This window comes from Phyllobacterium endophyticum, assembly GCF_003010935.1.
In the GTDB taxonomy this organism is placed as follows: Bacteria; Pseudomonadota; Alphaproteobacteria; order Rhizobiales; family Rhizobiaceae; genus Phyllobacterium; species Phyllobacterium endophyticum.
This window is the reverse complement of record NZ_PGGN01000004.1, coordinates 57,672-173,014: the sequence shown is the minus strand read 5'-3', so window position 1 is coordinate 173,014 and position 115,343 is coordinate 57,672. Positions and strand designations below refer to the sequence as shown.

Below are 115,343 nucleotides of genomic sequence, written 5' to 3'. Positions count from 1 at the left end.
GCTGGCGATTTCCAGGTTGCCAACGGACTTGTTGCGGCGGGACTGGCGATCGCCACCGGTGTTCCCGCGGCAGCAGCCATGCGCGGCCTCGAGCGCCTTAAAGGTGCGCCGGGGCGGCTTGATCTTGTTGGCGCGACTGAAGATGGCGCGCCTGCGTATGTAGACTATGCCCACAAACCCGATGCGCTCGAAAACGTGCTGACGTCGGTTCGCCCGTTCACGACCGGCCGCGTTATCGTCGTTTTCGGTTGTGGAGGTGATCGTGACAAGGGCAAGCGCCCGATGATGGGCGAGATCGCAACGCGTCTGGCGGATGTGGTCATCGTGACCGATGACAATCCTCGTTCCGAAGTGCCCGCCACGATCAGAGCCGAGATTTTGGCCGCGGCCCCCAGTGCCCGGGAGATTGCCGATCGCCGCGAAGCAATCCATGAAGCCGTCGCCATGATGAAAACCGGCGACACGCTGATTGTTGCGGGAAAGGGGCACGAGGAGGGCCAAACCATCGGCGACATCGTACTCCCGTTCTCGGACCATGTTGAAGTTGCCGAGGCCCTGAAGGCGCGGCTGGCTCGGGAGAAGGGTGCATGAGCCTGCTCTGGACTTCCGATTCTATGGTCGAGGCCATGAATGGGCGGCCCGTCGGAAGATTGCCCGAGGGGATCACAGGGATATCCATCGATACGCGAACCCTGCAACCGGGCGAAGCGTTCTTTGCCATAAAAGGCGACGCACTGGACGGCCATGACTATGCGACCGCTGCCGTGGCCGCTGGCGCTGCGCTGCTCGTCGTCGCCGAAGCGAAGCTGCCTGCGCTCGGCAAATTGAAGGTGCCGATGATTGTCGTTGACGACGTATTGGCCGCCATGACCCGGTTGGGCATCGCCTCGCGGCAGCGTTCGCATGCGCAGATCATCGCCGTCACAGGATCGGTCGGCAAGACAACGACCAAGGAAGCGCTGCGTCACGTCCTTGCACAGGCCGGAAAAGTCCATGCCTCGGTTGCGTCCTTCAATAATCATTGGGGTGTGCCGCTGACGCTCGCGCGCATGCCGGCGGACACCGATTACGGTGTTTTTGAAATCGGCATGAACCATGCGGATGAAATCCGCCCGCTCGTCAAGATGGTTCGCCCGCACGTTTCCTTGATCACATTGATTGCGCCAGCGCATCTCGGACACTTCCGGAACCTGCAGGAAATCGCCGTCGCCAAGGCTGAAATATTCGAAGGACTTGTGCCAGGCGGCTATGCATTGCTCAACCGCGACGACAAGCACTTCAAACTTTTGGAGAAGCTGGCTGTCGACGCGGGTGTCGAGCACATCAAGACCTTCGGCGAGAACGCGCGTGCCGATTATCGCCTGATAAAGCTGAAGCTCCACGATGGATGCTCTTGCCTGACGGCCCGTCTCGCCGGCGAGGAGGCGGTCGTCAAGATCGGAGCGCCGGGCAGGCATATCGTGCAAAATGTTCTGGCCGTTCTGGGCGCCGCGCATCTGACCGGCGCAGACATGGCCAAAGTGACATTGGCGCTTGCGTCCCTGCGTCCGGAAAGCGGTCGCGGCGCACGCCACTCGCTTGAAGTTCCCGGTGGTACATTCACGCTAATCGACGAGAGCTACAATGCCAACCCAGCCTCTATGCGCGCTGCAATCGAGCTTCTGGCGGCTGCAACGCCCCAAGGCAAAGGGCGTCGCATAGCCGTGCTTGGCGATATGCTGGAACTTGGCAAGCAGGCCCCCAAGCTCCATGCGGATATTTCCTCGGTGATCCTTGCCAATCCTATCAACATGGTTTTTCTCGGCGGACCCGAAATGGCGGCTCTGAAGGCGGCCATGCCGGTTGAATTTCATGCCGAATACAGGCAGAGCGTAGACGAATTGCAACCGCAATTGCTGAACACGATCCGGGCGGGGGATGTGATCATGGTCAAGTCGTCCAAGGGGACCGGCTTCGCGCAGATCGTGAAAACGCTCTTGCAGAAATACAACACCGTAGAGCCTCTCGGTCCTGCCGAGTAGTTTGCGGTCATGGGGAATTAGCTAAATGCTCTACTATCTCGCCGGTCTGGCGGAACATATCCAGATTCTCAACGTGTTCCGCTACATCACGTTCAGGACCGGCGGCGCGCTGATCACATCTGCGCTGATTGTCTTCCTCTTCGGGCCACGCATCATCGACTCTTTGCGCATCCGACAGGGGCGTGGCCAGCCGATCCGTGCAGATGGCCCGCAGACACATTTCAAGAAGGCCGGCACCCCGACCATGGGCGGACTGATGATCATGACGGGTATCGTCCTGTCGTCCCTGCTTTGGGCAAACTGGTCGAACGTCTATGTGTGGATCGTTCTGCTGGTCGCGCTGTTCTTCGGGGCGATCGGTTTCTACGACGATTACCTCAAGGTCAGCAAACAGTCGTTCAAAGGCTTCTCCGCCCGCGCGCGCCTTGGCATCGAGTTCCTGGTCGCTGCCATTGCCGGGCTCGCGATCATGCGCGCGGGGCAGGAGCCGTTTTCGTCATCGCTGACCTTTCCGTTTGCCAAGGAATTCATCCTCAATCTCGGTATTTTCTTCATTCCTTTCGCCGCCTTCGTCATGGTCGGCGCAGGCAATGCCGTGAATTTCACCGATGGTCTGGACGGTCTGGCCACCGTACCGGTGATGATTGCCGCCGCCTCGTTCGGGGTGATCGCTTATCTCGCCGGTAACGCGATTTTTGCGGATTATTTGCAAATCCATTTCACACCTGGCACGGGCGAGCTCGCCGTGGTTCTCGGTTCCGTCATCGGCGCGGGTCTCGGCTTTCTCTGGTTCAACGCCCCCCCAGCGGCCATTTTCATGGGTGACACCGGGTCGCTGGCGCTTGGCGGGCTCATCGGTGCCGTTGCCGTCGCTACCAAGCACGAGATCGTCCTTGCAATCATCGGTGGCGTATTCGTCATGGAGGCGATGTCAGTGATCATTCAAGTGGCATCGTTCAAGATGACAGGCAAGCGCGTCTTCCTGATGGCGCCGATCCACCACCATTTCGAAAAGAAGGGCTGGACCGAGAGCCAGGTGGTGATCCGCTTCTGGATCATCGCCGTGATCCTGGCGCTCATCGGCCTTTCCACACTGAAACTCCGGTAGGCGTCCGCATGATCATCGCCCACTCCATGAAGGACAAGACCGTCGCGCTCTTCGGGCTCGGCGGTTCGGGCATTGCGACGGCACAGGCGATTGCCGCTGGCGGAGCGAGCGTGATCGCCTGGGATGACAATCCGGAGAGCGTGGCGCGCGCGAACAGTGCTGGTATCAAGACCGCTGACCTCAGGCAGGTTGACTGGAGGGCGTTTTCGTCCTTCGTCCTGTCGCCCGGCGTGCCTCTTACTCATCCTCGCCCGCATTGGACCGTCGATCTGGCACGGGCCGCCGGCGTCGAGATAATCGGAGATGTCGAGCTCTTTGTGCGCGAGCGCAATCTTGCGAACAAGAACAGCCCGTTCATTGCGATTACCGGCACCAACGGTAAGTCGACGACCACGGCGCTGATCGCTCATATCATCAAGTCCTCAGGACGCGATATGCAGCTTGGAGGCAATATAGGCACCGCGGTGATGACATTGCAGCCTCCTGCAGACGGTCGCGTCTATGTGGTTGAGTGTTCCTCGTACCAGATCGATCTAGCACCTTCGCTCAACCCCACGGCCGGTATCCTGCTAAACCTGACGCCGGATCACCTCGACCGCCATGGCACGATGCAGCATTACGCCGAGATCAAGGAACGTCTCGTTGCCGGAAGCGACACCGCCATCGTCGGTTGCGATGACAGTTTTTCGGCTGCAATCGGCGACCGCCTGGAGCGGACAGGTAAATCCGTCATCCGCATCTCAAAACGAATGCAGATAGCCAACGGATATTTCGCAGAAGGTACCGAGTTGCTATTTGCAAAGAACGGCGACAGAACGGTCGTCGGGTCGCTTGCGGGCATAGGGTCGCTACGCGGCGAACACAATGCGCAAAATGCATTGGCGGCCTTCGCCGCCTGCCGCGCGGTCGGCCTTTCAAGGGAAGAAATCAATTCCGGATTGAGAACGTTTCCGGGCCTTGCCCATCGCATGGAACAGGTGGCACGACTGGGCAATACCTTGTTCGTCAACGACTCCAAGGCGACGAATGCCGAAGCTGCGGCGCCGGCGCTTTCGTCTTTTCCGCGCATTTACTGGATTGCAGGGGGACTACCCAAAGAAGGCGGCATCGCTTCGCTATCCGGCTTCTTCCCGCGCATTGCCAAGGCCTATCTGATTGGTGAAGCAGCGCCGCAATTTGCGGCCACGCTCGGCGACGCCGCACCATTCGAGATATCCGGCACAATCGGCGCGGCGGTTGATCATGCCGCTCGCGACGCGGCCCGCGATGGCACGAGCGAGCCGGTGGTCCTGCTCTCGCCTGCCTGCGCCAGTTTCGATCAGTTCCAGAACTTTGAAAAACGCGGCGAAGCATTCCGCTCCGCCGTTCTCGCGCTTGAGGGCGTTGTACCAATCGGGGGTTCTCATAATGGTTAGTCGCGTTGACCGTGGTCCTGTCGCCGACTGGTGGTGGACAATCGATCGTTTTCTTCTTGCCGCCTGCCTCGCGCTCATGGGACTTGGCATTTTGCTGTCCTTTGCGGCAAGCCCCGCGGTAGCCGAGCGTATTGGCCTCGACAGTTTCCATTTCGTCAAGCGGCAGACACTGTTCATGGTACCGGCGGTGATGGTGATGTTTGCTGTTTCCTTCATGGCGCCGAAGACTATCCGCCGCTTTGCCATGATCATGCTGGGTATTTCGCTGGTGGCCATGGTCGGCGCTCTGTTTTTCGGTATTGAAGTCAAGGGCGCAAGGCGCTGGGTCTCTCTCGCTGGCATTTCAATCCAGCCGTCGGAGTTCATGAAACCCGCCTTCGTCATCATCTGCGCGTGGCTGTTTGCCGAAAACGAGCGCCGTAAGGATATACCGGGCAATTTCTTCGCCATGGTCCTGTTTGCCGTTGTCGCCGCATTGCTGGTTGCACAGCCGGATCTTGGACAAACGATCCTGACCGCCGTCACCTGGGGCGCGATGTTCTTCATGGCCGGCGTACCCTGGTTCTGGATCATCCTCCTTGGTGTGATGGCAGTTGGCGGTTTCTTCGGAGCCTACACGGTGTTCCCGCACGTGGCGGGCCGTATCGACCGCTTCATGACCGGCGAAGGTGATACATTCCAGGTAGATGCTGGACGTGAGGCGATTGTCCGGGGTGGCTGGTTCGGCCAGGGACCGGGCGAGGGAACGATCAAGCGCATTATTCCCGATAGCCACACCGACTTTATCTTTTCCGTGACGGCCGAAGAATACGGCATCGCCCTCTGTCTGCTCATCGTGCTGATCTTTGGCTTCATCGTCATCCGCGGCTTGTCGATTGCGCTAAAAGAGCGCGATGATTTCACCCGGCTTGCGGTTTCAGGCCTGGTCATTCTGTTCGGCTTCCAATCGATCATCAATATCTCCGTCAATCTGCACCTGATGCCGGCGAAAGGAATGACCTTGCCATTCATCTCCTACGGCGGTTCATCCTTGATCGCAGTGGCGATTTCGACAGGGCTTCTCCTTGCGCTCACGCGCCGCCGCCCCGAGGCCCGCCGCTCGGCAACGCTCGCCAATTCGAAAATGCACTCTATGGCCGGCGCGACCTGATCCATGCCGAAGGGGGTCATTTTTCTTGCCGCCGGGGGGACTGGCGGACACCTGTTTCCGGCCGAAGCGCTGGCGTATGAATTGATCGCGCGCGATTGGGAAATTCATCTGGTAACCGATGACCGCGCCCGGCGGTTCACCAGCTCTTTTCCCGCGGAGAAGATTCATGTCGTGAGGTCTGCGACGATAGCCGGGCGTAATCCGGTGGCGCTGGCGCGGACCTTCTGGACCCTGTGGCTGGGCAATCTCGATTCCCGTAAAATTTTCCGGGCGATGAAGCCGAAGCTGGTCGCCGGGTTTGGCGGCTACCCAACGTTGCCGCCGCTATATGCAGCGAGCGGCATGGGGATACCGACGCTCGTGCACGAGCAGAACGCTGTGATGGGCCGCGCCAACAAGGCCCTTGCACCTAGGGTCAATGCGATCGCAGGCGGTTTCCTGTCAGATACTGGCTCATTGTCGCAAAAGATAATCACCACCGGCAACCCGGTGCGGCCGGCCGTTCTGGCGGAGGTCGGCAAAGCCTACAAGGCTTCACAGGCACACCAGCCATTCCATTTTCTCGTTTTTGGAGGCAGCCAGGGCGCACAATACTTTTCCACCGCCGTTCCCGCGGCCATCGAACTGCTGGCGCCGGAACTTCGGGAACGTCTCTTCCTGACTCAGCAAGCCCGTGCCGAAGATGAGTCGCACGTTCGCTCCGCCTATCAATCACTAGGCATCAAGGCAGACGTCGCGCCGTTCTTCGTTGATATGCCACACCGCATTGCGGAATCACATTTCATCCTGTCCAGGTCCGGGGCGTCCACTGTTTCAGAAATAGCCGCAATAGGCCGGCCCGCTATTCTTGTGCCATTCCCGCATGCACTCGATCATGATCAGGCGGCGAATGCAGCGGCACTCCAGGCTGCCGGCGGAGCAGAGGTCGTCAAACAGTCCGACCTTTCGCCCGAGCGAATTGCGTCTATTCTGACGAGCGCGATGAGCGAACCCACAAGACTGGCGTTTGTTGCGGAAAAGGCGCGCGCCACGGGCAAACCTGAGGCCACGAGGTTGCTTGCCGACCTTGCAGAAGCTATTGCCTCCGGTCAACGGATTGAAGATTTCAAAAAAGGAGTGCGTCCATGAAGATGCCGCTCAACATCGGCCTTGTTCATTTTATCGGTATCGGCGGTATCGGCATGAGTGGAATCGCCGAAGTCCTGCATAATCTCGGCTACGACGTTCAGGGTTCGGACCAGGCCGATAGCGCCAATGTGCAACGTCTGCGCGAGAAAGGCATCGAGGTCTATGTGGGCCACAAGGCCGAGAACATTGGCGAAGCCGAGGTCGTTGTTGTCTCGACAGCTATCAAGAAGTCCAATCCTGAACTGATAGCGGCTCGCGAGAAGCTGCTCCCTGTCGTGCTCCGGGCGGAGATGCTGGCTGAACTGATGCGCTTTCGCAAGGCAGTTGCCATCGGAGGCACCCACGGCAAGACGACAACGACCTCGATGGTCGCAGCGCTCCTCGACGCCGGCAAGATCGATCCAACCGTGATCAATGGCGGCATTATCAACGCCTATGGCACGAACGCGCGCATGGGCGAGGGCGACTGGATGGTCGTCGAAGCGGACGAAAGCGACGGTACATTCTTGAAGCTTCCCGCCGATGTTGCAGTCGTCACCAACATCGATCCCGAGCATCTCGACCATTATGGTACCTTCGACAGGGTTCGTGAGGCGTTCCGGCAATTCGTGGAAAACGTGCCGTTCTACGGCTTCGGCGTCATGTGTCTCGATCATCCGGAAGTACAGTCGCTGGTGTCGCGTATCGAAGATCGCAGGGTCATCACATATGGCGAAAATCCGCAGGCCGATGTTCGTTTCGTCAATCTCGTCGTCGATGGAGCGGCCTCGCGTTTCGATGTTCACATTGCCAAGCGCAAGACGGGCGGGATCACCGAGATCACCGGCCTGCGTTTGCCGATGCCCGGGCGCCACAACGTTTCCAATGCGACGGCCGCGATTGCCGTAGCGCATGAGCTCGGCATATCGGCTGAGGATATCAAGAGCGGCCTTTCCTCGTTCGGCGGCGTCAAGCGTCGCTTCACCCACACCGGTTCGTGGAACGGTGTGGAGATATTCGATGACTATGGCCATCATCCCGTTGAAATAAAAGCCGTGCTGCGCGCGGCACGGGATTCCGCCAGGGGCCGCGTCATCGCCGTCGTGCAACCGCATCGTTACACACGCCTCGCGAGCCTGTTCGACGAGTTCGCTGCCTGTTTCAACGACGCCGACACGGTCATCCTGGCCCCGGTCTATGCAGCCGGGGAGGATCCGATCGAAGGGATCAGCTCGCAGGAACTGGTTGCACGCATCAAAACCGCCGCGCATCGCGACGCTCGTTATATCAGCGGGCCACAAGATGTTGCGCCTTTGATTGCCGAGATCGCCAAACCGGACGATTTCGTGATTTTTCTTGGTGCTGGCAATATCACGCAGTGGGCATATGCCTTGCCAAAGGAACTCGCAGCGCTCTAGATTTGGCGGTTGCCCACAGGGCCGGAGCGCCGGAAGGAAAACATGTCTTCACTCGTCGATGGCGAAGCCCTGCTGAAGAAGCTTGGAGATCGATTGTCCGGTCTCCGGGGCCGGCTGACGCCCAATATGAGCATGGAAAAAGTCACGTGGTTTCGTGCTGGCGGCCCGGCTGAAGTCATGTTCCAGCCGGCCGATGAAGAAGATTTGTCGGCCTTCCTCAAGGCCGTACCTGAGGAATATCCGATCCAGACCGTTGGAATTGGTTCAAATCTTCTGGTGCGCGATGGCGGCATTCAGGGTTTCGTGGTTCGCCTGTCGGCCAAGGGCTTCGGCGAAGTGGAGCGTGTTGGCGAAATGCAGTTGCGAGCGGGAAGCGCCACGCCGGATAAGCGCGTGGCGGCGGCAGCCCTCGATGCAGGCATCGCAGGTTTCCATTTCTATCATGGTATTCCCGGAGGCATCGGCGGCGCTCTTCGTATGAACGCAGGCGCCAATGGCGTCGAAACGCGCGAGCGGGTGGTGGAAGTGCGAGCGCTCGATCGGAGCGGCGAACTCCGCATTCTTTCCAATGCCGACATGGGCTATGCCTATCGCCATTCAGGAGCGGCCAGCGACCTGATCTTCACCTCGGCTCTTTTCGAGGGCGTGCCGGGCGACCGAGGGGAAATCCAGTCGGCGATGGATGCCGTGCAGCACCACCGCGAAACAGTGCAGCCCATCCGCGAAAAGACCGGCGGTTCGACGTTCAAGAATCCGGAGGGTTCGTCCGCGTGGAAAGAGATCGACAAGGCAGGCGGGCGCGGACTGATGATTGGCGGCGCGCAGATGTCTCCGATGCATTGCAATTTCATGATCAACACAGGTACTGCCTCAGGTCATGATCTGGAGACGCTCGGCGAAACCATCCGCTCACGGGTGGTGCAGAATTCCGGTATTCGCCTGCATTGGGAAATAAAGCGCCTCGGCGGTTTCCGCCCCGGTCAGGAAGTGCATGAGTTCATGGGGCAATTGCTGTAGCAGCCAGTTGTTAGATACCAGGAAAAGCCTGATGTCCAAAAACACTCCATTTCACCAGGCGACCACTTGAGTGAATTTATCGACGACGATGTATCGCGCGGCAGGTTCGCGCCTGCAAGCGAAGTCGTCAGGCCGGGCTCCGACTACTCGAAGAGCACGAATTGAAAATTCAGGCCCTGCGGTCTGCGCTGATCGAAGGAGAGGCGAGCGGGTCTTCCGGTGAAATCGACTTCGGCTCTTTTATCGAAGGCCAGCGCCTCCTCCTGACACAATTTTTTACCTGAAATTCCATTGTTGAATCATTGGGGACTTGTCAGCGAATCAACTCTCTGATTCTTTAGGGGCAAGCGTTAACTGATTTGAGTCGGCTGGTTTTACTAGTCTCGGGTATCTGCGGTCCCGGCCGCCGGATGTATCTCGCTCATCTCGTTTTCAGCTTCGATGGGGAAGCATACGAGGGGTTGCCTTGATGGCGAAAAAGCATGTTGCGGTGCTGATGGGTGGCTTTTCATCGGAGCGTCCGGTGTCGCTGTCCTCTGGCAATTCTTGCGCGGATGCTTTGGAGGCGGAGGGCTATACCGTAACGCGCGTCGACGTCACCCGCGATGTCGCCAGTACGCTCGTTCAAGTTAAGCCCGACGTAGTCTTCAATGCGCTGCATGGTCCCTTCGGTGAGGACGGAACCATCCAGGGCATCCTGGAATATCTTGAAATTCCTTACACGCATTCCGGTGTGCTTGCCTCCGCCCTGGCGATGAACAAGGAGCAGGCGAAGATCGTCGCCAAGGCGGCTGGCATTCCGGTTGCAGAAGCCAGGACGATGAGCCGTCTGGACTTTACCTCGAAGCACCCGATGAAGCCGCCTTACGTGGTCAAGCCCGTCAGCGAGGGCTCAAGCTTCGGTGTTGTCATCGTCAAGGAAGATCAGTCGCATCCACCGCAAATCATTACTTCCGATGAGTGGAAATTCGGAGGTACCGTCATGGTCGAGCGCTACATCCATGGCCGCGAGCTGACCTGCGCCGTGATGGGTGATGTGGCCATAGGCGTGTGCGAAATCATACCGGTTGGTCATCAGTTCTACGATTATGATTCAAAATACGTTGAAGGTGGATCAAATCATGTAACGCCGGCTAAAATTTCACTAAAAATTTACCAAAAAATACAAACACTGTCACTCAAGGCGCATCAGGCAATTGGATGTAAAGGGATTAGCCGGTCGGACTTCCGTTACGACGACCGTTTTTCCGAGGATGGCGAACTGATCTGGCTGGAAATCAATACCCAGCCAGGCATGACCCCCACCTCTCTCGTACCTGATATCGCCAAAGCCGCGGGGCATACCTTTGGTGAATTGTTGAGTTGGATGGTGGAGGACGCATCGTGTTTGCGTTGAAGGGCAAAAATGCGCACCCGCGTGGTGCAAAGCTGGTGTCTTCGGGCAGGCCGGCTGCTTTTGGCCGTTTCCCCATCGTGCTGCCGAAGTTTCTGCGCAAGCCCGTGCGCGTCGTCTCCCGCATGATCGAAGGCGAGGTCTCTATTCCCAATCATGTGGGAACGATCGGAGCCGTAGCTTTCCTCGCCCTTACCGGCGCCTACGGTGCGATCCTCGGCGGTCACGCGCCGGAAGTCGTCAAGGTCACGACTTCGACGTTTGGCTTCGCTATCGAAGATGTGAAGGTCGTTGGAAACAAGGAAACTTCGGAGATCGACGTTCTTGGTGCTCTTGGCCTGGACGGCGAGACATCGCTCGTCGGATTGAGCGCCGCCGACGCGCAGAAGGCGGTCGCAGGGCTGCCCTGGGTAGAATCGGTCGATGTGTTCAAAGTATATCCGAATACGATTCAGATATCGATCCATGAGCGCACGGCTCTCGCGGTCTGGCAAAATGGCGATCAGCTCTCGGTAATCGATGCCGACGGTCGCATGATCGTGCCATTTACCGGCGGTCGCAGTGCTTCCTTGCCCCTGGTCATCGGTGCGGGTGCCGACAAGCAGGCAAAGCTGCTGTTGACGCAAATGGCCGGCTTTCCGCAGATCGCCAGCGAGGTAAAGGCCTATCAGCGGGTCGGAGACCGCCGTTGGGATTTGCTGCTGAAAAACGGCGTAAGTCTGATGCTTCCGGAAACGCGGATCGATGAAGCGTTGACTGATATTGCCGGCATGGACAGCAAGGCCGGGCTCCTGTCCCGCGACATCGCGTCGGTCGATATGCGTCTGGCGGATCGCGTGGTGGTCCGGCTTACGCCGGAAGCGATGGTGCAACGCGTTGAGTATTTGAAGGCCCGAGACAAGGCGCCAAAGCGTTCGGAGAAGCGTGTATGAGTATTCTGAACGGAAAAGGCACATCGACTGGAGCGCCATCCGCCAAGCGGACGCGCTCGTTGACTGTTCTGGACATCGGGTCGAGCAAGGTTTGCTGCATCATTGCGCGGTTGCGTCCGCGTGAAGAAAGTGCGCACCTGCCAGGCCGTACGCACCGTATCGAGGTTCTGGGCATCGGCCATCAGAAGTCGCGCGGTATCAAGTCGGGCGTTATCGTCAATCTTGATGCTGCCGAGCAGGCAATCCGCCTTGCCGTCGACGCTGCCGAGCGCATGGCCGGTCTCACGGTCGATTCCATGATCGTCAATATCTCGTCGGGCCGTCTGAAGAGCGAGAGCTTTTCTGCCAGTATCAACCTTGGCGGCCATGAAGTGGATCAAGCGGACATCCGCCGCGTGCTTGCCGCAGGCGCCAAGCAGGCGCTGGCTGCTGAACGCCATCTCGTCCATTCGCTCCCGATCGCCTATGGCCTTGATGGTGAGCGCGGCATTCGCGATCCGCTCGGCATGATTGGCGATACACTCGGCGTTGAAATGCATGTCCTGACTGCCGATGCTGCGCCGCTGCGCAATCTCGAGCTGTGCGTCAATCGCTGCCATCTGTCCGTGGAAGCCATGATTGCGACGCCCTATGCCAGCGGCCTCTCGGCACTCGTCGACGATGAAGCGGAGATGGGAGCAGCCTGCATCGACATGGGTGGCGGCACGACGACGATCTCGGTCTTCTCCGAGGGCAAGTTCATCCACGCCGATGCAATCGCCATTGGCGGAAATCATGTGACCATGGATGTGGCCCGCGGTCTCTCCGCCCATATGGACGACGCCGAGCGGCTGAAGGTCATGCATGGTTCGGCGCTGCCAAGTGCAGCCGACGACCGGGACATGATCAGCGTCTCACCGCTCGGCAATGACGCCCGCGATGTTCCCAATCAATATCCGCGGGCCGTGCTCACCCGCATCATCCGTGCCCGCGTCGAGGAGACGCTGGAATTGGCGCGTGACCGGCTCAATCAGTCCGGCTATGGCCAGATCGTTGGCAAGCGCGTGGTGCTTACGGGTGGTGCCAGTCAGCTGGCGGGATTGCCGGAAGCGGCACGCCGCATCCTGGCGCGCAATGTGCGTATCGGCCGTCCCCTTGGGGTTACGGGGCTTCCCGAAGCGGCCAAGGGACCGGCCTTCTCCGCGGCGGTCGGACTTCTGATCTATCCGCAGGTGGCGGGAATTGAAGAGCGTTCTGTAAAAGCTGGTTCATCTTCATTGATGACAGGCACGGGTGGGCGTTTCCAGCGTATCGGCCAATGGCTGAAAGAGAGTTTCTAGAATACTGCGCCACGCGTCCTCAGGACGTACTGGACGCAGCAGCACTTAAATGGCGCATGAGCTTTTCCTGGAATCGGGAACGATTTTTGGGGTCACGCGCAAACGGGGAAACCCAAAAAAAACACCGCAGCGGCGAGGCGGTAGAGACGAAAAGGAACGGACCAAATGAGTATCAATCTGCAAAAGCCGGACATTACCGAGCTTAAGCCACGGATCACCGTTTTCGGTGTTGGCGGTGGTGGTGGCAACGCGGTCAATAACATGATCAATGCCGGCTTGCGCGGTGTTGAATTCGTGGTAGCCAATACTGATGCACAGGCGCTGTCGCAGTCGAAGGCCGAACGTCTTGTTCAGCTTGGTGCGGCTGTGACCGAAGGTCTTGGCGCGGGCTCGCAACCAGAAGTTGGCCGTGCAGCGGCCGAAGAATGCATCGACGAGATAAACGACCACCTGCAGGGCACGCACATGTGCTTCGTTACCGCAGGCATGGGCGGTGGCACCGGGACAGGCGCTGCCCCTGTCGTTGCCCGCGCAGCCCGCGAAAAGGGCATTCTGACTGTTGGTGTCGTCACCAAGCCTTTCCACTTCGAAGGTCAGCGCCGCATGCGCACCGCCGATATGGGGATCGAAGACCTGCAGAAGAATGTCGATACGCTCATCGTCATCCCGAACCAGAATCTCTTCCGCATCGCCAACGACAAGACAACCTTTGCCGATGCATTCGCGATGGCAGATCAGGTGCTCTACTCAGGCGTTGCCTGCATCACCGATCTGATGGTGAAGGAAGGTCTCATCAATCTCGACTTTGCCGACGTTCGCTCGGTCATGCGCGAGATGGGCAAGGCAATGATGGGCACTGGCGAGGCATCCGGTGATGGCCGTGCGATGGCTGCCGCCGAAGCTGCAATTGCCAACCCGCTGCTCGACGAAACGTCGATGCGCGGCGCCAAGGGTCTGCTGATTTCTATCACCGGCGGCCGCGACATGACGCTGTTCGAAGTCGACGAGGCTGCAACTCGTATCCGTGAAGAAGTCGACCAGGATGCCAATATCATCCTTGGTGCAACCTTCGACGAAAGCCTTGAAGGCATCATCCGCGTTTCTGTCGTGGCAACTGGCATCGATAAGCAGATTGGAGAGTCGGCGCCCGCGCCGATCGAATTTCGCCAGCCTTTGAAGCCCATTGCCAAGCCCGCGCAGCAGGCGGCCGCAAGCATAAACGCTCGTCCGGTTGTTCAGCAGCCAGCCGCGCGCATGGCAGATCCGGTAGCGGATGCCATCCGCGCTGCCGAGCAGGATATGGTGCAGCGCGCACCGCAGCCCGCCGAAGAATTCCGTCCGCAGAGCCGCATTTTCCAGGCTCCGGCTCCGGAAGTATTCGACGCTCCTTTTGCGGCCGCGCCACAGGCTCCTGTGCATCAACCAGCACCGCAACCACAGATGCAGGCGGCACCTGCGCCTCTGCCGGTTGCTCCGCGCATGCCTAACGTAGCGGATTTCCCGCCGGTGGTTCAGGCGGAACTCAACGCGCGTGACATGGGTACGCGCGACAATAGCCGGGAGCCTTCCTATGAAAGCCAGGAAGACCGTGGTCCCATGGGCCTTCTGAAGCGCCTGACCGCCGGTTTGACCCGCCGCGAAGACGAGACTGCCCGGCTGGAACCCGCGCAGCCGCGTGAACCCGCCATGCGTCCGGTCGAACAGCGCCGGCCGCTTTCGCAGGACGCGTCGATCTATGCGCCACGCCGTGGCCAGCTCGACGAGCAGGGCCGTGTACAACCACAGGCGCGGCAGGCTTCCGAGGACGATCAGCTTGAAATCCCGGCGTTTCTTCGCCGCCAGGCAAACTGATCCGATCACGGATTGTTAACGAACGTGAATTCCGCCATTGACTTCACTGGCGGAATTTTCTTTTAAACCATTGAAATTCAAGCCATACTTTTTGGCTGGATGGGTCGCGGCTTCGTAACAGACGTCGCCAAACCGTGATTTTGCGTCAAGCCATGCCGATTGTATGTTGCACCGCAAATGAATCATGAGCGATGCTGGTCCTGAAGCGTACAGCGCCGCACTATATCGGCTGCAATCGGACAGACTGTCCGTTGCGGCACATGGGCACGAGGTTTCCATTGCGCGAGTACCAGACAACGATTGCCGAGCGGATTTCGCTTGCGGGCGCGGGTGTGCACTCCGGTGCCCCGGTGACGATTACTTTCCTGCCCGCCGATCCCGGAACGGGCATCGTTTTCCACAGGCTGGGCGGTGCCGGCTCCAGTCATGAAATCAAGGCGCTCGTCTCGGAAGTCGGTACGACGGATCTGTCCACGACATTGACCGATAGGGCAGGGGTCACGGTCAGTACCGTCGAGCACGTGATGGCGGCTATTGCCGGTTCGGGCATCGACAATATGATCGCGGAGATCGATGGCCCGGAAGTTCCGATCCTTGACGGAACATCGTCCATGTTCCTCGATGCGTTCGAACAGGCAGGATTCGTGCGGCAGGCGGCAAAGCGCCGTTTCATCCGCATCCTCAAGACTTCGCGCATCGAGGCTGGAGCTTCGTGGGCGGAGTTCAGCCCCTATGAGGGCACCCGCTATGAGGTGGAGATCGATTTCGACACGCCGGCCATCGGCCGTCAGAAATTTGCCAGCGACATGGACGAGACGATATTTCGCAAGGAGATCTCGCGAGCACGCACCTTCGGTTTCATGCGTGATGTGGAGAAGCTCTGGGCGGCGGGTTTGGCGCTTGGGTCATCCCTCGATAATTCGCTGGTCATCGGCGACGATCATTCCGTCATCAATCCCGGCGGGCTTCGGTACAAGGATGAGTTTGTGCGTCACAAGACGCTGGACGCCATCGGCGATCTCGCTCTTGCCGGCGCACCGTTCATCGGTTGTTTCCGCTCGTATCGTGGCGGGCATCGGTTGAACGCCGCCGCGCTGCGCGCGCTTCTTTCAGATACGGCAGCGTTCGAGATCGTGGAAACGGCCGGCACGCGGGGTCAATCGCGCGGCGCACCCCTCGTCGCCGTGAACGCTACCTTGGCGCCCTCGGTACTCTGATCCCTGTCAATCCGGTCTGACGTCCTGCAATGCCTGCAGCATGATCGTTGCGAGGCGTGCGGTTGCCGGATCCGGCTGTGCTTGCGCGCGATGAAGGACAAGTCCAAGTGAAGGCAATGGCGGCAGTCCGCTGACGACCGGTACCAGTTGCTGTACGGTTGCGGGTAAGCCGATGGGTGTGCGAATGGTCACGCCAAGGCCGGCGACCGTTGCTGCCCACAGACCTGCGAGGCTCGGACTGACAAATGAAAGCCGCCAGGGTATGTGGGCTCGGTCCAGCGCATCAGTGGCGGCGGTCCGAAGGAGACAAGGTGCCTCAAGCGAGGCCAGCGGCAGCGGTTCGTCCGCCGTCGCCTGCCAGACTCGCGGCTCACCGGCCGGTCCAACCCAGCACATCGGCACATCCATTACCCGCTCATGGTGGGGCGTCGTCACCGATCCATCGCTCCATGCCAATGCCAGGTCCAGGCGACCGGAAGTGATCCGTTCGATCAACTCGGCATTGCGTGCCACGCGCGCCTCGATCCGCACCTTGGGATGCGCCCTGGCGAACTGTCCAAGCACCTTGGGAAGAACGGTCTCACCGAAATCCTCCTGCAGTCCGAGCCGCACCCATCCCTCAAGTTCACTCCCTTGAATGGCAGTTACGGCTTCATCGTTGAGATCAAGCAATCTGCGTGCATAGGCCAGCATGGTCTCGCCGGCTTCAGTGAGGGCAAGGCCCCTGCCGGACTTGACGAAAATCGGCGTTCCCGCCTGTTGCTCCAACTTCTTCAATTGTGCACTGACCGCCGAGGTGGAGCGGCCAAGCCGGACCGCTGCCTTGGAAAAACTGCCAAGTTCCATACCCGTGGAGAAAGTGCGCAGACAATCGAGATCGAACGTGATCCTTTGCATTTTGATTATCCTCTTTTCCAGGATAGTTTGTCCGATATTATCGAATTTTCAGGACGATTATGCTGTTGTACAACAGTGGGGTCAAGTGTTTGCGCTTTATCAAAGGAAGGACAGTACAATGCCGTTCACTCGCATTTCGCTCCTCGAAGGCAAATCTCCCGAATACCTGAAATCCGTGTCAGAGAGCCTGCACAAGGCGCTGGTCGAAGCCTTTAATGTTCCTGCCGATGACCGGTTTCAGGCTATTCAGCAGTTTCGCCCGGGAGAGCTTATCTTTGACCGCAATTACTTCGGCGGCCCGCGCTCGGACGATTTCATGATGTTCGCCATCAATATCGGCAGGCCGCGTGATGCCGCGACGAAACAGGCATTCTACAAGCGCCTCGTTACGCTGCTTGCGGAGGCACCCGGCGTAAGGCCCGAGGATGTTATGATCATCATCAGCACCTCCAGCCGGGACGAATGGTCATTCAGCAATGGCGAGGCACAATTGCTTGAAAACGCGTGACGCCTTTCAAAAGGCCCGCAATAGAGGGGATTTGAAACTGTTTTTCGGCTCCGCCACAAAATTGGACGATTACATGGCAATAAGATTGCTGATTCTCGTCGCTTGTGGTTTATGAGCGCCCAACCGACGGCAGATTGACTATGCCTAGAGTATGAGCCGCAAACGTGATAACGGGTTGCGATCATTGCTCTTAAATTTATTACGTGGGGCCGGAAACAGTATGGCGAATAGCAGAATGTCGATGAATAAAGGCTTCGGTACCAAAGCCAGAATGGCCTTTCTTCTACTTCCAGTTGCCAGCGCCATAGCCATTTCCGGGTGTGCCTCGAAGGACGATGATATCGACCTCAACGCTTATGTCGATACGATCGAGCCTGCAGACGTGCTTTATAACCAGGCGCTTGCCAATCTGAACTCCGGCCGTCTCGATGAGGCTGCCAAGAAGTTCGATGCGGTGGATCGCCAGCATCCTTATTCGGAATTTGCCCGCAAATCGCTGGTCATGGGTGCCTTCGCCAATTATCGCGCAGGCAAATATGACGAGGCGGTGGCAATGACCAAGCGCTATATCGCGCTCTATCCGACGCAACCCGAAGCGGCATACGCCTATTACATCACCGGCCTTTGCTACTATCGCCAGATCCCCGATGTGACGCGCGAACAAAGCATGACGCGCCGTTCGATCGCTGCGTTCAACGAGGTCGTAGAGCGTTATCCCGACTCTGAATATGTCGAGGATTCCAAGGCAAAGATACGCTTTGGCCGCGATCAGCTCGCCGGCAAGGAAATGCAGGTCGGCCGCTATTATCTAGAGCGCAAGGAATATCTGGCGGCTATCAAACGCTTCCGCGGTGTCGTCGAGCAATATTCGAATACGCGGCAGGTCGAGGAAGCCTTGGCTCGCCTGGTCGAGGCCTATTACGCCTTGGGCATCACCAATGAAGCACAGACGGCCGCGGCCGTTCTTGGCCAGAACTACCCGGACAGCGAGTGGTACAAGGACAGCTACAAGCTCCTGCAGAGTGGTGGACTTGAACCTCGACAGAATTCCGGCTCATGGCTTTCCAAAGCCGCAGAAGCTATCACTGGTGGCAAAGACGGCGTCTAAAGCAATTCCAGGAAAAGTGGGAACCGGTTTTCAGTCCGGAATTGCGTAAAACGAAGAAACCATAACCTGAGCAACCATGCTTTCGCATCTGTCGATCCGCGATATTGTTCTGATTGAACGGCTCGACATCGAGTTTCGCGAAGGTCTGTCGGTGCTGACAGGCGAGACAGGTGCGGGCAAATCCATCCTGCTCGATGCGTTGTCGCTGGCCTTGGGCGCGCGCGGCGATGCTTCGCTTGTGCGCCACGGCGCCGAGCAGGGGCAGGTTACGGCGGTATTCGACATTGTGGGAAGCCACCCGGCGCGCACTCTATTGCGCGAGAACGACATTGACGACGATGGCGATATCATCCTGCGCCGTGTACAGAATGCCGATGGCCGTAGCCGTGTCTTCATCAACGACCAGGCGGCGAGTGTGACGCTGCTGAGAGAGCTTGGCCGCAGGCTGGTGGAGATCCACGGCCAGCACGACGATCGTGCGCTTGTCGATACCGATATTCACCGCACCCTTCTCGATGCATTCGGAGCGCTTGAAACCAAGGCCACGCTTGTTCGCGCGCTCCATAAGACCTGGCGGGATACGGAGCACGCTCTGGTCCGCCATCGTGCCAAGGTGGAAGCGGCGACGCGCGAGGCGGATTATCTGCGCGCCTCGGTCGAGGAACTTGCCAAGCTTGATCCGGAACCGCTTGAGGAAGAAGCGCTGGCGATCAGGCGTACGGATATGATGCGCTCGGAAAAAATCGCTGGCGACGTCAACGATGCCAATGAGGTTCTGTCCGGCAATGCGTCTCCCGTCCCCTCACTTGCCAGCCTCGTTCGCCGCCTGGAGCGAAAGGTTCCGGAAGCGCCGCAATTGCTGGAGCCTGTGGTCAAGGCCATCGACGAGGCCCTCAATGCGTTGGCCGAAGCTCAAAATGGCATTGAACAGGCGATCCGCGCCATCGATTTCGATCCGCGTGTGCTTGAGCAGACGGAGGAACGGCTGTTCGCATTGCGGGCCGCGGCGCGTAAATATTCCGTTGCCGTCGATGATCTTCCGGCATTGCGTGACCGGATGGACGCGGACCTTGCCGATATCGATGCGGGAGCAGAAAGACTGGCTGCGCTCGAAAAAGAAGCCTTGGCGGCACGGGACGCTTATGATCTGGCGGCGCTCGCACTTTCGAAAGACCGCCGCGAGACCGCCGAGCACTTGAAACAGGCTGTCATGGCGGAGCTTCCCGCCCTGAAACTGGAGCGCGCCGAGTTCATCGTCGAGATGACGACGGATGCAGGGAGCCGTACTGCCGACGGGATCGATACGGTCGAATATTGGGTACGTACCAATCCGGGCACGCGCGCCGGTCCCATGATGAAAGTCGCGTCCGGCGGCGAACTTTCGCGATTCCTCCTGGCGCTGAAAGTAGCACTTGCCGATCGCGGTTCTGCGCCGACACTGGTGTTCGACGAGATCGACACGGGTGTGGGCGGTGCGGTCGCCGACGCTATCGGCCAGCGTCTGCGGCGCTTGGCGGGTACTGTTCAGGTTCTCTCCGTCACCCATGCGCCGCAGGTTGCCGCCCGGGCTCAGACGCATTTCCTTATCGCCAAGGCCGCCGCCGGTAATGACCGCGTGGCGACTTCCATACGGGCGATGGAAACCGGCGACAGGCAGGAAGAAATCGCCCGCATGCTGGCTGGCGCCAGCGTCACCGATGAAGCGCGCGCCGCAGCGGTGCGGTTGCTCCGGGAAAACGCTCCGGCCGCACCTTAATAGCCGAAGCGCCTGAATGCGCGATATTGACGGGGTTCCAGTGGTTTCCCACTGGTCACTTATCCACGCTCACTTTTTCGGCCGTATCATCGTCTCGACGCAACCGGACAAGACACGATGAACCCTCTCAATTCACTGGAATACCGCAAGGCTTTTAACGACTATCTCCGCCGCGGGGTACCGATACGGCTGGCGCTAAAGGCAGAAGACCTGGGCCGTCAGACCACGCACTATATCTGGCGTACGCGCGGCGACCCGCAGGTGCGCCCATCACATATAGAAAATAATGGGAAGCTATTCGCATGGGACAATCCACCGGAGACCGGCCATCCGGGCGAGGACTATGGCTGCCGCTGCACAGCGGAGCCCTATGAACGGGGGACCAGCGAATATGCTTATCAGACGATTACCAGCGACATCGATGACGCGACTCCGCAGTGGAACACAGGTAAGTTCTTGGACTATTTTAGAACTGGTGGCGGCGAGGCGGTCACACTCTCTAAAACAGGCAACTTGGCAGGTTTGATCTTCTACTTTTTCTATGCAGCATTGGTGATAGATCGTATTAACGCGCAGATTATTGACGCAGCGAGAAAGGCGAAATTCGGTCATTTCACCTATGGGTTCGCCGGGACGTATCAGTTTATAGGATATGTTTTTGCTTTCGGAAAAAGTGTCGTTAGTGGACAGTTTGTTGGATCTGTCAAAACTCAAAACGGTATGATGTTCATTGAGGGCAGCATCTCTTACCAATACGCCGATGAATTTACCGATCCTGCAGATTTGCGACAGATGGCGACTGGTTCCTCTGCCTTGACACCCGAATCGTGGCAATGGACAGAACTAAGAGGCACACCGTTCTCGATTACAGATACATGGACCACCAATTTTAAAAGCGAAGCGAAATTGAGTGCGACCGAGAGTATGTATCGATGGCCGGAATGAGTGTCTATTTCCCATAAACGACGCTATGCGTCAAAAGTATGTAGTCGCCAAACGCATAGAAAAAAAATACAAGCGATAGAAAGAGCAAAGCGGCAACGAGCGGAAAACATAAGAAGATAAATATGTTGCTTATCAAATGTTTCCTGCAAAATATCGATGTTGTGTGAAGAAGCTGGATGCGCCGAATGATTTCAAGGGAGGTGACATACCCAACGTTTGATATCCACGCAAAGTTTCCTAGAAAAATGTCTCGGACTCCGAGGAAATCATACTTTAATGATAGGCAATTGAAACGCATACGCTTCACCTCTTCACTGGAGGGAATGCGGGCGAGACATTCTGCATAAAACTCGGCTGCAATCCTTTCATCGAAATCCACCACAAGCTGACTAAACAACGCGGCCAGCGCAACTGCGCCGACCAATCGCCCCGTTTTAAGCCAGTCATCTTCCTCTGGTCTTGCGGTGAACACCAAAGCTGGGGGTACAACAACCAAAAGCCAGAACCAATAATTCACCAAGATGCTGGAATCGCTTTCTCTTCCGCCAAAGGATGGATAACGTTGCACGGATGACAATGCGCAACAATTAGACGATAGTGATGGCAGATATTCCCGTAGAACAGTTGAGCGAGGCGGATGCCGCTGAGGAACTTGGGCGCCTTGCAGCCGAGATTGCCCAGCATGATTACCGTTACAATACAGAAGATGCCCCGATCATCTCGGATGCCGAATATGATGCGCTGCGGCGCCGCAATCTGGCGATTGAACAGCGTTTTCCGCATTTAAAGCGCGAAGACTCGCCATCCAATAAAGTCGGCGCGGTCGCGTCGGAAAAGTTCGGCAAGGTCACCCATTCGATCCCGATGTTGTCCTTGGATAATGCCTTCCATGACAGCGATGTCGAAGATTTCGCCCTCCGCATCCGCAGGTTCCTCAAGCTCGGAGCCGAAGCGAAGATAGGCATCACGGCGGAACCCAAGATCGATGGCCTTTCGCTTTCGCTTCGCTACGAACTTGGCAGGCTGGTGACGGCGGCTACCCGCGGCGACGGCACGACAGGCGAGAACGTCACGCTAAACGCCCGGACAGTTGCGAGTATACCCAATGTGCTCAGCGGCAAGCCGCCCGAAGTGCTGGAGGTGCGCGGCGAGGTCTATATGAGTCACGCGGATTTTGCGGCACTGAACGAACGGCAGGCAAGGGATGGCAAGCAGATATTTGCCAATCCGCGCAACGCCGCGGCAGGTTCGCTGCGCCAGCTCGACCCTGCGGTCACGGCATCGCGGCCGCTGCAATTCTTTGCCTATGCCTGGGGCGAGGTCAGCGACATGCCTGCCAGGACACAGATGGGGATGGTCGAAGCGTTCAAATCCTATGGCTTTCGCGTCAACCCGTTGATGCAACGGTTCGAGACGGTAGAAGCGCTGGTAAAGCACTATCACCAGATCGAGGAACAACGGGCGCTGCTCGGCTACGATATCGATGGCGTGGTCTACAAGGTCGATGATCTGGCGCTGCAGCAGCGGCTCGGCTTTGTCTCGCGCAGCCCCCGCTGGGCGATAGCACATAAATTTCCTGCCGAACGTGCCATGACGATCCTCAAGGGCATCGATATTCAGGTCGGCCGTACCGGAGCGCTGACCCCGGTGGCGCGGCTTGAGCCGGTTACAGTCGGCGGTGTGGTCGTCACCAACGTGACCCTGCACAATGAGGACTACATCAAGGGTATCGGCCAGAACGGCCAGCCTATCCGCGAGGGGCGGGACCTGCGTATCGGTGATACGGTCGTGGTGCAACGTGCGGGTGATGTCATCCCGCAGATCGTCGATGTCGTGGCGGACAAGCCGCGTGGAACCACGCCCTATATCTTCCCGGAGATTTGCCCGGCTTGCGGATCGCATGCGGTGCGCGAGGAAGGCGAAGCGGTTCGGCGCTGCACAGGCGGGTTGATCTGCCCGGCGCAGGCTGTCGAGCGCATCCGGCATTTCGTCTCGCGCAATGCCTTCGATATCGAGGGGCTTGGCGAAAAACAGGTGGAGTTCTTCTTCAAATCGGAAGATCCGGCGCTGCATATCGGCACCCCCGCCGATATTTTTACACTCAAGAAGCGTCAGGCAGGCTCGCTGGCCAAGCTCGAAAACATCGACGGTTTTGGCGCGACCTCTGTCAGGAAACTTTATGACGCGATCGATGCCCGGCGCGAAGTATCCCTTGGCAGGTTCATATATGCACTTGGCATTCGTCACGTGGGCGAAGTCAATGCGAAGCGGCTTGCCAGAGCCTATCGTTCCTATGATGCGCTTGCCAGTGTGGCGATGGCTGCCGAACCCCCCAGAGATAAAGCCGACAAGGGCAATGATGCCTGGCGCGAGTTGAACGAGGTGGAGGGCATCGGCAGTATCGTCGCCGAGGCGCTGGTCGATTTCTATGCCGAGGAGCACAATCGCCACGCTCTCGATGCGCTCCTCGCCGAGGTCACGCCGCTCGATGAGGAAGTCAGAACCGTGAGCCATTCGCCGGTGGCTGGCAAGACCATCGTCTTCACCGGGTCGCTGGAGCGGATGTCGCGCGACGAGGCCAAGGCTATGGCCGAGCGTTATGGCGCCAAGACGGCGGGTTCCGTCTCCAAGAAAACCGATCTCGTGGTGGCGGGACCCGGCGCAGGATCGAAACTTGCACAGGCCCAGACTCTCGGCATCGAAGTCATCGATGAGGACTCCTGGTTTACACTGGTGGGCGCATGAACGACGTGATTTTCAAAGGCTTCGGCGAAAAGGCAATGCCGTTTCTCAAGGCGCTTGATTTCCATCAGAACCGCGAATGGTTCCTGGAGAACAAGGACATTTTCGAAGCTCATCTCTACGAGCCGCTGGGGGACCTGGTCGAGGATCTGCTTGCTCGCTTCGAAAAGGCTGGTTTGCCCTTCAGGGGGGACCGGAAGAAATCGCAGTTCCGGATCAAGCGCGACGTGCGTTTTTCCAAGGACAAGAGCCCGTACAACCGGCATCTATCGGCATTGCTCTCCCCCGACGGCAACAAGTGGGCTGAGAGCGGCTGTTTTTATGTCTGTATCGGCCACGAGGACTATCGGGGCTGTTACGCCGCTGTCGCATGGTGGCAGCAAAAACCGGAACTTCTGCTGGCGATGCGCAAGGCAATCGTCGAAAAGCCGGAAAACTATCGCGCCATGGTCAACGCGCTCAAGAAAAACGGGCTCGCCATGAAAGATACTGACGCTCTGAAGCGCACGCCGCGCGGCTTTGAAGCCGTCACAGACCCGGACCTGATCGAGGCTCTGCGCAACCGGAATTTTGTCGTCCGATATCCTATCGATCCATCCGCCATCACTTCGCCAAAGCTTGCCGATGATCTTTTGGATTTTGCACTGAGGGCCAGGCCGTTGATCGACTGGGGCAGGGCGATCAGCGGCACCACAACCTCCTGATCCACCACGCTTTTAGCGGAATCACAATCCCGATGAGAATCATACTATTAATGTTGACTTACATACTCAACTTTTAGTACTGAACATTTGTACAGCGTGGTTGCACGCTTTTCATCCGCTCAGCAAGCCAGTGACGCTCCACGACAGCTCGTGGGCGTAGAGCCAGCCAGGCACTCTCTTCGGGTTTGGGGAACTGGGACATGACTAGGAATTATCTGCTTGCGCGCCTCATGTGTGGCAGCGCCGGTACCTTGGCGGCGATTGGCTTGAGCACGGGTATATCCCTTGCACAAAATGCGACGAATGTCGGTGAGAATATCGAGTTGGAGACCATTGTCGTAAAAGGCGCCAGGCCGAAGGCGGCAGAGGGTGAAAAATCCCCGCTCACGACCACGACTGATCGGCAAGAGATTCAGGAGCGAATGGTCGAAAGCTTCGAGGATCTCGGGCGCCGCGTCGATGCCGGTGTCAATTTCAGCACTCAAAACAACAGTATCAATCTGCGCGGCCTTGATTCATCCCGTGTTTTGACGACGATCGATGGCATACGCGTTCCATGGCTGACGGATCCCCGCAGCAATTCGGGCGGGCTGAATGCGGTGGATTTCGATGGGCTTTCCGCCATTGACATCACGAAAGGCGCTGACTCCAGCCGCTACGGTTCCGGCGCCCTGGGCGGTGTCGTGCAACTGCAAACGCTCGATCCGGAGGACCTTCTGACGGATGGGCGCAATTGGGGCGCGATAACCAAGGGCGTCTATGACAGCGCCGACCAGAGCTGGCGCACCAATGCCGCCGTGGCAGGGCGCGCAAACGACACCGAATTCCTGATTCAGGGCGGCTACAGGCAGGGCCATGAACTGGAAAACATGGGCGATGTCGGTGGCTATGGCGCAACGCGAACCGAAGCCAATCCCCTCGATTTCGACCAGGGCAATTTCCTCGCCAAGATCTACCAGAACATCGAAGGCGGCCACCGTATTGGCCTGACGGGAGAATATTTCAAGCGCGATGCGGATATCGATGACAAGATCGGTTCGACTGCGAGCTACGTTCCGGGTAGCCTCGAATCGGGGGATGATGTCGAGCGGAAGCGGATATCGGCGAGCTACGACTATATATCCCCGGACAAGACAGGCTGGATCGACGAAGCTCATGCCATTGCCTATTGGCAGCAGCAGACGTTGACCAAGACGACCGATGGCATCCGCGTTCGTGATGGACGATCATTTATCATCCCGGGCGATCCATTCTTCTACGGCTATCCCTCAGGCATCTACAAACGCAACAATGAACTGACGCAGGATAATTACGGTTTTACCGGCAATGTGCTGAAAAGCGCCGAGATCGGCAATCTGACGCACACTTTCCGTGTTGGTGGTGAGATTTATCGCCAGGATACCCACCAGTATTCGGCGGGCGTCGACAATTGCCCAGACGTCGACTGGTCGACGATCCCGCAACCGTTCGGCCCGCAATCCTGCCGCATGCTGCACTCTAATTCGTCTGACATGCCGGATGTCGAGTCCATTGCAGTCGGTCTCTACGCCGAAGATGACATCGATATCCTGGATGGCCGCGTCACAATCACCCCCGGGGCGCGCTTCGACTGGTACGATCATCGCCCGCAATTGACCGCCGCCTATGAAGAAAGCCCGATTTTCGACGGTACGCTGCCTGCGTCCAACAGCGACTCGCGCTTCTCTCCCAAGCTGCGCGCCACCTGGCACGCTGCTCCCGATCTCGACTTCTATGCCCAATGGGCACAGGCGTTCCGCGCTCCAACCGCTCTGGAGCTCTACCAGAACTATGGCGCTCCCGGCTCTTACGCCAGGATCGGCAATCCTGATCTGAAGCCTGAAACCAGCAACGGCTTTGAAATCGGCGCCAAATTCCAGAACGAGACCTATGGTTTTGGCGGCAGCATCTTCAACAATTACTATCGCAACTTTATCGAAGAAGTGACGATCGCGCCTCCGGGCGGCGAGTTCCCCGTCGGCGGCATCACAGGCTATGCCAATCTCGAGCGTGTGCAGATTTATGGTGCCGAACTGCGCGGCCACGTAAACTTTGCCGAACATTGGCGCACCTGGGCGTCCGTCGCCTGGACAGTCGGCAAGGATACCGAGAACGACGAGTACCTGAATTCGGTTCCGCCGGTCCGCGCGATCGTGGGGCTGGGATACGCGGTCGAAGATTGGGGCAGCGATGTCTCGCTGACCATGGCCTCGCGCCGTGACAAGGTCAGCGATGGCGGCTTCGTCGCTCCGGGCTATGCGCTTGTGGATACGACGGTCTGGTGGGAACCGAAATTCGCCAACGGCATGAAGCTTCAAGCGGGCATTTTCAACGTGTTCGATACGAAGTACTGGAATGCCCTTGACGTGCCGGACGGTATTTCTCCCGCTGTAGCTGATCGTTATACCGAAGTTGGACGCAGTTTCCGCGTTTCCTTGACCCAAAAGTTCTGAGCCCGTCGATCTCCGCCCTCGCGGTGGAGATCGCCTACTCAAGCCATTCGGTTACGAAAAAGTCGCTGGCGTCATATCCATCGTATGATGCGTGTATCCACTACAGCAACATTGATAGTATCAATCAACAAATCTCACGTGACAGCTTGTTCAACCTGTCCTAGAGCAGACCGATGGATGAACACATACATCAGCGGCAAGCGGGCCCGGCAGATGCGGGGACCGCACGCTCCCAGTTTTGGGAAGGCTTTGCCAAGGGCCTGCCGATCATGGTGGCGTCGGCTCCCTTCGGCCTGCTGTTCGGCGCGCTCGCCATCGACAATGGTTTCAGCCTTTTTGAAACGGTCCTGATGAGCGCTGCCATTTTCGGCGGCGCCAGCCAGATGGTCGGCATCGAACTGTTCGGCCAGAACATCCCGGCATGGCTGATCGTCTTTTCGATCTTTGCCGTGAACTTCAGGCATGTCCTTTACTCGGCCGCCGTTGGCCGCCGCATCAGCCACTTCAAGCCGCTGCAGAGCCTTCTCAGCTATTTTGTGCTTACAGACCCGCAATATGCGGAAACGGAAAAGCGCGCGGAATCGGGCAGGCCCGTGACCTTCATCTGGTATTTGGGCGTGGCCACGCCGATCTACGTGATGTGGGTTCTGGAGGCCGGTGTAGGAGCGCTGTTCGGCAATCTCATTTCGGATACGCATGCTTTCGGCATCGACATGTTGCTGCCGATCTACTTTCTCGGTCTGGTCATGGGGTTTCGCAAGCGTGACAACTGGGCCGCGATCGTGATCGCAAGCGCCTTTGTGTCGATCATTGCCTATAAGACGATCGGTTCCCCCTGGCACGTCAGCATCGGCGCTCTTGCCGGCATTCTGGTGGCCGTCATCGTCGCCAAGCCGGAAAAATCGCAGGAGCAGCACTGATGTCGTCGATAACCTGGATTATCATAGCCGGCGCCGTCCTGACATACCTGACGCGTATCGGCGGTCATCTGGTGCTCTCGCGTTTCGAGCGCATTCACCCGCGCGTCGAAGTCGCGCTCAATGCTGTCCCCGCAGCGGTTTTGACGACGCTGGTTGCTCCGGCGGCAGCGGAGGCCGATTGGCGCGGATTGGTCGCGCTTGGCTTCGCAGGTCTCGTGGCCCTGCGATTCAATGCGCTGACAATGTTCCTTGCGGGCGCAGCCGTGATTATCCTGCTGCGCCAGTTCGCGTGATAAGGGCCTAGCTCTCGTGGCCGAAAGGCTCGGTCGCGCTGATCAGCCATTCGCGTGCCGGACCCTGCGTGTGCGGCAGCAGCGCCTCGCGCACGCGCGCATGATACGCATCCAGCCAGATCAGCTCTTCCCTTATCAGCAGGCTGGTATCGATCAGCCGCTTGTCGATCGGACATAGCGTGATCGTCTCGAAGCCCATCATTGGAATGTCGCCGCCTTCCGGCACGTCCGGCTCGGTAACGATCAACAGGTTTTCGATGCGGATGCCATACCCTCCGGGTCCGGGCTTGTAATAGCCGGGCTCGTTCGACAGGATCATTCCTGGCAGGAGTTCGTGCGTACCCCGCCGCGAGATGCTCTGTGGCCCTTCATGTACCGAAAGGAATGAGCCGACACCATGGCCGGTTCCATGGCCATAGTCGTAGCCTTGCTTCCACAATTCTATGCGCGCGAGCACATCGATATCCATGCCACGTGTCCCCTTCGGGAAACGCGCGGTGGAAATGGCGATCATGCCCTTGAGCACCAGAGTAAACTTGCGCTTCATGTCCGCGGTCGGCTGGCCGACCGGTAGCGTGCGCGTGATGTCGGTTGTGCCGTCGCGGTACTGTCCGCCGCTGTCGATCAGGAAAAGCTCGCCGTCCTGCAATTTCCGGTTGGACTCCGTGCTGACGCGGTAATGGGCAAAAGCGCCATTCGGGCCGGCACCGGAAATAGTGTCGAACGACAGGTTCTCCAGCGGCATCTGAAAGCTCTCTGCCACGGTCTGGCGCGTCTCTTCCAGTTTCGTCGCAGCGATAATCTCGTCGATTGTTCCTGGGGCTTGCGCATCGATCCAGGACAGGAACGATACCATTGCCACGCCATCGCGCTCATGCGATTTGCGCGCGCCTTCAAGCTCCACCTTGTTCTTGAGCGCCCGGGGCAGGCGCGCCGGATCAACGCCATCCACGACTTTCCCGCCGGCTTTTTCGACGATCAGCCGCAGCTTTTCCGCCGCCAGCGCTGGGTCGAGCATCACGGTCTTGCCTTCGGCGGCGAAGGCAGCCACGTCACTTTCCAGTGTCGAAGGCGCGCGCAGCGTCGACAATTGCGTAAGGTAGGCTTCGGTCTCGATAGGCAGCTTGCGCTTGTCGATGAAAAGCAGCGGTTCTCCCGTCGCTGGAATAAGCGCGAAGGCGAGGGGAAGCGGCGTGTTGCTGACATCATTGCCGCGAATGTTGAAGGCCCAGGCAATAGAGGATGGATCGGTGAGAACAGTCGCATCGGCTTTGGCCTTGGCGACAGCTTCGGCCAGTTCATGCAACTTCTGGCTGGCGAGCTTGCCGGCATATTTCTCCGGCTGGATGGTGACGGCTTCCAGCGGCGGCGCGGGCTGGTCGTCCCAGATCAGATCGACAAGATTGTCCCTGACCGCGACGAGACTGCCCCCATTTTTCTCCAAGGCCTCGCGCAGTGACTTGGTCTCGCTGATCGTGTGCAGCCAAGGGTCGAACCCGATGGTCAGCTTCTTCTCTGCATTGCGCAGCCACACCGGCGGCGGTGTGTCGACAAGGCTTTCAATGGTGAAAACGTCCGGGTCGGTCTGCTCAACGGCCTGCAACGTATAGCGGCCGTCCACGAACAGATAGGCCTTGTATTTCATGATCAGCGCAACGCCTGCGGAGCCGGTAAAACCCGTCAGCCATGCCAGACGGCGGGCGCGGGCGGGCACATATTCGCCCTGATGTTCATCGGCGCGCGGCACAAGAAAACCATCGAGGCCAAGGTTTTCGAGTTCGGCTCGCAGCTTGGCGACACGGGGCGCTCCAGTGGCAGGATTGCTTGTGACCTCAAACGACTGGAACATGGGAATCTGGACCTCTTTGCTTGGCATACGACCCAAAATCTTTGCGATTTTTTGAACAAGGATCATGCGCCAATGATAGGGTCGAAACCTAGCCTCCCGTTTTTACGCACGCAATGGAGGAGTGCATCTGGCAACCGATTTAATCGGGGTTCGAATGCTTTTCCCCAGTGAACGCTGAATTGCTACCGCACCATCCAGCGTTCGCGCAAAGTGCGGGCGCCGTCTTTGACCGCCCGCCATTGGGGAAAGGCATCACCAGGAATCTCCGCCCTCAAACTCAATTGCAGATCGCTGTAATAGATGTTGAGTCGGCAGCTTCCCCCTAGCTCGCAGTCGACAAATATTTCCTCTTTGTCGTCTTCCAAATTGATGTACTGCGTCGATACATTGATAAAGGCATATCCCAATAGTTGAATGAACCGCCCCAGCCACCTAATGTCTGCCTTCTTCTTCGTCCGTTACGGTAAGGGCATCGTTGGCAATGATCCGTTGCATCGACGGCATTTCGCCTGTCTCCATCGGGATTTCCCGCCGGCACGCGTGGCTGATCGGGGTGAAACCGTCAGAGCTGTCAATTGGAATGTGGGAACGTCACCCAGAAAAAGTTTTAAAACGTCGCTTTGGCCTTCAGATGCAGGGTGACCCACCCCTCGCGGCGCAGGGTCTTCATATGAAACAGGCCCTGCACGCGGTAGGCTGCGAGAACCTTTTCCCGTTGCGTCTCGAGAATACCCGAGAGGATGAGCGAGCCTCCCCAGGCAAGATGCTTGCGCATCCCTGGCGCAAGCTGCATGAGCGGCCGGGCAAGGATGTTTGCGACAATCAGGTCGAACGGCGCGGCGGCACGCATTGCGGGGTGATGGAAACCGGTTGCCGTCGCAGTATGCACCCGGGCCGCGACGCCGTTCTTCACCACGTTTTCCTGAGCCACCGCGACTGCGACGGGATCGATGTCTGTCGCAAGCACCGGAATAGGGGCGAGCTTGGCGATGCCGATGGCGAGAACGGCGCTTCCCGTTCCAAGGTCCAGCGCATTGCGCGGGTGTTCCCGGCGGATCACGTCGTTGATCATGTCGAGACAGCCGGAGGTCGTCCCGTGGTGGCCGGTCCCGAACGCTTGTCCGGCGTCGATCTCGATGCCCAGTTCATTGACGCGGCGCCTGCCGCTATCGTGCGAGCCGTGCACGAAAAAACGCCCGGCACGGACAGGCTTCAATCCCTCGAGCGAATGCGCGACCCAGTCGATATCCGGCACCTGCTCGCGCTGCAATTGAAGGCCAAATGCATCGCTTCCGAGCACATCCCGAATGCGCGGCTCGATTTCGTCGGGCTCGAACGTGTAGACGGAAACCTCGAATATTTCGCGGTCTTCATCGATCTCGGCGTTGGAGACGGGCAGACCGTCCTCCTCGAACTCACGTTCGAGCATCGTGAAGATGCGCTCGGCTTCGATCTTGCCGGCGGTAACGAATAGGCGGGTCTGGGTGGTCATCAGGACTCTAGTGCGAGACGTTTCAGTTTCTCGACAGCCGTATCAGGATTTTCGCCATAGGCAATGGTTCCGAAGAAGCCGCCTTCGCTGTCCAGCAGAAAAATCGATGCCGTGTGGTCCATCGTATAATTATTGCCTTCGACAGGGACCTTCCGGGCATAGACTCCGTAGCCCTTCAGCATCGCCGCCATTTTCTCAGGATCGCCGGTCACGCCGGTTATGCGGTCAGACACATTGCTCACATAGGACTTCATGACGGGAACCGTGTCCCGCTCCGGGTCCACGGTGACGAAATATGCGTTGATTTCCGTGCCCTCGGTACCAAGTTTCTTGAGCCAGCCATCCAGCTCGAACAATGTCGTTGGACAGACTTCCGGACAATGTGTGAAGCCGAAGAATATCGCCGACGGCTTTTGCCGGAATGCGGCCTCGGTGATTGGCTCGCCATCCATTGTCGTGAGCTGGAACGGTGTGCCGAAAGGTCCCTGGCTGCCGTTCGCCGGCTGGCGCGACGCCTGGAAGGCAATCCAGCCGGCAGCAATGGCAAGCAAGCCGATTGCCACGATCAGAAGAGGCAGCAGTCGTCTGTTCATGGATGGTTACCCTGGAGCCGTGACCCTACATACACCAGGCCAGTCCCGCATTGACGAGGGAAAGGAAGATGGAATCACCCTTGTTGAACCATGCAGCAAAGGTAAGCCCCGATACTATGGAAGCGGCGAGCGCAAGCGCTGCGTAAAGCATCATTCTCGGCGTGCTGGTGGGCGATGATGTTTTCATGCCTTGATTATAGGATTTTGCCCGGCTTTATGCAAAAGAATTGCCCACTGAAGATAGAGAAAACAATATGGCAGATACTGACGATCCGCGCTTCTCGAACGACCAGCCGCGCATCCATCCAAGCGCCCAGCTGAAGGCCGTCAAGCTCGGCAAGTTTTCCGAGGTCGGCGAACGCGTCATCCTGCGCGATGTGACTGCCGGCGATTTCACCTATTTCGAGCGGCATTGTGAAGGAATATATGCCGATGTCGGGCGGTTTTGCTCGATTGCTGCAAATGTCCGCATTAACGCGCTCGAACACCCGATGGAGCGGCTGACGACGCATAAGATCAGCTACCGGCCGAACGAATTCTTCAAGTACCGCGGTGTGGACGGCGCATTCCGGGCCCGGCGGCAGGCGAAGCGCGTGAGCATCGGCCATGACGTGTGGATCGGGCATGGTGCGGTTGTCATGCCGGCTATTCAGATCGGTGATGGAGCAGTCATAGGTGCCAATGCGGTGGTGACGAAGAATGTCGCGCCCTATACGATAGTCGCAGGCAATCCAGCGCGCTTGATCCGCCTTCGCTTCCCGGCGGAGATCGCCGCGCGGCTGGAGCGGCTGGCTTGGTGGGACTGGCCACACGAAAAGCTCTTTGAAGCCATCCCGGATATTCAGTCGCTTGGCATCGAGGATTTCCTGTCCAAATGGGAAGGTTGAGTTTCCGCCTTCGCTTGTAATCGAACCACTGCGTATCCAATTGTGTTTTGCCAAACGAACCCCCTGGAGTACCTGATGATGAAGCGCTTTCTTGCTGCAATGGCCCTTACGGGCGCGATGGTCCTGCCCGTCCAGGCTGAAGAGGTCGGCAAGGTCGGCGTTGACTGGCTCGGCAATGATATCGTCATCGACGCGGTAACAGACCCGAAGGTCCAAGGCGTCACCTGTCATCTCGCATCGTTCTCACGAGGCATTATCGACCGGCTGCAGAAGGGTAACTGGTTCGAAGATCCGTCCAATTCCTCGATCTCCTGTCAGCAGACCGGCCCGATCACCATCGACGACATCGCGCTTGGCGAAGGGGGCGAGCGCGTCTTTTCCGAACGCACGAGCCTCATCTGGAAGAAGCTCGTCATCACGCGCATCTACGACAAGGCGAATAACGCGTTGATCTACCTCGCGCACGCATCACAGGTACAGGATGGCTCGGCCAAAACGTCGATCTCGACAATCCCGCTCTTTGCCGGGAATGTCAGCTGGTCCAGAGGAAAACCGGAATAATTGCCCTGGCGCCTGGGATTCATTGCAGGAAAGCAAGCAACTTAGACCATTGGCTAATAGGAATTCAATCTTAATTGCTTCAGGATTGATCGGACTTTCAGAAAGGTTTGATCATGAATTTTGAAATAAGGAACCACAGGCTGGGCACCGGCATCTCGAATGCGGATTTTCTCGCTTCGCCTAATACCGCCGGCGCGTTGAAACCGATATTCCTTATCATGCACTATACGGCGAGCGGTCCTGACACTGATATCGCGAAATACTTCTCGAAAAAAGCCGCCAATGTCTCGGCTCATCTGGTGGTCCGGCGCGATGGTTCGGTTACGCAATGCGTGCCATTCAATGTTGTCGCATGGCATGCCGGCAAGAGTGAATGGACAGCCAAAAACGGGGTCCATTACTCCGGATTGAACAACAGCGCCATTGGCATCGAAATGGAAAATTGGGGCCCCCTTCACAAAGGCAATACAGGCTGGACGTCCTGGACCGGGGCTGCGGTTGACGCATCGAAGGTCATCGAGGCCCGGCACAAGTTCGGCGTGCCCTCATGCGGCTGGGAGGTCTTCACGGCTGCGCAGGTCGAGGCCGCCATCGCGGCCGCGCGAGCCATCTGCCGTGAATATGCCATCGTAGACATTATGGGCCATGATGACATCGCGCCTGGCCGCAAGTCTGATCCCGGGCCCGCCTGGGACATGGAAGCGTTCAGGGCGACGGCGAGAGAGACATCCGATCCGCAACAATTTAGGTCGCGAGCTCAAATCGATTTCACAAAACTGTCCAGTACGCGCTTCTGACCGGCCTTGTCGAAGTTGATCGTCAGCTTGTTGCCTTCGATCGACGAGACATTGCCGTTGCCGAACTTGATGTGAAACACGCGGTCGCCAACGTCGAAATTCGAGGGCGTCTCGCTGACGGATTTCGCCACCAGTTCGCCATCGATGGTGCGGCCCTTGACCGAGCCACGCCCGGCGCCGAGAACCGAATCCGTCTCGCCATAGCCGATGCGCTCCACCTTGGAACCGGACCGTGAGCCCCAGTTGTTGCGGGTTGCATCGGAGCGGTTTTGCTGGGCGCGCTGCCAGCCCGGGGTCGAATAGGTGTTCTCAAACGGATCGGCGCGGTCGAAGCGGGATTGGCCATAGCCGCCCCGTCCTCCATAGCCGCCATACGAATCGCCGCCCGCCACAACCTCCACATGCGCCTCGGGCAGTTCTTCGAGGAAGCGGGAAGGAATGGTCGATTGCCAGAGGCCGTGGATGCGTCGGTTGGATACAAACCAGATATGCAGGTTTTTCTTGGCGCGCGTCAGCCCGACATAGGCGAGGCGGCGCTCTTCCTCGAGCCCCGAGCGACCGCCTTCATCCAGGGCACGCTGGTGCGGGAAGAGGCCTTCTTCCCAACCAGGCAAGATCACCGTTTCGAACTCCAGACCCTTGGCCGAGTGAAGCGTCATGATGTTGACAGCATCGAGGTTTTCGTTCTGCTCGGCATCCATGACCAGCGCGACATGTTCGAGGAAGGAGCGCAGCGACTCATATTCTTCCATGGAGCGGATCAGTTCTTTAAGATTCTCCAGCCGCCCCGGTGCTTCCGCGGAACGATCCGCCTGCCACATGGCCGTATAGCCGGACTCGTCAAGAATTTTCTCGGCAAGTTCCGTATGCGGTGTTGAATCTATCTGTGCCTGCCAGCGCTGGAAATTCTCCACGACTTCACGCATGGCAGAGCGCGGCTTGGGCTTCAACTCTTCCGTTTGCACGAGATCGGCTGCAGCATCGAGCATGCTGATATCGCGCGCACGCGCATAATCATGCACCTGCCGGATCGCTGCTTCGCCCAGCCCGCGTTTCGGCGTGTTGATGATACGTTCGAGCGCAAGATCGTCAGCGCCTTGCGCGACAACGCGGAAATAGGCCAGCGCGTCGCGAATTTCGAGACGTTCGTAGAAGCGGGGGCCACCGACAACCCTGTAGTTCAGGCCGAGCGTGACGAAGCGGTCTTCGAATTCGCGCATCTGGAACGAGGCGCGCACAAGGATTGCCATGTCATTGAGCTTGTGGCCCTTGCGCTGGGCCTGCTCGATTTCCTCGCCGACGGCGCGAGCCTCCTCTTCGGAGTCCCAGGCAGCGTGTACATTGACCTTTGCGTCTTCAGGATTGGCCGCGTCTGTAAACAGGGTTTTGCCGAGGCGTCCCTCATTATGCGAGATAAGGAAAGAAGCGGTGCCGAGAATATGGGCGGTCGAGCGATAGTTACGCTCCAGCCGGATCACGACGGCGCCTGGAAAGTCCTTCTCGAAACGCAGGATGTTGTCGACTTCCGCGCCGCGCCATCCGTAGATCGACTGGTCGTCATCGCCGACGCAACAGACGTTCTTGGAACCCTGCGCGATCAGTCGTAGCCACATATATTGGGCTGTATTGGTATCCTGATACTCGTCGACGAGGATATAGCGGAACTTAGCGTGATACTCCTTGAGCACATCCGGATGAGCCCGGAACATGCGGATCGGGTGGCAGAGCAGGTCTCCGAAGTCGCAGGCGTTCAGGGTCTTAAGGCGGTTCTGGTATGCGCTATAGAGTTCGCGTCCCTTGCCATTGGCAAAAGCGCGGGCGTCGCCTTCGGGTATTTCGGAGGGACCAAGGCCCTTGTTCTTCCAGCCATCGATCATGAGCGCAAACTGCTTGGCGGGCCAGCGCTTGTCGTCGAGGCCTTCCGCCTGGATGATCTGCTTGATCAGGCGGACCACGTCATCCGTGTCGAGTATGGTGAAATCGGACTTGAGCCCAACGAGTTCGGCGTGGCGTCGTAGCAGCTTTACGCCGATGGAGTGGAACGTGCCTAGCCAAGGCATGCCTTCGACTGCACCGCCGACCAGAACGCCGATACGTTCCTTCATTTCGCGTGCTGCCTTGTTGGTGAAGGTCACCGCAAGAATCTGGCTTGGCCAGGCTTTGCCGAGCGACAGGATATGGGCGATGCGCGACGTCAGAACGCGGGTCTTGCCCGTACCGGCACCAGCCAGGACGAGTACCGGCCCTTCCGTCGTTTCGACCGCCAGTCGCTGTTCGGGATTGAGGCCGCTCAGATAAGGTGGCGCACCGCGCGCCTGCATGGCGCGTGCAGCTATACCCGAAGGCTGGCGCGGCACATCAGCTTCGTCAAAAATTGGAATATCGTCGGGCAATCCGGACATTTGAACCCAATGTAGTGATTCGGGACCGAAAAACCAGATAAATGCGATACAAAAAGAGAACAATTGCAATTGGAGGCTGTTGTTTACCTGACCGGTTGATGAAATTCCGGCCGCGATATTGCACCTCCCGAATTTAAGGCTTACCCATTTGGACTACGACCTAAGCTACAACCTGAAAGCGATTCTTCTGTTAAAGCAATTCTGGCATGCCTTGACGCATTCGCTGTCATCCGCCGGAAAATCGATGGAGATTTAGGTTCTGCCAAGATTCACGTCAGCCGAAAACGGTGATTTGCGAGGAACCGTGCGCAGCGTATCACATTGATACGTGAGCATCCTACCACTGAAAGTCTCGCTGCTATGGCGCTTTACTTGATGGAGCCTGGCTTGGAAAAGGACACCCACGCATGGCAATCACTCTGACAGCTCTTGTTTTTCTTCTGATCGGTGCGGCGCTCGGTGCGGGAGGTGTCTGGCTCGCTCTGCTTGGCGGCAGCTGGTACTACATCGTCGCGTCACTCGCCTTTCTCCTCACTTCGTACCTTCTCTTCCGCAGGCGCACATCGGCCTTGCTGGTATTTGCCCTGCTCGTCATCGGCACGCTCGGGTGGGCGATATGGGAAATCGGTTTCGACTGGTGGCAGCTTGCGCCACGCGGCGGCGTTATCATCCTGCTCGGGCTCTGGCTGCTCATGCCCTGGATTCGCCGGGGATTGAATGCGGGCGAAGGCACACGGCGTGCCTCGTGGGGCCCGGCCGTTCCCCTGCTGCTGGCGGTCTTCGCGGCGCTCGTGGTTGCGGGTTACTCCATGATGGAGGATCCGCTGCAAATCACGGGTGAGCTTAGCAAAGAGGTGATCGTCGCTTCACCTGATCTCGGCGGTAATGTCGCCGCCGATGACTGGCATCAGTATGGTCGCACACCTTATGGCCAGCGCTATTCACCCCTGAAGGAGATCACGCCGGACAATGTGAATAATTTGCAGGTGGCCTGGACCTACCAGACCGGGGACGTGAAACTTCCCGACGACGTTGGTGAGACCACTTATCAGGTGACGCCGCTCAAGGTGCGCGATACGCTTTACCTCTGCACGCCGCACAATTGGGCCATCGCGCTCGACGCAGCAACCGGCAAGGAAAAGTGGAAGTTCGATCCCAATGTCGGGCTCAATCCTGATCGTCAGCACCAGACATGCCGCGGCGTTTCCTACTATGCCGATCCGGCCGTGCAACCAGGCCAGCCTTGTGCGGAACGGGTCTACCTGCCAACATCTGACGCGCGCCTGATCGCCCTCGATGCGGCAAACGGCCAGGTATGCCCGTCTTTCGGCGACAAGGGCACGCTGCATCTTGAAAAAGGCATGCCGTACAATCCGGCGGGTTATTATTATTCGACATCGCCGCCGGTGATCGCCGCGGGTAAGATCATCGTCGGTGGAGCGGTAAACGACAACTATTCCATTCACGAGCAATCCGGCGTCATACGCGCCTTCGATATCAATACGGGTGCGCTTGTCTGGAACTGGGATTCAGGCAATCCCGATGTCACGACGCCCTTGCCGGATGGGCAGACCTACACGCACAATTCACCCAATAGCTGGTCGGTTTCGAGCGTGGATGAGAAGCTCGGTCTACTCTACGTGCCGCTCGGAAACCAGACTCCCGATCAGCTCGGGGCCGGGCGTTCGGAGAATGTCGAGAAATTCTCGTCTTCGATCGTGGCGCTCGATGTCAATACGGGGCAATTGCGATGGGTCCGCCAGACAGTTCACCACGACCTGTGGGACATGGACATACCGGCGCAGCCCACTCTCGTCGATATCAACACGGCCACCGGCGCCATACCCGCGCTGGTCGGTCCAACCAAGCAGGGCGACATCTATGTGCTTGACCGGCGCACGGGCGAGCCCATCCTGCCCATCAAGGAAGTGCCGGCGCCGACCGGCGCCATCGAAGGTGATTTCACATCGCCGACACAGCCGGTTTCCGATCTGACCTTCATGCCACCGCCCCTGACAGGCAAGGACATGTGGGGTGTCTCGATGTTCGACCAGTTGGCCTGCCGCATCGAGTTCCTGAGGTTGCGCTATGAGGGACGTTATACGCCGCCATCCCTCGAGGGTTCGTTGATCTATCCGGGCAATTTCGGAGTGTTCAACTGGGGCGGCGTCGCGGTCGATCCCGAGCGTCAGATCATGTTCGGCATGCCGACATATCTTGCCTTCACGTCACGACTGGTCCCACGCTCTGAAGTGCCGCCGCCAGACGCCGCCGCCAAGGGCAGCGAGCAGGGGCTCAACCGCAATGAGGGAGCGCCATACGCCGTGTACATGGGCCCGTTCGTCTCGCCCCTCGGCCTCCCGTGCCAGGCTCCACCATGGGGCTATGTGGCTGGCGCCGACCTGCGTACCGGCAAGATCGCGTGGAAACACCGCAATGGTACCGTCCGGGATTCTTCGCCGCTGCCCCTGCCGTTCAAGGTGGGCGTGCCAGGTATCGGCGGCCCCATCATTACGGCGGGAGGCGTGGCGTTCCTTGGGGCAGCCGTCGACGACTTTCTGCGCGCCTATGACGTGACGAGCGGCAAGCAGCTTTGGGAAGCCCGCCTTCCGGCAGGCGGCCAATCTACCCCCATGTCCTTCGCTCTCGGCGGCAAGCAATATGTGGTGATCGTCGCTGGCGGGCACGGCTCGGTCGGGACCAAGCCCGGCGACTACGTCATCGCCTATACGCTGCCGAACTAGGGTATGGGCCGGATTGACTGCGCTTCAAACCGCCTCTAACAATTGAGGCGGCAGATGCAGCCGGCCGCTCGCGGGCCTGACGGCTCAAGGTGAATGTATCGGAAAAAAACGTCGTTTCATCCTTTGATTGGTGAACGGGTCGGCAATGCGGGCACCGATTTTCTTCGTTCACCGTATGCAAAGGAAAAACGATGCGTACATTCAATGACGCCAAGACGATCGCCAAGTCGCTGCGCCAGGCACTCAAGCAAAAGAACATCGAAATTTCCCACAGCGAGGGGCTGGAACTCGTCGCGGCTGGATTCGGCTTCGACAGTTGGAACGTCCTTTCGGCGAAGATCGAAAATGAGTCGCCAACGACGAGTGTCACCGCTTCGTTCGGGCCGGCTATTCCGATCCTGCGGATATTCGACGTGAAGAAGGCCAAGGAATTCTATCTCGATTTTCTCGGGTTCACGCTCGATTGGGAACATCGCTTTGGCGATAATTTCCCCCTGTATTGTCAGGTCTCGCGCTCGGGACTCACGCTGCATCTGAGTGAGCATTCCGGAGACGCCAGCCCGGGCGCGCGCGTCTTCGTCCGCATGAAGGGTATTGATGCGCTGCATAAAGAACTTCACTCCAAAAACTATCGCTTCATGAAACCCGATATTGAACAGCAGGATTGGGGACGAGAGGTGATGGTCATCGATCCTTTCAGCAATCGTATCTCGTTCTGCGAGTAGTTTGACGAGACAGATCTATCCTCTCTGCGGGAGCTTCAAGGGAGCTCCCGTTTTCACTGTGCGGATGGCGAAGTTCGATCGGATGTCCGCAACGCCCGGAAGTGACAACAGCTTCTCGGTAAGGAACCGCTCATAGGCGCTCAAGTCTTCGACAACCACCTCGGCGAGAAAGTCTGCCGTGCCGGAAATAAGAAATGCCGCTGTCACTTCGGGCATGGCAATCAGCGCCGCCTGTTGCGCATCCGAATTTTCTCGGCTGTGCTGGCCGACCTTGATCTCGACGAACACGGTGAGACCGAGACCGACTTCCTTGCGGTCGATGTCCGCGCGGTAGCCGCGGATGACACCCGACTTCTCGAGATTGCGGATCCGGCGCAGGCAAGGCGAGGGTGACAGGTTCACCCTCTCGGCGATTTCGACATTCGTCGCCCTGGCATCCTCCTGGAGCGCTTCGAGTATCCCGATGTCGAATTTATCAATGTTTGGCATAATCAACCTCAAAGAGCGCATGATTATCTGGAAAGTTGCTGAAGCACTAGCTGGCGTGGCATCAACTTGCAAGGACATGCTCACGCCATTCGAACTATCCTGCCGTTCAACCGAAACAATTCAGACAGTTTTGAAAAGGATATTCCGATGGTCGCTCTCAGTTCAGAATCAAGGAAGTCCAATTCCCTTGCCACAGGCTATGCCGGTGCTCTGATCACCGTTCTCATCTGGGCAACCTGGATCATTGCTACCCGCCATAGCAGCGGCACGCATATGGGAACCATCGACCTTGGCCTTGTCCGATACGGTCTGCCGGCGCTGGTCCTGGCACCAGTGTGGCTGAAGACTGGGCTGGTCCCCCGCGATGTTCCGCTTGCCCTGTTAGCGGTCATGGTATGCGGCGCTGGTGCATTGTTCTTTCAGGTCACCACCTTTGCCATTCATTCGACGCCCGCCTCCGCTGTTGGCGTCTTGCTCGGTGGTTCGATGCCGCTTGCCGCTGCGCTTATCGGCGTATTGCTGTTTGGCGAGCGGCCGGATTTCACGCGCTGGCTCGGCCTTGCCTCCATCCTCGCCGGTCTTGCCATTCTCCTTGTGCTTGCGCTGAACGACCATGAGATCACCTGGGTCAGTTTCGTCCTTTTGCCCGCCGGTGCGCTGCTCTGGGCCGCCTATACGCATGCATTCAAGCGTTCAGGCCTGACCGCCCTTGAGGGTGGTGCGCTGATCGCGATCTGGTCGTTTCTCATCCATCTTGGCCTGGCAGGTGTCTATGGCAGCTCTATGCTCGAGGTGCCGCTGCCTGAACTCGGCCTGCAGTTTCTCAGCCAGGGCATTCTGTCGGGTCTTGCCGCGATGCTGGCTTACGGTATCGCCGTCCGTTCGCTTGGCGGCAGCCAGGCAGCCGCGTTCAGCGCCTTGACTCCGGTGCTCGCTGCCTTGGGCGGCGCCATATTCCTTGACGAGACGGTCGGCGTTTGGGAGATTGTCGCAGCACTGGTCACCGGACTTGGCGTTGCCCTTTCAACCGGTGTCCTTTCGCATCGCGCCAAATATTGATGCGAGGACGCACGCCTCGTTCTCCACCGCCTCGGAGGAAGCAAGTTATGAACAAGCCGACAATCACCCAGGCGATGGTCGAAGCCTATGACGAGTATACCCATCTTTCGCTTGACCGCCGTGCCTTCATGGACAAATTGACAAGGCTCGCCGGTTCCGGCGCCGCTGCGGCGATCATCGCTCCGATGCTGGCGGCAAATGCCGCACAGGCCGGCATCATCGCGATAGACGATCCGAGGCTTCGCACTAAGGACATGGTTTTCTCCTCGCCCGCCGGTGAGATAAAGGCCTATCGCGTCAGCCCCGCGGAACGTTCCGGCAAGCTTCCTGCTGTAATCGTCATTCACGAGAACCGCGGCCTGAACGAGCATATTCGCGATGTCACCCGGCGCATTGCCCTTGAAGGGTTCGTAGCGTTGGCCCCGGATCTTTTGTCGTCTGCCGGCGGCACACCGGGTGACGAGGAGAAAGCGCGGGAAATGATCGGCGCCCTCGATCCGAAAACCGCGATTGCGCAGGGCGTCGCCACCATCAACTATCTCAAGCAGGACAAGGGAGCGACAGGCAAGGTCGGTGCCTTGGGCTTTTGCTGGGGCGGCGGCATGGTCAATGACCTTGCCGTCAACTCTCCCGATCTCGATGCGGGGGTTGCCTATTATGGCCGCCAGGCGAAAGCCGAGGACGTCGCGAAGATCAAGGCGCCGTTGCTGCTGCAATATGCGGGACTGGACACCCGGATCAATGCCGGTATCGAGGCCTACAAGAAAGCTCTTGAGGAAAATGGCAAGACGTTCGAAATTCATATCTATGACGGCGCAAACCATGCATTTAACAATGACACGTCGGAAGCGCGCTACGACAAGAGTGCGGCCGATCTTGCCTGGAGCCGCACAATAGCCTTCTTTCAAAAGAATCTGGCCTGAACGGCCGGAGCCTTGTTTAAAAAGTATCGGGGCTGACGGCCGGGATCGAAGAACGAGCGAAGCGCTTGCGGGATCGTTCCAAGGCCATTACTTCTGGTCGAAAGAAGGAATGTCCCTGATGCGAGTTGTTGCCCTTGTCATGAGCCTTGCGCTGTCGATGCTGGTCATCGTCCAGCCGGTATTTGCGCAGGAGCCGGTGTTCCCGGGAGGCTCCGGCGTTGGACTGGTGCCGCCGCCCGGCGTCGTTCTGTCGACCAATTTCAGCGGGTTCGAAGATGCGGCCAAGGGTACTTCCATCGTTGTAACCGAACTTCCCACCGATGCCTATGCCGCGCTCGCGGCGAAATTCAATCCTGAAGGTTTGCGCGAGACCGGCATCGAGGCCGGCCCGGCGGAAAACTGGCCGGTCGAGGGGGCAGTCGTATCGAAGCTCATTCGCGGCAGCCAGGTTGCGGCGGGAATCAAATACCGGAAGTGGGTTGTTCTGGTCGGTGCCAAGACCACCACAGCCATGGTGACGGTGCAGATTCCTGATGGCGTACCTGGCGGTTTGAGCGATGCGGACGTCGAAACTGCCCTGCGGACGATAGCGGTGCGAACGCCGCCCAGCCTCGACGAGCAGGTTGCGGCCTTGCCGTTCAAATTGTCGGACACCGCCGGTTTCCGGCCGGTTCGCGTGATTGCAGGGGCGACCTACCTCTTGACGGATGGGCCCAATGACATTGCGACGAACCCGTCCCAGCCGATGATCATCATTGCGTCAAATCTGAACACGGCTCCGGAGCCCTCGTTGCGAATGGATTTCGCCAAACAGGCATTCGCGTCACTGACCGGGATCAAGGATGTACAATCCAACAATGAAACGAGTTCTCAGGCGAACGGCGCGGAATGGGTCGAGATCGACGGTAGCGGCAAGGATTCCGCCAGCGGCGAGCCGCTCTATGTCGCGCAGATCGCGCGCTTTGAAACCAGCCGATACGTGCGGGCGATCCTGATCGTGAAGGAGAGCGAGAAGGACAAATATTCCGAGCGCTTCCGTAAACTAGCCAAATCCATGACGATCAACTAAAATTGGCCATGGAGAAAAGCTACCGACTCACCAAGAATGAGATACGGCCACTGATCCGTAATTATGGCGGCTGTATCGCGACGGATACGATCACGATCGATGGCTATCCGGTTCGCTTCATGTATCGCGAAGATCCGGACAACGAAATGGATAGCGGCTGGCGTTTCCTCTCCGGCTTCGAGAGCGATGACTATATGGAAGATCCGGATAATAGCGGTATCTTCGACGTCAATACGATCGCCAATTATGATCCCAGCATCATACCTCTTCTGGACGCACCGGTGGGCAGCGTGTTCGAAAAAACCGGTGAACAGGAGCGCTTCGTCGCCGTGACCGACTGGCAGCCCGGGGAAGACGATGAGGATGACGACGAGTAGATCGCCGTACAATTGATCACAGAGAGTTACAACTGGACAAGTCGTGTGCATTCCTCGAAAATGCATACGATATGGACGTCCGCATGGGTGGAGACGGGAATGGCATTGGCAGATGCAGAAGCTTTGCTGCGCAACGAAAACGGTATCGCAACGGTTGTTTCGATCCTGAAGAAGCGCTTTGGTGACAACGCCCAGTCAGGCAAGTCCATCCGCGAACAGCACGCCCATACGACAAGCTATGTGCCAAATCAGGCACCCGATCTCGTCGTGTTCGTTGAATCGTCCGAAGACGTGCAGGAAATCGTGCGGCTGTGCAGTGAGTGGGGTGTTCCTGTCATCGCTTTTGGAACGGGTACGTCTCTCGAAGGCCATGTCAATGCGCCGGCGGGTGGCATCTCGATCGATCTTTCGCGGATGAATCGTATTCTCAAGGTTTACAGCGAGGATCTCAACGTCGTCGTCGAGCCCGGCGTTACCCGCAGGGAATTGAACGAATACCTGCGCGACACCGGGCTGTTTTTCCCCATCGACCCGGGTGCCAATGCCAGCCTCGGCGGCATGGCGGCAACCCGTGCTTCCGGCACCAATGCAGTGCGTTATGGCACGATGCGCGAGAACGTCCTTGCGCTGAAGGCAGTCATGCCGGATGGCCGCCTGATCACCACGTCGAGAAGGGTGAAGAAGACCTCGGCAGGTTACGATCTGACACGGCTTCTGGTCGGTTCGGAGGGCACGCTCGGCATCATCACCGAACTGACGCTGAAGCTTTATGGCATTCCGCAGGCGATCTCCGGCGGCATATGTGCTTTCCCCGATCTTGAAAGCGCCTGCAATGCGGTGATCGAGACCATCCAGATGGGTATTCCGGTGGCACGCATCGAACTCGTCAATGAACTCGAAATGCGAGCGATGATTGCTTATTCGAAGCTCGACTACGAGCCCGCGCCCTATCTCTTTCTAGAGTTCCACGGCAGTGAAACCAGCGTGTCCGAGCAGGCAGAGCTTTTCGGTGAGATCGCCGCTGCCAATGGCGGCGGCGAATTCAGGTGGACTGTCAATTCGGAAGAGCGGGAGAGACTGTGGTCGGCGCGGCACAATTCATATTTCGCCTGCATGACGCTTGCGCCTGGCAAGCAGTCGCTTTCGACCGATGTATGCGTGCCGATTTCGCGTCTGGCGGAATGTATCGTGGAGACCGAGAGAGACATCGAGGCAAGCGGCCTGATCGCGCCCATCGTCGGCCATGCGGGCGACGGCAATTTCCATGTCCTGGTTCTCTTCGACGAGAAGGACCCAGCCGAGATCGAGAAGGTCGAGGCGTTCGTCGACCGGCTCAATTTGCGGGCGATAGCGATGGATGGAACCTGCACCGGTGAACATGGCATAGGCCAGGGCAAGAGAAAATTCCTGCGGGCGGAGCTTGGAGGCGCTGTCGACGTCATGGAAGCGATCAAACGCGCAATCGATCCGGGCAATATCATGAATCCCGGCAAGATCTTACGGCTTTAGGATGACAGATAGATTCAGGGAGCTAAACCGCTGTCTGAAGTCATGAAACGACAATAATATAGTTGAGATATTGCGTGTTTATACCCATTTAGGTATAGCGTTTCGTTAGGAAGGCATCACAACGCCGAAGTTCGACATGAACGTGATATATGAGAGATTGAAGGTTGCGGAAGCGCATGCCAAAGGAGAGCAGACGTGACGGAGATCGAAGAATTCAGCGGCAATGTCTATGCCGATCTCGGCATGGAGGATGCCGAAGAGTTGCTTGTAAAGGCCCAATTGGCAACTAAGATAGGCGAAATTGTCAAAGCCAGGAAATGGAGCCAGCAGCAGGCGGCCGAAGTGCTTGGTCTCACCCAACCGAAACTGTCGCTTATGCTGCGCGGACAGTTCAGGGGTATCAGTGAAGCGAAGATGCTCGAGTGCCTGACACGGCTCGGGCGCGATGTGAAGATTGTCGTCGGCCCTGCGCGCCGGAAGACGACGGCCGGTCGCGTCGCTGTGGTCTTTGCGGCATAGAATCGGAGTAGGACACTGGCACGCCTGTTCGTATTCATTGGCGGATTACTGGTATTGCTGCTGACCGCGGCACTGGTCGTCCCATATTTTGTCGACTGGGCAGGCTACAGGTCGTCCTTCGAACGCGAGGCATCCACGCTGCTCGGCCGTCCCGTGACCGTTGCAGGCAGCGCCAGTGCGCGGCTCCTGCCGTTTCCCTCAGTCACATTTTCCGACGTAAGAGTGGGCGACCCCGGCGTCGAACCTGTCATGACGATCGAGAAGTTTTCGATGGATGCGGAACTTGCGCCCTTCGTCCGCGGGCAGATTCTGATCTTCGACATGCGCATCGAAAAGCCGACAGCAAAGGTATCGATCGACAAGGACGGCGTCATCGACTGGGCCATACGTCCCCGAGCGCCGTTCCGTTCGGCCCAGGTCAGGCTCGAGGACATGCGCATCACCAACGGTTCCATTGTCATTCGGGATGCGTCGACCGGGACCACTCGCGCGATCCAGGGCCTCGACGCGTCATTGTCGGCATCCGACCTTTCCGGGCCATGGAAGTTCGATGGTACTCTGCTGTTCAACGGAGCCAAGACCGACATCTCTGCTTCCACGGGAGCAGTAAAGCCGGACGGTTCGCTGAATGTACGTGCACGCATCTCACCCGATCGCATACCGGCGGCGTTCGAAACCGACGGCGAGTTGACCGTCAATGAAGGTGTGCTCAAATATGCCGGGAACATCGACATCCGCTCGGCTGACCAGGTCGCGGTTGCCGAGGGAACCAGGACTGCCGGAAAAACCGAAAAGCCACTGCTTTCGAGCATTCGCGTCACCGGCCGGTTCGAGGCCGATCATGCGAAAATCAACGTCCCGGAATTCCGCATGGAACAGGGCACAGTCGACGATCCCTATATCGTCAATGGCAACGCACTTTTCGACTATGGCAGTGATCCTCGCTTTGAAATCAAGGCGGACGGACAGCAGGTCACTTTCAAGGACGAGCCCCAGGAGGCCAAAGGCACTGCTCCCGATGCGGCCACTGCGGCGGAGCGGCTGGGAGTCTTCCGGCGTCTGATGGATCAACTGCCCATTCCGACGGTTCCCGGCACCATCGATCTGAAACTTCCGGCGATTGTGGCGGGCGATACGACGATCCGTTCCGTGACGATCGATGCGGCGCCGGCCAACGGGGCGTGGCAGATCAATCAGGTCAAGGCGGAACTGCCGGGGAGAACCCAGTTCGAGGCCAAGGGTACATTGCAGGTTGGCGAAGGTTTCGGCTTTGACGGCCAGTTGCTCGTCGCTTCGCGTCAGCCCTCGGGGCTCGCCGCATGGCTGACGGATTCGGTCGATGAATCTATCCGGCGCTTGCCCGGTGCCGGTTTCTCCGCCGATGTCAGCCTGCACGACGAGTTGCAGAAGGTCGATAATCTTGAGCTGGCGCTTGGCGGTGCATCGCTCAAAGGTTGGCTGGTACGTAGTGCCAAGGGAGAGTCGCTGCCATTGACGCAGCTGACGCTTGAGGGCGGGGCGCTGGACGCCGATGCATTGGAGGCTTTCGCGGCCATCTTCGGCTACAATGGCACAACATCGGCCGGCGGCTCGCCGCAATTGCGCGGGGAGGATCTCGACGTTCAACTGAAGGCCGGGCCGGTCACCCATGACAGGATGGTCGCGGAAACGCTGGATACCGCCTTTCGTCTGAGGGACGGCGTTTTTGACATTGATCGCCTGACCATCGGCAACGTCGCGGGTACGACCATCACCGCCACCGGCAAACTCGAACCGTTCAGGCAGGAACCTTCGGGATCGATAGACTCGACGATCCTGTCCGACAACCTTGCTCCATTCCTTGCAGCAGTGACGGCGCGCTTCCCGGAGTTTCCGTTCATCAGGACCCTCAGCGCAAATGCCGCTCGCTTCCCCGGTTTGTTCGAAGAAACCCACCTGAATGTTCTCGCCAACACCGTGCACGGCAAAAACGGGTCAGAATTGTCATTGAGTGCCGCCGGAAAGACCGGCGGAATGAACGTGACACTTTCTGGCACGACCACGGAGAACACAGACAAGTTGCGTTCGCTGGAGCTGACGATGGATGCCCGCAGCGAACATGCCGAGGCGCTCATGGCACTTTTAGGGCTCCCTGCGCTGCCGCTCGGCATGGCTGGCGAGCTCGAAGCGGACCTTGCATTGAAGGGCAACGAGAACGAGGGCCTGCAGACGCAGCTTTCGCTCAAGTCCTCCGACGCTCAAGCGCTGCTCGACGGCAGTTTCAGAACCGTAGGCGGCGAACTCAGCGGCGAGGGCCGTGCGTCGATCAAGGCCGTGGACCTTGAACCCTACGTCGCGACGGCAGGCTATTCATTTCCGGGTTTCGGCAATGGAATGCCGGTGGACATGGCGAGCAGTTTCCAGTTTTCGAAGGGTAGGCTGACGCTACCCGATCTGAATGGCGACGTGAGCGGCACGAAAATCGCCGGTCGCCTCGGCTTCGATATCGAGAATGGCGTGCCTGCGGCCCAAGGCGATCTGACGCTGGCACAACTCGATCTTCCGTCATTGGCGCAATTCATGCTCGGTACGAGTGCGCTCGATACGGATGGCCGCAGCGCCTGGCCCAGTCAGAGTTTCGCTGCCGCACCGCTCTTTCCGGTCAGCTTCAATGTGAAGGTCAATGCGGCGCAAGCGCCTGCCGGTATCCTCGGCACGATCGGAAAATTCCAGACGAACGCCGTGTTGAAGGACGGCTCATTGCGCCTGGCGGACGCAAAGGGTGAACTCCTTGGCGGCGAGTTTCATGGCATGTTCGAGTTGCGCAACACCAGCGGCACCGGGCTTGCAACGGGGCAGTTCTCCCTCGACCGGACAAGTCTCGAGGCTCTCTACAAGCGCAATGACGAGCAGACACCGCTGAAGGGTCAGGCGAACATATCCGCGTCGGTCAACGCGACAGGCACGACCATTGCGGAGATGATGGAATCCATCGCCGGTTCAGGCGTTGTGTCCGTCGCCGATCTTGCCATCGATGCCATCAATCCTGATGCCTTGAAACCAATTCTCGGCGAAGCGGATGCGATGGAAGGTCCCGTCGACGCTGCCGCCGTAACCGCCACTATCGGACAACACCTTTACAACGGGACGTTCAATGCCGGAGCGGCAGAGTTCGCTTTCACCATTGCCGGCGGCATCGCGCGAACATCGACATTCCAGCTCCAGAGCGACGCCGCGACTCTCGGTGCTGATCTGCGCCTGAGTTTTCCGGATATGAGCGTCGCGTCGCAGGGGCGTCTCGCATTCGACCCGGGCAAGGCTGTCGTTGCGGGAGCGGATCCCGTCATCGAATTCACACTGGCTGGTCCAGCGGACAATCCAAAGCTGACACTGAATCGTCAGCCGCTCGAACAATTCCTGACGCAGCGCACGCTCGAGCGCGAGCAACAGCGCGTCGAAACGATGCAGGCGGCGCTTGTGGAAAAACAGCGCCTGCGCCGGGAAGTGCAACTCTACCAGGCTCGTGCAAACGAACGCGTGCGGCTTGCCGAAGAAGCCCGGCTCAGGGCGGAGCAGGAGGCGCGCGCCGCCGCTGAACGAGCCGAAGCGGAAAGGCGCGGGGCCGAGCAGCGTGCGGCCGACGAGAAGCGAGCGGCCGAGCAGCGCGCGGCGGACGAAAGGCGAGCGGCCGAAGATGCCGCGCGCAAGGCGATCGAGCAGTCGCAGCCCGCACCAGCCTCCGTCCCGGGCCCACAGGCACCGCCTGTCCAAGGTGGGACCGCACCGCCGGGCGTCGGCGCGTTGGACAAGCAGTCAGTGGACGAGTTCCTGAAGACGCTGGAGCCCCGGTCTGCGGTACCGAAGGTTCAGTAACGCAGACATCGACTGCTTATGCCTGGTTGTAGGCGTCCTTGATTTTCTGGATGTCGATTTTGTACATCTTCATCATCGCTGCCATGACACGGTCGGCTTTCGCCTGGTCCTTGTCCCGCAGCATCTCCGGAAGAATGGTCGGAACTATCTGCCAAGACAGGCCAAACTTGTCCTTGACCCAGCTGCAGGGCCGAATCTGCCCGCCATCGGCCGTCAGTTTTTCGGTCAGCCTATCGACCTCCTCCTGGGTTTCGCAAGCGATGGATAGCGAAATGCCCTCGGAAAACTGGAAGTCCGGCCCGCCATTCAGAGCGATATATTCCTGGCCTGCAAGCTGGAAAGTCGCGACGAGCAGTGAGCCTTCCTTGCTGCCTCCCTCTTTGCCCCAGTTGGTCGTGTTCAGGATTTTGCTGTCCTCGAAAATGGACATGTAAAAATCCATCGCCTCCGCGGCGTTTCCATTGAACCAGAGGCAGGGAGTGATCTTTTGTTTGGCAGGCATTGTTTTTCCTTTCATGAGGGCTGCAACTATCACTAGGACGAAGCAGGCGGCGCCGATCCGACACAGCGGGACGAAAATTTATCGTTCGGGATATTCATGAGTCGAAACAGGTGTCTGGACGCTTTTCCTGCTGTCGCTTCTCACCCAGTTCAACGCATAGATGCGAAGCGCCGATGACAGGTTGAAATTGCGATCCCGGCCTTCGTCGATCTCGGCGATCAAACCCGCAAGGGTCAATCCGCGGTCGGCGGCTATCGATGCAATGATTTCATAAAACGGGTCTTCGAGCGAGAAGCTCGTGCGGTGCCCGCGGATTGTAACGGAGCGCTTGCGGACGCTCACTTGCCGCCTGGCTCGTCTTCCGTGGCGGCATTCCTTGTTCCAAGGCGGTGATCGTCCAGAAAACGCGCGGTCTTGCGCTTGGCTTGCCGATCAAACTGCTTTTCGGCCTTGGTCCGTCCGGACAGGATCCTGTTTTCGGCGGCGGTTTTCTCCGCAGCCTCTTTGGCCTTGCGCTTTCTTACCAGTCGAAGGTTCACAAGCTCGGCCATGGCCGCGTCATTTCTTCTTGCGGAAAGAATCCAGCGATACCACGGAGGCGGTGGATTTGTCTCCGCTGCCGTCGGCGTCCTGCTTGTCATCGGCAGCCTTGACCGGTTTCTTAAGCGTCTTTGCCGGCGGCTTCGGCTTGGCGCCCGGCGTTGCGAGCTTCGGCTTATCGGCCTGGGGAATGGGGGCTATGCTTGTGATACCCTGGTCATTGTCGCCCACGGTCTCTTCCACCTCGACATCGAACTCAAGCTCGAAATTGACAGAAGGATCGTAAAATCCGCGAATCGCCGAGAAGGGCACGACCAGACGTTCGGGAACATCGCCAAAGGACAGTCCAACTTCGAACAGCGTGTCCGTAACCTGCAGGTCCCAGAACTGGTGTTGCAGGACGATCGTCATCTGTTCGGGATATTTTTCATGCAGGCGCGAGGATATGCGAACGCCCGCCGCACCAGTGAGAAACGTCACGAAGAAATGATGGTTGCCGGGCAGACCTGCCTTGGCGACTTCGCCAAGCACTTTCCGGATCACGCCGCGTAGCGCTTCCTGGGCAAGTATATCGTAGCGGATCATATCCTGTGGCATGCACTCTTTATCCCATGAATTTACCCCTCCCTGTCAAGCGGAGATGGCGGTCATCATCAACCATTATGGCCCATGGCTAGCGGAATTGCGACTGCTTGTCAGCCCACCGGATGAATTTAGCATTTCCCGCCGTAATGGAGGAACAGAAAGAGCGAAACTGGAAGCAAATTGGCGCAAATCCGACAACGTCAGCTGATGATGGCGAGCTCCGGCGCGCGGGATACTGTTTCGCCGATCTGCCCAGCATAGGCGCGCAGAAAGGTCTGGACAGCATTGCGTGCAGCGCGCTCAAGTTCCTCATCCGTAGGCGTTCCGCCAAACAGGGTGATCATCTGCAAATCTGCGGTGATCAAGGCGAGAAATTGCCGGGCAGCGAGATCGAAATCGTCGATCTTGAGCGCGCCCTTGTGGCTGAGCCGGGCAAAAAGTGCGCCCAGCGCCGCCCCGATCTTGCCGGGACCGTGCTGGCGCCATGTCGCAAAAAGGTGGGGGTAGCGCTCGCCTTCGGACTGTACGAGCTTGCGAAGAAACTTGCCGTCCTGATTGCACAGGCAGTTCTTGGTGAAACGAATGGCAAAAGCCGTCAGATCGTCCTCAAGGTGGTCGGGCTTGTCGGGAAACGTCGATAATATGGAGAAAAGCGTGGCGTTCGCACGATCCATGATATCCTCGACCACTGCCGTAAACAGAGTTTCCTTTTCGCGGTAGTGATTATATATCGTCTGGCGGGATACGCTTGCCTCTACCGCAATCTCGTCGATACTCGCCCCTGAAAACCCTTCGCGGCAGAAAACCTGCGCAGCAGCGTCCAATATGGAAATACGTTTGGCGCGTTGGCCGCGCTGGGTATGCCCGGTTGCCTTCGACTGTTCGCGATCTTTCATGACGAGAAGATAATGCGTCTTGACGTTTTAGACAATGGTGTCTAGTTTTGACGCGGGTGTCCAAGTTTGTTGACACGGCTTTTTTCGCCAGCCGAATGTGCTTTCCTCCCGATGTCGCGCACTCATGCTGGCTCCCGACAGTTAAACCTCTCCTGAGAGCGATGTGGCGCGAAGCAAGTCCCGTCGCGCCGTTTTTCTGAAAGATCACCACCATGACAAGCTCATTCTTTCGTACTGCCCTCATCCTTGGTCTCCTGACAGCCATCGGTCCCTTCGCGATCGACATGTATCTGCCGGCTATGCCATCGATCGGCCAGGATCTCGGTGCCAGCAACAATGCCGTGCAGATGAGCCTTCTCGCCTTCTTCATCCCGTTTGCAGTTGCCCAGCTCTTCTATGGGCCGATTTCTGATATGTGGGGCCGGAAGGCGCCGCTTTATATGGGCATAGGGCTGTTCGCGGTTGCCAGTATCGGCTGTGCGCTGGCAAGTGATGTTGAAACATTGATCGCCTTCCGCTTCCTGCAGGGTATCGGCGGCGCGGCCGGGATGGTTATTCCGCGTGCCATCGTTCGCGACATGCATACCGGCGTGCAGGCTGCACGGCTGATGTCACTGCTGATGCTCGTTTTCAGCATCTCGCCGATCCTCGCTCCGCTGACAGGCAGCGCCGTCATCGTCTTCTTTGGCTGGCGCGGCGTGTTCTGGGCGGTCATGATCGCAGCGTTTCTCGGCCTGATTCTTCTCTCAGCGCAGTTGAAAGAAACGCGGACGAAGGACGCGCGCTCGGAAAGCGGTCTGGGCAGTGCCATGGCAGCCTATCGCCTGCTGTTGAAGGATGGGAACTTCCTGACGCTCACCTTTATAGGCGGTCTTGGCCTCTCGAGCTTCCTGGTTTATCTCGCGAACTCGCCCTTCGTACTCATCGACCACTACGGTTTGACACCCACCCAGTACAGCTTCGCCTTCTCGGTCAATGCCGTGTCGTTCTTCGCTGTCTCGCAATTGACGGGCTGGCTCGGGGCCCGATACGGCCTCGTTCGCGTGATGCGCAATGCCGTCACCGGCTTTTCGCTATCCATGCTTGCCATGGTCCTGGTCATGAGCCTCGGCTTCAATCAACTGCCGGTCATGGCAACCTTCCTTTTCATTGGCTATGGCTTTCTTGGCCTTGTCCTGCCGACAACCGGCGTGCTTGCGCTCGAGGATCACGGGGAAATTGCCGGCACAGCCTCGGCTTTGATGGGCACGCTGCAATTCGTCACCGCCGCTCTCGCCATGGGTGTCGCTGGTCTGTTCTTTGACGGTACCGCCTTGCCAATGGCGGCGGGCATCGCGCTTTGCGCTACGGGTGCGTTGATCGTCACGCAAACCACCATTGCCCGCCGCAGGATCGTCGAGGTGGAAGCCGCGGCAGAATAGCGGGATTCTCATCGGATATTCGATAGGTGCGACGAACAAGGCCCGGTATGATCTCCCGGGCCTTTTTCTATTCCTTGGACCTTTCCGGAATGAAGTCGGTCCGCGCCAGAATTGGCAACAGATTGCGGTGATCGATGCCGCCTTGAGCTGTCAATTGCTCCCGCGGCAAATCGGCTGCGCCATGAACTCGGCCAGGACCGTGCGTTCATTCGCCTGGGCGCGAGAAAGATAATGCCACGCGTGCTCCGCCGCCACGGCCGAGACCGCGACGAATACTATCGTCGCGGTAACTAATGTGGTGGCGATCCGCACCTGCGGCCAGCACTCGATCATGGTTTTGAGCCGCGCTCGCCAAGCCGTAAAGAAGGTAACCAGCAGGGCCGTGAGCACGCAGCACATCGGCGTTCTTCAAGTGTGGGCTGAACAAGCGCAATCTGGCGCATGATACCGGCCATTGTTGCCGACCATGCCGCCTTTGCCATATGTCGGCCTCGGCCGTGCCCAGTCTACGAGATTGTAACGTGGGCCGGTCTCGTTCCGCCCTTTGGGCATGACATCGAGATAGCCATAGATGCCGAGGAACTGTTCGCCGCCACGGCTATAGGCCGAGTAGGTGTGATAAATCTGGCCGTCGTCATCCTTGTAGAAGATGCTTTCGCCGGACAAGTCCTCGAGCCCCGCATGCGTGTGGCGAAAATTGTAAAAGGCATTCTTCTCCGCGACTTCTTTCGGAGTGAAGGACACGTGGAAATCATAGTTGAAATCGCTGTGAAACGACGACACCCAGGGGAAGCGCCAGCCCATCGCCTTGCGCAGGGTTTCGATTTCGCCGACAGGGGCCCGCGCCACGGCGACGTAGGAGACATCATGGTTTTGAAGATGTTCCAGCAAGCCGTCCACATGGTCTACTTCAAGTGTGCAGCCAACGCATTGCTGTTCCTGGCCCGGGCCCATCATGAAGTGCTTGATGAATAGCTGACTTCGCCCGTCGAAGAGATCGGAGAGCGTCATTTTACCGGAGCGGCTATCGAAAACATACTCCTTCTCCACCTTGACCCAGGGCAGGGCCCGACGCTGTGCGCTCATCTCCTCCTGGGCGTGTGTGAAGGCCTTTTCGTTGGCGAGCAGCGCCACGCGTGCTTTCAACCACTCGTCGCGCGATACGATCTCATGTTGCATGGCTTCCTCCGTTTGCCGGATGCCTGGTTTCCCGCAAGGGTTCAATCCTGGGCCAGCAGTTCTTCGAGGCGATCGAAGGCGCCGTTCCAACCCATCCGATGACCATCGCAAGTCTCGGGCGTATCGAATTCGCTCTGCTGGAATGTCATCAGTGTCTTGCCGTTCTTGCCTTCGAAATCGATACTGACGATGGTCTGAAGGCCGGGCCTGCCATCTGCCTGGTCCCAGGCAAATGTGAATGCAAGGCGCTCGGCTGGGACGATTTCGCGATAGACCCCGCCATGCCACAGCTTCTCGCCGCTGGCCTTGCTGTCGAGGCAGGCACGCCATTTGCCGCCGATGCGCAAGTCGTTTTCGACATAGCTTGCCGGATAGTCACGCGGTCCGAGCCACTGCAACATGCGTTTCGGATCGGAGAAGGCGTCGAACACCAGCGCGGGCGGCGCATTGAAGAGGCGCGTTATAGTCAGAACACGACCGGCTGACGCGTTGGCTTCAATTTTTGTCTTGGCCATCATGGTCTCCATTTGTCTGAACCTCCTGCAAATACTCGTCGAGCCGGTCGAAGCTGGTCTCCCAGAAGCGCCGGTAATGTTCGAGCCAGTCTCGCACCTCCTTGAGGGGGGCGGCGTCGAGGCTGCAAGGACGCCATTGCGCCTCGCGGCCGCGAATGATCAATCCGGCCCGTTCGAGGACCTTGAGGTGCTTTGTCACCGCAGGACCAGACATGCGGAAGGGCTCGGCCAATTCCGTCACGGTCGTGGTGCCAAGCGCCAGACGCGCCAGGATCGCCCTGCGCGTTGGATCTGCAAGTGCCGAAAAAATGTTGTCGAGACGATCGGATGACATAGTAAACCAGTCAGTTATTTAACTTAAAGGTTTTATACGGCACAAATGAATAGACGTCAAGCCTGCGCGGGTACAGGGCGGGATATAAGGTGGACAATAGGAGGAGAGAAAGTGAAGGCTTCTGTTGCCAGGTGCCTTCGAACCCCGCCTAGAAGTGCGAACCCCTAGGACTTGATTTGAAGCTATCGCACCGCATTAAGCGGCGAGACGTGCTTCCGCATAGTTGTCGTTTGCAACTACTAGGTTAGCCCGATAACGGTGGTACAATGCCGGGCAAAAGTTCGATCTTTACACTCTTGTCGATCCTGTTTCGCCCCCGCCACAACGCAGCATTACCAGCTGAGCTGTGGTGGAGGCGCCGGGTACCGCCCCCGGGTCCAATGAGCTTATTACATCGTCCGTTTATCGCCATAGCTGGCCGAAGCCAGCAGGTCCTATATAGGGCTTGTTGAGATCAATTGAAAGGGTGGCCGATTGAAACAATGCTCCGATTGAAACAGTGCCCCGATTGAAACAGTGCCCCAATTTAAACAGTGCATTGACTTGCAACTGATGCTGGGGAATGTTCCACAGTGTCTAGAGAGTCATCGCTCATGCATCTGCCAGTCTGCGCGGTGTCAACATTGTCAGGAAGGTTGCCAATGCCAGGCATTGGACCTAGCAATCGGGGGATTTTTCGATGAGTGAGTATCTAAAGGATGTTCGTCATTACGATGCGGCCGCTGATGAGGCAATTGTCGCAAAGATCGTCAAACATCTCGGAATTGCCCTGCGCAACAGGGATTCGTCGCTTGTTTCTTGCACGGATCCGGACGAATTGCAGCGCGTTCGTACCAATTGGGTCGAAAAGAAGCTCGGCCTGACCGACGCCGCCAAGGCCGATGCGGCCATCGAATCCGTTTGTGCGGCGATGAAGGCGGACAATACCAAGAGCCGCGTTACCTTCTACTATCTTACCGCGAAAGCGCTCGGAGCGCTCGGCAAGCTCTGATCATCTGAAAGCGGAAATCCGGATTATCCCCGCTAGTCCCGGGGATTTTTCATCTGCGGAGCGAAAATTGCCGCCGCAGGACTGTGGATCACGCACAAGTTTAGGTGTTTCAGCGGGCGAATCTGCTAAAAGAAACCATGCGTGTCTATCTCGATCTCCTTCAGCATGTGCTTGACAACGGCGTCGATCGCGGCGACCGGACCGGCACCGGTACGCGTTCCCTTTTCGGGTATCAGATGCGTTTCGATCTGGCGGCTGGCTTTCCGGTCCTGACCACAAAGAAGCTGCATCTGAAATCCATCATCCATGAACTCCTCTGGTTCCTGAAGGGCGATACCAATATCGCCTACCTCAGGGAAAACGGCGTCACCATCTGGGATGAGTGGGCCGACGAGAATGGCGATCTTGGTCCGGTTTACGGCGCGCAGTGGCGTTCATGGCCGGCTCCTGACGGTCGGCATATCGACCAGATCGCGAATCTTTTGAATCAGATACGCGCGAATCCTCAATCAAGACGTTTGATCGTTTCGGCGTGGAATCCGGCGCTGGTGGATGAGATGGCGCTGCCGCCCTGCCACTGCCTGTTCCAGTTCTACGTGGCGAATGGCAAGCTGTCCTGCCAGATGTACCAGCGCTCGGCTGACATTTTCCTCGGGGTGCCGTTCAATATCGCATCGTACGCGCTATTGACGATGATGGTGGCGCAGGTCTCCGGCCTCAAGCCGGGCGATTTCGTTCACACGCTCGGCGATGCCCACATCTATTCCAATCATTTCGAGCAGGCGCGGCAGCAATTGATGCGCACACCCGGCCCATTGCCAACGATGCGGATCAATCCGGATGTCGCCGATATCTTTGATTTCAAGTACGACGATTTCCAGCTGATTGACTATGTAGCCGAACCGAACATCAAGGCGCCAATCGCGGTATAGATGCAGCGCACCGGATTATTGATGGCCGAAATAGGCGTCCGACACAGTTTCCGCGTCGCCTTCCATCTTGATCTTGCCGTGTTCGAGCCAGACGATGCGGGTGCAATTCTTGACCAGCAGTTCTTTCGAGTGACTGGCGATGATGAGTATCTTGGTCTTGTTGACAAGCTCGTGCAGGCGCTCGTTCGCCTTGTGCTGAAACCTTTCATCGCCTGCTGCCAGCCACTCATCCATGATGAGAATTTCGGGCTGGATGACGGTCGAGATCGAAAATGCCAGCCGAAGTTGCATACCCGTCGAAAATGTCCTTACCGGCATGTCGAGGAAGTTACCGAGCTCCGAGAATTCCTCGATTTCAGCCTGTTTCTCGGCCATCTCGCGCCGCGTGAAGCCGAGAAGGGCGCCCCGGATCCTGATGTTTTCCCGACCTGTCGCTTCTGGGTCTATCCCCAGGGAAATATTGATCAGTGAGGTACATTTTCCGTTGATCGAAATCTGGCCGCCGGAGGGATAATAGACACCGCTCATGACCCGCAGGAGAGTTGTCTTCCCCGAACCATTGTGACCTATCAGTCCCAGCCGGTCGCCGTCTTTGAGAGACAGGTTGATCGCCTCCAACCCTCGGATGACGACGTGTCCTTCAGCGTTCGATCCGATGGTGCCTCCGGTCGCCAGGCTGATCACCTGGTTCTTGAGAGACCTGCTTTTTGCATTGTAGATGGGGAAATCTACAGTGACGTTTTCGAGAATCATTGAAGTCATGATCACCTTCGCGAATTCGTTTTGGGCCGTTTTTATAACCAATAGGTAACGCGTGAGCGAAAGCGGTTGAGAAAGAGCAGGGCTATGGTCCATCCGACAATGGCCATGACGACGACGACGCCCCAGTTGAGCAGAGTACCCGTGCCGCCAAGCAGGGGTTCTCTGATCACGCTGATGAGATGATAGAACGGATTGAAGTCGAGGATCAGAATGGACTTGTCGGTTGGCAGTTGATGAGGCTGCCACATGATGGGGGTAACATAGAGTCCAACTTGCATGATGTTCTGGATGATTTGGGTCAGATCGCGGTAGCGGGTGCATATCACGGACAGAAACGTCATCATCCACAATAGATTGAGCGAGACCAGGAGGAACGCGGGGATGACGAGCAACGCGTTGAAGTTGATGAACTTACCGAAAATCAGAAGAACAACCGGGAAGATAACGAGATTATGAAAAAGTATGATCGAGTTTCTCCACCATGTCCTCAGAACATAGGTAAAAAACGGCAACGGGAGTTGAAGCATTGTCTCCGTATTGGATATGAAGCTCAAGCACCCCTCGTTGATCAATTGGGAGTAGTAGCCCCATACAATGAGGCCCACACAGATAAACGGCAGGAATTCAGACATTGGTGACCTGAAAATGGTCCCGAAAATAAGACCCAGCGCACCGATGAGGACACCCATGTTGATGGTGAGCCAGAACGCGCCGACGGTCGATCGCCTGTAGCGCTGGGCCACGTCCTGCCAGCCAAGCAGCGCGGCAAGGCGGAAATTGCGAACCGCGGCCGCGACGTCTTCCCAGGCGGTTATTTTTTGGGACTTCGCTATGGTCATGGACGCGTGTCTTTCTGTCGTGGATCGTGACTTGCCGTTGCCGAGTGGTGGCCCCTTTATACCCGATGCCGCGGCGGTTCCATGCGGCATCCGGTTCCACCAGCAATGTTGGAGGGTGGCGGCAGCATGGAGGAGCGGTCTCGGGAAGCGACCAACCGGCTAAACTCAGCGTCGCCAGTTGACCTCAGGGCTGATCCGTTAAACAGCATGGGCTTTACTGTCAATCGACTGGCCTGCGGAACGCGGGCACATCAAAGGTTTGCGGGGCGATCGGCTCGATGATATTCGCATGTTGGCGATTGAACATCAGGCCTCTGCCGGATGTGGGTATCACCACTTTAGTTCTTGATCCGCAGCTTTGGCGATTGACGTACAGGCGCCGGATGTCATCTTGAGCGCAAGGCTGTCCGGGCTGTCGCAGGTCGAAGAGATCGGGCAAGAAGCAGGGGGGCGCAACGAATTTCGAAAATGGCGGTCTTGTTCAAATGATAAGTTTTGTTGTTGCGATCGCAGAAAATGGTGTTATCGGCCGTGAGAATGGCTTGCCGTGGCGGTTGTCCTCCGATCTGAAGCGGTTCAAGGCGACCACGATGGGCAAGCCCATCGTCATGGGGCGCAAGACGTGGGATTCGCTCGGCCGGCCGCTGCCAGGCCGTACCAATATCGTCATCACCCGCGACCCCGCCTTTTCCGTCGATGGCGTCATCGCGGCCCGTTCCATCGACCAGGCGCTGATGATCGCGGGGAGCCACGCCGGCGCGGACAAGGTCGACGAGATATGCATTATCGGCGGCGGCGATATTTTCCGCCAGGCGCTCAATCGGGCGGACAGGCTCTATGTTACCTGGGTTCTGGCCGAGATCGAAGGCGACGTCGTTTTTCCTCCCATCGATCCGAAGATCTGGGCCGAAACATCCAGCGAAGATTTTCCTGCGGGCGAGAAAGACAATTACCCAACGCGTTTTGTCGTCTATGAGCGCCGCTGAATTGATCCGCAGCCAAGGGATTGCCTTAAAATCTTGTGATGGAAGGTGCTAATCGTTCTGCTTTTTACCAATTCTGCTTGAAAAGCTGCGGTGCGCGTTGAAAGCGTGCCCCGCCATCCCTATAAACGGGACATCGTGTTAGCGGGAGGAAGCCACGGGGTGGCGCTTTCGTTCAAATTAAGAGGTAGGAATGCCCTGGAGTAATCAGAACGGCGGCGGCGGCCCATGGGGTGGCGGCGGTAATAATAGTGGCGGCGGTGGTCCCTGGGGCCAGAAGCCGCAAGGGGGCGGGGGCAAGAATCCTCCCGATCTCGAAGATATTTTCCGCCGTGGCCAAGACCGTTTACGCCAGGCGCTGCCGGGCGGTTCGGGCGGCAGCCCGGCTATCTGGGGTCTTGCCGCTCTGGCTGTCGTGGCCTTCTGGCTCTTCCAGTCCGTTTATACGGTCCAGCCCGACGAGCGCGCCGTGGAGTTGCGCTTCGGCAAGCCCAAGCCGGATATCGCCGAGCCCGGGCTGCATTTTCACTTCTGGCCGATCGAATCCTACGAAAAGGTCGAGATCGTCGAGAAGCAGAAGAATATTGGCGGCCAGGGTGCTCGCGGTGCCAAGGAAGGCCTGATGCTTTCCGGTGACCAGAATATCGTCGATGTTCAGTTCTCGGTGCTTTATCGCGTTTCCGATCCGGTAGCCTATCTGTTCCACGTCGAAAATCCGGAAAACCTGGTCCAGCAGGTTTCGGAAAGCGCGATGCGCGAGATCGTCGGCCGCAGTCCCGCCCAGGATATCTTCCGTGACAACCGCGCAGGCATCGCCAATGACGTGCGCGGCATCATCCAGAAGACATTGGACGACTATGGCGCCGGCATCGCGATCAACGCCCTGTCAATCGAAGACGCAGCGCCGCCGCGCGAAGTGGCGGATGCCTTCGATGAAGTGCAGAGGGCCGAGCAGGACGAAGACCGTTTCGTTGAGGAGTCCAACCAATATTCCAACCAGAAGCTCGGTCAGGCTCGCGGTGAGGGCGCGCAGATTCGCGAGGATGCGGCTGCATACAAGAACCGTATCGTCCAGGAAGCGGAAGGTGAGGCCCAGCGCTTCACCTCGGTCTATGACCAGTATGTCAAGGCGCCGGAGGTTACGCGCAAGCGTCTCTTCCTTGAAACGATGGAGCGTGTGCTGAAGGATTCGAACAAGGTGATCGTCGATCAAAGCGGACAGGGTGTCGTGCCTTATCTTCCGCTGCCGGGGTTGACCGGCAAACCTGCCCCTGCCACCGCCGCAGAGGGGACAAAGCAATGAACCAGAATCGTGTTCCGCTTATCGTTGGTCTCATCGCGTTCCTCGCCTTGCTGACCTATTCGTCCCTCTTCGTCGTCAGGGCGGGCCAGCAGGCCATTGTCCTCAGGTTTGGTGAAATCGTCGATGTGAAGTCTGATCCTGGCATCTATTTCAAGCTGCCTTTCGGCTTCCTTGAAGCCGATAATGTCCAGATGATCGAAGATCGTCTCCTCAGCTTCGAACTCGACAATATCCGCGTTCAGGTTTCGGGCGGCAAGTTCTACGAAGTCGATGCGTTCCTCGTCTATCAGATCACGGATCCCCGCAAGTTCCGCCAGACCGTCTCGGGCGATATCACGCTGGCCGAAGCCCGGTTGCGTACGCGTCTCGATGCGGCGTTGCGTGGTGTCTATGGTTTGCGCGGCTTTGAGGCTGCCCTGTCTGACGAGCGCGCCGGAATGATGAACGAAGTGCGCGAGCAGCTGCGTCCGGATGCGGAATCGCTCGGCCTGCAGATCACCGACGTGCGGATCCGCCGGACGGACCTGACGCAGGAAGTGTCCCAGCAGACCTTCGACCGCATGAAGGCAGAACGTCTGGCGGAAGCCGAACGCCTGCGTGCACGCGGCCGGGAAGCTGCACAGCGTATCAAGGCCATCGCTGATCGCCAGGTTGTCGAAATCATCGCCGAGGCGCGCAAGGAATCGGAAATCGCAAGAGGTCAGGGTGAAGGCGAGCGCAGCCGCATCTTCGCCGACGTGTTCTCGAAGGATCCGGATTTCTTTGCCTTCTACCGCTCGATGACCGCCTATGGCACGGCGCTGGATAATACCGGAACGACGATGGTGCTTTCGCCCAATTCAGAGTTCTTCCGTTACTTCCAGGACTCGAATGGCCAGTTGCCGCCGGTCAGCGGTACGACGCCTCCGGCCACAGCGACGCCCGATCCGGCATCGCCACCCGCCCCTCAATAGGGCGGGCCGGGCATGACCGACTTCATTGATGCCGTAGGGCTGTTCCTCGTATTCGAGGGGCTGCTCTACGGTCTCTTCCCGCTCGTTGCAAAGCGTGTCGCACGGGATGTCAGCGAACAACCGGACGGCTTTCTGCGCATCGCCGGCGTTGCTTCCGTCGCCGTCGGCGTAGGAGTGGTTTGGCTCGCCCGGGGGTAGGGCCGGGTCTGCCTGTATTAACGCGATGATCGCCTCTTTGCACTCCCTTGTGGGGAGGGTCGGACCGCAGGTCCGGGGAGGGGCATTTCTTCAAATTATCAAACTAATAGTCAAAGACCCGACCCACTGCTTCGTAGCATCCCTCACAAGGGGGGCCAAGAGCCTCTGGCCTGTTCATATCGCTTGCATCCCTCATCGATCCCAAGCTACCACTCACTAGCTCTCAACTTGTCAGCCGCAAGCCAAGGAGAAAATAGTGTTAAATTTGCGAAGCATGGGGAACTGCTGTGCAAGACAAACGGTATCAGGTTTTTATTAGCTCCACATTCCAAGACCTCCAAAATGAGCGCAGAGCCGTCCAAGACGTTGTGATAAGCACGGGCGATTTTCCAGTGCAGATGGAATCCTTTCCAGCAGCCGACCAAGATCAATTTGAATTCATCAAGTCGCTCATTGACCAGTGCGACTACTATATTTTGATCATCGGCGGACGTTATGGCACGGTTGCGGAAGACGGTCTGAGCTACACCCACAAAGAATTCAAATATGCGGTTTCAAAAGGTGTGCCAGTCCTAGTGATGCTGCATGGCGAGCGGGGTAACATAAGCTTAGACAAATCGGAAAAGACTGACGTCGGCAAGAAACGTCTGGATGATTTTATCTCAGAGGCCGAAGCCAACAGGTTGCGTAAAACGTGGGACACCCTGGATGGCCTGAAGTTGGCTGCTCGCGAGGCTCTGGACCACGCTAAAGCCACCAAGCCAAGAATTGGGTGGGTGCGTGGCGACGCAGTGACGAGTTTGGAAACCTTAGAAGAGTTGAATAATGTCAGAAAAGAAAACGAACGATTTCGGCAAGCGCTTGGAAGTTTGGAGATCGAGGTGCCGCTGCCAACCATACCTGCCGCTAGTGACATACTAGAAATCGATCTTCTACCTGTATCCGTTCGAAGTGGATTTGGCACCATATCATCCGGCAGTCAGGCTCGAACTAGAACTTCGTGGATTTCCGTATTCCCAGTCTTCTTTAGCAACCTCAAATGGCAGTCAAATGATTGGAATGGTGATTACTACCATCGTATCGATGACGATGAGTCATGTGTCGCCATAGGATCGGCTCTTGCTGGTGAAGTTGCCGTAGTGGATACGTCAGGATTTTTCAAAATCGGCAAAGGAACTCTAGACCGTCTGTCAAGTTTTTATATTGAGGCCGGTCTTATGACGACCGAGGGAGAAAGCCCTTTTACCGAAACTGCGCAGAGGGTCGCCCGTCGCTACCGTATCAGCGAGGATGCATCATCTGTTTTCGTTTTGCTGCAAGGCGAAGTGAAAGTTTCCGAGCCCTCCTTAAGCAGCCACCAGTTGGATGACGAGATCCCATTTTGATATCGCGTACATAAACAGTGAGCCTCTTAAGCGACCTCGGATCTGCAGCCACTTCATCAACTCTTGAATTGACTGATCTGAAATAAATGCTGCAATAGCCGCTCGGTCATATTTATGTCGTCACTCGCCGTTCTGTTGTATCATTCTGTTTTCCGATAAGGGCCCGAACGCATGTTTTTCAAGACTGGTCGCATCGCTCTCCGTTCCGCAACCGCGGCTACCGCGCTGGTTGCGTTGACTGTAACCAGCCTCATTCCGGCATTCGTCGGCGTCGCCCCGGCTCAGGAGCAGGCGCAGGTGCAGGCGCCTGCGGTCCCCAACAGCCAGCAGCCGCGCGCCCAGGGACCGGCCTCCGTTGCCGATCTTGCGGAAGGCTTGCTCGATGCGGTGGTGAATATTTCGACGTCGCAGACGGTCAAGGGACAGGATGGTGAATCCGGCCCTGTGCCGATGCCGAAAGTGCCGGATGGCTCGCCTTTCCAGGAGTTCTTCGACGAATATTTCGGCAAGCAGAGGCCCGGCGAAAGCAATCCCTCGCGCAAGGTCCAGTCCCTTGGTTCGGGTTTCGTGGTCGATGCCGAGCAGGGCATCGTCGTCACCAACAATCACGTCATTGCCGATGCCGACGAGATCGAGGTCAATTTCAATGACGGGTCCAAGCTGAAGGCGACGCTTATCGGCAAGGATACCAAGACCGATCTCGCGGTGCTCAAGGTCGATCCCGCGAAGCACAAGCTCATTGCGGTCAAATTCGGCGATTCATCCAAGACGCGCATCGGCGATTGGGTCATGGCGATCGGCAATCCTTTCGGGCTTGGCGGCACTGTGACCGTCGGCATCGTTTCGGCGCGCAACCGCGATATCAATTCCGGCCCCTACGACAATTTCATCCAGACCGATGCCGCAATCAACCGCGGCAATTCCGGCGGGCCGCTGTTCGACATGTACGGGCAGGTCATCGGTATCAATACCGCCATCATATCGCCGACCGGGGGCTCGATCGGCATCGGCTTCGCCATTCCGGCCGAACTGGCATCGGGTGTCATCTCGCAGATACGCCAGTTCGGCGAGGCGCGTCGCGGCTGGCTCGGCGTGCGTATCCAGCCCGTGACCGACGATATAGCCGAAAGTCTCGGCATGACCTCCAGCAAGGGCGCGCTGGTTGCGGGGATCATCGAAGGCGGTCCGGTCGCCAATGGATCGATCCTGCCGGGTGATGTCATCACGCGTTTCGACGGCAGGGAGGTCAGCAATGTCAAGGATCTTCCGCGTGTGGTGGCGGAAAGCCCCATCGGCAAGGAAGTCGAAGTCGTCGTGGTTCGCAAGGGCAAGGAACAGACCGTCAAGGTCACGCTCGGACGGCTTGAAGACGAGGATCAGACGGCCAAGAAAGATGATCCGGCGACCGGTGAGGACGGCGCCGCCCAGAACGTCGATGTGCTCGGCATGAGTCTCGGAAAACTCGACGAGGCCACTCGCAAGACCTTCGGTATCGCCAAGGAGGTGGAGGGCGTGCTCGTGACCGAAGTGCAGAATGGCTCGATCGCCGCCAACAAGCGCATCGCTCCGGGTGACGTCATCGTCGACATCGCTCAGGAGACCGTGTCCACACCCGAGGATGTCGCGGCAAGGATCGAAAAGCTCCGGGATGAAGGCCGGAAAAACGCGCTGCTTATGCTTGCGTCAAAGACCGGCGAACTGCGCTTCGTCACGCTCCAGATGGATTGAGCGGGAACGCCTCGATTCGGAAAATCGCAAGTTCGATTGCGGTATGGCCATACCCAAAAAAACCTCTTTGCGCGACCGAGGATTGCCCGCCCGGTTTCGTGCAGGAATTTCCTGTTTCAGAGACGTTCAGAACGACTTGCCGCCAGTTTCACACCGAAATTGTTCGGTTCCGCGGCAAAACGATCGAATTTGACCTGAGAATATCAACCAGGACGAGAAAAATAGTTGCAGGAGCGCGAGTTCAGGTGACGAAGTCGGTTTTTCGGTAGCCCTGGATGTAGAGGAGAGCGGTCAGGTCGCCATGGTCGATGCGCACCTTTGCCTGTTCTGCAACTATCGGTTTGGCGTGAAGCGCTACACCTGTTCCCGCCAATTGCAGCATGCCAAGATCATTGGCGCCATCGCCAACCGCTATGGCTTCCTGGGGTGAGAGGCCGAAACGCTGGCAGATGGAGACGAGTGCCGCAACCTTGGCTTCGCGGCCGAGGATGGGTTCCTTGACCTCGCCGGTCAAGACTTTGCCGTTATCTATCAATGTGTTGGCGCTGTTCTCATTGAAGCCGACCATATCGGCGATACGCTGGGTGAACACCGTAAAACCACCCGAGACAAGCGAGGTATAGGCGCCGTGTTTCTTCATCGTTCGCACGAGTTCGGGACCGCCGGGCATCAGGGTGATGCGACTGGCAATGACTTTGTCGATCACCGCATAGGGCAAGCCCTTCAACAGCGCCACGCGTTCGCGCAAGGCAGGTTCGAAGGCGATTTCGCCATTCATGGCCCGTGCGGTGATCGCCGCGACTTTGTCGCGCAGACCGGCTTCTTCGGCAAGTTCATCGATGCATTCCTGCTGGATCATGGTCGAATCCATGTCCGCAATCAGGATTCTCTTTCGCCTAGTGTGTTGATCTTGCAGGACAATATCGATTGGTGCGCCATCCATCGCATGGGCCAGTTGACCATGTACTTGCGTGGCTTCAGTGCCATCTCTCAGAGCCAGATCACAGGCGATCCCGTCCGCCAGCCAATAAAGACCTGTTGCATTGACCGCCGCCGAGGCTTTAATCCCCAGCGATGGCACAAGCTCCGATGTGGCGGGATTGGCGATGAGCGTGGCCATCAAGGGCATGGGTGATTTCCAGTTGGGTATTGGTGTGGCGACAAGACAAGTAATCCTGATAGCCGGACCGACGGCAAGCGGCAAGTCGGCGCTTGCGCTTCGCTTGGCCGGCGAGACCGGGGGCGTGATCGTCAATGCCGATTCCATGCAGGTGTATGACGTGCTGAACGTGTTGACCGCACGTCCCGGTCCCGACGATCTCAAGTCTGCTCCCCATTATCTCTACGGCCATGTCTCGCCGGGCATAGCCTACTCGACGGGGCGCTGGCTGATTGATGTCGAAGGGCTCTTGAAAAGAGCCGAACTTGCTGAAAAGACAATGATTTTTGTCGGTGGGACCGGGCTCTACTTCCGTGCCCTTCTCGGAGGACTTTCTGCGATGCCCGCTATTCCGCCGGACGTCCGGGCGCATTGGCGTCAGCAGGATTCGGCGTTGGGCTCCGAGAACCTGCACGCCATACTCGCCCGGAAAGACCCACTGGCGGCGTCCACCCTGCGGACGACGGACAGCCAGCGCGTCGTTCGCGCACTCGAGGTTTTCGATGCGTCTGGCCGGTCCATAGTCGAATGGCAAAAGGAGGCCGGAATTCCGCTGATAGACCCCGCACTTGCCCGCAAGATCGTCATCGAACCGGATCGGAAATGGCTTGGTTCCCGCATCGCATCGCGATTTGCAGCCATGATGAAAACAGGTGCAATCGATGAGGTCAAGTCATTGTTAACGCTCGGTCTTCCGAATGAACTCCCTGCCATGCGGGCGATCGGCGTGCGCGAAATATGCGAAGTTCTTGCCAAAAGGCTCAGCGTCGAGGAGGCGGCTGAGCTTGCAACGATCGCGACACGTCAATATGCGAAACGGCAGATGACATGGTTCCGCAACCAGCTTGGCGACGATTGGGAAAGGTTACCCTTTCCGCCATCGGGATAGACCTAGGTCTTGTCGTTGCGGAATGTACGGATGAGGTCGCTGGTTCGGAACCGTTCGGTATTTTCCTGCTGCGGTTTTGGTGGCTCGTCCTTGCGGATTGCCGCATCGATATTGCGCCACTGCGTTCTTATGTGCTCCTGAGCCAGCGGAACCGAGTGCCTCTGACTCGCGATGGGCCGGCCCATGCTCTCGGGGATGTCCATCGCGTCATCCTGGCTGCTTGTGCTTTCCGCAGCGTTAAGCTGGCGCATCCGCATCAAGATCGTGTCGAGCGACAGGTGAGAATCGCCAAGGCGCATCGATTGCTGGCTTTTGGTCATATGGGCGGCCGGCAGCTGGTCTGGCGTAATTGTCTCGAACATCATGCGCATCGGTGTCGGAACGGCCTCTCCGAAAGCAATCGCTTCCCGATTGGCGATGGATGACAGAAATCCGATCGTGCTTTGTGACGCGCCGGTGATTGCGCCGCGAATGATCTCCTGATCCCGCTCATTTCCGAGGCGCATGGCGAAAACGGTACTGCATTGGGAAAGAATTGTTGCATCAAGCTCGCCTGGACGCTGCGTGATAACGGCGAGGTAGACGCCGTATTTGCGGCCTTCCTTGGCAATACGGGCGATTGCCTGACGCGTTGGCCAGAAACCTCCATTTGCGTCCGCCGGTATATAACGATGCGCTTCCTCGCAGACAACGAGCGTCTGCACCCGCCCATCGCTGGACACGGCAAGGTCGAAGGCCATGCGGCAGAGGACCGAAGCAACGGAATTGACGACCTCTGACGGCAATCCCGCCAATTGAAACACGCAGATCGGCCTGTCGTTCTTGGGTATGCGGAAAATATGACCAATAGTTTCGCGCATCGTGTCCATGGTCGTCGGAGCGGAGAACATGAAGCGGTAACGCGGGTCGGCGACCAGTGCTTGCAAGCGCTGGCGCAATGCCTTCATGATCGGCCGGTCCGTCTTGCCTTCCAATTGACCGATGCGCTCGTCGATCAGCTTGATGAGATCCGCGATACGATAGGGTGTCGGCGTATCGGCAGTCATCGAGGAATAGTCGCGGTCTTTTTTGAGAAGGGACGCCGCGTGCGTCGCCTCGGAACTGGCAAACCGCTCCCTCGCGAGTGGAATAAGATCACGCAGGGCATCAACTTCGGCCGGCACAGTGGGCCTCCCGCGGAAGACGGCCTCAGCAAACTCTTCCAGCCTGAACAGCCAATAGGGCAGCTCCAAAGTGTTGTAATCTATTGAAATCGAGTGCTCTGGAAAAGCACTTGCGAATTCGTTGTGCGGATCGAGAATCAGCACGCGCAAATCGGGCCGCTGAGCAATGATCTTGCGCAACAGCAGAGAGACAGCGCTTGATTTACCGACGCCGGTGCTGCCAAGAACCGCGAAGTGTCGCGAAACCAGACTGTCGATTGAAATCAGGGCCGGAATTGATGCGTTTTGTGACAGGTGCCCTACGGAAACAGTGTTTTTCAGGCTGGACGTATAGATGGTTGCGAGATCCGTAGATCGGATCCGGTGCGCTACGGCGCCCATGTGTGGATAGTTGGCGATGCCGGACGAGAACGTCAACGAGCCATCGTCATGCTCGTTGACCTGCCCTATCAGCTCGACATGGACATGAATGCTCTGATCAGCTTCGGCGACCCACTGCGCGTCCGCAACCTCGACTTCATAGACAAGTCCGACGACGCGGGTAGTCCCGACGCGAATGGAGATCAGTTGGCCTACCGTCCAGTAGTCTTCCGATGCTGTAACAGACGGTCCGGTCGTGGCATAAATAACAGCTTTTTCGCCGTTGCATTCGATGACATGTCCATCGGTCCGATTGCGCGCAAAGGGCCGGGGCTGTTCAACAGGCAAGGCTTCAGCGCTCATCGTTGGTTCGACCATTCCCTTGAAACTGACAGCAGGTCTGCCGGCGGACTGTCCGTTACCGTAGTTGCGAGGCGTTGAAATTATCTTAGCGCGATACCGACAATTGTTGCGACTGGTGCGGTTAAGTGCCGTCTCCGACCGGTCTACATTTTTGCCGTTGACGGATCCAATTTGCTTAACTATCGTCCGCGACCATGAAAACAGTTCTTATCGTCGTGGGATCGCGCATGGGCAGGGTGTAGTAAGCACCCGGCGAAAGCTCCCATGCGCGAAACACAGGCTCCCTCGGGGGCCTTTTTTATTTCCAGCATTTCAGTTAGAGCAAAACACCTTCTGACGGGCCGAGTGCCGCAGAATATACGGGAAGAGACCGATGACCGCAGAAAAACTGGCAAGTGAAAGCCACTCATCGCAACGACGGGAAATGACTGGCGCCGAAATGGTGGTCCAGGCTCTCATCGATCAGGGCGTGACCGATATTTTCGGTTATCCCGGCGGCGCCGTGCTTCCAATTTATGATGAACTCTTCCAGCAGGACAGGATCAACCACATTCTCGTTCGGCACGAGCAGGGTGCGGGCCATGCGGCGGAGGGTTATGCGCGCTCCACCGGCAAGGTGGGCGTCATGCTGGTGACATCAGGGCCCGGTGCGACGAACGCAGTGACACCGCTGCAGGATGCGCTGATGGATTCCATTCCGCTGGTCTGTATCAGCGGCCAGGTTCCAACCAGCCTTATCGGGTCGGACGCCTTCCAGGAATGCGACACTGTCGGAATTACGCGCCCGTGCACCAAGCACAATTGGCTTGTAAAGGACGTCAACGATCTTGCGCGTGTACTGCACGAGGCGTTTCATGTTGCCAAGACCGGGCGGCCGGGCCCCGTCCTCGTCGACGTTCCCAAGGATGTTCAATTCGCAACCGGCATCTACACGCCGCCGGAAGTTTCGCCGCGTACCAGTTACCATCCCAGGATCCAGGGCGATATCGAGGCGATCAAGCAGGCTGTCGCTCTGATGCTGACTGCAAAGCGCCCTGTGATCTATTCGGGCGGCGGAGTTATCAATTCCGGTAACGAAGCAAGCAAGTTGCTTCGCGAACTCGTCGAACTCACAAATTTCCCGATTACTTCGACACTGATGGGGCTCGGTGCTTATCCGGCGTCAGGGAAGAACTGGCTCGGCATGTTGGGCATGCATGGAACCTATGAAGCCAACATGACGATGCATGATTGCGATGTCATGGTGAACATCGGCGCACGATTCGACGACCGGATTACCGGCCGTATCAGCGGTTTTTCTCCCAATTCCAAGAAGATCCACATCGATATCGATCCGTCCTCGATCAATAAGGCTGTGCGGGTCGATGTCCCGGTAATAGGTGATGTCGCCCATGTGCTCGAGGACATGATTCGCCTGATTCGCGCCTCCTCGACAAAGCCGGATGAGAAGGCCATGGGCGCATGGTGGTCGCAGATCGACAAATGGCGCTCGCGCAAATCGCTGTCCTATACGCGCAACAAGGACGTAATCATGCCGCAATATGCGCTGGAACGTTTATACGCGCTGACGAAGGATCGTGATACTTACATCACCACTGAAGTTGGCCAGCACCAGATGTGGGCTGCGCAGTTCTACCATTTCGAGAAGCCCAATCGCTGGATGACATCGGGCGGCCTTGGGACAATGGGCTATGGCCTGCCTGCCGCATTGGGCGTTCAGATCGCTCATCCAGACTCACTGGTCATCGATATCGCCGGAGATGCGTCGGTTCAGATGAACATGCAGGAAATGAGTGCTGCCGTTCAATACGAGGCGCCGATCAAAATCTTCATTCTGAACAACCAGTATATGGGAATGGTGCGCCAGTGGCAGCAATTGCTGCACGGAAACCGGCTATCGCATTCCTATACGGAAGCTTTGCCGGATTTCGTCAAGCTTGCGGAAGCTTACGGCGGTCATGGTATCCGCTGCGAGAAACCTGGCGACCTGGACGACGCTATTCAGGAAATGATCGACGTCAAGAAGCCGGTTCTTTTCGATTGCCGCGTCGCCAACCTCGCCAATTGCTTTCCGATGATTCCTTCCGGCAAGGCGCACAACGAGATGCTATTGCCCGACGAAGCAACAGATGACGCAGTCGCCAATGCCATCGACGCCAAGGGTAGACAACTCGTTTAAAGAACCGGAAGGACCAATTATGAACGCTCAAAATCTAGCCTCCGGTTCGGCATATTTCATTGCCAAGGAGACTGAACTACCAGTCACAACTGTCCTATCGGTTCTCGTCGACAATGAGCCGGGCGTGCTTGCGCGCGTGATCGGTCTCTTCTCGGGACGCGGCTACAATATTGAAAGTCTTACGGTTTCCGAGACGGAGCACGAACAGCACCTGTCGCGCATCACCATCGTCACTCGTGGCACGCCGCATATCCTGGACCAGATACGCCATCAGCTGGAGCGTATAGTGCCGGTGCACCGCGTGGTCGATTTGTCCGTGCGCGCCGACGAACTTGGCCAGAGCGGTCCGATCCAGCGCGAGCTGGCTTTGGTCAAAGTTGCCGGTCTAGGCGAACACCGCAATGAGGCTTTGCGTCTGGCCGATGCGTTCCACGCCAAGGTGTCAGATGCAACGACTGAGCATTTCATCTTTGAGATCACTGGCAAAGGCTCGAAAATCGATCAATTCATCGCAATCATGAAGCCGCTCGGTCTCGTTGAAATTTGCCGGACCGGCGTCGCCGCCATGAATCGCGGCCCAAGGGGCATGTAGCCAGCCCGTTCGTCGGGGATGCTTGATTGTATCCCTGACAAATCTGTCATTGAGGCCAGACCGGCCGCATCCTATGAATGCCTCCATAAATCTGGTTTTCACGATGACGTTTGAAGTCTTTCTGACGCTTCTGGTTTTCGCCTTCGTTACTTCGATAACGCCGGGCCCGAACAATTTGATGCTGCTGGCTTCGGGTGTTAATTTTGGCTTCAGGCGCACCATTCCACACATGTTCGGAATCGGCTCTGGCTTTTTCACGTTGCTGATCGGCGTCGGATTGGGGCTCGGTGCGGTGGTCCAGTCACTTCCGGTTCTCTATACGATCCTGAAGTTTACCGGCGGTGCCTATCTGGTTTATCTCGCCTACAAGATCGCTGTATCCCGTTCGCTGAATGCTGTTGGCGGCAATGAACGGCCGATGACATTCCTGCAAGCTGCCGGATTCCAATGGGTCAATCCTAAAGCATGGGTGATGGCCGTCACCGCGATGGCCACATATACGTCTCCGGAAGCCTATTACATGACAGTTCTGATCGTCGGAATTGCCTTTGCTGTCGTAAACGTCCCATCGGTTTCTAGTTGGGCCGCCTTCGGCCAGGTCATGCGCGGCTGGCTTGCCGATCCAATGCGATTGAAATGGTTCAACATCACGATGGCTTGCCTGCTTGTCGCAAGTCTCTGGCCGATGTTGAAGTGAGCTTGCGTTGGCAGCTATTGGCGCATAGGATTTTTCTCATGCCACACGATCATGACGACCACCACCATCACGACAATGAGCTAGATCCCATGGCGGCGCGCGTGCGGGCTTTGGAGACGATTCTCACCGAAAAAGGCCTGATCGACCCGGCGGCAATCGATGCGATCGTCGACACGTACGAGACCAAGGTCGGGCCACGCAACGGAGCGAGGGTAGTGGCAAAAGCCTGGTCCAACCCCGATTATGCCGACTGGCTGAAGCGCGATGCAACCGCAGCCATCGCAGACCTTGGTTACACGGGGCGTCAGGGCGAGCACATGCAGGTAGTATTCAACACACCGGATACGCATAATCTCGTCGTCTGCACGCTTTGCTCGTGCTACCCGTGGTCGGTGCTTGGCTTGCCTCCCGTCTGGTATAAATCGCCGCCCTATCGGTCGAGGGCCGTCATCGACCCTCGCGGGGTGCTGGCGGAATTCGATCTGATCCTTCCCGAGACAACAAAGATCCGGGTGTGGGATTCAACAGCCGAACTGCGTTACCTCGTCGTTCCGATGCGCCCTGAAGGTACCGACGGCTTGAGCGAAGAACAGCTTGCCGATCTCGTCACGCGCGATTCAATGATCGGAACAGGACTACCTCTCATACCGGAGCCAGCATGAACGGGCCGCAGGATCTTGGTGGACAAATGGGCTTTGGCCCAGTTGCGCCGGAAAAACGCGAGCCGCTGTTTCATGCCGATTGGGAGAAGCGTGCACTCGGCATGACGATCGCCGCTGGAGCGATGGGGCACTGGAACATCGACGAGAGCCGCCACGCACGCGAAAGCCTCCACCCCGCGGATTATTATTCCTCCACCTATTACGAGATATGGATCAAAGCATTGGAGGTATTGCTCGCGCGTCATGGGTTCGTCTCGCCGCAGGAACTCGGAGACGGCCGCACTCTCGCCCCAGGTACCACGCCGAAACGTGTCTTGGCGCCGGAGAATGTCTCCGCAGTCCTCGCTAAAGGCGGTCCCTGTGGCCGATCGGTGGCAGGTGAGGCGCGTTTTAAAGTCGGTGATCGCATCCGAACGCGCAACTTCAACCCGGAAACGCACACGCGACTGCCGCGCTATGCACGCGGCAAATTCGGCGTAATCGAAGCCGTGCGTGGCGGGTTTGTGTTTCCGGACACAAATGCCCATGGCGGTGGAGAGAACCCGCAATACGTCTATACTGTTGTGTTCTCTGCGCCTGAACTATGGGGCGATGAAGCCGACGCCACCTTGACCGTCAGCATCGATGCCTGGGAGAGTTACCTTGAGCCTGCGTGAGTTGATCACCCATTCACGTGGACTACCCGCCTATGATGATGCGCCGGTATTCGCCGAGCCTTGGCAGGCCGAGGCATTCGCCATGGTCATCTCGCTGCACGACCGGGGTCTATTTACCTGGGAGGAATGGGCGGCGACGCTATCTGCGAAACTGAAGCGTGCCGGCGCGATGGACGACGCCAGTGACTACTATCATTTTTGGCTGGAGGCGCTGGAAACGCTGATCGCTTCGAAAAATGTTGCGAGCAAGCATGATGTTGATCAACTGGCTGCCTCCTGGCAGCGCGCCGCTCATGCAACGCCGCACGGTCAACCAATACGTCTCGACAACGACCCGGATCGATCCTGAAAATGCCGATTTTCTCCAAGATACGCCTGCTGACGATGCTGCTTGTTTGCGGTTCGATACTTCCTCCCGGCTGGGCGATAGCGCAGGATGGACCCTGGCCGACAGCCAACGAAGATGACTTGCGCAAGGTCATTACCGGGGCAACCCTTACGGGTGAAGTCAAGGCAGAGCCACCGTTCAACTTCACTGAATATCTTGGGCCGGATGGCAAGTCGCGTGGCAAGATGATCCAATGCTGCAAGCCGGAGGAGGTTGCAACGAAGGGCATGTCCTATGCTGGCGACTGGACGCTGGAAAAGGACAGTCTTTGCCTCACTTACGAGGGAGAAGAACAGAAGATTTGCTGGAAGTTGCAGGTCAAGGAAGACCGTTTCCGCATGATCGACCAACAGTTTGGCCGCGTCGGCGAAGGGCAAATCCGGCCGGGAAACCCGGATAACCTATAAGTCTAACATCTGCCCGGACCATTTTCCTTGCCCTTTCTCGGCGAATCCTGTCAGTCAGAACCATGCAATTATCACCGCAACAGGATGAAGCGCTTCGGGCAGTTTCAAAGTGGCTGAAAGACGGCCGCAGCCCCATTTTCCGGCTTTTCGGATATGCTGGTACGGGCAAGACGACGCTCGCGCGCTATTTTGCCGAACATATCGAAGGCGACGTTCAGTTTGCAGCCTTTACCGGCAAGGCGGCCCAGGTTCTTCGCTCGAAAGGAGCGTCCAACGCCCGAACTTTGCATTCACTGATCTATCGCCCGCGCGGCGAAGAGGCGGTTGAGAACGAAACCACGGGCAAGACCAGCATCGCTCCGACGTTTTCATTGAATCGTCAAAGCCCTGTATCAAAGGCGAAGCTTATCGTTGTTGACGAATGCTCCATGGTCGATGAGCAGTTGGGACGCGATTTGATGAGTTTCGGAACGCCAATTCTCGTGCTCGGTGACCCTGGTCAGCTCCCGCCCATTTCCGGTGGCGGTTTTTTTACCGAGCACGAGCCCGATTTTCTTTTGAGCGAAATCCATCGTCAGGCGCGTGACAATCCGATCATTCGTCTCGCGCTCGACGTGCGCGAGGGCCGGGAATTCACCTTCGGTGATTTTGGTGCTGCCAAGGTTATCTCCAAGACTGATGTCACACAGGAACTGGTACTTGGCGCGGACCAGGTTCTCGTGGGGACCAATCGCACGCGCCGGCGCTATAATCAGCGTCTGCGTGAACTGAAGGGATTTTCCGCGTCGTTTCCACAAGCAGGCGACAAGTTGGTTTGCCTGCGAAATGATCCCGCGAAAGGTCTGCTCAATGGCTCGCTATGGAAAGTCATGACATCGTCCCGCGAGACAGTTAAGCCCGGGATCAATCTTCTGGTCGCGCCCGAAGATGAAGAGCCGGGGCGGGGTGTCGCCAAGATCAAGCTCCTGAAATCGCAATTCGACGATCCTGATGCGGAGATCCCGTGGCAGACGAAGAAACGATTCGATGACTTCGACTATGGATATGCTCTCACGACCCACAAAGCGCAGGGCTCGCAGTGGGATGAAGTTGTGCTGTTTGACGAAAGCTACGCGTTTCGCGATACGCGAGAACGCTGGCTTTATACGGCCATCACGCGCGCTGCCGAACGGCTGACCGTTGTGCGGTAATTCGCAGCATTCACAATCGTCGGCTTCAACCGAGATAGCAATGTTTAATGTCAGAGTTCTGCTGTAAGAATAACCCAAGTGCTTCCGCGTACAGGTTTCCATCATGACCGCATCACTCTCCGTCAACATCAATGCGATTGCCATGTTGCGCAACAGACGCGATCTCCCCTGGCCAAACCTAATCGGGCTCGGCAGGATCGCGTTAGCTGCCGGCGCGTCCGGGTTGACCGTGCATCCCCGTCCGGATGAGAGACATATTCGTTTTTCCGATCTGCCAGCGATCCGTGCACTTATCGACGATGAGTTTCCGCAGGCTGAATTCAACATCGAGGGATATCCGACGCGGGAATTCCTCGACCTCGTCGCGGCCAACGAACCCGAACAGGTAACGCTAGTCCCCGACGACCCAGCGCAATCGACATCCGATCATGGCTGGGATTTGGAAAGGGATGCAGATTTCCTCCGGCCGATCATCACCGATCTCAAACGCCAAGCTATTCGTGTTTCATTGTTTGTCGATGCGGATCCAGAGGCGCCTGCCGCAGCCAAGATGCTCGGTGCCGATCGGATCGAGCTTTATACTGGTCCCTATGGAGGCGCTCACGATGACCCAATTCGAGAAGCGAATGAGCTCGAGAAACTCGAAATAACCGCAAAAGCGGCGGCGAAAGCAGGGATTGCGGTCAATGCCGGACATGATTTGACAGTGGAAAATCTGCCCGCCTTGGTCAAAAAGATCCCAAATCTGGTTGAGGTCTCCATCGGACACGGGCTTACAGCGGACGCTTTAGTACACGGTATGGCCGGCGCGGTGGGAAGATATCTCAATGCGCTCCAACCATAGACCCTTGATAATGGTGCAGTATTCGCTTTGTCATGCATTTTTGCATATCGTGAGTTGTGAGCTATGAAAAAATGGCGATTGATATTGCGGTGCAACACGACTAACTCGTCCGCCCACGCTGTCAGAGCGAGGGAAAACCTGTATGAGTGAACAACAGCTGGATGACGAGAACTATGATAATGGTCCCGTCGTTCATGAATCGGAACCGCATCATAAAGAGGCCTTTCCGGTTCTTGTTCTCGGTGCTCTTGGTGTCGTCTATGGCGATATCGGTACGAGCCCTATCTACGCGTTTCGTGAGGCGCTCCATGCTGCATCACTCGATGGAACTCTAAGCCGAACCGATGTTCTTGGCGTTGTTTCGATGATCTTCTGGGCGTTGGCCCTGATAGTAACGATAAAGTACATCCTGTTCGTGTTGCGCGCCGATAATGACGGCGAGGGCGGAATCCTCTCATTGATGGCTTTGGCACGGGCGAGCTTCAAAACTCGCCCGCAACTCATTTTGGCTCTCGGTATCGTTGGTGCGTCGCTCTTTTACGGCGACGCCGTGATCACCCCAGCGATTTCGGTGCTCTCGGCCGTTGAAGGCCTTGAAATCGTGACGCCTCGACTGGAACCTTTCATCGTTCCGATAACGCTGGTAATCCTATTGACGCTGTTCTCGGTGCAGCGTTTTGGCACCGCCCGGGTCGCCACGATCTTCGGACCGATCACCCTGCTGTGGTTTCTGGCACTCGGCTTCTTTGGGCTTTGGCACCTTGCCGACGACCTGAGCGTTTTTTATGCGGTCAATCCGGTCTATGCTTTCGAGTATATCGTAAACAACCCGCAGACCGCATTTCCCACGATCGGAACGGTTTTCCTGGCGGTTACAGGTGCTGAGGCACTCTATGCGGACCTTGGTCATTTTGGTCGCAAGCCAATCGCCACGGCGTGGATGTGGATCGTATTTCCTTGTCTCTTGCTCAATTATTTCGGGCAGGGCGCCTTCATCCTGGCAAATGGCGACGCGGCCAAGAACCCGTTCTTCGAAATGTTTCCGAACTGGGCGCTTCTGCCAATGGTGCTGCTTGCTACCATGGCAACGGTTATCGCCAGTCAGGCTGTAATATCGGGCGCCTATTCGCTATCGAGGCAGGCAGTACAGCTTAATCTCCTGCCGCGGCTGAACATTGAACACACGTCGGAAAAATTGTCTGGCCAAGTCTATCTGCCCCGAATCAACGCACTGCTCGGAATTGTTGTTATCCTTTTGGTACTTGGTTTCGAACGTTCAACCAACCTGGCGTCGGCCTATGGTATAGCTGTAACGGGCAATATGCTCGTAACCACGACGTTGCTGTTCTTTGTAATGGTAAGGATTTGGAAGTGGCGCTTGTGGGCGGCTGTGTCACTGACGCTCGGCTTCCTCGTTATCGATCTGACCTTTGTCAGCGCCAACCTTATCAAGGTCGTTGATGGCGGTTGGGCTTCGCTGGTGGTCGCGCTCCTTGTCGTTCTTATCATGTTCACGTGGGTGCGGGGCAGCCGTCAGCTCTTTGAAAAAACCCGCAAAGGCGAAGTGCCGCTCGACCTCATTTCCAGAAAGATGGCGGAAAATCCCCCGACACTTGTGCCGGGTACTGCTGTCTTCCTGACCGGAGATCCCAAGAGCACGCCAACTGCGCTGATGCATAGTCTCAAGCATTACAAAGTCCTGCACCAGAATAACGTGATCCTCACGGTGATTACCGCGCCGAGTCCGCTGGTAAAGAAGAGCGACCGCGTACGCATCGAACCTATAAACGATCTCTTCATGCGCGTTACTTTGACGTTTGGTTACATGGAGCGCCCGAATATTCCGCGTACATTGGCAATCTGCCGGAAGCAGGGCTGGAAGTTCGACATCATGACGACTTCTTTCTTCCTGTCGCGCCGCTCGTTGAAAGCGTCTGCTCGCTCTGAAATGCCACACTGGCAGGATCGGTTGTTCATCGCCCTGGCTCGCACCGCGAGTGATGCCACTGAATATTTCCAGATTCCAACAGGGCGCGTCGTGGAGATCGGCACCCAGGTCAACATCTGACCACTCAACCCGTCGCAACTAATTTGCAAGTTCCGGTGGAATTTTCTGCGCCGTTTTCCCAGGTTTTCATGCAATTACCGCGAATTTCGGCACCAATGTTGTCGGTTAGGAGTCGGAACGTCTCCAAACAGCCGAAAAATTGATCGGCGTAGCCCTTGTCATTAATCTTGCCGCGTACTAGAAGATTGCCGTAACGTACGGTACGGTACTGATGGGGGTAGAGGCGTGCAGCTGGCGGTTGAGGTCAACGAGAGTGCATTGACGGAACGTCAGAAGGACGTTCTCGATGCCGCGCTCGCGCTTCTCGTCGAAGCAGGCGACACGCTGACGATGACAAGTGTCGCGCGTCGTGCCAGTTGCTCCAAGGAAAGTCTCTACAAGTGGTTCGGAGACCGTGACGGTCTGTTGACGGCGACCGTGCAATGGCAGGCTTCGAAGGTGAGGGGCGTGCCGCTGGATCCGGAGGCGTTCGGTGTCGCATCCTTGACCTCCGGCCTTCAACGCTTTGCGTCGGACTGGCTCCACGTGATCTCTGGCAATATTTCCGTGGCCCTCAACCGCGTGGCGGTGGGCCATGCCGGGAGCGACAAGCATGACCTCGGCGCGATCGTTCTTGAAAACGGCCCCTTCGCCATGGCGCGGCGTCTCAAGCCGCTGCTGGAACTCGGCCGCGATAGGGATCTCCTCCATTTCGAGGAGACGGATGAAGCATTTCGCACCTTTTTCGGGCTTGTCGTTCGGGATGTGCAAATCCGGTTGCTGCTTGGCGACCGGCTGGAATTGACTGATGCGACGATCGAACGGGATTCCATTCGCGCGACACAACAGTTTCTGGCTCTTTACGGAGCTCAAACAAAAGCGGCCGAAGGCGGCCACTGACACCACACCATCGGAAGGAAAGATCAATGCGTGTATATTACGATCGCGATGCGGACATCAACCTGATCAAGTCGAAGAAGGTTGCCATCATCGGCTATGGTTCGCAGGGCCGCGCCCATGCGCTCAACCTGAAGGACAGCGGCGCCAAGGACGTGCGCATTGCGCTCCGCCAGGGTTCGGCGACCGCCAAGAAGGCCGAGGCCGATGGTTTTCAGGTCGTCAATGTCGCCGAGGCGGCAAAGTGGGCCGACCTGATGATGATGGCGACACCTGACGAACTTCAGGCCGACATCTACAAAGATCATATCGCCGACAATATTCGCGATGGTGCCGCAATTGCGTTCGCCCATGGCCTCAACGTGCATTTTGGGCTCATCGAGCCAAAGAAGTCCGTTGACGTCGTGATGATAGCTCCGAAGGGCCCGGGTCACACGGTCCGCGGCGAATACCAGAAGGGCGGCGGCGTTCCCTGCCTCATAGCCATCCACCAGGATGCATCGGGCAACGCGCATGACCTGGCTTTGTCCTATGCCTGCGGCGTTGGCGGCGGCCGTTCAGGCGTCATCGAAACCAATTTCCGCGAAGAGTGCGAAACCGATCTTTTCGGCGAGCAGGTCGTTCTGTGCGGCGGTCTGGTTGAATTGATCCGCGCTGGTTTCGAGACGCTCGTCGAGGCTGGTTATGCGCCGGAAATGGCTTATTTCGAATGCCTGCACGAGGTAAAGCTGATCGTCGACCTGATCTACGAAGGCGGCATCGCGAACATGAACTACTCGATCTCCAATACGGCAGAATGGGGCGAATATGTCTCCGGCCCGCGCATCATCACCGCCGAGACAAAGGCAGAAATGAAGCGCGTTCTCACCGACATTCAGACCGGCAAGTTCACCTCCGACTGGATGCAGGAATACAAGGCCGGTGCATCGCGCTTCAAGGCGATCCGCCGCAACAATGACAAGCACCAGATCGAAGAGGTTGGCGAGAAGCTGCGCGGCATGATGCCTTGGATCGGCAGCAACAAGCTTGTCGACAAGGCGAAGAACTAAAGGCCTATGCGAATCCGCCCCGGTGGTCTTCAGCTGACTCGCCGGGCCGGATTCTCAAACGGACTTTAGCCCCGTACCAGAACAAAACAGCCGGCGGATTGCTCCACCGGCTGTTTCATATCAGAAGCGCACGCTCAAATCGGCCTTCACCACATTGTCGCTGGCCTGTGCCGAGAATTGGCCGGTATAGGTGAGGCCCAGCGTCGTGTTGCGACCGAGCCCGAGATCGAGCCCAGCCTCAACCACGGCCGCATCTTCGGCGATCGGCAGGCCTTTCGCGGTAAAGCTCTGGCCGCCGGTAAAGGCGAGCCTGGATTCCGGTGTGACATCGCCAAAAGCGTGATTCCAGCCGAGAAGCCCGCGCGCAGTTAGAATGGTGCTTTCCGTGAGCGCAAAAGCGTGGCTCCCCCGGAGACCCAACGTGGTGATGGTCACATCCGAGGTGGATGACAGGCCGGTCAGATTGCTGATCGCGCCATCTTCTTGGAAAGAGTCCGTCTTCAAATGCACGTAGCTTGCGCCGGCAAAGGGTTCGAAATCGGCATAGGCGGTGTTGATTTCATAGCCAAGCTCACCGAATACCTGCACGGTCTGCGCCTCATATTTCGTGCTGTGCCGATCCAACAAAGCGCCGAAGTCGGTCCGGCGCCTGCTGTCAATCTCGTGCTGTGCAAGGTTAACTCCAAGGCGTAGACCGAAGGCATCAATCTGCGTGCCGCCATAAAGCCCGAGCTGATAGCTGTCGACCAAAGCACGGCCCCGACCGCCACTGACCGAGCTGTTGCCATAGCCGGCCAGAAGCCCGAAGCGCCATGTTTCAGCCACCACGCCGTCAAACCCGGTGACGAGACCGCCGGTCTTGCGGCTATACCCGGCTGCATTGCCGTTTGCATCCGCATGGGCCCATGCGCCATAAGCCTGACCCCAAAGTGCCGTCGTTGCAGGCGCTGGCGCCACGCTATCGAACGCTTCGCTTCCTTTGGCTTTGACCTTGCCTCCGGGCCCAAAGGCCAGAGGTGTTGCGGTCTGCTGGTCTGGTCCGGTCACGCCGCCAAAGGCAGTTCGAACCCGGGCACTCGCCGCATCGCTGATAAAATGGTTATCCTCGATCAGAACACCGGAAAGCGTGGCGTGAACCTCGCCGGAGAGCGCATCATAGTTTGGGATTGCGTTCACTCTGGTGAACAGCACGGTGTTGTAGATCGCATCGCCCGCCTGCATTTTGTCGATGGCAGCGGCTACCGCTTTCTGGTTCTGCGTCACCGCATCATCGCCCACATGAATATGCGTTGGTGCAATGGGCAGGGCAGGAGGGTCGATCTTTGGCTCTTCGGCAATCGCAATATCAACCGGCAATGCAACACGCGGCTGCGCCTTTTCCACAAAGCGCAGGCTGACCCTGTCAGCGCTATAATCGAGCTGGGTTGTCAAATATTTATACTGCTTGGCATTTTCGAATGTGCCCGTCACTCCTTTGCCAGCCAGAAGAATCTCATAGGGTTTCGTGAACAGCCCCTTGACCTGATCGGCGGTAAAGAACGCTGGTGTGCCCTCAATGCGCGTTTGGACGACGCCGCCAAGCAGGATCACCTTGCCTTTCACATCAAGCTGATCGGCCGCACTTTTGTCCGCGCGGATCTCCACATCGAAGACGCTGCCCTTGTCAAATGTCGCATCGCCCGCAACAGTCAGTTTGCCGACAGAATTGCCCGGCGAAACCCAGCCGCCGCTATTGGCGACAAGCGAGCCGATGGCGCCATTTCCACCAAGAATGCCCGTGTCGTTCACCAGAACCTTCGATATCAGCGAGCCGTTTACGGCCAAAAGCCCGCCATTGATGATCGTATCGCCCGTATAGGTGTTCTTGCCTGTCAATAGCGTACCGCCTGTCCCGTTTTGCTGCACGCTACCGGTTCCAACGATCGCTCCATCGAAAGCGATAAGATCCGAGCGATCAAACGCGAGAATGGTTTCATCCTTCGTGGTCACATCGCCGGTGATAGAGCCGGTGGCTTTGCCATCGCCGATCTGTAACGTGCCTTCTTCGATGATAGTCCCTCCAGTATAGGTGTTATCTCCAGTGATAACGAGCTTGCCTTTTTCAAGCTTGTAGAGAGCGGCATCGCCTTCCAGATAGTTCTTCATGACGAGATCCGCTGCGGGAAAGAGGAAATGCCGCCGCGTCTTGAACAAACCTTCAGGAGAAACGAGATAGGCGCCCTTAAGATCAGGATTCAGCCAATATTGTTCGAAATAACTGGCGAGGTAAGCATGGGCCCTTGTGTTCGGATGGACCCCATCCCAGAAGACATACTCATTCTGTACATCAATGATTTTTCCTGCACTATCGGTCTTCTTGTTTTGTTCGTTCAAAAACCCCGGAACATCCACGGGTCTATCCTTGCATTTTGGAACATGCTGGCAGCCGATAGTAACGTTGTTGAAGCCAAGCACTTGCGGGCTTTTGTTGAAAAGAGTGATGGCAGGCCTCAGTTCCGGTGCGTAGACAATCGCGTCAGCATACTTGGCCCTGAATTCATCGATAGCCTCCGCCGTGATCTTGACAAAAGCGCCGCTGGCTTTGTTCGCATTTTCGGCGTTTGGTCGATGATCGGGCGTCAGACCAAAATCCGGCAGATTTGGTATCAGGAAATTGCGCCCTCCTGCAGCATATAGCTTTTCAAGATTGCTTATCAGCGCTGCTTTGGAGGCGGCAACTGTCTTGTCGAAGTCCGCCTGATTCATTGCTTTTCCCTTGTCGGGGATGAGCCCGAAAGCGTCGTTGGCTCCTTCCCAGACGGTTACCAGATCGTTCTTGCCAAACCCTTTCGTTTTATCTTTGAGCGGTTTCATGAATGCGTCGACCTGACTGGCAAGGGTAGGAATTGCGAGATCCAGAGGTCCGGGCAGGAATTTCGAACCGGCTACAGCATAGTTCACGCTTTTTTTGCCGTTGATTGATTCGTAGCCGTAATTTGGGCCACCATTCCAGATCGGCTTGACGGTTTTAAGGAATTCAGAGAGAACGAATGGTTTCCCTCCGGCCCATGCCGTCAATGCTTCGAGCGCCTTTGCCAACCCAAAACGAACGCTTGCATCCGCAAGTGTGGAATTCAATACGTTCGGATCGTGAATGATACCGCGATCTTGCTGGCTTACGATGTACTCGATCCAGACGCGACCATTGCTCGCGCGGCCTCCTGCCATACCATCGGCCTTGCCTAGTAACTTTGCTGTATCGGGTAGTAGGAGTGTCAATGTTCCCATGAGAAGAACATTAGCTTTGATAGACTTGATATCAGCAGCCAACGAACCATTATCCGACAGGCTGTCGCCGAACGTCACGTTTCGATCAAAGAGAAAGCTTTGCTGGCCACCGACCTTTATAGCGTCGCTGAAAGCCGATCCGGGTTGGCCCGTGACCAGAGCCATTGTTGCGACGGATGCGAGAGCCGCCTTCGTAAATTTCTTCATGAAATAAATCCTTAAAAAAGTGCTCAGTGAACAAATCCGATTGATTTTCGATTGTATTTTCAATGTGGAGCAATGAAATTTGTCCGGCGTCGATGGCGCCCTGGATTGCCAAGTGCTATTGCCAACAGGGTAATTCTGCCGCGCGTCAACGGCGGAAAGAAATCATTCTGAACAGCATGATCACAGGGTTGCTGAGCCGCCAGGTCAGATTAAAGATGAAGTGCCGGGTTAATGCGCAGCGTAAAAATACCTGCGATTCCAGTCGTGAAAAATTGGCAAATGAATTCCTCCCAGAACATATAAAAAATAAAAAAACGATATGTTGAAAATCTCCTCAATAAAACGGGTACCTTGCTTTAACGTAAAATGTCAATCATCAAATTGACACAATTCGCTTCGGCGCAGGATCACAAAAAATGCTGCCGCTACAGATCGCAGCGGCGGCGCGGGCCGGTATAAGGCTGGTAGGTATTGTCGAAAGCCCGGTACGACTGATACCGCGCGCTGCAACGTTGAACCTGTGTCCGGCCGGTAGGTCCGATTGGGCGGTGGACGCGAAAATCATAGCAGCGAGATGACCCGGTACAGTCGGGCGAAGCAATATTCGCGGGCGAGCCATTGCGGAGAATGATCGGCTTTCGGGGCACAGTGTCGAGGCCACGCGGTGCAGGGCGATAGGTTTTGATCTCCTGGGCGGAAGCGCCGGCGCTGGCAATCTGCATTGCCAGAACAAGCCCTAGCGCGGCAAGGATGTTGTATAAGAGTTTCATCTGTCATCCTGTCCTCATTCGATATTTACTCATATAGGTATTTGTTGGGACATGGCCACTGGTGGCTGCCCCGGATTGGAGCTAGGCTCATAAAGTGGAATTCCGTTTCCACCTGATGATTCCAGTTTCGAGTTCCTGCATGTCCGTCCGCATCGCTACATTCAACGTTGAAAACCTGATGAATCGTTTTGATTTCTCCGGATTCAAGAACAACCTCAACAAGGACCGGACGCTGCAGCTCTTTCAAATCGACGATCTGGAACAGTATCGGCAGCTCGAACAGGCGCGGGCCATCGCACATGCGGACGATACGCGGCAATTGACTGCGCTGGCGGTGGCTGAGACGCATGCGGATATTCTCTGCCTGCAGGAGGTGGACAATGTCGGCGCCTTGAACGCGTTCGAATACGGCTATCTGTACAAGATGGTGGGTGAGGGTTACCGTCACAAATACATGATCGAGGGCAATGACAGCCGCGGTATCGACGTGGCCGTGCTCATGCGAGACGAGACCCGTCATGGCGAGCCGATCGAGTTCGTTGGCATGACAAGCCATGCGCATGTGACTTATAATGATTTCGGTATCCATAATCCGGAACTCGCGCTCCTCGGGATCGAGCCGCATGAGCGCATATTCAAACGCGATTGCCTGGAAATCGCTGTGCGCATCGGCGACAAGCCCCTGACGCTCTTCGTCATTCATTTCAAATCCATGGGACCATCCCGCAACGGCACCGATGGCCGGACATCGACCATGCCGGTGCGCTTAGCCGAGGCGAAAGCAGTGCGGCGGATTGTCGAGAACAAGTTTTCCGATAGCGGCGGGGCAGAGGGCAAGCGCTGGGTAATCTGCGGCGACTTCAACGATTATCGCGAAAGGATCATCATTGGCGGGGATACACTTGCCGGATACACGTTCTCGCCGGTGAGCGAACCGGTAAGCTGCCTCGACGTCCTGCTGGACGGCGGGTTTTGCGTGAACCTGGTGGAACGCCGGGCGGTCATGGATCGCTGGACGCTCTATCATACCCGCGGGCCCGACGAGCGGCATCTGTGCCAGCTCGATTATATACTCGCTTCACCAGCACTGGCGCAAAGCAATGCCACTGTACTGCCCGACATCATCCGTCGTGGTCAGCCGTACCGGACGATCTTTCCGCCGGATCAAAAAGTGGAGCTGTTTCCACGCACGGGCTGGGATCGCCCGAAAGCCAGCGATCACTGCCCGGTTGCCGTAACATTGAATCTGGTTTGACGATGCATGATGTGCCTGAAAGAACAGTGATTGCGTGCGAACGTGCCGTGATCGGCATCGACGCCGAAGCGCTCGGTTACAGGGATCACCATCACGCAGATATTGCAGCCAATTGGGCCGATGCAACCCTCGCCAATCCGGCGCTGTTCAATGGCGCTTTCTTCATGGCTGAACATGCAGAGCTCGCCGAGGGAATATTCCGCGCGCGCTATCACCGCGCCGATTTTGCCACCATGATGCACTGGAAGCGGCACAACACGACACAGAAGCCCTGGCATGTCTTCGCGGTCGGTGTGATCGTCTCCAGCGACAACAAGCTCATTGCCGGGCGAATGTCTGCCTCCACATCGGCTGCCGGGCGCATCTATTTCCCCGCCGGTTCCTTCGACGATGGAGACGTCGTCGATCATCGCATCGACATCGACGGCAACATGCACCGGGAAGTCAAGGAAGAGACGGGCCTGGATCTGGCCAGGGCGACCCACCGGGACAACGGTCTTTATCTCGTTTCCGCCAACAGGAGCATCGCGTTGTTCCGGCGGTTTTTCTTCGATCGCCGGGCCAGCCGGATCATAAGCGACATATACGATCATATCGCTTCGGAGGCAGTCCCTGAACTGGACGGGGTCATCGCCGTTTCCAACGCTGGGCAGCTTGACGAATCGACACCTGAAATCTTCCATATTTTCACGCGCTGGCACTTTGGAGACGCCAGCCGGAGCTGAATGTCACCGACACAAGGTTTGACTTGCCGAGGACAGGCCTTACTCTATGTTCACCGAATATCATTCGGGAGAACGCAGATGGATGGCCGCCGCTACGAGGTTTACGACGTTTTCACGGACAAGGTTCTGGCGGGGAACCCCCTGGCCATCGTGCACGATACGGACGGCCTCGATGGCACCGCGATGCAGCGGATCGCGCGTGAGTTCAATCTTTCAGAAACGGTTTTCATCCTGCCGGCCAGAAACCCTGCGCACACTGCCTGGGCGCGCATATTTACGCCTGATTATGAGATGCCTTTTGCCGGGCACCCGACCGTTGGAACAGCCATAGCGCTGGCACATGATCGCTTCGGCGACATTTCCGGCACGCAGGACGCGCTGATCATCCTGGAGGAACAGGTCGGCCCCGTTCGTTGCGGTGTGAGATTGAGCGCGGACAGCGCATTTGCGGAGTTCGATCTGCCGAAGCTCCCGCAGGAAGTTCCCTACAAGTATGACAGGATCGCCATCGCGAGCGCGCTGCGGCTTGAACCGAAGGAAATCGGTTTCGAAAATCATGTTCCGAGTATCTGGGACGCCGGGGTGCCATTCCTGCTGGTGCCGGTCCACGGGCTCAAGGCGGCGGAACGCATCGTCGTCAATCAGATTGCGATGAAGGACGTGGCCCCAACCATCGGCCATCGCCAGCTGCCTGTCTATGCCTATTGCCGCGAGACCGTGCTGCACGACAGTCATTTTCACGCGCGCATGTTCGTAAGCGACGAGGGGACGTATGAGGATCCGGCAACCGGCTCGGCGACAGCGGCATTTGCCGGTGCAATTCACGCTTTCGACGAGCCACTGGATGGCGTGGTGCGGCTTTCGATAGAGCAGGGATATGAGATGGGAAGACCGTCGCGCCTGCAGCTCGAACTGGATATCGCCGATCACAAACTTGCCGGCGGACGCATCGGCGGTTCGGCAGTCAAGGTCGCCGAGGGGCGGCTGCTGGTATGAATCCGGACCTGGCGCCGTTGCTGTTACGAGCTGTCATAAAGTTTTCAACAAGGACTGGACAGGCAGGAGATGCCCCGTTATAGAGCCTTCACTGTCGCCGCCAAACGGCTGACGGGCACATAGCTCAGTTGGTAGAGCAGCTGACTCTTAATCAGCGGGTCGTAGGTTCGATCCCTACTGTGCCCACCAATCAAAACCAGCGCTTTAGACGATTTTGTTAAGGGCGCTGGTTTTCCCCTTGGTAGCAGAATCTTCTGCCATTGCCTTGAGTTGCTTTACCTGTGAGCCAGCAGCAACTGGTATCACTCACTTCGTCATCCGGGTTATGATGCATAGCTGAGAACAGGCGCGGTCGCCGCGTTGGACCACCACTCAGGAGGGCAATATGAAATCGCAAACCGTGAGGGTAATGGCCCCGGTCGAGGAAGATCTGGCCGTCGAAACGATCATGCTGGCGTTTGCAACGGACCCAATGACACGATGGACCTGGCCGCATGCACACCAGTACCTTGCGGCGATGCCTCGAATGATCCGGGCGTTCGGGAGTAACGCGTTCACCAGGGGAACGGCCTTTTGCACCGAGGGCTACGCCGGAATGGCGCTGTGGCTATCGCCCGGCGCGCATTCCGACGAGGAAGGACTTGGTGCGGTGCTCCAGAGCACGGTCGCGCGCTCACGTGCGCCCGAAACAACGGCCATATTCGAGCAAATGGCCAAGTACCACCCGACCGAACCACACTGGTACCTGCCCCTGATCGGCGTAGACCCGGCACATCAAGGCGAAGGTCACGGCGACGCGTTGATGGCTTACGCGCTCGCACGGTGCGATCTCGATCACGTGCCAGCCTATTTGGAATCCTCAAACCCGCGCAACATTCCGTTCTACCGGCGCTATGGCTTCGAACCGCTCGGTGCGATCCAGGTCGGTTCGTCGCCGACGCTCGTCCCGATGCTCCGGCACGCGCGTTGAACTCAATTCAATCATCCAGTTTTGGGTCCAGGCTCGCCGTGCGCGCCTCAGCCACAAGCGAATGGAGCGGGCCAGCGGACCCGAGCGGTCGCTAGCGTCCTGAACGCATACATTTCGCAGGCGCAGTGAGTGCGCCGGCGCCTTAATTGAGGAAGATGAGTGAACGGAATACCAAGGCCGGCAACAACTTCAATGCCGTGCGAGTTATACCGGTTAGCTGGTATGAAGAACGCCTATGAGCTAAATGCGTTCTTTCTCACTGTTCAGGAAGCCACCATGATGGTTTGCCGCTCTATCATTAACGCTTTGATGCGGGATCATTGTCCACTTCATGGCCGCAGGGAGGTTGCATGCGGATAAGGCGACGGACATTTCTGAAAGGATTGCTGGCGGGGGGTGCTACCGGCTTGACGCTGTCGCATGCACGGACACAGGAAGGTACGTTGTCGACTCGGCGTATTCCCTCATCGGGAGAAGCAATACCGGCGGTTGGTCTCGGCAGTTGGATTACCTTCAATGTTGGCGAGGACATCCTCCTGATGGACGAATGTGCCGAAGTCATATCCGCCTTCTTCGCAGCCGGCGGGCGCATGATCGATTCCTCGCCAATGTATGGCTCGTCCCAACCCGTGATCGGATATGGCCTTCAAAAGCTGGGACATCCCGAGACGCTGTTTTCGGCAGAGAAGGTGTGGACGTCCGGTCCGGACGCTCCAGAGCAGATCGAGCGGTCGCGTGAGTTCTGGCAGGTGCCCCGATTCGATCTTGTCCAGGTCCACAACCTTCTGAACTGGGAGCAGCACCTAAAAACGTTGATAGAAATGAAAGCCGCCGGCCGGCTCCGCTACGTCGGAATAACGACTTCGGAAGGACGGCGCCACGATCTTCTGGAGGAGATCATGCGGACACAGCCACTCGACTTTGTGCAATTTACCTACAATGTTGTTGACCGCGAGCCCGAGCAACGATTGCTCCCCTTGGCCAGGGATCGCGGTATTGCGGTGATCGTCAATCGGCCATACCAACAGGGTGCGCTCACCCGCCGCCTCCAGGCCGAGCGCTTGCCCGAATGGGCAGCCCAGATTGGCGCCTCCACTTGGGCACAGCTTATCCTGAAGTACATCATTTCGCATCCGGCCGTAACAGTCGTCATTCCGGCGACGACCAGCGTCGAGCATGTGCGCGAGAATCTAGCCGCCGCAAAGGGTCCCATGCCGGACAGCACCATGCGTGCAAGAATATCGTCCTACGTGCAGGCGCTCTGATGTCAGAATGGTTGACTTACCGTCCAGGAGACTTTCTGCTGTTTTCGCCGCGCGTCTATTGGCGGATGTTCGAACTGCAAAATGCCGCGGTGTGGCCCTTGCAACTGGGTACGTTCATTGCAGGCTTTGCAATCATCTTCGTTGTTATTGCCCGTCCGAACGGTAAACATCGCTGGATCGCGTTCGTTCTTGCCGTCCTTTGGACTTTCGTTGGATGGACCTTTGTCTGGCACCGCTACGCAACCATCAACTGGGCCATGGCCTATGTAGCCCCGTTCTTTGTGCTTCAGTCGCTTCTCCTGCTGATCGCCGTCACGGTACCAACTGGGCTCGTTTTTGGGCGCCGCGGATTTGCGCGGTGGATCGGGGGGCTCCTCACCAGCATCGCGCTCTTCCTGTATCCAGCGCTGCCTTATCTTTCTGGCTCATCCTTGCCGAACGCGGAAGTTTTCGGGATTGCGCCGGATCCAACCGCGATCGGAACGATGGGATTGTTGCTGATGGCGCGCGGCAGCTTGGTGCCAGTTCTTTTCCTGGTTCCCGTAATTTGGTGTCTTATCACAACAACAACGCTGTGGGCGATGGGATCGCCTGAGGCATGGCTACCGAGCTCAGCTCTCGCTTTGACGCTCGTCTCAGCGGTTTGGAGCAGACAGAGCCGTTCTTCGCCTCATGGCGGAACCTGAACGCTGATCTTGATCGATGAATAATAAGCGGCGACATTCGCTATGTCCTCATCGCTCAAACCTTTGACCACAACCGTCATCTGCTCATTCTTTCGCTCGCCGTCCTTGAAGGCGATCAACGCCTTCACGAGATAAGCCTCCTTTTGGCCAGCTATGTTCGGCGCGTCCGGCAGCTTGGCGAGGCCGTCCTTTCCATGGCAAACCTGACACTTCGACATGATTTTTTTGCCTGAAGCGGCATCGCCTGCGGCCTCCGCAACAGTGGAACACGCAACGAGAGCGGCCAGACTTATTATCAAACCACGAATATCGACCTCCTATGACGATATGAGGCGAACGTCACTTGGTACCATAGGAAATCCGCCAGACTGCACCGGCCAGATCGTCGGATACCAGCAATGAACCGTCGTTGAGCACCTGAACATCGACCGGACGGCCGAGATATTCGCCATCCTCGCTCAACCAGCCTTCTGCGAACACCTCCGTCTTGTCCGCTGATCCGTCTGCCTTGAGCGAGGTGAACATGACCCGAGCACCCACAGGCTCTACACGGTTCCAGGAACCATGCTGCGTCGAAAAAATGCCGCCCCGGTATTTTTCGGGAAACTGTTTGCCCGTGTAGAATGACAGGCCAAGGTCGGCCGCGTGAGCGTCTTGCTCCACCGCCGGGAAAATCACGCCGTCGGGCACTGTGGCATCCTTGTACTCATTTGTGCGGGTCTTACCGCCGCCATACCATGGGAAGCCAAAATTCTGGTCCGGCCCGGTAACATGGTTCATTTCACCCGGCGGGATGGTGTCGCCCATGCCGTCGACCTGATTGTCATTCACCCAAATTGTCTTGTCCTTTGGATTGAAGTCCAGGCCAAGGGGATTACGCATGCCGCGCGCGTATATCTTACGGTCGGAACCGTCCTGCTTCATGCTTATGATGCCGCCGATGCCCAGTCGTTGAAACTCCGGAAGCACTTCGGGCGCTGGCACATTGAAGGGCTGGCCGATAGTGATATAGATCCGGCCATCAGGCCCGACACGGCAGGTGCGCGCTGTGTGATTGTAGCTTTCATTAGACGCGGGGATCAGTTCACCTTCCTTGACGATGGCGAAAGCCGCGACATCCGGGCCTTCATAGAAAAACTCTGCTGCCGGGAACCACAGAACCCGGTTCTGCTCGGCGAGATAAAGGTGGCCGTCCCTTGAAAAACAAACGCCGTTTGGCACGGCCATTTTGATCGAAGGCGCGAACACCTTCACGTCGTCGGCGACGCGGTTCTTGTCCCGATCGGTCATTGAATAGACCAATTCCTTGCGGGTGCCAACGAAGGTCACCACGCCCTGCGGTCCCACCGCCATATGGCGGGCATCAGGAACGATGGCATAGAGACTGACCTTGAAGCCTTCCGGCACTTTGATTTTCGCCGCGATTGCTTTGAGAGCTTCGGCATTCTCCCCAGTCTGGGGAATAGGCTCCATCATCGGTGTGCCGGTGGTTTTGAAGCCGCCAAGTTTTTCGAGATTGGAGTTTTGCGCAGAGGCGGACGTTAAACTAAAGACGACTGCGCACGATAAAGCGAAAGCGAGTTTCTTGAACACGGTATCCTCCCACGGGACCAGATACTACGCTACGGGCTGTTCTTTTTTGTTTGGATTTCCGGCACCGGGCGTAGACTTTGCAAGTCTTACTCAACGCCAAGAAGTATCGCACAGATTGATTTTCCTGACAATGAATCCGGTTGTCGACTACCTCGAGCATAGTGACGTCAACCGCCGTAAAGGTAGTTCGGCAGCCAGAGCGTTATGCCGGGCCAGATATACATGATGATCATGCAAACGATGACGATGAGCATATAAGGCATCATGCCGGCGAATATCTGGTTGAGTGTGACGTGCGGCGGAGAGACGCCCTTGAGATAAAACGCCGACATTGCCACCGGAGGCGACAAGAACGCCGCTTGCAGATTTACGAAGACGAGAACCCCCCAGAGAATGGGGTCGATGCCGAAGTGCTTCAACATGGGTAGAAAGATCGGCACGAAGATGATGATGATCTCAGTCCACTCAAGCGGCCAGCCGAGAATAAAGATGATCGCTTGCGACAGGATCATGAACTGTATTGGCGTCAGGTTGAGCGACAGCACCCATTGCTCAAGGAGCGCCTGACCGCCGAGGATTGCGAAAACCGCGGAGAACAGCGCCGAGCCGACAAAGAGCCAACAGACCATCGCCGTGGTTTTCGCGGTGAGGAATACCGCTTCCTTGGTGCGCTTCCAGTTGAGCGTTCTGGCGTGGAACGCCAGCAGAAAGGCACCGGCTGCGCCGACTGCTGCAGACTCCGTAGCCGTCGTGATTCCGAAAAGAATAACGGCGAGCACGACAATAGTCAGAACGCCCAGCGGCATCACGGATGAGGTCAGGAGCTTCACAACCTCCAGTCGCTCGGCATCCATCTTCCGGTAGTACCGCACAAGCACGATCGCAGCAAGAATGGCAATAACGCCGAAAGAAACGTAGAAGCTGGTGGACGGCCCGACAGTTCCGGTCGGTGCCGCGTCCACCACCGGTGAGCCGAGCTGCTCCAATCCAGCTGGCGCTTCGGCGTCGGCCGAGGCTTGCTGATGGATGACGACATACCACCACACCAGTAAGAAGGTGAGAGCTGTGAGGACGAAGGGTATTAATGCGGCACAAAAATTCTTGAGCAGCTTTAAATAGGTAAGAGGTCCATCCTCGGCCACGAGCGACATAGCCCTCGATGGAGCGAACAAAGCTGAAAAAAGCCCGGCAAACATGTTGCGTGAGTAGGCTGCCTGAAAGCTTTTCATCCATGCAGGAACCGGAACCCTTGTTTGTTCCTCCGGCAGAGGTGGAGCAATCTTCGGATTGATTGTCGCCCAGGCGAGAATGTAGACGAGATAAAGGAAGGCGAGGAAAAAGCCGGGAAACATTGCGGCGGCGTAGAGCTTCACGACAGACTGTCCCGCGACCGCCGCATAGACAATGATCATGACGGACGGCGGGATCAGAATTCCCAGCGTACCGCCCGCGGTGATCACGCCGGAAGCGAGCTTTACATCATATCCGGCGCGCAGCATCGGGTTGAAGGCAATCACTCCCATCAGAACGACTACTGCGCCAACGAGGCCGCTGGCGATGCCCCAGAACGTGCAGACGATGAGCGTTGCAATGGCGAGCGATGCAGGCACGCGGCGGAAGGAAAGCTGGATGCTGTAGAACATCTTGTCGACCAAGGCTCCACGTTCCATCACGTACCCCATGAGTACGAACAGCGGTATGGAGATGAGAACGTCGTTGGTCATGGCTCCATAGGTGCGCTGAACCATCAGATCGAAGACGCGATTGTCTATCCAGTGTTCCGCTGGATTGTAGAACGCATAGAAGCCGAAAAACATGCCGAGGCCCATTAGAGTGAAGGCCGTCGGGAAGCCCATCACGATAACCACGACTATGAGCATCAGCATCGTTATTCCAAGAACTGGATCGCTCACGTTTGCAGGTCTCCCCCCGAGCCGCGTTTGCGCGCGGTTTCATCGATTTGCTGCGCGCGCTCGATCGCCAGTTTGCGCGTTTCCTCATCCACATGCTCGCTGTGCGCGAGCTGCTCCTCGACCACGTCGATCTCCGCGACATCCTTGAGCCGGCTAGGCCATTCTCCGGTCTTGAGACAGACGATACAGCGCGTGATTTCGGCTATTCCCTGAAGCATCAAAAGGGCGCCAGCCAGGGGAATGACGGATTTGAAGTAGTAGATCGGCGGACCTTCGGCCGTCACAGTCGAATGCTCGCCGATCCGCCACGAGAGCGCTGCGTAGTCATAGCCCGCGTAAACAAGGGCGGCGATGCCCGGCAGAAAGAAGACGATGTATAATACCAGATCAAGCGCCGCCTGCGTCCGTGGCCGCATAGAGCTATAGAGAAAGTCGCCGCGCACATGGGCGTTCTGCGCCAATGTGTATGCTCCCGCGAGCATGAACAAACTGCCGTAGAACATGCTGCTGGCGTCGAATATCCATGCCGTCGGCATGTTCATTATGTAGCGCTTGAAAACTTCGACACAGACGAGGGTCATCAGCCCGATGATAAGCCACGCTGCGGCCTTTCCGACCCATACGCTGATTGCATCGACCGTATTCAGAAAATGCTGAACGTTCACGCATGCCCCCGATGGCGAGATAATACTATAGGCGAACAAAGCACCCCAGGTCACGAACCCATGGATGCTTTGTCCAAAACGCGCGTCAGATCTTCTTCGCCGCCGCGTTCTCTCCAAAATAGTGATCAAATGCCATTCGGCGGTTGACAACGGTGTCCTGTTCCCATCGCGTTGCACGCTCGGCGAAAGCGAGCTGCGATACCAGGATCTCCTTGAAAAGCGGGTTCTCCCCTGCCTTTTTCTTCACGACCTGGTCATAGACCTCCAATTGCTTCTTGAGGATCGCGTCCGGTGTCTTGTAGAATTTGACCTTATCCGCCGTCTGCATCTCACGATAATCTTTCGAATAGCGATCAATTGCCTTCCAGTGCATATCCTGCGAGGCAGCTTCGGTCGCATTACCGATGATGGCTTTCATCTGATCAGGCAGTGCATCGTATTTCGTCTTGTTGAACAGGATTTCAAACTGCTCCGCATTCTGGTGATAGCTTTGCAGCATGCAGATCTTGGAAACGTCAGGAAAACCAAGTACCCGGTCAGACGAGGCATTGTTGAATTCGGCCGCATCAAGCAATCCGCGGTCCAACGCCGAGACGATTTCGCCTCCCGGGAGCGCGTTGACCGCCGCGCCCAGACCCGTGAAGACATCAATGGAGATGCCAACGGTACGGAACTTCAGGCCGTTGATATCTTCGACTTTGGCAACCGGATTTTTGAACCAGCCAAGGGGCTGTGTCGGCATTGGTCCATAAGGGAAGGAAACAACATTGGCCCCGATGGACTCATAGAGCTTTGCGAGCAGCTCCTTTCCGCCGCCGTATTTGTGCCACGCGAGCAGCATGTTCGCATCCATGGCGAAGCCAGGGCCTGATCCCCAAAGTGCCAACGCTGTTTGCTTGCCGTAATGATAGACAAGTACGCCGTGGCCGCCGTCGAGTGTGCCTTGTGACACCGCATCAAGCAGGCCGAACGCAGGCACAACGGCGCCTGCCGGCAGCACCTCTATCTTGAGATCGCCGCCTGTCATGTCGTTAATCTTCTTGGCGAAATCGAGCGCGAACTCGTGAAAGATATCCTTGGATGGCCATGTGCTTTGCCAGCGCATGTTGACAGGCCCTTGCGCCTTGACGACGCTCGGCGCAGCTATCATAGCCGCGCCCGCCACCGCAGCTCCACCCAGGAACTTGCGGCGCGAAGTCTTCTCCCATGTTTGGTTTCTTGATTTGGTCATTTGCTCCTCCCAAAGCACGAGGCTATGTGCCCCGACCACACACTACTACTCAATGACCGCACAAGCCAAGTCCGCTCAGTGACGCGCAAAGCAATATTTCAAGACGTTGGCGATAAAGAGCAAGATTTTGAAGCGCTGGATTGTCCGGCGTCATCCCGGGTGTAAATACCGCAGCGCCCGCAAGTTATTGATTCCCGTTGGTATGATGGCAGCTTCAGGCTATCCGCCCGATGCATCTTCTGCAGCCTCCCGGATAGGCAGCACGTGGGCGGTGACGAAATAGTTACCCATTCGTCCACCAATCGAGCATACTGACGAGCACTCAGATGATCGGTGTGGCGAGGCTAAGGCGATGCGGGGCGATCAGTCTCGAGGCGTGTCAACACGCCAAGTCCAAGCTCGTTCAGGTCGTCGATCTTGACCTGCGCCGCCTTTTGGTCCGGCCCGATTTCGAACGTGACCGCAACGGGCATGTTTGGCATCTCGGCAGACGGCCGGTACGTGTAAAGGTCCCTATCGAAATGGCTGAGCGGGAAAACCGTCTTGCCTTCCGGCCCCAGGCGAATTTCGAGCGTGCCATCTTTTTCGGCTACTACTGCCTTGCCAATATAAGGGTTGGAATAGGTGCCGGCATAGGCCGACAGCGGCAATGCCGGAAGCGGGGAGGCCGGCGGCGTCCCATAACGATTGATGGCAGCTTCGATCGCCGGGCCGAAGAGCTGCCCGTAAATGTTGTTCCATTCAAGAACCCAGTCCTTCGTTGTCCTTCCCGTCATCACGACCTCGAAGAACGTGTCGGCAAGCCCTTCGGGAACACCGGTCGGGAAGGCGTTGGTAAGGACGACGATGCCGAGTTCCTCGGCGGGGAGCAAACTGACCAGCGTCCGTGCGCCGGTGCTGAAGGCGCCGGCATGGCCCCAAACTTCGCCGTAACGGCCATACTCCACATTCCAGCCAAGTCCGTAGAACGACCATCCGCCGGTCATCGGATTCTTGCCACGCGCCATCAGCGGTATATGGGTCTGGCTGATCGCTTCTGCGTCGATCAGGGGCTTGCCATCGTAATTGCCTTTGCCGAGCTCAAGCCGAAGCCATTGAGCGAGATCACGCGCATTGGAGCTGACGCCGCCTGCGGGTGACTGCGCGTCTGGATCGCGCTTCGCAAGTGCTCTCCATTTGCCGTCAAACTGGGCGTGGAGGGTGGCGCGGTTTGTTCGCGTCAGGAAATCGGCGTAGCGCGAGCTGGTCGATGACATTCCAAGCGGTTTGTACAGCTTCGCCTCTGCCGCATTCTCCCAGCTCATGCCTGCCGCCTTGGCCACGGCGACCGCTCCCGCGGTAAGGCCGAAATTGCTGTAGGCATAGCCCGATCGAAAGCTGCTCTCCGGCTTGACCTGGCGGAGCCGTTGAAGGATCGCGTCGCGGTCGTAGCCGATCTCTTCGAGTTCGTTTCCGGCCCCTCCGGGAAGGCCGCTGCGGTGAGAGAAGAGATCGCGCACGGTCACTTGTGTGGTCGGATAGGCGTCATAGAGTTGGAAGGATGGGTAGATGTCGGCAATCCGAGAATCCCAACTCGCGACCCCTTCGCTCACGATCGCCGCCACGACGGTCGAGGCCATCGGCTTGGAGAAGGAGGCAAGCTGGAACACCGTATCGGCGTCGACCAGATCACTCTTGCCTTCCTCCCTGACGCCGAAGCCTTTTAGGTAGACCACCTCATCTCGATAGACGACGGCAACAGAAATACCCGGAACCCCGCCATTGCCGATGATTTGTTGCGCGGCCTGTTCCAACTTTGGCAAGGCTGCCAAGATCTTTTCTTTTGTCGCGTGCTCGAAGGACTGGGCCTGGCTGGCAACTGGGTGAATGCCCGCCAACACGACCCCAACGAGAAGTTGCAGGCACAAGACGCGGATAGGCCTGGCATATCGCTTTGCAGCTTCGGTCATCTCCACTCCCCTCGCATGGTGATGGCCTAACGATACACGAACTGTGTGATACTTGCTCGACTTTCCTTCGCGGTGTTGCCGCGCGCGTCGGCGATTTGAAGACTACGATTGAGCGCGGTGTGCGACGTGTCGCGGCCGCCTTGCAGATACATGCGCGAAATCCCGAGGCCGGCCTGCAAGTGCATTTCCTCGATGCTTCCGTGGGATGCGTCACCCAAGGCGACGAGCGCGCGTTCGGACCACCGCTGAAGACGCTGGTTTTCTCCCTCCCTTGCCTTGGCTGCCAGATCAGTATTTTGAAGGCACATAGAGTTCCGGCGGCAGGACCTTGCGCTCATAATCCGGGTTGAACACCCGATCGGGCAGGGTGATATCCTCGTGCGGCACGTCCTCGTAGGGTATTTGTTTTAGCAGATGATCCATACAATTGAGGCGCGCCCGCTTCTTGTCATTGCCCTCGACAATGTACCACGGCGCTTCGGGGATGTTGGTCCTGGCAAAGGTCTCTTCCTTGGCCTTGGTGTAGGCTTCCCAGCGCACACGCGACTGCAGATCCATGGGTGACAGTTTCCACTGCTTCAGGGGGTCGTGAATGCGCACGAGAAAGCGCATCTGCTGCTCCTCATCGGTGATCGAGAACCAATATTTGACCAGCCGGATGCCGGAACGCACCAACATGCGCTCGAATTCGGGCACATCGTTGAAGAATTCTGTCACCTGATCTTCGGTCGCAAACCCATGACGCGCTCTACACCCGAGCGATTGTACCAGGAGCGGTCAAACAGTACGATCTCGCCGCCGGCGGGCAGGTGCGGCACGTAACGCTGGAAGTACCACTGGGTCTTCTCGCGATCCGAAGGAGCAGGCAGTGCCACCACCCGCACGATCCGAGGATTGAGCCGCTGGGTGATGCGTTTAATCACGCCGCCCTTGCCGGCAGAGTCGCGTCCTTCGAAGATCACCACGACCTTTTCCTTGTGGTAGGCGACCCAGTCCTGCAGTTTGATCAATTCGGCCTGCAGGGTAAGCAAGGCGCGAAAATAGTCTATGCGCGGCATGGAGGGCGGATGCGCATTGCGATAGATCTTGCGGATCTCCTCGGAGAGCGCCGGCTCCGAGAGTTCGAGTTCGTAGTCCTCGTCGAGTGTATCGGCCAGCTCGGCCTCAAGCCAGTCCGGGCGTGCAATCTCGTCCTTCGGATCTCTCATCTAACGTCTCCAGGTTCACCCGCGCCATCCAGAGGCTACCGGTATCATGCTGATGTGCTGCTGTTTATGCCATAACGACGTGAAAGAAATTTGAAATTGCATGTCATCGGCAACACGGCAGTGAGCCGCTTGATTGCCGGTCTGCAGACGAACCTCTCATTGTTTCTCTTCGTAAAACGTTCAGTCCTCGGCAGAGTACCTATCTGACGTGTAAGTTGATCGAGATTTTTCCCAAGAAACAGATTGCTGATCGACACGCCAAACCTGACGGTTTCGTCATCTAAGTGTTAACCAAATGAAATACCCATATTTCGAGATTTCGGAGCGCGCAGGGCGGCTTGCGCGCGGCTGCGTATAGGCGATGCCGTGAATATGACCGGCTGCAACAGATGACTGGCGAGGCATTAGTGATGGAACGCATTTCTCCCTGGCACCGCCCGCTTCACGTGGCCGCCGCCGCAATTGCGTGCGCCACTGTCCTGGTTGTCGGCTTCAGCAGTGCTGCCCAGGCAGAACCCATTCGCGGCGCGGGTTCGACCTTTGCAGCGCCGGTAATCGCGCAGTGGTCGCAGGCTTATCAGGAAGCGCGGGCGGATGGCGGTGACTTCATCTTGCCGGACTGGACCGTCGACTATGAGCGCGTAGGCTCACTGGCCGGTGTCATGCGACTTGATCAGATCGACCTCGACTTTGCCGCAACCGATGTCCCGTTAAATCCGGCCGTGCTCGAAAAACATGGGCGTGAACAATTTCCGATCGTGTTTGGAAGTGTGGCGGTGATCGCCAATATCGACGGCTTAAAAAATGGCGCGCTGCGCCTTTCCGGTCCGGTTCTGGCCGACATTTATCTCGGCAAGATCCGGTCCTGGTCCGATCCGGCCATCAAGGCTTTAAATCCCGATGTTGCACTGCCGGAACTCTCGATCAGTGTGCTCTACCGCAAGGATGGTTCCGGGACCACTTTCGTCTTTACCGAATATCTTTCGGCCGTCAGTGCCGATTGGAAAAAGGCCTACGGCGCCGACACGCTGATCTCATGGCCACTGGGAACCGGCACCGAAGGCACGCAGGAATTGATCCGCGCCGCACGGGCGACGAAGGGTGCAATTGCCTATGCGGAATATGGTCAGGTCGAGCGCGCTGGACTTAATTATGTCTCGCTCCAGAACAGGGCGGGCAGTTTCGTCAAGCCGGGTCCTGAGGGTGTGCATGCAGCAATAAACGCGATCGCCTGGCAAAGAGCGCCACACTTCAACGCCACCTTGACCGATCTGCCCGGCCAAGGCGTCTATCCCATGGCCGCGGCGACTTTCGCCGTGGTTCCAGTGGAAGGACGTTCAGTTGAACGCCATGGCCGGGTCCATGACCTCTTCCGCCTCGCCTTCCATGCCGGCGCGGTCAAAGCGACCGAACTCGGCTATGTGCCGGTGCCAAGCGCATTGGTCCGGCAGATCGAGCAATACTGGGCGAAAAAGCCCGACATCGAAGACTGAAGACGCGCCGGCGCCCTGCAGCGAGGGCTGCACCGCATGGGCAATATATATGACGCCGCAATGGCGGCTTTTGGGGAACAAGCAGAATGAACATAGATATCTTCAAGGACATCCTCGTTCCAGTCATCGGCGGGCTGGGCATCTTTATGCTCGGTCTCGAGTTCATGTCGAATGGCATTCAGGCGCTTTCGGTTACAAAAATGCGGGCCTTTCTCGCAAAGGCGGCTGGAACGCCGGTCAAAGGCGTTATCGCCGGCACGCTGATCACCGGGGTAATCCAATCATCGACCGCCATGACAGTCATGGTGGTTGGCCTCGTCAATGCCGGCGTTGTCGCGCTCCGGCCCGCCATCAGCGTCATCATGGGCGCCAATATCGGCACCACGCTTGGCAACGGCCTGATCGCCCTGCCGCTCGGTCCGCTGGGCCTCATCCTCGCCGGTGTCTTCTCGCTGGTCTATTGTTTCTCCAAGAACGAGAAGGTTCGCAATATCGCTCTGGCCTGCATGGGCTTCGCGCTGATTTTCTACGGCCTCAACTTGATGACAGGCGGCCTCCGCCCGCTGCGCAACATGCCGGAAGTGATGGACGTATTGTCGACATTGCAGGCTGATTCCTACTTCAATCTCATCAAATGCGTTCTGATCGCCGCACTCGTCACCGCGATGATTCACTCTTCGTCTGCTACGATCGGTATCGTCATGGGCCTTGGCGCCGCCGGCATACTCGACTGGACGACAGCTGTCGCCTTCTCGCTCGGTGCGGATCTTGGCACGACCATTACCTCCTGGATCGCGTCGCTCAATCTTTCGAAGAACGCCAAACGCGCCGCCTATGCCCATATCTCGTTCAACATCATCGGTGTCTGCATTACCGTCCCACTTTTCTTCCTGTCGATCGACGTCCTGGGATGGGCCATGCAATGGTTTGGCGGCGATCCGGGAATTCCGGTGCTCGTCGACGGAAAGGAAACCTTCCCGCTGGTTCCTGTCGCAGTCGGTCTTTTCTCGACATTCTTCAATGTCTTCAACACGCTGTTGCTCTTTCCCTTCATCGGCGTTTTCGAACGCGTCCTGGCACGGGTCGGCCGCACAGATGCGGAAGACATCGAAGATTATTCCACGCCGAAGTTCCTCGATCGCAAGCTCGCAGGTGACTTTGCAAAAGCAATCCCGGCCGTGCAGCAGGAGACCGCCCGGCATTTGCAAGCTGGCGCGATATTCCTGCAGATCGCCCGTTCTGCCAAAACGGCACCATCGGATCCGGGAGAACACTATCTGGCAACGGATATCCTCAGTCGCGATATCCGAGCCTACACCGCCTCGCTGATGCAGGAAGATCTCCCCTATGAACAACTCGACCTGGTCGCAAGTCTGATCGAGGAGGCTGATTTTACCGCCGCACTGACGGAATCGATGCATCAGGTTGCCCGGCGTGTCAAACGCGAGACATTCTCCGCGCAGGCCCAGGCGATCGTCGATGTTGCGCTGAACAAGCTCGACGCTTCGCTGCGCGACATCCTGCCAAACTACGGCGTCAAGGAGCCCAACATGCCGGCGGGTCATGTCAGCTTTCCCGAGGTCGCGGAACTTCGTGCCCGGACATTGTCGCTGGGGCCGAACGCAGGCGCCGCCGAACGCGGCACGATCCTCGCGCTTCTCGGCTCCATCGAACGCGCCGAGCTTTTGATCCGCCGTATCGATGACGAGCGTAAATCGGTCAACCGGCAGGCTGTTCTTGCCCGCGCGGCGGCACGCAACCAGCCATACCAGCGCCCGACCATGGACGAAGGCATGATCCCTGCACCGGCAGAATAACTGCCGGCTCCCGGGAACCCGCAACGTCTCGCACGGGAGATGTTCTTTCACCGAAACGCGCCGGCATCGAGGGCACGCCGGCGCATCATTCGCCGACGCACCCTTGCGCCCGCACCTGAAGAGCGATCGTTTACTGCTCCTTCTTGAACAAGTCCTTGAAGATGAGTGCGCCCCAAGTGCGGCCGCGTGCGTGCACCAGCGCGCCACCCCCGTCGAGCTTTCCCAGCTTGATAGGTGCGAACCCGAGTTGTTTGGCCAAGCTCGCCACGGGAGTGATCGCGTCCTCGTCGTCACCAGACATGAAGACGACCCGGTGCCCGCCCTCGACGACCGGATCGGCAGCCAGGATGGCTGCAACCAGGTGGTTGAAACCTTTCACAAGCTTGGCGCCGGCGAATGACTTCGCGACGAATGCGGAGGACGGGAGCCCGTCAAGCTCTTCAGGGAGAACTCCAAACGCGTTCGTCGCGTCGATGATCGTCTTGCCTTGCCAGCTCGGCAGGGCCCTCGCAACCTCGCGATGCTCGCCGAACGGAACCGCCAAGATGATTGTGTCGGCGTCGAGTGCATCGCGCAGCGACTTGGCGACGACGGTCGTGCCAATCGCCCGAGCCTGCGGTGCCAATGCCTCGGGCGGCCGGCGGCTCGCTACGGCCACCTCGATGTTATTACGGGCGAAGGCGTGGGCGAGAGCCTGGCCTACCGCACCGAAACCTACAATCGCATAGCTCATAATATTTCTCCAATCCGATTTTGATATCGATTGCCAGCCCACAAAGGCGCTGGGTTATCCGTTTCGTTTCCTGATGACCTTCGCGAGTCGTCAGACCGCCACGCCAAGGGATGCGCGTCATCGATTTGAATCAACGCGTAGACGTCCTGCCGTGAACAACTTTTGCACGGCGGGACGGTTAGCCGCCTACTGCTATCCGAAGCGATCTCAGATGGCCGAGAAGCCGCCGTCGACAGACAATTCGACGCCATTCACGAAGCTCGAATCGTCTGAAGCGAGAAACAGCGCGGCCGCCGCAATTTCCTCAGGACGCCCCATCTTTCCCCGCGGGATCAGGGATTCGAACATCTGCTTCGCCTCTTCGGTGAGAACCTGGTCCTGCATCGGCGTAGCGATCGGCCCTGGATGCAGCACGTTCACCCGTATATTCCTGCCCTTGAGCTCGTTGAGCCACCCGCGGGCGTATGCGTGCAGCGCCGCCTTGCTCGCGGCATAGACGCTGTAGCCGGGAAAACCCTTGATCGAAGCGACCGACCCGGTCATGAAGATCGATCCGCCATCGTTGAACAGCGGCAACGCCTTCTGCACGGTAAACAGCGTGCCGCGCGTATTCAGGTTGAAGGTCGCATCGAAGTGCTGCTCGGTAATTTGGCCCAGTGGGAGCGCTTCGCCCGTGCCAGCACTCGCGTAGAGAACGTCAATGCTGCCCTTTTCTCGCTTGACAGTATCGAACAGGCGGTCGAGGTCGTCGAGATTGGATGCGTCGCCGCGCACGCCGGTCACGTTGCGGCCGATCAGCTTGACGGCCTCGTCCAACGTCTCCTGTCTCCGGCCCGTGATGAAAACATATGCGCCTTCTTCAACGAACCGCTTGGCGCTCGCCAGCGCCATGCCGCTCGACCCACCCGTGATGACGGCAATCTTACTCTCAAGCTTTCCCATGACTTCTCCTTTCGTGATGTCGGACGGCGTCTGCCTCCGAGAACCCCGAAATAGGAGTGCCGGTATCAGTTGTTGAGTGCGGAAGCGCGCACATGGGTGGTGCAAAATCGATCCGGCTGGACGATTGGCGCCAGCCACGGCGGTCAGTGTCTGTCGTTCGGATTTAGGCTACATAGGCTATGATGACCCTACGTACCGCCGTTGGGTGTGTTCGATACGGGACTATGGAAGGCGCACCGGGAGGTGCGGGATTGCACCATGATCGACTGGGACGACGTTCGCTACTTTCTCGCCGTCGCGCGTGGGGGCTCGGTTCGAGCCGCCGCCGAGCGCGCCGGGGTGAACCACACCACCGTGCTGCGGCGCATTGCCCAGCTGGAGGAACGCCTCGGGGCGCAGATGTTCGAGAAGCTGCCCTCAGGCTACCGCCTGACGGCTGCGGGCGAGGAGGTCCTCGAGTTCGCGGAGGAGATGGATGCATCGTCGAACCGGCTGGAGACGCGTGTCTTCGGGCGCGACCAAAGCGTGCGGGGGCTTTTGCGGGTGACGTTAGCTCCGACCCTCGCGACGCACTTGCTTATGCCGGACTTCGCTGAATTTACGCGCCTGCATCCGGACATCGAGATGGAAATCTCGTCGTCCGGCGACCTGGTAAATCTGACCAACCGAGACGCCGATGTGGCGATCCGCGTCGTCTACGACCGAAAAACCCTGCCGCTCAATCTTCACGGCGTGAAGGGACCGGAAATATTCGGCGGCGTCTACATGTCTCGCGATCGACTGGTCGCGTGGCGTGCGGGTGCGCCGGATCCCATCCGTTGGATCGTCATAAGCATACATGGCATCCCGGATTGGGCCAGCGAGGGTGAGGTTCGCACCACAGGGGTTCCTTTCAGGACCACGGACGCAGGGGCGCAGATCGTTGCTGTACGGCAAGGGCTTGGGATCACGACACTGCCGTGCTTCGTCGGAGATGCCGACCCGCTACTGGTGAGGGTGCCAGGCACCGACCTGCATATGTACGGAACGCTCTGGCTTCTTACGCAAGGAGAGACACGCAAGACGAAGCGCGTGCGGCTCTTTACCGAGTTCGTATCCGGCAGGCTCGCCGCGTATGCGCCGCTTCTCGCGGGGCTGTCCGTATCGCGCGACTGAGCCTGGTACCATACACAACGCGGCAAGTCGTTATTCGAACAGCTCACGATTATCGGATTCGATCTGTGGCAGATCGGTCAGTATGCCGTTCAGATGTGCTCTCATGGCGTCGGCTGCAGCATCGGGGTTTCGGGTGTCGATGGCGGTGACGATCTTCTGGTGCTGTTCGATGAGATTTTTCATGGAGGCGGGGTTACGGAGCTGCAAATTGCAAACCCGATCCATATGCGCCTTGATGTCTGAAATCGCGTTCCAGGCGAGACCACAGCCGGCGCCTTCTGCAATCGCAATATGAAACTGCTCATCTTCGCGCCGGAACGCATTGTGGTCGTGGTCGGTCATTGCCATACGCTGTCGCTCGAGGATGCTGTCTATCTTTCGCCTCGTCCACGTGTCGAAGCTTTCGCTGGCTCGGCGGGCAACGGCAACTTCGATCGCCTCGCGCACGAAGCGGGCTTCCATCATCTGGCGCGCCGAGATGCGGACCACGACGGTTCCTCGATTGGGGCGGATCTCGACAAGCTTGGATTTCCCAAGGGCGATCAGCGCCTCCCGGACCGGCTGGCGGGAAACGCCGAGGCGGGACGCGATTTCCTGTTCGGACAGGCGTGAGCCGGGTGCGAGATCGAGACGGATGATCGCCTCGCGCAAGTCGCGTTCCACCTGCGCGGCGGTGGTTTCCCCCGTTTCGATTTTCAGTGTCTCAAGGTTCATGCTTTTCGTAACCGTCATCTCGTTGACATTTGTTTTGAGCCACCATACAGTACCATACAACTTAACGGAAGCACAAGCTTGGCACTCGATATGCCAAGAGGGAGGAGCCGGGACATAGAACCCGGTTGGTCAATGACGATACAGTCCAATTTCATAAGCCCCGATTCCAGTGATCCGCGTTTGCAGAGTAAAGCCCGCTACAGAATGCTTGTCGATGGCAAGTCCGTCGATGCAGCATCGGGCAAGACGATAGACCGGGTAAGCCCGGGCCATGCCGGCATTGTAGTCGGGACCTGGCCGGACGCGTCAGCGGGCGATGTTCGTGCCGCCATCGCAGCCGCGCGGCGCGCCTTCGACACGGGGCCATGGCCCCGCATGTCGGGTGCCGAACGCTCGCGACTGATGTTCAAGACGGCCGAGCTTATTCTCGCCCATGTGGAAGAGATCGCCCTGATCGAAAGCCTGGAGGTTGGAAAGCCGATTGCCCAGGCACGCGGCGAAATCACTTTCTGCGCGGATCTCTGGTCCTATGCGGCCGGTCAGGCGCGGGCGCTGGAAGGCCAGACGCATAATAATATCGGCGACAACCGTCTCGGTCTCGTGCTCAGGGAGCCCGTCGGCGTCGTCGGCATCATCACGCCCTGGAACTTTCCCTTCATCATAGCCTCCGAGCGGGTGCCATGGGCGATCGGCGGCGGCTGCACGGTCGTGCTGAAGCCGTCCGAATTCACCTCCGGCACCTCGATCCGCATGGCGGAACTGGCGCGCGAGGCTGGCATTCCCGACGGCGTCTTCAACGTCGTCACTGGCTACGGCGATCCGGCCGGCCAGGTCCTGGCGGAAGATCCCGGTACCGACATGATCGCCTTCACGGGTTCGGTGAGGGTCGGCACGAAACTTGGCGAGATCGCTGCCCGAAGCGTCAAGCGCGTCGGCCTTGAACTGGGCGGCAAGGGGCCGCAGATCGTTTTTGCCGATGCCGACCTGGAAGCGGCGGCGGACGGCATTGCCTACGGCGTGTACCACAATGCCGGCCAGTGTTGCATTTCCGGAAGCCGGCTGCTGGTGCAGGAGGGTATCCGCGATGCGCTCCTCGACCGTCTACTCGATATTTCCCGCAAGGTCACTTTCGGCGATCCCCTGAACGAGCGAACGAAAATCGGCGCTATGATCTCGGAGGCGCATGCCGCCAAGGTGCATTCCTATGTCGAGGCAGGACAGGCCGAGGGCGCTGAACTCCTGCTCGGCGGCGCAAGGATCGGGCAGGGGGTTGGACTCTACTATGCCCCAACCGTTTTTACGGGTGTCACCGCCGACATGTCGATCGCCCGCGAAGAAATCTTCGGACCGGTGCTCTCGACGCTGACCTTCAAGACCGCCGATGAGGCGGTCGCCCTGGCCAATGCATCGGAGTACGGCCTGTCGGCCAGCGTCTGGTCCACCAATCTCGAAAATGCGCTTCAGAGCATCCGGCGCATCCGCGCGGGACGCTGCTGGATCAACAGCGTCATTGACGGCGCGCCCGAGTTGCCTATCGGCGGCTACAAGAAAAGTGGCCTAGGGCGCGAGCTCGGACGTTACGGTTTTGATGAGTATTCTCAGTTCAAGGGCATTCACGTGACCTTGGGACGGCCGGATCCCTGGTTCTAGTGGGGTAGCTCACTCGGAAACTGGGGTAGAGGAGGAAAATCTCGGCTGGCGCGATCTTTGGTCGGAGCCCGCCAGCCGAGACATGGGTCTTTCGACCCGATTGCACATCCAAAGGGAGGATACGCAAAATGAAATTGACCAGATTGAAAACCGCAATGCTTGCGGCGTGCGCAGCTTTGGCCTTCACATCGACAGCCGTAGCGGCCGATGTCAAGGCGACGATGATCATATACCTTGATCCAAGTGTCCAGTTCTTTAACCCCGTCGTCAAAGGCGCACAAGATGCCGCGGCGCAGTTTGGCGTCGATCTCGACGTGCAATATGCCAACAACGACCCGGTCCGCCAAAACGACCTGATCGAGAGCGCCACGGTCAGCGGCGTCGACGGCATTGCCGTTGCAATCTCCAGTTCGGATGCGTTCGATGCAAGCATCTGCGCCGCTGTCAAGGCGGGCATCATCGTCATCGGTTTCAACAATGACGATCTGGAGGGCGCCAAGGGCAATTGCCGCCAGGCCTATGTCGGCATGAACGAGTTTGCCTCCGGGGTCGAGCTCGGCAATCGGATGATCGAGCAGTTCGGCCTGAAGGAAGGCGACGTGGTCTTCAACCCGCGCGAGATTCCCGAAGCCAGCTTCGCGGTTGCGCGTGGCGGCGGCATCGAAAAGGCGATGAAGGAAAAGGGCATCAAGGTGGAAACGGTGCGCTCCGGGCTTGATCCGGCCGAAGCACAGAACATCATCGCCCAGTTCCTGATCGCGAACCCGACAGTCAAGGCACTGTTCGGCACCGGGTCTGTCACTTCGACGGTCGGAGCAGGCGCCATCAAGGATGCCGGCGTCAACATTCCCTTCGGCGGCTTCGATCTCGCCGTCGAAATCGTTAATGCCGTGGAATCCGGCGCCATGTTCGCGACGATGGATCAGCAACCTTACCTGCAGGGTTATTATCCGATTGCCCAGATCGCTCTGGCAAAGAAATACGGTCTGACCCCGACCGACGTCGATACGGGCCAGGGCGCCTTTCTCGATAAGTCGCGCATCAGTTCAGTCAAGCCGCTGATCGGCAGCTACCGATAGAGCGCAGCGCGTGAAGACCTTCCGGCAACGGCCGGAAGGCTCACCTATTCCTGGAACAGAGTAACGACAGTGACCCACGCCATGACCGACAGTGCCGTGCCGAAATCGCGCACGAAAAAGCAATCGCTGCTGAAGCAGATCATGACCATGCCGGCCGGAGCGATTCTCCTGGTTTTCGCGGCCCTCCAAATCGTCTGCATCGCCGGAGCGCTCGCCTATCCCGACGACTTCCGTTACCTGTCACCGCAGAATCTGACGATCCTCATGAAGGCCATACCGGTACTGGGATGCCTGGCGCTGGGCGCTGGCATCTTGATGATTGCCGGTGAGTTCGATCTCTCTATCGGCTCCGTCTACACCTTGACGGCGGTCCTGATGGCGAGCCTCGTCGATGGTGGCATGAGTGCTTTCATCGCGGCACCGCTCGGCATTCTGCTGGGAGTGATGATTGGTCTCCTCAACGGCACGATCACGCTGCGCTTCGGCCTGCCATCCTTTATCGTCACGCTCGGTGGCCTCTTGTTCTGGCGCGGCGCCGTGCTGCTTTATAACGGCGCCGTCCAGGTACGGTTCGATCCGGAACCTGCCTTTTCGAGCCTGTTTGCCGGGACACTCCTCGGCATCAATGCCGCCTTCATCTGGATCATGCTGTTCGTTGCCGGTTTCTATTTGCTGCTGCACCGTCACAAATTCGGCAACCATGTGTTCGCCACCGGTGGCAATCCTGCCGCGGCAACGGCGATCGGCATCAACACTGACCGGGTCAAGCTGGTGGCCTTTGCCATTGCCGGCGGTATGGCGGCGGTTGCCGGCATCATCGCCACGGCGCGTGTCGGAAGCGTTCAGCCGGGGCAGGGTGCCGGGCTGGAGCTTCAGGCGATTGCCGCCTGCGTCATTGGCGGGCTTTCGCTGCGTGGCGGCCGCGGCTCGATCATCGGCATCTTCCTCGGGGTCATGCTGATCCACACGATCACCGATGTGCTTCTGCTGCTCAGAGCCCCAGGCTTCTACCTCGACATGTTTATCGCAACGCTGATCGTGGTCGCAGCCGCCTTCAATCATCTCATCGAACGCCGGGGGGCCGCATGATGCCGGCATCCAATCTTCTCGAACTGCACAATATTTCCAAGAGCTTTGGCGCGCTGACGGCGCTCAGGGATCTGAGCTTCCACATCGGCCCAAGCGAAGTCGTCGGCCTTCTCGGCGACAACGGCGCCGGCAAATCCACGACAGTCAATCTCATTTCGGGAATTTACAAACCGACCTCCGGCTACTTGAGCGTTGACGGTCAAAGGACGCTGTTCACCTGCCGGTCGGATTCCGCCGATGCAGGCATTGAAACGATCTACCAGAATACTGCGCTGGTGGATTCGCTCTCGATCACCCGCAATATCTTCATGGGCCGCGAGCGCACCGATGTTTTCGGCTTTCTCAAACAGGTCGAGATGCGCGACATCGCCATGGAGGTGCTGGAGAAGGCCGTCCATATTTCCGGTATAGATTCTCCCGACAAGTTGGTCGGGGACCTGTCCGGCGGCCAGAAGCAGGCCGTCGCCATCGCGCGCGCGGTCTTTTTCAAACGGCGAGTGCTGCTTCTCGACGAGCCGACCTCGGCCCTGTCGGTGCGCGAAACGGAAGCCCTGCTGGCGCAGGTGCTGAAGCTGAAGGCCGAGGGAGTGTCGAGCGTGCTGGTGACGCATAATCTCTACCACGCCTACCAGGTCTGCGACCGGTTTGTGATCATGAGCCATGGGACCAAGGTGTTCGATGTGAACAAGGCAGATACCAGTATCAGCCAGCTTACCGAATATGTCGTTCTCACCTGACCTTTCCATCAAACGCCAAGAGGCAAATGTCGTGACAATTTCCGTAAACGTGCGCCAGGTCGTTGGCCCAGAAGACGCTGCCGGGCGCAACACGAAAGCCTTGCGCGAAGGCTTCCTCATCGAAGGGCTCTTTTCAAAGGGCAACGTCAATCTCACCTACAGCCATCTCGACCGGATGATTGTCGGCGGCATTGTTCCCGTGGGAGAAGATCTGGTCATCGATCAGGTCAAGGAAACCGGCACCAGCCATTTCCTCGAACGCCGCGAGGCCGCCATTCTCAATATCGGCGGAAAGGGCATGGTCACTGTTGGCGGCGCCGATTATCCTCTTGGGTTTCAGGATGCGCTTTATGCCGGCATGGGCCAGGGGCGTCTTTCGTTCCGCAGCGACGAACCGGAGAATCCTGCCGAATTCTATCTGCTGAGTGCACCTGCGCACCGTGCTTGCCCGACAGTGCTGATCACGCTCGAGATGGCCAGGAAGGTGCGCATGGGGTCGGCCGAAGAGGCCAATGCCCGTACGATCAACCAATATGTGCATCCGGATGTCTGCGAAAGCTGCCAACTCCTTGTCGGTCTGACGATATTCGAGCCCGGTTCCGTCTGGAACACCATGCCCGCGCATGTCCATGACCGGCGCATGGAGGTGTATCTCTACTTCGGCATGGAAGAGGCGACCCGTGTCTTCCATTTCATGGGTGAACCGCACGAAACGCGGCATCTGGTTCTGAAAAGCCATGATGCGGTACTGTCGCCGGGATGGTCCATCCACTCCGGCGCCGGCACCGGCCGGTATTCCTTTATCTGGGCAATGGCTGGCGATAACATGAGCTTCACCGACATGGACAAGGTTCCGATGGAAGGTTTGCGATGAATCCGTTCGATCTTTCCGGCCAGTGCGCCGTTGTCACCGGTGCCAACACGGGCATCGGCCAGGCGATTGCCGTCGGCCTTGCAGGTGCCGGTGCCGACATTATCGGCGTCGGGCGTTCGCCAATGGAGGAAACCGCAGCCCTTGTGGTGGCCCGCGGCCGGTCGTTTCATCCTCTTTTTGCAGATCTTTCCAGGATGGACGAGGTGCGCGGAGTGGTGGAGCAAACAGCAGCCGTTGGCAACCGCCCGAATATTCTTGTCAATAATGCCGGAATCATCCGCCGGGCCGATACGATCGATTTCACCGAGGAGGACTGGGATGCCGTCATGGACACCAATCTGAAATCGGCGTTCTTTCTCTCCCAGTCCTTCGCTCGCGTGGCGATGGCGGCCAAGATGCCCGCCAAGATCATCAACATCGCCTCGCTCCTGTCGTTCCAGGGCGGCATTCGCGTTGCATCCTACACGGCGGCAAAGAGCGGCCTTGCAGGCCTGACACGGCTGATGGCAAACGAGTGGGCAGCCCATGGCATCAACGTCAACGCCATTGCCCCGGGCTATGTCGAGACCAACAACACCGCGGCGCTGCGGGCGGATGCCGAACGCAATGCCGATATCCTGAAACGCATCCCGGCCGGGCGCTGGGCGCGAGCCGACGATATGGCTGGAGCGGCCGTCTTCCTCGCTTCCCGCGCGTCGGACTACGTGCACGGCACGATCCTTCCCGTGGATGGTGGATGGCTGGCGCGGTAAGAACGAGAATATCAGCGTCAGTCGCTGATCATAGGTTGTCCTGATCGCCCGAGTGATTGCGCTTGCAAACGAATGATGAAGTACGGTAACAAGCGCCAAATGTAGGGAGCTGACTCTTGATCAGCGGATCGCAGGTCGATCCCTACTGTGCCCACCACTCTTTTGCCAAAGGGCCGCACGGCCCTTTTTTCATGTCTGAGAAAACTAGAGGAGATCTCCATGAGCATCCGCCGCATCGAAGTTGGACCGCGTATGAGCCAGGCCGTCATCCACGGCAACACTGTTTATCTCGCTGGACAGGTCGGCGGTCCCGGCAAGAGCGTAACAGAGCAGACGAAGGATGTTCTGGCTGCGGTCGATCGGCTGCTCAAGGAAGCAGGCACCGACAAATCGAAGCTGTTGCAGGCTATCATCTGGCTCGACGATATGAAGGATTTCGGTGAGATGAATGCCGTTTGGGACGCCTGGGTCGATCCTGCCAATACACCTGCCCGCGCGACCGGCGAAGCCAAGCTTGCAACGCCGGAGTACAAGGTTGAAATCATCGTCACCGCGGCAATTTAATCCACGCGGCCGGTTGGGCGCTGAATAACCGGACGCTGGTGAGATTAACTGTTCCTGTGGCTGAAATACGCAAGTAAATTGCTTCAACGCACTGGATTTTTGGCGCGGAAATGAATAAAGTCCGCGCTTCTCCGGGATTGCCGTAGTGGCAATTCTTCAAACGCTTGTCTGATTGCGGTTAAATTCTCACCTGCAAGGCGAGACAAGCATGGGTAAGGAAAACGATTGCAAGTTCTCGTCCGTGATAACAATGTTGAACAGGCCCTCCGGGTACTGAAGAAGAAGATGCAGCGGGAAGGTCTCTTCCGCGAAATGAAGGCGCGCCAGGCGTTTGAAAAGCCATCCGAGCGCCGTGTCCGTGAAAAGGCAGAAGCCGTGAGCCGCGCTCGCAAAGCTGCACGCAAGCAGGCTCAGCGCGAAGGCCTGTTGCCCGGTCCGAAGAAGAAAGAACGTATTGCCCGCCCAGCCGGCAACAATGGCAGCGATTTCAACAACCGATAATCCATGACCGGTCACCCGGTCATTCTATAAACGCAGAACCCGCATGGCCCAGGCCGTCGCGGGTTTGTTTTTGTGATTACCCCGGCGTTCCACCTTGAGTTAAAAGATGCGGCGTTCTCCGGAGAACTTGCCCGACGGAACTCTCCAACCGCTCTCATGTTACACATATCGAATCCTATGGAGGCTCATCAGATGGCATTGAGACTGAATACCATAATCGCCAGTACACGGCCGGGCCGCGGTGGCCCTGCGGTTGCAAACTGGTTTTACGAATTCGCCAGGAAGGATGGGCGGTTCGAACCGGTACTTGTCGACCTTGCCGAAGTGAACCTTCCGATCCTCGACGAGCCGAACCATCCGAAAATGAAGAAGTATGAACATGCACACACGAAAAAGTGGAGCGATATCGTCGATTCCGCCGACGCTTATGTTTTCGTCACGCCCGAGTATGATTACAACGCGCCGCCATCCTTGACCAACGCCCTGATTTATCTGTTCAATGAATGGAGCTACAAGCCGGCGGCCTTTGTCAGCTATGGCGGTATATCGGGTGGTCTGCGCTCGGTCGAATCCATCAAGGGGTTGATTGCAGGGTTGCACATGGTTCCGATTCCCGAAGGTGTGCCGGTCCCCAATTACAGGCAGTTCATCAATGACGAGGGTGTGTTCGAGGCGAACGATCCGATGACAGCCGGTGCAGCGACAATGCTGAGCGAATTGCTCAAATGGGCGACAGCGCTGAAGCCTCTCCGCGCTTCCTGAGGCCTCGACCCGCTTGACAATCATGTTTCCAGCGGGTCACATGAACACATTCAC

At 57.7% G+C, this 115,343-nt stretch carries 107 protein-coding genes, 1 tRNA gene, 1 other RNA gene, 2 pseudogenes and 1 riboswitch (2 of these 112 cut by a window edge); of the genes and pseudogenes, 76 read left to right on the top strand and 35 right to left on the bottom strand.

Going from position 1 to position 115,343, the window contains the following annotated elements:
- The 14 genes and pseudogenes from CU100_RS19065 to lpxC all read left to right on the top strand — a co-directional run.
- Positions 1–591, top strand: partial view of a UDP-N-acetylmuramoyl-L-alanyl-D-glutamate--2,6-diaminopimelate ligase gene (locus tag CU100_RS19065; protein WP_106718190.1) — the end only. The gene continues 879 nt to the left of window position 1, outside the view; the window shows 591 of its 1,470 coding nt (coding positions 880–1,470); its start codon lies off the left edge, out of view; its stop codon occupies positions 589–591.
- Positions 588–2,021 carry a UDP-N-acetylmuramoylalanyl-D-glutamyl-2,6-diaminopimelate--D-alanyl-D-alanine ligase gene (locus tag CU100_RS19060; RefSeq protein WP_106718189.1) on the top strand — a complete coding sequence of 478 codons (1,434 nt, stop codon included), beginning with the start codon at positions 588–590 and terminating at the stop codon, positions 2,019–2,021. The genes CU100_RS19065 and CU100_RS19060 overlap by 4 nt, the downstream gene beginning before the upstream one ends.
- Positions 2,022–2,046: 25 nt before the next feature.
- Positions 2,047–3,129: a phospho-N-acetylmuramoyl-pentapeptide-transferase gene (mraY, locus tag CU100_RS19055; protein ID WP_106718188.1), complete on the top strand. Its 1,083-nt coding sequence runs from the start codon at positions 2,047–2,049 to the stop codon at positions 3,127–3,129.
- A gap of 8 nt (positions 3,130–3,137) precedes the next feature.
- Positions 3,138–4,544, top strand: coding sequence for a UDP-N-acetylmuramoyl-L-alanine--D-glutamate ligase (murD, locus tag CU100_RS19050; RefSeq protein WP_106718187.1), 1,407 nt, complete (start codon positions 3,138–3,140; stop codon positions 4,542–4,544).
- Positions 4,537–5,694, top strand: a complete 1,158-nt coding sequence (gene ftsW, locus CU100_RS19045; RefSeq protein WP_106718186.1) for a putative lipid II flippase FtsW — start codon at positions 4,537–4,539, stop codon at positions 5,692–5,694. The genes murD and ftsW overlap by 8 nt, the downstream gene beginning before the upstream one ends.
- Before the next feature lie 3 nt (positions 5,695–5,697).
- Positions 5,698–6,822: an undecaprenyldiphospho-muramoylpentapeptide beta-N-acetylglucosaminyltransferase gene (gene murG / locus CU100_RS19040; protein WP_106718185.1), complete on the top strand. Its 1,125-nt coding sequence runs from the start codon at positions 5,698–5,700 to the stop codon at positions 6,820–6,822.
- Entirely contained in the window at positions 6,819–8,219 is a 1,401-nt protein-coding gene (murC, locus tag CU100_RS19035) for a UDP-N-acetylmuramate--L-alanine ligase (RefSeq protein WP_106718184.1), read from the top strand. The genes murG and murC overlap by 4 nt, the downstream gene beginning before the upstream one ends.
- A gap of 42 nt (positions 8,220–8,261) precedes the next feature.
- Positions 8,262–9,236 carry a UDP-N-acetylmuramate dehydrogenase gene (gene murB / locus CU100_RS19030; protein WP_106718183.1) on the top strand — a complete coding sequence of 325 codons (975 nt, stop codon included), beginning with the start codon at positions 8,262–8,264 and terminating at the stop codon, positions 9,234–9,236.
- Positions 9,237–9,284: 48 nt separating this feature from the next.
- Positions 9,285–9,520: pseudogene (locus tag CU100_RS19025) on the top strand (type II toxin-antitoxin system ParD family antitoxin).
- Between the two features lie 185 nt (positions 9,521–9,705).
- The gene (locus CU100_RS19020; protein WP_106718182.1) at positions 9,706–10,632 is read left to right on the top strand and encodes a D-alanine--D-alanine ligase; all 927 of its coding nucleotides are present in this window, start codon (positions 9,706–9,708) and stop codon (positions 10,630–10,632) included.
- Entirely contained in the window at positions 10,620–11,561 is a 942-nt protein-coding gene (locus CU100_RS19015) for a cell division protein FtsQ/DivIB (protein ID WP_106718181.1), read from the top strand. Before CU100_RS19020 ends, CU100_RS19015 begins: the two co-directional genes overlap by 13 nt.
- On the top strand, positions 11,558–12,880 hold the full coding sequence (gene ftsA / locus CU100_RS19010; protein WP_106718180.1) for a cell division protein FtsA: 1,323 nt from the start codon (positions 11,558–11,560) through the stop codon (positions 12,878–12,880). Before CU100_RS19015 ends, ftsA begins: the two co-directional genes overlap by 4 nt.
- Positions 12,881–13,045: 165 nt before the next feature.
- A complete protein-coding gene (ftsZ, locus tag CU100_RS19005; protein WP_106718179.1) occupies positions 13,046–14,731 on the top strand; it encodes a cell division protein FtsZ in 1,686 nt (561 codons plus the stop codon).
- Between the two features lie 260 nt (positions 14,732–14,991).
- On the top strand, positions 14,992–15,948 hold the full coding sequence (gene lpxC / locus CU100_RS19000; RefSeq protein ID WP_106718640.1) for a UDP-3-O-acyl-N-acetylglucosamine deacetylase: 957 nt from the start codon (positions 14,992–14,994) through the stop codon (positions 15,946–15,948).
- A gap of 6 nt (positions 15,949–15,954) precedes the next feature.
- Here the strand turns inward: lpxC and CU100_RS18995 are convergent, their stop codons facing one another.
- Complete coding sequence (locus tag CU100_RS18995) at positions 15,955–16,845, bottom strand: LysR substrate-binding domain-containing protein (RefSeq protein ID WP_106718178.1); 891 nt, start codon at positions 16,843–16,845, stop codon at positions 15,955–15,957.
- 118 nt (positions 16,846–16,963) lie between these two features.
- On the opposite strand from CU100_RS18995, the gene CU100_RS18990 reads away from it, so the two are divergent.
- The 4 genes from CU100_RS18990 to CU100_RS18975 all read left to right on the top strand — a co-directional run bounded on the left by CU100_RS18990 (position 16,964) and on the right by CU100_RS18975 (position 21,162).
- Positions 16,964–17,353 (top strand): tautomerase family protein, encoded by a 390-nt coding sequence (locus tag CU100_RS18990; RefSeq protein ID WP_106718177.1) that lies wholly within the window; start codon positions 16,964–16,966, stop codon positions 17,351–17,353.
- Positions 17,354–17,624: 271 nt separating this feature from the next.
- On the top strand, positions 17,625–18,461 hold the full coding sequence (locus CU100_RS18985; protein ID WP_245419162.1) for an outer membrane protein assembly factor BamD: 837 nt from the start codon (positions 17,625–17,627) through the stop codon (positions 18,459–18,461).
- A 76-nt stretch (positions 18,462–18,537) separates the two neighbouring features.
- Positions 18,538–20,217, top strand: coding sequence for a DNA repair protein RecN (gene recN / locus CU100_RS18980; protein WP_106718175.1), 1,680 nt, complete (start codon positions 18,538–18,540; stop codon positions 20,215–20,217).
- A gap of 117 nt (positions 20,218–20,334) precedes the next feature.
- Complete coding sequence (locus CU100_RS18975; protein WP_106718174.1) at positions 20,335–21,162, top strand: phage minor head protein; 828 nt, start codon at positions 20,335–20,337, stop codon at positions 21,160–21,162.
- 4 nt (positions 21,163–21,166) lie between these two features.
- Here CU100_RS18975 and CU100_RS18970 read toward each other — a convergent pair whose 3' ends face one another.
- Positions 21,167–21,730: a hypothetical protein gene (locus tag CU100_RS18970; RefSeq protein WP_146141878.1), complete on the bottom strand. Its 564-nt coding sequence runs from the start codon at positions 21,728–21,730 to the stop codon at positions 21,167–21,169.
- A 32-nt stretch (positions 21,731–21,762) separates the two neighbouring features.
- Here CU100_RS18970 and ligA point away from each other — a divergent pair, with 32 nt between their 5' ends.
- From ligA to CU100_RS18945, 5 genes are all read left to right on the top strand, one after another.
- Positions 21,763–23,907 carry an NAD-dependent DNA ligase LigA gene (ligA, locus tag CU100_RS18965; protein WP_106718172.1) on the top strand — a complete coding sequence of 715 codons (2,145 nt, stop codon included), beginning with the start codon at positions 21,763–21,765 and terminating at the stop codon, positions 23,905–23,907.
- Positions 23,904–24,608 carry a DUF2461 domain-containing protein gene (locus tag CU100_RS18960; protein ID WP_106718171.1) on the top strand — a complete coding sequence of 235 codons (705 nt, stop codon included), beginning with the start codon at positions 23,904–23,906 and terminating at the stop codon, positions 24,606–24,608. Before ligA ends, CU100_RS18960 begins: the two co-directional genes overlap by 4 nt.
- A gap of 200 nt (positions 24,609–24,808) precedes the next feature.
- Positions 24,809–27,079, top strand: coding sequence for a TonB-dependent hemoglobin/transferrin/lactoferrin family receptor (locus CU100_RS18955; protein ID WP_106718170.1), 2,271 nt, complete (start codon positions 24,809–24,811; stop codon positions 27,077–27,079).
- A 173-nt stretch (positions 27,080–27,252) separates the two neighbouring features.
- Positions 27,253–27,999: an AzlC family ABC transporter permease gene (locus CU100_RS18950; protein ID WP_106718169.1), complete on the top strand. Its 747-nt coding sequence runs from the start codon at positions 27,253–27,255 to the stop codon at positions 27,997–27,999.
- On the top strand, positions 27,999–28,292 hold the full coding sequence (locus tag CU100_RS18945; protein ID WP_106718168.1) for an AzlD family protein: 294 nt from the start codon (positions 27,999–28,001) through the stop codon (positions 28,290–28,292). Before CU100_RS18950 ends, CU100_RS18945 begins: the two co-directional genes overlap by 1 nt.
- 7 nt (positions 28,293–28,299) lie before the next feature.
- Here the strand turns inward: CU100_RS18945 and CU100_RS18940 are convergent, their stop codons facing one another.
- The 4 genes from CU100_RS18940 to CU100_RS27510 form a co-directional block, all read right to left on the bottom strand.
- The gene (locus CU100_RS18940; RefSeq protein ID WP_106718639.1) at positions 28,300–30,141 is read right to left on the bottom strand and encodes an aminopeptidase P family protein; all 1,842 of its coding nucleotides are present in this window, start codon (positions 30,139–30,141) and stop codon (positions 28,300–28,302) included.
- Between the two features lie 607 nt (positions 30,142–30,748).
- Complete coding sequence (locus CU100_RS18930; RefSeq protein WP_106718166.1) at positions 30,749–31,633, bottom strand: 50S ribosomal protein L11 methyltransferase; 885 nt, start codon at positions 31,631–31,633, stop codon at positions 30,749–30,751.
- Positions 31,633–32,226 (bottom strand): SCO family protein, encoded by a 594-nt coding sequence (locus tag CU100_RS18925; protein WP_106718165.1) that lies wholly within the window; start codon positions 32,224–32,226, stop codon positions 31,633–31,635. Before CU100_RS18925 ends, CU100_RS18930 begins: the two co-directional genes overlap by 1 nt.
- 25 nt (positions 32,227–32,251) lie before the next feature.
- Positions 32,252–32,380 (bottom strand): hypothetical protein, encoded by a 129-nt coding sequence (locus tag CU100_RS27510; RefSeq protein WP_280951622.1) that lies wholly within the window; start codon positions 32,378–32,380, stop codon positions 32,252–32,254.
- A 100-nt stretch (positions 32,381–32,480) separates the two neighbouring features.
- On the opposite strand from CU100_RS27510, the gene CU100_RS18920 reads away from it, so the two are divergent.
- The 3 genes from CU100_RS18920 (at position 32,481) to CU100_RS18910 (ending at position 34,471) form a co-directional block, all read left to right on the top strand.
- The gene (locus tag CU100_RS18920; protein WP_106718164.1) at positions 32,481–33,113 is read left to right on the top strand and encodes a DapH/DapD/GlmU-related protein; all 633 of its coding nucleotides are present in this window, start codon (positions 32,481–32,483) and stop codon (positions 33,111–33,113) included.
- A 78-nt stretch (positions 33,114–33,191) separates the two neighbouring features.
- The gene (locus CU100_RS18915; protein WP_106718638.1) at positions 33,192–33,674 is read left to right on the top strand and encodes a CreA family protein; all 483 of its coding nucleotides are present in this window, start codon (positions 33,192–33,194) and stop codon (positions 33,672–33,674) included.
- Between the two features lie 113 nt (positions 33,675–33,787).
- Positions 33,788–34,471 (top strand): N-acetylmuramoyl-L-alanine amidase, encoded by a 684-nt coding sequence (locus CU100_RS18910; protein WP_106718163.1) that lies wholly within the window; start codon positions 33,788–33,790, stop codon positions 34,469–34,471.
- On the opposite strand, the gene CU100_RS18905 is transcribed toward CU100_RS18910, so the two are convergent.
- Complete coding sequence (locus CU100_RS18905) at positions 34,432–36,873, bottom strand: ATP-dependent helicase (protein WP_106718162.1); 2,442 nt, start codon at positions 36,871–36,873, stop codon at positions 34,432–34,434. The two genes, CU100_RS18910 and CU100_RS18905, sit on opposite strands and share 40 nt — an antisense overlap.
- Positions 36,874–37,280: 407 nt before the next feature.
- Between CU100_RS18905 and CU100_RS18900 the strand changes: the two genes are divergently transcribed.
- Both CU100_RS18900 and CU100_RS18895 read left to right on the top strand, forming a co-directional pair.
- Positions 37,281–39,617, top strand: a complete 2,337-nt coding sequence (locus tag CU100_RS18900) for a glucose/quinate/shikimate family membrane-bound PQQ-dependent dehydrogenase (RefSeq protein WP_106718161.1) — start codon at positions 37,281–37,283, stop codon at positions 39,615–39,617.
- A 191-nt stretch (positions 39,618–39,808) separates the two neighbouring features.
- The gene (locus tag CU100_RS18895) at positions 39,809–40,342 is read left to right on the top strand and encodes a glyoxalase superfamily protein (RefSeq protein ID WP_106718160.1); all 534 of its coding nucleotides are present in this window, start codon (positions 39,809–39,811) and stop codon (positions 40,340–40,342) included.
- Positions 40,343–40,357: 15 nt separating this feature from the next.
- Here CU100_RS18895 and CU100_RS18890 read toward each other — a convergent pair whose 3' ends face one another.
- Positions 40,358–40,831: an Lrp/AsnC family transcriptional regulator gene (locus CU100_RS18890; RefSeq protein ID WP_106718159.1), complete on the bottom strand. Its 474-nt coding sequence runs from the start codon at positions 40,829–40,831 to the stop codon at positions 40,358–40,360.
- Between the two features lie 147 nt (positions 40,832–40,978).
- On the opposite strand from CU100_RS18890, the gene CU100_RS18885 reads away from it, so the two are divergent.
- From CU100_RS18885 to CU100_RS18855, 7 genes are all read left to right on the top strand, one after another.
- The gene (locus tag CU100_RS18885; RefSeq protein ID WP_106718158.1) at positions 40,979–41,890 is read left to right on the top strand and encodes a DMT family transporter; all 912 of its coding nucleotides are present in this window, start codon (positions 40,979–40,981) and stop codon (positions 41,888–41,890) included.
- Between the two features lie 47 nt (positions 41,891–41,937).
- Positions 41,938–42,813 carry a dienelactone hydrolase family protein gene (locus CU100_RS18880; RefSeq protein ID WP_106718157.1) on the top strand — a complete coding sequence of 292 codons (876 nt, stop codon included), beginning with the start codon at positions 41,938–41,940 and terminating at the stop codon, positions 42,811–42,813.
- A 118-nt stretch (positions 42,814–42,931) separates the two neighbouring features.
- Positions 42,932–43,882, top strand: coding sequence for a hypothetical protein (locus CU100_RS18875; RefSeq protein WP_146141877.1), 951 nt, complete (start codon positions 42,932–42,934; stop codon positions 43,880–43,882).
- Positions 43,883–43,890: 8 nt separating this feature from the next.
- Positions 43,891–44,259: a DUF2185 domain-containing protein gene (locus CU100_RS18870; protein ID WP_106718637.1), complete on the top strand. Its 369-nt coding sequence runs from the start codon at positions 43,891–43,893 to the stop codon at positions 44,257–44,259.
- A gap of 99 nt (positions 44,260–44,358) precedes the next feature.
- A complete protein-coding gene (locus CU100_RS18865; protein ID WP_106718155.1) occupies positions 44,359–45,768 on the top strand; it encodes an FAD-binding oxidoreductase in 1,410 nt (469 codons plus the stop codon).
- Positions 45,769–45,963: 195 nt separating this feature from the next.
- On the top strand, positions 45,964–46,287 hold the full coding sequence (locus tag CU100_RS18860; protein ID WP_106718154.1) for a helix-turn-helix domain-containing protein: 324 nt from the start codon (positions 45,964–45,966) through the stop codon (positions 46,285–46,287).
- A 15-nt stretch (positions 46,288–46,302) separates the two neighbouring features.
- On the top strand, positions 46,303–50,139 hold the full coding sequence (locus CU100_RS18855; protein ID WP_342588322.1) for an AsmA family protein: 3,837 nt from the start codon (positions 46,303–46,305) through the stop codon (positions 50,137–50,139).
- A 16-nt stretch (positions 50,140–50,155) separates the two neighbouring features.
- Here the strand turns inward: CU100_RS18855 and CU100_RS18850 are convergent, their stop codons facing one another.
- The 5 genes from CU100_RS18850 to CU100_RS18830 all read right to left on the bottom strand — a co-directional run bounded on the left by CU100_RS18850 (position 50,156) and on the right by CU100_RS18830 (position 52,662).
- Positions 50,156–50,641, bottom strand: a complete 486-nt coding sequence (locus tag CU100_RS18850) for a VOC family protein (protein ID WP_106718152.1) — start codon at positions 50,639–50,641, stop codon at positions 50,156–50,158.
- A 78-nt stretch (positions 50,642–50,719) separates the two neighbouring features.
- Complete coding sequence (locus CU100_RS18845) at positions 50,720–50,983, bottom strand: ribbon-helix-helix domain-containing protein (RefSeq protein WP_106718151.1); 264 nt, start codon at positions 50,981–50,983, stop codon at positions 50,720–50,722.
- Complete coding sequence (locus CU100_RS18840; RefSeq protein ID WP_106718150.1) at positions 50,980–51,192, bottom strand: DUF4169 family protein; 213 nt, start codon at positions 51,190–51,192, stop codon at positions 50,980–50,982. Before CU100_RS18840 ends, CU100_RS18845 begins: the two co-directional genes overlap by 4 nt.
- A gap of 7 nt (positions 51,193–51,199) precedes the next feature.
- Positions 51,200–51,778 carry an SspB family protein gene (locus CU100_RS18835; RefSeq protein WP_106718149.1) on the bottom strand — a complete coding sequence of 193 codons (579 nt, stop codon included), beginning with the start codon at positions 51,776–51,778 and terminating at the stop codon, positions 51,200–51,202.
- Positions 51,779–51,966: 188 nt separating this feature from the next.
- Positions 51,967–52,662 (bottom strand): TetR/AcrR family transcriptional regulator, encoded by a 696-nt coding sequence (locus CU100_RS18830; protein WP_106718148.1) that lies wholly within the window; start codon positions 52,660–52,662, stop codon positions 51,967–51,969.
- A gap of 212 nt (positions 52,663–52,874) precedes the next feature.
- Between CU100_RS18830 and CU100_RS18825 the strand changes: the two genes are divergently transcribed.
- Positions 52,875–54,083, top strand: coding sequence for a multidrug effflux MFS transporter (locus CU100_RS18825; protein ID WP_106718147.1), 1,209 nt, complete (start codon positions 52,875–52,877; stop codon positions 54,081–54,083).
- Positions 54,084–54,233: 150 nt separating this feature from the next.
- Here the strand turns inward: CU100_RS18825 and CU100_RS18820 are convergent, their stop codons facing one another.
- The 5 genes from CU100_RS18820 to ssrA form a co-directional block, all read right to left on the bottom strand.
- Positions 54,234–54,482: a hypothetical protein gene (locus tag CU100_RS18820; RefSeq protein WP_106718146.1), complete on the bottom strand. Its 249-nt coding sequence runs from the start codon at positions 54,480–54,482 to the stop codon at positions 54,234–54,236.
- A 9-nt stretch (positions 54,483–54,491) separates the two neighbouring features.
- Complete coding sequence (locus CU100_RS18815) at positions 54,492–55,262, bottom strand: DUF899 domain-containing protein (protein WP_106718145.1); 771 nt, start codon at positions 55,260–55,262, stop codon at positions 54,492–54,494.
- A gap of 41 nt (positions 55,263–55,303) precedes the next feature.
- Positions 55,304–55,789 (bottom strand): SRPBCC family protein, encoded by a 486-nt coding sequence (locus CU100_RS18810; protein WP_245419129.1) that lies wholly within the window; start codon positions 55,787–55,789, stop codon positions 55,304–55,306.
- On the bottom strand, positions 55,758–56,111 hold the full coding sequence (locus CU100_RS18805; RefSeq protein ID WP_106718143.1) for an ArsR/SmtB family transcription factor: 354 nt from the start codon (positions 56,109–56,111) through the stop codon (positions 55,758–55,760). The genes CU100_RS18810 and CU100_RS18805 overlap by 32 nt, the downstream gene beginning before the upstream one ends.
- A gap of 110 nt (positions 56,112–56,221) precedes the next feature.
- Positions 56,222–56,579, bottom strand: a transfer-messenger RNA (tmRNA) gene (gene ssrA, locus CU100_RS18800).
- Between the two features lie 211 nt (positions 56,580–56,790).
- Between ssrA and CU100_RS18795 the strand changes: the two genes are divergently transcribed.
- Both CU100_RS18795 and CU100_RS18790 read left to right on the top strand, forming a co-directional pair.
- Positions 56,791–57,102, top strand: coding sequence for a DUF2853 family protein (locus tag CU100_RS18795; RefSeq protein WP_106718142.1), 312 nt, complete (start codon positions 56,791–56,793; stop codon positions 57,100–57,102).
- 137 nt (positions 57,103–57,239) lie between these two features.
- Positions 57,240–58,034: a thymidylate synthase gene (locus CU100_RS18790; RefSeq protein WP_106718141.1), complete on the top strand. Its 795-nt coding sequence runs from the start codon at positions 57,240–57,242 to the stop codon at positions 58,032–58,034.
- Between the two features lie 15 nt (positions 58,035–58,049).
- Here CU100_RS18790 and CU100_RS18785 read toward each other — a convergent pair whose 3' ends face one another.
- Both CU100_RS18785 and CU100_RS18780 read right to left on the bottom strand, forming a co-directional pair.
- Positions 58,050–58,796 carry an ABC transporter ATP-binding protein gene (locus tag CU100_RS18785; protein WP_106718140.1) on the bottom strand — a complete coding sequence of 249 codons (747 nt, stop codon included), beginning with the start codon at positions 58,794–58,796 and terminating at the stop codon, positions 58,050–58,052.
- Between the two features lie 32 nt (positions 58,797–58,828).
- The gene (locus tag CU100_RS18780; protein ID WP_245419128.1) at positions 58,829–59,725 is read right to left on the bottom strand and encodes an ABC transporter permease; all 897 of its coding nucleotides are present in this window, start codon (positions 59,723–59,725) and stop codon (positions 58,829–58,831) included.
- A 395-nt stretch (positions 59,726–60,120) separates the two neighbouring features.
- Here CU100_RS18780 and CU100_RS18775 point away from each other — a divergent pair, with 395 nt between their 5' ends.
- The 6 genes from CU100_RS18775 to CU100_RS18750 all read left to right on the top strand — a co-directional run bounded on the left by CU100_RS18775 (position 60,121) and on the right by CU100_RS18750 (position 66,185).
- Positions 60,121–60,621, top strand: coding sequence for a dihydrofolate reductase (locus tag CU100_RS18775; protein WP_106718139.1), 501 nt, complete (start codon positions 60,121–60,123; stop codon positions 60,619–60,621).
- Positions 60,622–60,811: 190 nt separating this feature from the next.
- Positions 60,812–61,921 (top strand): FtsH protease activity modulator HflK, encoded by a 1,110-nt coding sequence (gene hflK / locus CU100_RS18770; RefSeq protein ID WP_106718138.1) that lies wholly within the window; start codon positions 60,812–60,814, stop codon positions 61,919–61,921.
- The gene (hflC, locus tag CU100_RS18765; RefSeq protein ID WP_106718137.1) at positions 61,918–62,874 is read left to right on the top strand and encodes a protease modulator HflC; all 957 of its coding nucleotides are present in this window, start codon (positions 61,918–61,920) and stop codon (positions 62,872–62,874) included. Before hflK ends, hflC begins: the two co-directional genes overlap by 4 nt.
- 12 nt (positions 62,875–62,886) lie before the next feature.
- On the top strand, positions 62,887–63,072 hold the full coding sequence (locus CU100_RS18760; protein WP_106718136.1) for a DUF2065 domain-containing protein: 186 nt from the start codon (positions 62,887–62,889) through the stop codon (positions 63,070–63,072).
- 287 nt (positions 63,073–63,359) lie between these two features.
- Entirely contained in the window at positions 63,360–64,457 is a 1,098-nt protein-coding gene (locus tag CU100_RS18755) for a DUF4062 domain-containing protein (RefSeq protein WP_106718135.1), read from the top strand.
- Positions 64,458–64,754: 297 nt separating this feature from the next.
- Positions 64,755–66,185, top strand: a complete 1,431-nt coding sequence (locus CU100_RS18750; protein WP_407070361.1) for a DegQ family serine endoprotease — start codon at positions 64,755–64,757, stop codon at positions 66,183–66,185.
- A 241-nt stretch (positions 66,186–66,426) separates the two neighbouring features.
- Here the strand turns inward: CU100_RS18750 and serB are convergent, their stop codons facing one another.
- Positions 66,427–67,314 carry a phosphoserine phosphatase SerB gene (gene serB, locus CU100_RS18745; protein ID WP_106718133.1) on the bottom strand — a complete coding sequence of 296 codons (888 nt, stop codon included), beginning with the start codon at positions 67,312–67,314 and terminating at the stop codon, positions 66,427–66,429.
- Here serB and miaA point away from each other — a divergent pair.
- A complete protein-coding gene (gene miaA, locus CU100_RS18740) occupies positions 67,292–68,233 on the top strand; it encodes a tRNA (adenosine(37)-N6)-dimethylallyltransferase MiaA (RefSeq protein ID WP_407070354.1) in 942 nt (313 codons plus the stop codon). The genes serB and miaA overlap by 23 nt on opposite strands.
- A 2-nt stretch (positions 68,234–68,235) precedes the next feature.
- On the opposite strand, the gene CU100_RS18735 is transcribed toward miaA, so the two are convergent.
- Entirely contained in the window at positions 68,236–70,119 is a 1,884-nt protein-coding gene (locus tag CU100_RS18735) for an ATP-binding protein (RefSeq protein ID WP_106718635.1), read from the bottom strand.
- Between the two features lie 373 nt (positions 70,120–70,492).
- Between CU100_RS18735 and CU100_RS18730 the strand changes: the two genes are divergently transcribed.
- From CU100_RS18730 to ilvC, 12 genes are all read left to right on the top strand, one after another.
- Entirely contained in the window at positions 70,493–72,298 is a 1,806-nt protein-coding gene (locus CU100_RS18730) for an acetolactate synthase 3 large subunit (protein WP_106718131.1), read from the top strand.
- A 19-nt stretch (positions 72,299–72,317) separates the two neighbouring features.
- A complete protein-coding gene (ilvN, locus tag CU100_RS18725; RefSeq protein ID WP_106718130.1) occupies positions 72,318–72,890 on the top strand; it encodes an acetolactate synthase small subunit in 573 nt (190 codons plus the stop codon).
- 103 nt (positions 72,891–72,993) lie between these two features.
- Positions 72,994–73,587 (top strand): LysE family translocator, encoded by a 594-nt coding sequence (locus CU100_RS18720; protein ID WP_106718634.1) that lies wholly within the window; start codon positions 72,994–72,996, stop codon positions 73,585–73,587.
- Positions 73,588–73,625: 38 nt separating this feature from the next.
- On the top strand, positions 73,626–74,249 hold the full coding sequence (gene nthA, locus CU100_RS18715; protein WP_106718633.1) for a nitrile hydratase subunit alpha: 624 nt from the start codon (positions 73,626–73,628) through the stop codon (positions 74,247–74,249).
- Entirely contained in the window at positions 74,246–74,905 is a 660-nt protein-coding gene (gene nthB / locus CU100_RS18710; protein WP_106718129.1) for a nitrile hydratase subunit beta, read from the top strand. Before nthA ends, nthB begins: the two co-directional genes overlap by 4 nt.
- Positions 74,892–75,254, top strand: a complete 363-nt coding sequence (locus CU100_RS18705) for a nitrile hydratase accessory protein (protein ID WP_280951621.1) — start codon at positions 74,892–74,894, stop codon at positions 75,252–75,254. The genes nthB and CU100_RS18705 overlap by 14 nt, the downstream gene beginning before the upstream one ends.
- 2 nt (positions 75,255–75,256) lie before the next feature.
- A complete protein-coding gene (locus CU100_RS18700) occupies positions 75,257–75,700 on the top strand; it encodes a hypothetical protein (RefSeq protein ID WP_106718127.1) in 444 nt (147 codons plus the stop codon).
- A 62-nt stretch (positions 75,701–75,762) separates the two neighbouring features.
- On the top strand, positions 75,763–76,890 hold the full coding sequence (locus CU100_RS18695; protein ID WP_106718126.1) for an ATP-dependent DNA helicase: 1,128 nt from the start codon (positions 75,763–75,765) through the stop codon (positions 76,888–76,890).
- A gap of 103 nt (positions 76,891–76,993) precedes the next feature.
- The gene (locus CU100_RS18690; RefSeq protein ID WP_106718125.1) at positions 76,994–77,734 is read left to right on the top strand and encodes a pyridoxine 5'-phosphate synthase; all 741 of its coding nucleotides are present in this window, start codon (positions 76,994–76,996) and stop codon (positions 77,732–77,734) included.
- Between the two features lie 142 nt (positions 77,735–77,876).
- The gene (locus CU100_RS18685) at positions 77,877–79,802 is read left to right on the top strand and encodes a potassium transporter Kup (RefSeq protein WP_106718124.1); all 1,926 of its coding nucleotides are present in this window, start codon (positions 77,877–77,879) and stop codon (positions 79,800–79,802) included.
- Between the two features lie 225 nt (positions 79,803–80,027).
- Entirely contained in the window at positions 80,028–80,681 is a 654-nt protein-coding gene (locus CU100_RS18680; protein ID WP_106718123.1) for a TetR/AcrR family transcriptional regulator, read from the top strand.
- A 26-nt stretch (positions 80,682–80,707) separates the two neighbouring features.
- A complete protein-coding gene (ilvC, locus tag CU100_RS18675; protein WP_106718122.1) occupies positions 80,708–81,727 on the top strand; it encodes a ketol-acid reductoisomerase in 1,020 nt (339 codons plus the stop codon).
- Between the two features lie 120 nt (positions 81,728–81,847).
- On the opposite strand, the gene CU100_RS18670 is transcribed toward ilvC, so the two are convergent.
- The gene (locus tag CU100_RS18670) at positions 81,848–85,201 is read right to left on the bottom strand and encodes an autotransporter domain-containing protein (RefSeq protein ID WP_106718121.1); all 3,354 of its coding nucleotides are present in this window, start codon (positions 85,199–85,201) and stop codon (positions 81,848–81,850) included.
- 425 nt (positions 85,202–85,626) lie between these two features.
- A complete protein-coding gene (locus CU100_RS27345; RefSeq protein ID WP_245419127.1) occupies positions 85,627–85,971 on the bottom strand; it encodes a BA14K family protein in 345 nt (114 codons plus the stop codon).
- A 139-nt stretch (positions 85,972–86,110) separates the two neighbouring features.
- Between CU100_RS27345 and CU100_RS18660 the strand changes: the two genes are divergently transcribed.
- The 7 genes from CU100_RS18660 (at position 86,111) to CU100_RS18630 (ending at position 91,868) form a co-directional block, all read left to right on the top strand.
- Complete coding sequence (locus CU100_RS18660; RefSeq protein ID WP_106718120.1) at positions 86,111–87,226, top strand: endonuclease/exonuclease/phosphatase family protein; 1,116 nt, start codon at positions 86,111–86,113, stop codon at positions 87,224–87,226.
- A gap of 2 nt (positions 87,227–87,228) precedes the next feature.
- A complete protein-coding gene (locus tag CU100_RS18655) occupies positions 87,229–87,951 on the top strand; it encodes an NUDIX hydrolase (RefSeq protein WP_106718119.1) in 723 nt (240 codons plus the stop codon).
- Between the two features lie 78 nt (positions 87,952–88,029).
- Positions 88,030–88,947: a PhzF family phenazine biosynthesis protein gene (locus tag CU100_RS18650; protein ID WP_106718118.1), complete on the top strand. Its 918-nt coding sequence runs from the start codon at positions 88,030–88,032 to the stop codon at positions 88,945–88,947.
- A 113-nt stretch (positions 88,948–89,060) separates the two neighbouring features.
- Positions 89,061–89,136, top strand: a tRNA-Lys gene (locus CU100_RS18645).
- A 196-nt stretch (positions 89,137–89,332) separates the two neighbouring features.
- Entirely contained in the window at positions 89,333–89,917 is a 585-nt protein-coding gene (locus CU100_RS18640; RefSeq protein WP_106718117.1) for a GNAT family N-acetyltransferase, read from the top strand.
- A 350-nt stretch (positions 89,918–90,267) separates the two neighbouring features.
- Complete coding sequence (locus tag CU100_RS18635) at positions 90,268–91,182, top strand: aldo/keto reductase (protein ID WP_106718116.1); 915 nt, start codon at positions 90,268–90,270, stop codon at positions 91,180–91,182.
- Positions 91,182–91,868: a DUF6064 family protein gene (locus CU100_RS18630; RefSeq protein WP_106718115.1), complete on the top strand. Its 687-nt coding sequence runs from the start codon at positions 91,182–91,184 to the stop codon at positions 91,866–91,868. Before CU100_RS18635 ends, CU100_RS18630 begins: the two co-directional genes overlap by 1 nt.
- Here the strand turns inward: CU100_RS18630 and CU100_RS18625 are convergent.
- From CU100_RS18625 to ppk2, 8 genes and pseudogenes are all read right to left on the bottom strand, one after another.
- A complete protein-coding gene (locus CU100_RS18625) occupies positions 91,853–92,167 on the bottom strand; it encodes a c-type cytochrome (protein WP_246709304.1) in 315 nt (104 codons plus the stop codon). The two genes, CU100_RS18630 and CU100_RS18625, sit on opposite strands and share 16 nt — an antisense overlap.
- A gap of 40 nt (positions 92,168–92,207) precedes the next feature.
- Positions 92,208–93,461: a PQQ-dependent sugar dehydrogenase gene (locus CU100_RS18620; protein ID WP_106718113.1), complete on the bottom strand. Its 1,254-nt coding sequence runs from the start codon at positions 93,459–93,461 to the stop codon at positions 92,208–92,210.
- 167 nt (positions 93,462–93,628) lie between these two features.
- Positions 93,629–95,374, bottom strand: a complete 1,746-nt coding sequence (locus tag CU100_RS18615; protein WP_106718112.1) for a TRAP transporter large permease — start codon at positions 95,372–95,374, stop codon at positions 93,629–93,631.
- Positions 95,371–96,039, bottom strand: coding sequence for a TRAP transporter small permease subunit (locus CU100_RS18610; protein WP_106718111.1), 669 nt, complete (start codon positions 96,037–96,039; stop codon positions 95,371–95,373). The genes CU100_RS18615 and CU100_RS18610 overlap by 4 nt, the downstream gene beginning before the upstream one ends.
- Before the next feature lie 85 nt (positions 96,040–96,124).
- Positions 96,125–97,270, bottom strand: a complete 1,146-nt coding sequence (locus CU100_RS18605; RefSeq protein ID WP_106718110.1) for a TRAP transporter substrate-binding protein — start codon at positions 97,268–97,270, stop codon at positions 96,125–96,127.
- 344 nt (positions 97,271–97,614) lie between these two features.
- Entirely contained in the window at positions 97,615–99,219 is a 1,605-nt protein-coding gene (locus CU100_RS18600) for a serine hydrolase (RefSeq protein ID WP_106718109.1), read from the bottom strand.
- A gap of 26 nt (positions 99,220–99,245) precedes the next feature.
- On the bottom strand, positions 99,246–99,527 hold the full coding sequence (locus CU100_RS18595; RefSeq protein WP_106718108.1) for a hypothetical protein: 282 nt from the start codon (positions 99,525–99,527) through the stop codon (positions 99,246–99,248).
- Positions 99,508–100,427 (bottom strand): annotated as a pseudogene (gene ppk2 / locus CU100_RS18590) (polyphosphate kinase 2). Before ppk2 ends, CU100_RS18595 begins: the two are co-directional and overlap by 20 nt.
- 410 nt (positions 100,428–100,837) lie before the next feature.
- Here ppk2 and pstS point away from each other — a divergent pair.
- Together pstS and CU100_RS18580 are read left to right on the top strand one after the other, a co-directional pair.
- Positions 100,838–101,920 (top strand): phosphate ABC transporter substrate-binding protein PstS, encoded by a 1,083-nt coding sequence (gene pstS, locus CU100_RS18585; RefSeq protein ID WP_106718107.1) that lies wholly within the window; start codon positions 100,838–100,840, stop codon positions 101,918–101,920.
- Between the two features lie 86 nt (positions 101,921–102,006).
- Entirely contained in the window at positions 102,007–103,737 is a 1,731-nt protein-coding gene (locus tag CU100_RS18580) for a Na/Pi cotransporter family protein (RefSeq protein ID WP_106718106.1), read from the top strand.
- Positions 103,738–103,867: 130 nt separating this feature from the next.
- On the opposite strand, the gene CU100_RS18575 is transcribed toward CU100_RS18580, so the two are convergent.
- Together CU100_RS18575 and CU100_RS18570 are read right to left on the bottom strand one after the other, a co-directional pair.
- Complete coding sequence (locus CU100_RS18575; protein WP_106718105.1) at positions 103,868–104,470, bottom strand: NADPH-dependent F420 reductase; 603 nt, start codon at positions 104,468–104,470, stop codon at positions 103,868–103,870.
- A gap of 207 nt (positions 104,471–104,677) precedes the next feature.
- Positions 104,678–105,412 carry an SDR family NAD(P)-dependent oxidoreductase gene (locus CU100_RS18570; RefSeq protein ID WP_106718104.1) on the bottom strand — a complete coding sequence of 245 codons (735 nt, stop codon included), beginning with the start codon at positions 105,410–105,412 and terminating at the stop codon, positions 104,678–104,680.
- Positions 105,413–105,670: 258 nt separating this feature from the next.
- Here CU100_RS18570 and CU100_RS18565 point away from each other — a divergent pair, with 258 nt between their 5' ends.
- Positions 105,671–106,567 carry a LysR family transcriptional regulator gene (locus CU100_RS18565; RefSeq protein ID WP_106718103.1) on the top strand — a complete coding sequence of 299 codons (897 nt, stop codon included), beginning with the start codon at positions 105,671–105,673 and terminating at the stop codon, positions 106,565–106,567.
- Positions 106,568–106,597: 30 nt separating this feature from the next.
- On the opposite strand, the gene CU100_RS18560 is transcribed toward CU100_RS18565, so the two are convergent.
- Positions 106,598–107,299 (bottom strand): GntR family transcriptional regulator, encoded by a 702-nt coding sequence (locus tag CU100_RS18560; protein ID WP_170113901.1) that lies wholly within the window; start codon positions 107,297–107,299, stop codon positions 106,598–106,600.
- Between the two features lie 120 nt (positions 107,300–107,419).
- On the opposite strand from CU100_RS18560, the gene CU100_RS18555 reads away from it, so the two are divergent.
- The 9 genes from CU100_RS18555 (at position 107,420) to CU100_RS18515 (ending at position 115,289) form a co-directional block, all read left to right on the top strand.
- Positions 107,420–108,931, top strand: coding sequence for an aldehyde dehydrogenase family protein (locus CU100_RS18555; RefSeq protein ID WP_106718631.1), 1,512 nt, complete (start codon positions 107,420–107,422; stop codon positions 108,929–108,931).
- A 128-nt stretch (positions 108,932–109,059) separates the two neighbouring features.
- The gene (locus CU100_RS18550; protein WP_106718102.1) at positions 109,060–110,010 is read left to right on the top strand and encodes a sugar ABC transporter substrate-binding protein; all 951 of its coding nucleotides are present in this window, start codon (positions 109,060–109,062) and stop codon (positions 110,008–110,010) included.
- Positions 110,011–110,091: 81 nt separating this feature from the next.
- Positions 110,092–111,099 (top strand): ABC transporter permease, encoded by a 1,008-nt coding sequence (locus CU100_RS18545; RefSeq protein WP_106718101.1) that lies wholly within the window; start codon positions 110,092–110,094, stop codon positions 111,097–111,099.
- A complete protein-coding gene (locus tag CU100_RS18540) occupies positions 111,099–111,836 on the top strand; it encodes an ATP-binding cassette domain-containing protein (RefSeq protein ID WP_106718630.1) in 738 nt (245 codons plus the stop codon). The genes CU100_RS18545 and CU100_RS18540 overlap by 1 nt, the downstream gene beginning before the upstream one ends.
- Positions 111,837–111,873: 37 nt before the next feature.
- Entirely contained in the window at positions 111,874–112,710 is an 837-nt protein-coding gene (kduI, locus tag CU100_RS18535) for a 5-dehydro-4-deoxy-D-glucuronate isomerase (protein ID WP_407070360.1), read from the top strand.
- A complete protein-coding gene (gene kduD, locus CU100_RS18530; RefSeq protein ID WP_106718100.1) occupies positions 112,707–113,462 on the top strand; it encodes a 2-dehydro-3-deoxy-D-gluconate 5-dehydrogenase KduD in 756 nt (251 codons plus the stop codon). Before kduI ends, kduD begins: the two co-directional genes overlap by 4 nt.
- 219 nt (positions 113,463–113,681) lie before the next feature.
- Positions 113,682–114,026 carry a RidA family protein gene (locus CU100_RS18525; RefSeq protein WP_106718099.1) on the top strand — a complete coding sequence of 115 codons (345 nt, stop codon included), beginning with the start codon at positions 113,682–113,684 and terminating at the stop codon, positions 114,024–114,026.
- Between the two features lie 225 nt (positions 114,027–114,251).
- On the top strand, positions 114,252–114,527 hold the full coding sequence (gene rpsU, locus CU100_RS18520; RefSeq protein ID WP_106718098.1) for a 30S ribosomal protein S21: 276 nt from the start codon (positions 114,252–114,254) through the stop codon (positions 114,525–114,527).
- 192 nt (positions 114,528–114,719) lie between these two features.
- Positions 114,720–115,289, top strand: coding sequence for an NADPH-dependent FMN reductase (locus CU100_RS18515; RefSeq protein WP_106718097.1), 570 nt, complete (start codon positions 114,720–114,722; stop codon positions 115,287–115,289).
- Positions 115,290–115,334: 45 nt separating this feature from the next.
- Positions 115,335–115,343: riboswitch (TPP riboswitch) on the top strand; it runs 108 nt beyond the window's last position.

Bases quoted from the DNA above. Each gene is read 5' to 3' on its own strand.
- CU100_RS19060 (WP_106718189.1), top strand. From the start codon at position 588: ATGAGCCTGCTCTGGACTTCCGATTCTATGGTCGAGGCCATGAATGGG.
- mraY (WP_106718188.1), top strand. From the start codon at position 2,047: ATGCTCTACTATCTCGCCGGTCTGGCGGAACATATCCAGATTCTCAAC.
- murD (WP_106718187.1), top strand. From the start codon at position 3,138: ATGATCATCGCCCACTCCATGAAGGACAAGACCGTCGCGCTCTTCGGG.
- ftsW (WP_106718186.1), top strand. From the start codon at position 4,537: ATGGTTAGTCGCGTTGACCGTGGTCCTGTCGCCGACTGGTGGTGGACA.
- murG (WP_106718185.1), top strand. From the start codon at position 5,698: ATGCCGAAGGGGGTCATTTTTCTTGCCGCCGGGGGGACTGGCGGACAC.
- murC (WP_106718184.1), top strand. From the start codon at position 6,819: ATGAAGATGCCGCTCAACATCGGCCTTGTTCATTTTATCGGTATCGGC.
- murB (WP_106718183.1), top strand. From the start codon at position 8,262: ATGTCTTCACTCGTCGATGGCGAAGCCCTGCTGAAGAAGCTTGGAGAT.
- CU100_RS19020 (WP_106718182.1), top strand. From the start codon at position 9,706: ATGGCGAAAAAGCATGTTGCGGTGCTGATGGGTGGCTTTTCATCGGAG.
- ftsA (WP_106718180.1), top strand. From the start codon at position 11,558: ATGAGTATTCTGAACGGAAAAGGCACATCGACTGGAGCGCCATCCGCC.
- ftsZ (WP_106718179.1), top strand. From the start codon at position 13,046: ATGAGTATCAATCTGCAAAAGCCGGACATTACCGAGCTTAAGCCACGG.
- lpxC (WP_106718640.1), top strand. From the start codon at position 14,992: ATGGGCACGAGGTTTCCATTGCGCGAGTACCAGACAACGATTGCCGAG.
- CU100_RS18995 (WP_106718178.1), bottom strand. From the start codon at position 16,845: ATGCAAAGGATCACGTTCGATCTCGATTGTCTGCGCACTTTCTCCACG.
- CU100_RS18990 (WP_106718177.1), top strand. From the start codon at position 16,964: ATGCCGTTCACTCGCATTTCGCTCCTCGAAGGCAAATCTCCCGAATAC.
- CU100_RS18985 (WP_245419162.1), top strand. From the start codon at position 17,625: ATGGCCTTTCTTCTACTTCCAGTTGCCAGCGCCATAGCCATTTCCGGG.
- recN (WP_106718175.1), top strand. From the start codon at position 18,538: ATGCTTTCGCATCTGTCGATCCGCGATATTGTTCTGATTGAACGGCTC.
- CU100_RS18975 (WP_106718174.1), top strand. From the start codon at position 20,335: ATGAACCCTCTCAATTCACTGGAATACCGCAAGGCTTTTAACGACTAT.
- ligA (WP_106718172.1), top strand. From the start codon at position 21,763: ATGGCAGATATTCCCGTAGAACAGTTGAGCGAGGCGGATGCCGCTGAG.
- CU100_RS18960 (WP_106718171.1), top strand. From the start codon at position 23,904: ATGAACGACGTGATTTTCAAAGGCTTCGGCGAAAAGGCAATGCCGTTT.
- CU100_RS18955 (WP_106718170.1), top strand. From the start codon at position 24,809: ATGACTAGGAATTATCTGCTTGCGCGCCTCATGTGTGGCAGCGCCGGT.
- CU100_RS18950 (WP_106718169.1), top strand. From the start codon at position 27,253: ATGGATGAACACATACATCAGCGGCAAGCGGGCCCGGCAGATGCGGGG.
- CU100_RS18945 (WP_106718168.1), top strand. From the start codon at position 27,999: ATGTCGTCGATAACCTGGATTATCATAGCCGGCGCCGTCCTGACATAC.
- CU100_RS18940 (WP_106718639.1), bottom strand. From the start codon at position 30,141: ATGTTCCAGTCGTTTGAGGTCACAAGCAATCCTGCCACTGGAGCGCCC.
- CU100_RS18930 (WP_106718166.1), bottom strand. From the start codon at position 31,633: ATGACCACCCAGACCCGCCTATTCGTTACCGCCGGCAAGATCGAAGCC.
- CU100_RS18925 (WP_106718165.1), bottom strand. From the start codon at position 32,226: ATGAACAGACGACTGCTGCCTCTTCTGATCGTGGCAATCGGCTTGCTT.
- CU100_RS27510 (WP_280951622.1), bottom strand. From the start codon at position 32,380: ATGATGCTTTACGCAGCGCTTGCGCTCGCCGCTTCCATAGTATCGGGG.
- CU100_RS18920 (WP_106718164.1), top strand. From the start codon at position 32,481: ATGGCAGATACTGACGATCCGCGCTTCTCGAACGACCAGCCGCGCATC.
- CU100_RS18915 (WP_106718638.1), top strand. From the start codon at position 33,192: ATGAAGCGCTTTCTTGCTGCAATGGCCCTTACGGGCGCGATGGTCCTG.
- CU100_RS18910 (WP_106718163.1), top strand. From the start codon at position 33,788: ATGAATTTTGAAATAAGGAACCACAGGCTGGGCACCGGCATCTCGAAT.
- CU100_RS18905 (WP_106718162.1), bottom strand. From the start codon at position 36,873: ATGTCCGGATTGCCCGACGATATTCCAATTTTTGACGAAGCTGATGTG.
- CU100_RS18900 (WP_106718161.1), top strand. From the start codon at position 37,281: ATGGCAATCACTCTGACAGCTCTTGTTTTTCTTCTGATCGGTGCGGCG.
- CU100_RS18895 (WP_106718160.1), top strand. From the start codon at position 39,809: ATGCGTACATTCAATGACGCCAAGACGATCGCCAAGTCGCTGCGCCAG.
- CU100_RS18890 (WP_106718159.1), bottom strand. From the start codon at position 40,831: ATGCCAAACATTGATAAATTCGACATCGGGATACTCGAAGCGCTCCAG.
- CU100_RS18885 (WP_106718158.1), top strand. From the start codon at position 40,979: ATGGTCGCTCTCAGTTCAGAATCAAGGAAGTCCAATTCCCTTGCCACA.
- CU100_RS18880 (WP_106718157.1), top strand. From the start codon at position 41,938: ATGAACAAGCCGACAATCACCCAGGCGATGGTCGAAGCCTATGACGAG.
- CU100_RS18875 (WP_146141877.1), top strand. From the start codon at position 42,932: ATGCGAGTTGTTGCCCTTGTCATGAGCCTTGCGCTGTCGATGCTGGTC.
- CU100_RS18870 (WP_106718637.1), top strand. From the start codon at position 43,891: ATGGAGAAAAGCTACCGACTCACCAAGAATGAGATACGGCCACTGATC.
- CU100_RS18865 (WP_106718155.1), top strand. From the start codon at position 44,359: ATGGCATTGGCAGATGCAGAAGCTTTGCTGCGCAACGAAAACGGTATC.
- CU100_RS18850 (WP_106718152.1), bottom strand. From the start codon at position 50,641: ATGCCTGCCAAACAAAAGATCACTCCCTGCCTCTGGTTCAATGGAAAC.
- CU100_RS18840 (WP_106718150.1), bottom strand. From the start codon at position 51,192: ATGGCCGAGCTTGTGAACCTTCGACTGGTAAGAAAGCGCAAGGCCAAA.
- CU100_RS18835 (WP_106718149.1), bottom strand. From the start codon at position 51,778: ATGCCACAGGATATGATCCGCTACGATATACTTGCCCAGGAAGCGCTA.
- CU100_RS18830 (WP_106718148.1), bottom strand. From the start codon at position 52,662: ATGAAAGATCGCGAACAGTCGAAGGCAACCGGGCATACCCAGCGCGGC.
- CU100_RS18825 (WP_106718147.1), top strand. From the start codon at position 52,875: ATGACAAGCTCATTCTTTCGTACTGCCCTCATCCTTGGTCTCCTGACA.
- CU100_RS18820 (WP_106718146.1), bottom strand. From the start codon at position 54,482: ATGTGCTGCGTGCTCACGGCCCTGCTGGTTACCTTCTTTACGGCTTGG.
- CU100_RS18815 (WP_106718145.1), bottom strand. From the start codon at position 55,262: ATGCAACATGAGATCGTATCGCGCGACGAGTGGTTGAAAGCACGCGTG.
- CU100_RS18810 (WP_245419129.1), bottom strand. From the start codon at position 55,789: ATGGAGACCATGATGGCCAAGACAAAAATTGAAGCCAACGCGTCAGCC.
- CU100_RS18805 (WP_106718143.1), bottom strand. From the start codon at position 56,111: ATGTCATCCGATCGTCTCGACAACATTTTTTCGGCACTTGCAGATCCA.
- CU100_RS18795 (WP_106718142.1), top strand. From the start codon at position 56,791: ATGAGTGAGTATCTAAAGGATGTTCGTCATTACGATGCGGCCGCTGAT.
- CU100_RS18790 (WP_106718141.1), top strand. From the start codon at position 57,240: ATGCGTGTCTATCTCGATCTCCTTCAGCATGTGCTTGACAACGGCGTC.
- CU100_RS18785 (WP_106718140.1), bottom strand. From the start codon at position 58,796: ATGACTTCAATGATTCTCGAAAACGTCACTGTAGATTTCCCCATCTAC.
- CU100_RS18780 (WP_245419128.1), bottom strand. From the start codon at position 59,725: ATGCCGCATGGAACCGCCGCGGCATCGGGTATAAAGGGGCCACCACTC.
- CU100_RS18775 (WP_106718139.1), top strand. From the start codon at position 60,121: ATGATAAGTTTTGTTGTTGCGATCGCAGAAAATGGTGTTATCGGCCGT.
- hflK (WP_106718138.1), top strand. From the start codon at position 60,812: ATGCCCTGGAGTAATCAGAACGGCGGCGGCGGCCCATGGGGTGGCGGC.
- hflC (WP_106718137.1), top strand. From the start codon at position 61,918: ATGAACCAGAATCGTGTTCCGCTTATCGTTGGTCTCATCGCGTTCCTC.
- CU100_RS18760 (WP_106718136.1), top strand. From the start codon at position 62,887: ATGACCGACTTCATTGATGCCGTAGGGCTGTTCCTCGTATTCGAGGGG.
- miaA (WP_407070354.1), top strand. From the start codon at position 67,292: ATGAGCGTGGCCATCAAGGGCATGGGTGATTTCCAGTTGGGTATTGGT.
- serB (WP_106718133.1), bottom strand. From the start codon at position 67,314: ATGCCCTTGATGGCCACGCTCATCGCCAATCCCGCCACATCGGAGCTT.
- CU100_RS18735 (WP_106718635.1), bottom strand. From the start codon at position 70,119: ATGAGCGCTGAAGCCTTGCCTGTTGAACAGCCCCGGCCCTTTGCGCGC.
- CU100_RS18730 (WP_106718131.1), top strand. From the start codon at position 70,493: ATGACCGCAGAAAAACTGGCAAGTGAAAGCCACTCATCGCAACGACGG.
- ilvN (WP_106718130.1), top strand. From the start codon at position 72,318: ATGAACGCTCAAAATCTAGCCTCCGGTTCGGCATATTTCATTGCCAAG.
- CU100_RS18720 (WP_106718634.1), top strand. From the start codon at position 72,994: ATGACGTTTGAAGTCTTTCTGACGCTTCTGGTTTTCGCCTTCGTTACT.
- nthA (WP_106718633.1), top strand. From the start codon at position 73,626: ATGCCACACGATCATGACGACCACCACCATCACGACAATGAGCTAGAT.
- nthB (WP_106718129.1), top strand. From the start codon at position 74,246: ATGAACGGGCCGCAGGATCTTGGTGGACAAATGGGCTTTGGCCCAGTT.
- CU100_RS18700 (WP_106718127.1), top strand. From the start codon at position 75,257: ATGCCGATTTTCTCCAAGATACGCCTGCTGACGATGCTGCTTGTTTGC.
- CU100_RS18695 (WP_106718126.1), top strand. From the start codon at position 75,763: ATGCAATTATCACCGCAACAGGATGAAGCGCTTCGGGCAGTTTCAAAG.
- CU100_RS18690 (WP_106718125.1), top strand. From the start codon at position 76,994: ATGACCGCATCACTCTCCGTCAACATCAATGCGATTGCCATGTTGCGC.
- CU100_RS18685 (WP_106718124.1), top strand. From the start codon at position 77,877: ATGAGTGAACAACAGCTGGATGACGAGAACTATGATAATGGTCCCGTC.
- ilvC (WP_106718122.1), top strand. From the start codon at position 80,708: ATGCGTGTATATTACGATCGCGATGCGGACATCAACCTGATCAAGTCG.
- CU100_RS18670 (WP_106718121.1), bottom strand. From the start codon at position 85,201: ATGAAGAAATTTACGAAGGCGGCTCTCGCATCCGTCGCAACAATGGCT.
- CU100_RS27345 (WP_245419127.1), bottom strand. From the start codon at position 85,971: ATGAAACTCTTATACAACATCCTTGCCGCGCTAGGGCTTGTTCTGGCA.
- CU100_RS18660 (WP_106718120.1), top strand. From the start codon at position 86,111: ATGTCCGTCCGCATCGCTACATTCAACGTTGAAAACCTGATGAATCGT.
- CU100_RS18655 (WP_106718119.1), top strand. From the start codon at position 87,229: ATGCATGATGTGCCTGAAAGAACAGTGATTGCGTGCGAACGTGCCGTG.
- CU100_RS18650 (WP_106718118.1), top strand. From the start codon at position 88,030: ATGGATGGCCGCCGCTACGAGGTTTACGACGTTTTCACGGACAAGGTT.
- CU100_RS18640 (WP_106718117.1), top strand. From the start codon at position 89,333: ATGAAATCGCAAACCGTGAGGGTAATGGCCCCGGTCGAGGAAGATCTG.
- CU100_RS18635 (WP_106718116.1), top strand. From the start codon at position 90,268: ATGCGGATAAGGCGACGGACATTTCTGAAAGGATTGCTGGCGGGGGGT.
- CU100_RS18630 (WP_106718115.1), top strand. From the start codon at position 91,182: ATGTCAGAATGGTTGACTTACCGTCCAGGAGACTTTCTGCTGTTTTCG.
- CU100_RS18605 (WP_106718110.1), bottom strand. From the start codon at position 97,270: ATGACCAAATCAAGAAACCAAACATGGGAGAAGACTTCGCGCCGCAAG.
- CU100_RS18600 (WP_106718109.1), bottom strand. From the start codon at position 99,219: ATGACCGAAGCTGCAAAGCGATATGCCAGGCCTATCCGCGTCTTGTGC.
- CU100_RS18595 (WP_106718108.1), bottom strand. From the start codon at position 99,527: ATGTGCCTTCAAAATACTGATCTGGCAGCCAAGGCAAGGGAGGGAGAA.
- pstS (WP_106718107.1), top strand. From the start codon at position 100,838: ATGGAACGCATTTCTCCCTGGCACCGCCCGCTTCACGTGGCCGCCGCC.
- CU100_RS18580 (WP_106718106.1), top strand. From the start codon at position 102,007: ATGAACATAGATATCTTCAAGGACATCCTCGTTCCAGTCATCGGCGGG.
- CU100_RS18575 (WP_106718105.1), bottom strand. From the start codon at position 104,470: ATGAGCTATGCGATTGTAGGTTTCGGTGCGGTAGGCCAGGCTCTCGCC.
- CU100_RS18570 (WP_106718104.1), bottom strand. From the start codon at position 105,412: ATGGGAAAGCTTGAGAGTAAGATTGCCGTCATCACGGGTGGGTCGAGC.
- CU100_RS18565 (WP_106718103.1), top strand. From the start codon at position 105,671: ATGATCGACTGGGACGACGTTCGCTACTTTCTCGCCGTCGCGCGTGGG.
- CU100_RS18560 (WP_170113901.1), bottom strand. From the start codon at position 107,299: ATGACGGTTACGAAAAGCATGAACCTTGAGACACTGAAAATCGAAACG.
- CU100_RS18550 (WP_106718102.1), top strand. From the start codon at position 109,060: ATGAAATTGACCAGATTGAAAACCGCAATGCTTGCGGCGTGCGCAGCT.
- CU100_RS18545 (WP_106718101.1), top strand. From the start codon at position 110,092: ATGACCGACAGTGCCGTGCCGAAATCGCGCACGAAAAAGCAATCGCTG.
- CU100_RS18540 (WP_106718630.1), top strand. From the start codon at position 111,099: ATGCCGGCATCCAATCTTCTCGAACTGCACAATATTTCCAAGAGCTTT.
- kduD (WP_106718100.1), top strand. From the start codon at position 112,707: ATGAATCCGTTCGATCTTTCCGGCCAGTGCGCCGTTGTCACCGGTGCC.
- CU100_RS18525 (WP_106718099.1), top strand. From the start codon at position 113,682: ATGAGCATCCGCCGCATCGAAGTTGGACCGCGTATGAGCCAGGCCGTC.
- CU100_RS18515 (WP_106718097.1), top strand. From the start codon at position 114,720: ATGGCATTGAGACTGAATACCATAATCGCCAGTACACGGCCGGGCCGC.